The 115,343-nt window shown below is 58.9% G+C and carries 101 protein-coding genes, 1 tRNA gene and 2 pseudogenes (2 of these 104 only partly in view); 26 read left to right on the plus strand and 78 right to left on the minus strand.

The window, feature by feature from the left end; genetic code table 11:
* Positions 1-1,118, minus strand: the 5' end (the start) of a protein-coding gene (locus DWZ22_RS00355; RefSeq protein ID WP_233508859.1) for an FtsX-like permease family protein. It extends 1,648 nt beyond the left edge of the window; the window shows 1,118 of its 2,766 coding nt (coding positions 1-1,118); it begins with the start codon at positions 1,116-1,118; the stop codon falls past the left edge of the window.
* Positions 1,119-1,123: 5 nt separating this feature from the next.
* Complete coding sequence (locus DWZ22_RS00360) at positions 1,124-1,825, minus strand: ABC transporter ATP-binding protein (RefSeq protein WP_117774146.1); 702 nt, start codon at positions 1,823-1,825, stop codon at positions 1,124-1,126.
* 109 nt (positions 1,826-1,934) lie between these two features.
* Here DWZ22_RS00360 and DWZ22_RS10630 point away from each other — a divergent pair.
* Positions 1,935-2,075 (plus strand): annotated as a pseudogene (locus tag DWZ22_RS10630) (hypothetical protein); the annotation flags it as partial.
* 162 nt (positions 2,076-2,237) lie between these two features.
* Here the strand turns inward: DWZ22_RS10630 and DWZ22_RS00370 are convergent.
* From DWZ22_RS00370 to DWZ22_RS00390, 5 genes are all read right to left on the minus strand, one after another.
* A complete protein-coding gene (locus DWZ22_RS00370; RefSeq protein WP_117629922.1) occupies positions 2,238-2,912 on the minus strand; it encodes a TIGR00266 family protein in 675 nt (224 codons plus the stop codon).
* Positions 2,913-3,060: 148 nt separating this feature from the next.
* Complete coding sequence (locus tag DWZ22_RS00375) at positions 3,061-3,561, minus strand: cell wall metabolism sensor histidine kinase WalK (RefSeq protein ID WP_117637629.1); 501 nt, start codon at positions 3,559-3,561, stop codon at positions 3,061-3,063.
* A gap of 196 nt (positions 3,562-3,757) precedes the next feature.
* Positions 3,758-4,333, minus strand: coding sequence for a methylated-DNA--[protein]-cysteine S-methyltransferase (locus tag DWZ22_RS00380; protein ID WP_233505710.1), 576 nt, complete (start codon positions 4,331-4,333; stop codon positions 3,758-3,760).
* Between the two features lie 646 nt (positions 4,334-4,979).
* Positions 4,980-6,005: an aspartate-semialdehyde dehydrogenase gene (locus tag DWZ22_RS00385; RefSeq protein ID WP_089572346.1), complete on the minus strand. Its 1,026-nt coding sequence runs from the start codon at positions 6,003-6,005 to the stop codon at positions 4,980-4,982.
* A 173-nt stretch (positions 6,006-6,178) separates the two neighbouring features.
* Positions 6,179-7,567: an aspartate kinase gene (locus DWZ22_RS00390; RefSeq protein ID WP_118405160.1), complete on the minus strand. Its 1,389-nt coding sequence runs from the start codon at positions 7,565-7,567 to the stop codon at positions 6,179-6,181.
* A gap of 103 nt (positions 7,568-7,670) precedes the next feature.
* Between DWZ22_RS00390 and thrC the strand changes: the two genes are divergently transcribed.
* Positions 7,671-9,188, plus strand: a complete 1,518-nt coding sequence (gene thrC, locus DWZ22_RS00395) for a threonine synthase (RefSeq protein WP_118405161.1) — start codon at positions 7,671-7,673, stop codon at positions 9,186-9,188.
* Positions 9,189-9,389: 201 nt separating this feature from the next.
* Positions 9,390-10,271: a homoserine kinase gene (gene thrB, locus DWZ22_RS00400; protein WP_118405162.1), complete on the plus strand. Its 882-nt coding sequence runs from the start codon at positions 9,390-9,392 to the stop codon at positions 10,269-10,271.
* Between the two features lie 287 nt (positions 10,272-10,558).
* Here the strand turns inward: thrB and DWZ22_RS00405 are convergent, their stop codons facing one another.
* The 14 genes from DWZ22_RS00405 to DWZ22_RS00470 form a co-directional block, all read right to left on the minus strand.
* Positions 10,559-11,191 carry a helix-turn-helix transcriptional regulator gene (locus tag DWZ22_RS00405; RefSeq protein ID WP_118405221.1) on the minus strand — a complete coding sequence of 211 codons (633 nt, stop codon included), beginning with the start codon at positions 11,189-11,191 and terminating at the stop codon, positions 10,559-10,561.
* Between the two features lie 279 nt (positions 11,192-11,470).
* Positions 11,471-12,061, minus strand: a complete 591-nt coding sequence (gene yihA, locus DWZ22_RS00410; RefSeq protein WP_055252447.1) for a ribosome biogenesis GTP-binding protein YihA/YsxC — start codon at positions 12,059-12,061, stop codon at positions 11,471-11,473.
* Positions 12,062-12,099: 38 nt separating this feature from the next.
* Positions 12,100-12,840, minus strand: a complete 741-nt coding sequence (mtnN, locus tag DWZ22_RS00415; protein WP_118405163.1) for a 5'-methylthioadenosine/S-adenosylhomocysteine nucleosidase — start codon at positions 12,838-12,840, stop codon at positions 12,100-12,102.
* A gap of 78 nt (positions 12,841-12,918) precedes the next feature.
* Positions 12,919-14,037, minus strand: coding sequence for a serine hydrolase (locus tag DWZ22_RS00420; RefSeq protein WP_118405164.1), 1,119 nt, complete (start codon positions 14,035-14,037; stop codon positions 12,919-12,921).
* A gap of 316 nt (positions 14,038-14,353) precedes the next feature.
* Positions 14,354-15,172, minus strand: coding sequence for a pyruvate formate-lyase-activating protein (gene pflA, locus DWZ22_RS00425; RefSeq protein WP_118405165.1), 819 nt, complete (start codon positions 15,170-15,172; stop codon positions 14,354-14,356).
* Between the two features lie 188 nt (positions 15,173-15,360).
* A complete protein-coding gene (locus tag DWZ22_RS00430) occupies positions 15,361-16,215 on the minus strand; it encodes a DegV family protein (protein WP_117763453.1) in 855 nt (284 codons plus the stop codon).
* Positions 16,216-16,492: 277 nt separating this feature from the next.
* The gene (locus tag DWZ22_RS00435) at positions 16,493-17,935 is read right to left on the minus strand and encodes a glycoside hydrolase family 32 protein (RefSeq protein WP_158573273.1); all 1,443 of its coding nucleotides are present in this window, start codon (positions 17,933-17,935) and stop codon (positions 16,493-16,495) included.
* Positions 17,936-18,036: 101 nt separating this feature from the next.
* Positions 18,037-19,488, minus strand: coding sequence for a PTS transporter subunit EIIC (locus DWZ22_RS00440; RefSeq protein ID WP_040358954.1), 1,452 nt, complete (start codon positions 19,486-19,488; stop codon positions 18,037-18,039).
* 45 nt (positions 19,489-19,533) lie between these two features.
* Positions 19,534-20,916, minus strand: coding sequence for a family 43 glycosylhydrolase (locus DWZ22_RS00445; protein WP_117743236.1), 1,383 nt, complete (start codon positions 20,914-20,916; stop codon positions 19,534-19,536).
* Positions 20,917-21,100: 184 nt separating this feature from the next.
* Complete coding sequence (locus tag DWZ22_RS00450; RefSeq protein WP_233546412.1) at positions 21,101-22,111, minus strand: LacI family DNA-binding transcriptional regulator; 1,011 nt, start codon at positions 22,109-22,111, stop codon at positions 21,101-21,103.
* A 411-nt stretch (positions 22,112-22,522) separates the two neighbouring features.
* Positions 22,523-22,774, minus strand: coding sequence for an autonomous glycyl radical cofactor GrcA3 (gene grcA3, locus DWZ22_RS00455; RefSeq protein ID WP_055252439.1), 252 nt, complete (start codon positions 22,772-22,774; stop codon positions 22,523-22,525).
* Between the two features lie 85 nt (positions 22,775-22,859).
* Positions 22,860-24,911, minus strand: a complete 2,052-nt coding sequence (pflB, locus tag DWZ22_RS00460; RefSeq protein WP_118206619.1) for a formate C-acetyltransferase — start codon at positions 24,909-24,911, stop codon at positions 22,860-22,862.
* Between the two features lie 470 nt (positions 24,912-25,381).
* Positions 25,382-26,395: a 2-keto-3-deoxygluconate permease gene (locus DWZ22_RS00465; RefSeq protein WP_118206620.1), complete on the minus strand. Its 1,014-nt coding sequence runs from the start codon at positions 26,393-26,395 to the stop codon at positions 25,382-25,384.
* Positions 26,396-26,503: 108 nt separating this feature from the next.
* Positions 26,504-27,253, minus strand: coding sequence for an SDR family NAD(P)-dependent oxidoreductase (locus tag DWZ22_RS00470; RefSeq protein WP_006234857.1), 750 nt, complete (start codon positions 27,251-27,253; stop codon positions 26,504-26,506).
* A gap of 290 nt (positions 27,254-27,543) precedes the next feature.
* Here DWZ22_RS00470 and DWZ22_RS00475 point away from each other — a divergent pair, with 290 nt between their 5' ends.
* The 6 genes from DWZ22_RS00475 to DWZ22_RS00500 all read left to right on the plus strand — a co-directional run bounded on the left by DWZ22_RS00475 (position 27,544) and on the right by DWZ22_RS00500 (position 35,898).
* Complete coding sequence (locus DWZ22_RS00475; protein WP_118405168.1) at positions 27,544-27,993, plus strand: MarR family winged helix-turn-helix transcriptional regulator; 450 nt, start codon at positions 27,544-27,546, stop codon at positions 27,991-27,993.
* Positions 27,990-30,356, plus strand: coding sequence for an ABC transporter ATP-binding protein (locus tag DWZ22_RS00480; RefSeq protein ID WP_118405169.1), 2,367 nt, complete (start codon positions 27,990-27,992; stop codon positions 30,354-30,356). The genes DWZ22_RS00475 and DWZ22_RS00480 overlap by 4 nt, the downstream gene beginning before the upstream one ends.
* Positions 30,356-32,212: an ABC transporter ATP-binding protein gene (locus tag DWZ22_RS00485; RefSeq protein WP_118405170.1), complete on the plus strand. Its 1,857-nt coding sequence runs from the start codon at positions 30,356-30,358 to the stop codon at positions 32,210-32,212. Before DWZ22_RS00480 ends, DWZ22_RS00485 begins: the two co-directional genes overlap by 1 nt.
* Before the next feature lie 568 nt (positions 32,213-32,780).
* The gene (locus DWZ22_RS00490) at positions 32,781-33,812 is read left to right on the plus strand and encodes a 3-deoxy-7-phosphoheptulonate synthase (protein ID WP_117763448.1); all 1,032 of its coding nucleotides are present in this window, start codon (positions 32,781-32,783) and stop codon (positions 33,810-33,812) included.
* 484 nt (positions 33,813-34,296) lie between these two features.
* Entirely contained in the window at positions 34,297-34,947 is a 651-nt protein-coding gene (locus DWZ22_RS00495; protein WP_117735732.1) for a GNAT family N-acetyltransferase, read from the plus strand.
* 759 nt (positions 34,948-35,706) lie between these two features.
* Entirely contained in the window at positions 35,707-35,898 is a 192-nt protein-coding gene (locus DWZ22_RS00500) for a hypothetical protein (protein ID WP_055252464.1), read from the plus strand.
* 36 nt (positions 35,899-35,934) lie between these two features.
* On the opposite strand, the gene DWZ22_RS00505 is transcribed toward DWZ22_RS00500, so the two are convergent.
* The 5 genes from DWZ22_RS00505 to ptcA all read right to left on the minus strand — a co-directional run bounded on the left by DWZ22_RS00505 (position 35,935) and on the right by ptcA (position 42,104).
* Positions 35,935-37,344 (minus strand): APC family permease, encoded by a 1,410-nt coding sequence (locus DWZ22_RS00505; protein WP_118405171.1) that lies wholly within the window; start codon positions 37,342-37,344, stop codon positions 35,935-35,937.
* Positions 37,334-37,516, minus strand: a complete 183-nt coding sequence (locus tag DWZ22_RS00510) for a hypothetical protein (protein ID WP_118405172.1) — start codon at positions 37,514-37,516, stop codon at positions 37,334-37,336. Before DWZ22_RS00510 ends, DWZ22_RS00505 begins: the two co-directional genes overlap by 11 nt.
* Positions 37,517-37,882: 366 nt before the next feature.
* On the minus strand, positions 37,883-39,088 hold the full coding sequence (locus tag DWZ22_RS00515) for an agmatine deiminase family protein (RefSeq protein WP_055252461.1): 1,206 nt from the start codon (positions 39,086-39,088) through the stop codon (positions 37,883-37,885).
* 370 nt (positions 39,089-39,458) lie between these two features.
* Positions 39,459-40,898, minus strand: coding sequence for an APC family permease (locus DWZ22_RS00520; protein WP_055252460.1), 1,440 nt, complete (start codon positions 40,896-40,898; stop codon positions 39,459-39,461).
* 132 nt (positions 40,899-41,030) lie between these two features.
* Positions 41,031-42,104 (minus strand): putrescine carbamoyltransferase, encoded by a 1,074-nt coding sequence (gene ptcA, locus DWZ22_RS00525; protein WP_055252459.1) that lies wholly within the window; start codon positions 42,102-42,104, stop codon positions 41,031-41,033.
* Positions 42,105-42,432: 328 nt separating this feature from the next.
* Here ptcA and DWZ22_RS00530 point away from each other — a divergent pair, with 328 nt between their 5' ends.
* Positions 42,433-43,398 (plus strand): response regulator transcription factor, encoded by a 966-nt coding sequence (locus DWZ22_RS00530; protein WP_118405173.1) that lies wholly within the window; start codon positions 42,433-42,435, stop codon positions 43,396-43,398.
* A gap of 65 nt (positions 43,399-43,463) precedes the next feature.
* Here the strand turns inward: DWZ22_RS00530 and DWZ22_RS00535 are convergent, their stop codons facing one another.
* A complete protein-coding gene (locus DWZ22_RS00535; protein WP_118405174.1) occupies positions 43,464-45,686 on the minus strand; it encodes an ABC transporter permease in 2,223 nt (740 codons plus the stop codon).
* On the minus strand, positions 45,676-46,461 hold the full coding sequence (locus DWZ22_RS00540) for an ABC transporter ATP-binding protein (RefSeq protein ID WP_117735470.1): 786 nt from the start codon (positions 46,459-46,461) through the stop codon (positions 45,676-45,678). Before DWZ22_RS00540 ends, DWZ22_RS00535 begins: the two co-directional genes overlap by 11 nt.
* A gap of 249 nt (positions 46,462-46,710) precedes the next feature.
* Here DWZ22_RS00540 and vsr point away from each other — a divergent pair, with 249 nt between their 5' ends.
* A complete protein-coding gene (gene vsr, locus DWZ22_RS00545; RefSeq protein WP_118405175.1) occupies positions 46,711-47,700 on the plus strand; it encodes a DNA mismatch endonuclease Vsr in 990 nt (329 codons plus the stop codon).
* Between the two features lie 702 nt (positions 47,701-48,402).
* Here vsr and DWZ22_RS00550 read toward each other — a convergent pair.
* Positions 48,403-49,260, minus strand: a complete 858-nt coding sequence (locus DWZ22_RS00550; protein ID WP_118405176.1) for a class II fructose-bisphosphate aldolase — start codon at positions 49,258-49,260, stop codon at positions 48,403-48,405.
* Positions 49,261-49,595: 335 nt separating this feature from the next.
* Between DWZ22_RS00550 and DWZ22_RS00555 the strand changes: the two genes are divergently transcribed.
* On the plus strand, positions 49,596-50,399 hold the full coding sequence (locus DWZ22_RS00555; protein ID WP_118405177.1) for a DeoR/GlpR family DNA-binding transcription regulator: 804 nt from the start codon (positions 49,596-49,598) through the stop codon (positions 50,397-50,399).
* Between the two features lie 74 nt (positions 50,400-50,473).
* Here the strand turns inward: DWZ22_RS00555 and DWZ22_RS00560 are convergent, their stop codons facing one another.
* Positions 50,474-51,634: an FprA family A-type flavoprotein gene (locus tag DWZ22_RS00560; RefSeq protein WP_118405178.1), complete on the minus strand. Its 1,161-nt coding sequence runs from the start codon at positions 51,632-51,634 to the stop codon at positions 50,474-50,476.
* Between the two features lie 129 nt (positions 51,635-51,763).
* On the minus strand, positions 51,764-52,750 hold the full coding sequence (locus DWZ22_RS00565) for a LacI family DNA-binding transcriptional regulator (RefSeq protein ID WP_118405222.1): 987 nt from the start codon (positions 52,748-52,750) through the stop codon (positions 51,764-51,766).
* A gap of 383 nt (positions 52,751-53,133) precedes the next feature.
* Between DWZ22_RS00565 and DWZ22_RS00570 the strand changes: the two genes are divergently transcribed.
* Positions 53,134-54,339: a galactokinase family protein gene (locus tag DWZ22_RS00570; protein WP_118405179.1), complete on the plus strand. Its 1,206-nt coding sequence runs from the start codon at positions 53,134-53,136 to the stop codon at positions 54,337-54,339.
* Entirely contained in the window at positions 54,330-55,958 is a 1,629-nt protein-coding gene (locus DWZ22_RS00575; RefSeq protein ID WP_233546413.1) for a UDP-glucose--hexose-1-phosphate uridylyltransferase, read from the plus strand. Before DWZ22_RS00570 ends, DWZ22_RS00575 begins: the two co-directional genes overlap by 10 nt.
* Positions 55,959-56,199: 241 nt before the next feature.
* On the opposite strand, the gene DWZ22_RS00580 is transcribed toward DWZ22_RS00575, so the two are convergent.
* The 7 genes from DWZ22_RS00580 to DWZ22_RS00610 form a co-directional block, all read right to left on the minus strand.
* Positions 56,200-57,135 (minus strand): hexose kinase, encoded by a 936-nt coding sequence (locus tag DWZ22_RS00580; protein ID WP_117798797.1) that lies wholly within the window; start codon positions 57,133-57,135, stop codon positions 56,200-56,202.
* Positions 57,136-57,188: 53 nt separating this feature from the next.
* On the minus strand, positions 57,189-58,070 hold the full coding sequence (locus tag DWZ22_RS00585) for an aldose 1-epimerase family protein (protein WP_118405180.1): 882 nt from the start codon (positions 58,068-58,070) through the stop codon (positions 57,189-57,191).
* Between the two features lie 118 nt (positions 58,071-58,188).
* Positions 58,189-58,713 (minus strand): galactose-6-phosphate isomerase subunit LacB, encoded by a 525-nt coding sequence (lacB, locus tag DWZ22_RS00590; RefSeq protein WP_117743257.1) that lies wholly within the window; start codon positions 58,711-58,713, stop codon positions 58,189-58,191.
* A gap of 63 nt (positions 58,714-58,776) precedes the next feature.
* Positions 58,777-59,205: a galactose-6-phosphate isomerase subunit LacA gene (gene lacA / locus DWZ22_RS00595; RefSeq protein WP_117735479.1), complete on the minus strand. Its 429-nt coding sequence runs from the start codon at positions 59,203-59,205 to the stop codon at positions 58,777-58,779.
* Between the two features lie 307 nt (positions 59,206-59,512).
* Positions 59,513-60,526: a hypothetical protein gene (locus DWZ22_RS00600; protein ID WP_117794108.1), complete on the minus strand. Its 1,014-nt coding sequence runs from the start codon at positions 60,524-60,526 to the stop codon at positions 59,513-59,515.
* A gap of 269 nt (positions 60,527-60,795) precedes the next feature.
* Positions 60,796-61,134 (minus strand): PTS lactose/cellobiose transporter subunit IIA, encoded by a 339-nt coding sequence (locus DWZ22_RS00605; protein ID WP_055252615.1) that lies wholly within the window; start codon positions 61,132-61,134, stop codon positions 60,796-60,798.
* A 214-nt stretch (positions 61,135-61,348) separates the two neighbouring features.
* Positions 61,349-62,353: a LacI family DNA-binding transcriptional regulator gene (locus tag DWZ22_RS00610; protein ID WP_117794109.1), complete on the minus strand. Its 1,005-nt coding sequence runs from the start codon at positions 62,351-62,353 to the stop codon at positions 61,349-61,351.
* 357 nt (positions 62,354-62,710) lie between these two features.
* Between DWZ22_RS00610 and DWZ22_RS00615 the strand changes: the two genes are divergently transcribed.
* Entirely contained in the window at positions 62,711-64,480 is a 1,770-nt protein-coding gene (locus DWZ22_RS00615; RefSeq protein WP_117735482.1) for a PTS transporter subunit EIIC, read from the plus strand.
* A 66-nt stretch (positions 64,481-64,546) separates the two neighbouring features.
* Positions 64,547-65,986, plus strand: coding sequence for a 6-phospho-beta-galactosidase (gene lacG / locus DWZ22_RS00620; protein ID WP_117735483.1), 1,440 nt, complete (start codon positions 64,547-64,549; stop codon positions 65,984-65,986).
* Positions 65,987-66,321: 335 nt separating this feature from the next.
* Here the strand turns inward: lacG (DWZ22_RS00620) and DWZ22_RS00625 are convergent, their stop codons facing one another.
* Positions 66,322-67,323: a LacI family DNA-binding transcriptional regulator gene (locus DWZ22_RS00625; protein WP_118405181.1), complete on the minus strand. Its 1,002-nt coding sequence runs from the start codon at positions 67,321-67,323 to the stop codon at positions 66,322-66,324.
* Between the two features lie 284 nt (positions 67,324-67,607).
* Between DWZ22_RS00625 and DWZ22_RS00630 the strand changes: the two genes are divergently transcribed.
* The 3 genes from DWZ22_RS00630 to DWZ22_RS00640 all read left to right on the plus strand — a co-directional run bounded on the left by DWZ22_RS00630 (position 67,608) and on the right by DWZ22_RS00640 (position 72,521).
* The gene (locus tag DWZ22_RS00630; RefSeq protein WP_118405182.1) at positions 67,608-69,425 is read left to right on the plus strand and encodes a PTS lactose transporter subunit IIBC; all 1,818 of its coding nucleotides are present in this window, start codon (positions 67,608-67,610) and stop codon (positions 69,423-69,425) included.
* Between the two features lie 75 nt (positions 69,426-69,500).
* On the plus strand, positions 69,501-70,922 hold the full coding sequence (gene lacG, locus DWZ22_RS00635; RefSeq protein WP_199406652.1) for a 6-phospho-beta-galactosidase: 1,422 nt from the start codon (positions 69,501-69,503) through the stop codon (positions 70,920-70,922).
* Positions 70,923-71,288: 366 nt separating this feature from the next.
* Complete coding sequence (locus DWZ22_RS00640; RefSeq protein WP_117743264.1) at positions 71,289-72,521, plus strand: Fic family protein; 1,233 nt, start codon at positions 71,289-71,291, stop codon at positions 72,519-72,521.
* Between the two features lie 107 nt (positions 72,522-72,628).
* Here DWZ22_RS00640 and DWZ22_RS00645 read toward each other — a convergent pair whose 3' ends face one another.
* Positions 72,629-73,393: a DeoR/GlpR family DNA-binding transcription regulator gene (locus DWZ22_RS00645; protein ID WP_233505086.1), complete on the minus strand. Its 765-nt coding sequence runs from the start codon at positions 73,391-73,393 to the stop codon at positions 72,629-72,631.
* A gap of 205 nt (positions 73,394-73,598) precedes the next feature.
* Here DWZ22_RS00645 and DWZ22_RS00650 point away from each other — a divergent pair, with 205 nt between their 5' ends.
* Positions 73,599-74,651 (plus strand): aldose epimerase family protein, encoded by a 1,053-nt coding sequence (locus DWZ22_RS00650; protein WP_117743265.1) that lies wholly within the window; start codon positions 73,599-73,601, stop codon positions 74,649-74,651.
* Between the two features lie 327 nt (positions 74,652-74,978).
* Here the strand turns inward: DWZ22_RS00650 and DWZ22_RS00655 are convergent, their stop codons facing one another.
* Positions 74,979-75,461 carry a PTS sugar transporter subunit IIB gene (locus tag DWZ22_RS00655; protein ID WP_006236279.1) on the minus strand — a complete coding sequence of 161 codons (483 nt, stop codon included), beginning with the start codon at positions 75,459-75,461 and terminating at the stop codon, positions 74,979-74,981.
* 157 nt (positions 75,462-75,618) lie between these two features.
* On the opposite strand from DWZ22_RS00655, the gene DWZ22_RS00660 reads away from it, so the two are divergent.
* Positions 75,619-75,694, plus strand: a tRNA-Thr gene (locus DWZ22_RS00660).
* Positions 75,695-75,898: 204 nt separating this feature from the next.
* Here DWZ22_RS00660 and DWZ22_RS00665 read toward each other — a convergent pair.
* From DWZ22_RS00665 to DWZ22_RS00685, 5 genes are all read right to left on the minus strand, one after another.
* Positions 75,899-76,195, minus strand: coding sequence for a DUF5067 domain-containing protein (locus tag DWZ22_RS00665; RefSeq protein WP_233546418.1), 297 nt, complete (start codon positions 76,193-76,195; stop codon positions 75,899-75,901).
* 210 nt (positions 76,196-76,405) lie between these two features.
* Positions 76,406-76,879 carry a YhcH/YjgK/YiaL family protein gene (locus tag DWZ22_RS00670; protein WP_117743267.1) on the minus strand — a complete coding sequence of 158 codons (474 nt, stop codon included), beginning with the start codon at positions 76,877-76,879 and terminating at the stop codon, positions 76,406-76,408.
* 32 nt (positions 76,880-76,911) lie between these two features.
* The gene (locus DWZ22_RS00675; protein WP_199583400.1) at positions 76,912-77,070 is read right to left on the minus strand and encodes a hypothetical protein; all 159 of its coding nucleotides are present in this window, start codon (positions 77,068-77,070) and stop codon (positions 76,912-76,914) included.
* Positions 77,071-77,076: 6 nt separating this feature from the next.
* Positions 77,077-78,012, minus strand: coding sequence for a hexose kinase (locus tag DWZ22_RS00680; protein ID WP_118345497.1), 936 nt, complete (start codon positions 78,010-78,012; stop codon positions 77,077-77,079).
* 59 nt (positions 78,013-78,071) lie between these two features.
* On the minus strand, positions 78,072-78,953 hold the full coding sequence (locus DWZ22_RS00685) for an aldose 1-epimerase family protein (RefSeq protein WP_118405184.1): 882 nt from the start codon (positions 78,951-78,953) through the stop codon (positions 78,072-78,074).
* 157 nt (positions 78,954-79,110) lie between these two features.
* On the opposite strand from DWZ22_RS00685, the gene DWZ22_RS00690 reads away from it, so the two are divergent.
* On the plus strand, positions 79,111-79,695 hold the full coding sequence (locus DWZ22_RS00690; protein ID WP_233502253.1) for a hypothetical protein: 585 nt from the start codon (positions 79,111-79,113) through the stop codon (positions 79,693-79,695).
* Positions 79,696-79,770: 75 nt separating this feature from the next.
* Here the strand turns inward: DWZ22_RS00690 and nagA are convergent, their stop codons facing one another.
* The 8 genes from nagA to DWZ22_RS00730 form a co-directional block, all read right to left on the minus strand.
* A complete protein-coding gene (nagA, locus tag DWZ22_RS00695) occupies positions 79,771-80,940 on the minus strand; it encodes an N-acetylglucosamine-6-phosphate deacetylase (RefSeq protein ID WP_118405185.1) in 1,170 nt (389 codons plus the stop codon).
* 119 nt (positions 80,941-81,059) lie between these two features.
* Positions 81,060-82,226: an SIS domain-containing protein gene (locus DWZ22_RS00700; protein ID WP_117743270.1), complete on the minus strand. Its 1,167-nt coding sequence runs from the start codon at positions 82,224-82,226 to the stop codon at positions 81,060-81,062.
* A 114-nt stretch (positions 82,227-82,340) separates the two neighbouring features.
* Entirely contained in the window at positions 82,341-83,072 is a 732-nt protein-coding gene (locus tag DWZ22_RS00705; protein WP_117735495.1) for a GntR family transcriptional regulator, read from the minus strand.
* Positions 83,073-83,257: 185 nt separating this feature from the next.
* Positions 83,258-84,340 carry a PTS system mannose/fructose/sorbose family transporter subunit IID gene (locus DWZ22_RS00710; protein ID WP_117794116.1) on the minus strand — a complete coding sequence of 361 codons (1,083 nt, stop codon included), beginning with the start codon at positions 84,338-84,340 and terminating at the stop codon, positions 83,258-83,260.
* Entirely contained in the window at positions 84,330-85,130 is an 801-nt protein-coding gene (locus tag DWZ22_RS00715) for a PTS sugar transporter subunit IIC (protein ID WP_089572403.1), read from the minus strand. The genes DWZ22_RS00710 and DWZ22_RS00715 overlap by 11 nt, the downstream gene beginning before the upstream one ends.
* 90 nt (positions 85,131-85,220) lie before the next feature.
* Positions 85,221-85,703 (minus strand): PTS N-acetylgalactosamine transporter subunit IIB, encoded by a 483-nt coding sequence (agaV, locus tag DWZ22_RS00720; RefSeq protein ID WP_089572404.1) that lies wholly within the window; start codon positions 85,701-85,703, stop codon positions 85,221-85,223.
* 36 nt (positions 85,704-85,739) lie between these two features.
* Positions 85,740-86,021 carry a preprotein translocase subunit YajC gene (gene yajC, locus DWZ22_RS00725; RefSeq protein ID WP_022094612.1) on the minus strand — a complete coding sequence of 94 codons (282 nt, stop codon included), beginning with the start codon at positions 86,019-86,021 and terminating at the stop codon, positions 85,740-85,742.
* Positions 86,021-86,464, minus strand: coding sequence for a PTS fructose transporter subunit IIA (locus DWZ22_RS00730; RefSeq protein WP_117743271.1), 444 nt, complete (start codon positions 86,462-86,464; stop codon positions 86,021-86,023). The genes yajC and DWZ22_RS00730 overlap by 1 nt, the downstream gene beginning before the upstream one ends.
* A 703-nt stretch (positions 86,465-87,167) precedes the next feature.
* Between DWZ22_RS00730 and DWZ22_RS00735 the strand changes: the two genes are divergently transcribed.
* Positions 87,168-87,806: a DUF2975 domain-containing protein gene (locus DWZ22_RS00735; protein WP_118099150.1), complete on the plus strand. Its 639-nt coding sequence runs from the start codon at positions 87,168-87,170 to the stop codon at positions 87,804-87,806.
* A 9-nt stretch (positions 87,807-87,815) separates the two neighbouring features.
* Positions 87,816-88,055, plus strand: coding sequence for a helix-turn-helix transcriptional regulator (locus tag DWZ22_RS00740; protein ID WP_118099149.1), 240 nt, complete (start codon positions 87,816-87,818; stop codon positions 88,053-88,055).
* Positions 88,056-88,163: 108 nt separating this feature from the next.
* Here the strand turns inward: DWZ22_RS00740 and DWZ22_RS00745 are convergent, their stop codons facing one another.
* From DWZ22_RS00745 to DWZ22_RS00810, 14 genes are all read right to left on the minus strand, one after another.
* Positions 88,164-89,246: a hypothetical protein gene (locus DWZ22_RS00745; RefSeq protein ID WP_117798428.1), complete on the minus strand. Its 1,083-nt coding sequence runs from the start codon at positions 89,244-89,246 to the stop codon at positions 88,164-88,166.
* A 126-nt stretch (positions 89,247-89,372) separates the two neighbouring features.
* Positions 89,373-90,458, minus strand: coding sequence for an isocitrate/isopropylmalate dehydrogenase family protein (locus DWZ22_RS00750; protein WP_118099148.1), 1,086 nt, complete (start codon positions 90,456-90,458; stop codon positions 89,373-89,375).
* A gap of 6 nt (positions 90,459-90,464) precedes the next feature.
* On the minus strand, positions 90,465-91,163 hold the full coding sequence (locus tag DWZ22_RS00755) for a hypothetical protein (RefSeq protein WP_117743274.1): 699 nt from the start codon (positions 91,161-91,163) through the stop codon (positions 90,465-90,467).
* A 15-nt stretch (positions 91,164-91,178) separates the two neighbouring features.
* Positions 91,179-91,607, minus strand: coding sequence for a hypothetical protein (locus tag DWZ22_RS00760; protein ID WP_055310425.1), 429 nt, complete (start codon positions 91,605-91,607; stop codon positions 91,179-91,181).
* Positions 91,608-91,612: 5 nt separating this feature from the next.
* On the minus strand, positions 91,613-92,656 hold the full coding sequence (locus DWZ22_RS00765; protein WP_118405186.1) for an NAD(P)-dependent oxidoreductase: 1,044 nt from the start codon (positions 92,654-92,656) through the stop codon (positions 91,613-91,615).
* A gap of 98 nt (positions 92,657-92,754) precedes the next feature.
* On the minus strand, positions 92,755-93,708 hold the full coding sequence (locus DWZ22_RS00770) for a DegV family protein (protein WP_117763426.1): 954 nt from the start codon (positions 93,706-93,708) through the stop codon (positions 92,755-92,757).
* Between the two features lie 80 nt (positions 93,709-93,788).
* A complete protein-coding gene (hpf, locus tag DWZ22_RS00775) occupies positions 93,789-94,373 on the minus strand; it encodes a ribosome hibernation-promoting factor, HPF/YfiA family (RefSeq protein WP_035137685.1) in 585 nt (194 codons plus the stop codon).
* A 317-nt stretch (positions 94,374-94,690) separates the two neighbouring features.
* Entirely contained in the window at positions 94,691-95,716 is a 1,026-nt protein-coding gene (locus tag DWZ22_RS00780) for an ABC transporter substrate-binding protein (RefSeq protein WP_233505196.1), read from the minus strand.
* 731 nt (positions 95,717-96,447) lie between these two features.
* On the minus strand, positions 96,448-97,557 hold the full coding sequence (locus tag DWZ22_RS00785) for a hypothetical protein (protein WP_118405187.1): 1,110 nt from the start codon (positions 97,555-97,557) through the stop codon (positions 96,448-96,450).
* Between the two features lie 10 nt (positions 97,558-97,567).
* Positions 97,568-98,374, minus strand: a complete 807-nt coding sequence (locus tag DWZ22_RS00790) for a ComF family protein (protein ID WP_233546414.1) — start codon at positions 98,372-98,374, stop codon at positions 97,568-97,570.
* Between the two features lie 102 nt (positions 98,375-98,476).
* Positions 98,477-100,177, minus strand: a complete 1,701-nt coding sequence (gene ricT, locus DWZ22_RS00795; RefSeq protein WP_118405188.1) for a regulatory iron-sulfur-containing complex subunit RicT — start codon at positions 100,175-100,177, stop codon at positions 98,477-98,479.
* Complete coding sequence (locus DWZ22_RS00800) at positions 100,168-101,295, minus strand: ATP-binding protein (protein WP_118405189.1); 1,128 nt, start codon at positions 101,293-101,295, stop codon at positions 100,168-100,170. Before DWZ22_RS00800 ends, ricT begins: the two co-directional genes overlap by 10 nt.
* Position 101,296: 1 nt before the next feature.
* On the minus strand, positions 101,297-101,980 hold the full coding sequence (gene tmk / locus DWZ22_RS00805; RefSeq protein WP_118405190.1) for a dTMP kinase: 684 nt from the start codon (positions 101,978-101,980) through the stop codon (positions 101,297-101,299).
* Between the two features lie 282 nt (positions 101,981-102,262).
* Positions 102,263-103,318 (minus strand): serine hydrolase, encoded by a 1,056-nt coding sequence (locus DWZ22_RS00810; RefSeq protein ID WP_158573275.1) that lies wholly within the window; start codon positions 103,316-103,318, stop codon positions 102,263-102,265.
* Between the two features lie 201 nt (positions 103,319-103,519).
* On the opposite strand from DWZ22_RS00810, the gene DWZ22_RS00815 reads away from it, so the two are divergent.
* Positions 103,520-104,560: a zinc ribbon domain-containing protein gene (locus tag DWZ22_RS00815; RefSeq protein WP_158573276.1), complete on the plus strand. Its 1,041-nt coding sequence runs from the start codon at positions 103,520-103,522 to the stop codon at positions 104,558-104,560.
* 221 nt (positions 104,561-104,781) lie between these two features.
* Here DWZ22_RS00815 and DWZ22_RS10585 read toward each other — a convergent pair whose 3' ends face one another.
* The gene (locus DWZ22_RS10585) at positions 104,782-104,907 is read right to left on the minus strand and encodes a hypothetical protein (RefSeq protein ID WP_255413117.1); all 126 of its coding nucleotides are present in this window, start codon (positions 104,905-104,907) and stop codon (positions 104,782-104,784) included.
* Positions 104,908-106,010: 1,103 nt separating this feature from the next.
* Between DWZ22_RS10585 and DWZ22_RS00825 the strand changes: the two genes are divergently transcribed.
* The gene (locus DWZ22_RS00825) at positions 106,011-106,466 is read left to right on the plus strand and encodes a hypothetical protein (protein ID WP_118405194.1); all 456 of its coding nucleotides are present in this window, start codon (positions 106,011-106,013) and stop codon (positions 106,464-106,466) included.
* 152 nt (positions 106,467-106,618) lie between these two features.
* Here DWZ22_RS00825 and DWZ22_RS00830 read toward each other — a convergent pair.
* From DWZ22_RS00830 to DWZ22_RS00875, 9 genes and pseudogenes are all read right to left on the minus strand, one after another.
* Positions 106,619-107,614 (minus strand): annotated as a pseudogene (locus tag DWZ22_RS00830) (IS1249 family transposase); the annotation flags it as partial.
* A gap of 681 nt (positions 107,615-108,295) precedes the next feature.
* On the minus strand, positions 108,296-108,661 hold the full coding sequence (locus tag DWZ22_RS00845) for a hypothetical protein (RefSeq protein WP_117736085.1): 366 nt from the start codon (positions 108,659-108,661) through the stop codon (positions 108,296-108,298).
* A gap of 14 nt (positions 108,662-108,675) precedes the next feature.
* Positions 108,676-109,185, minus strand: coding sequence for a hypothetical protein (locus DWZ22_RS00850; RefSeq protein WP_118405196.1), 510 nt, complete (start codon positions 109,183-109,185; stop codon positions 108,676-108,678).
* A 465-nt stretch (positions 109,186-109,650) separates the two neighbouring features.
* The gene (locus DWZ22_RS10635) at positions 109,651-110,088 is read right to left on the minus strand and encodes a DUF5626 family protein (protein WP_158573277.1); all 438 of its coding nucleotides are present in this window, start codon (positions 110,086-110,088) and stop codon (positions 109,651-109,653) included.
* A gap of 381 nt (positions 110,089-110,469) precedes the next feature.
* A complete protein-coding gene (locus tag DWZ22_RS00855; protein WP_118405197.1) occupies positions 110,470-113,064 on the minus strand; it encodes a DNA topoisomerase I in 2,595 nt (864 codons plus the stop codon).
* 54 nt (positions 113,065-113,118) lie between these two features.
* On the minus strand, positions 113,119-113,802 hold the full coding sequence (gene hypB / locus DWZ22_RS00860; protein ID WP_118405198.1) for a hydrogenase nickel incorporation protein HypB: 684 nt from the start codon (positions 113,800-113,802) through the stop codon (positions 113,119-113,121).
* Positions 113,803-113,837: 35 nt separating this feature from the next.
* Positions 113,838-114,194, minus strand: a complete 357-nt coding sequence (gene hypA / locus DWZ22_RS00865) for a hydrogenase maturation nickel metallochaperone HypA (protein WP_117735512.1) — start codon at positions 114,192-114,194, stop codon at positions 113,838-113,840.
* 6 nt (positions 114,195-114,200) lie between these two features.
* Complete coding sequence (tatC, locus tag DWZ22_RS00870; protein ID WP_022093860.1) at positions 114,201-114,992, minus strand: twin-arginine translocase subunit TatC; 792 nt, start codon at positions 114,990-114,992, stop codon at positions 114,201-114,203.
* On the minus strand, positions 114,992-115,343 hold the 3' portion of the coding sequence (locus tag DWZ22_RS00875) for a twin-arginine translocase TatA/TatE family subunit (protein WP_158557542.1). Its footprint extends 248 nt past the window's final position; only the last 352 of its 600 coding nucleotides appear in the window; the start codon falls outside the window, past its right edge; its stop codon occupies positions 114,992-114,994. The genes tatC and DWZ22_RS00875 overlap by 1 nt, the downstream gene beginning before the upstream one ends.

The raw sequence follows: 115,343 nt of genomic DNA on the forward strand, positions 1-115,343 counted from the left end.
GCGATATTGTCGCGGTCCTGGATGTACCACGTGCATTCACCCAAATCGGAAAGCTCGGCGCGGGCATCGGCAAACTGCTGGTCGGCGGCGGCGCGGCGCTGATCCAGGTCGGCCTGAGCCTGGACGCGTTCCTCGCTGCCCTGGGCCATGCGATTGATGTTGTCCTGCTCAATCCCAAAGAGCATATTCGCCTGGCGCTCGGCCGCATCCAAGCTTGCCGGCGTGTCGACTGTCAGCTCCTGAGCGCGCGCCTTCTCACGCTCCTCGCGGATCTTCTCTATATTGCCCTTGACCTTGTTGATCTTTGCCGCGTAGGCATCCGAATAGGAGTTGAGGCTCTTGGCTCCTTCGACGACTACGTGGACTGCGGAATAGGACGACGACGTCGCGGCGTCCTCGCTCACATAGAACTTATAGTCCGCCGCCGAAGCAGCGCGAAAGGCGTTGACTGTCGAGTCGGAGCTCACATCAGTGGGATCGAGGACCTCGGCCGTAATGGTGTAATCGCCCGCGGCAAACTGATCCTTGGCGCTTTGGTTCGACGAGCTCGCGTCATTGGCGGCAAAACTCACCGTATCGCCGAGCTTTTTGCCCGAAGCCTTCAGGAACTTCGAAGTCACCGCGACTTCATCGGCGCTCTCGGGCAAATCGCCGTTCACGAGCACCGGCTGATCGATGTTCTCCTTGGAGAGACTTTGCACGACCACGCGCTCGCGCGTTGTGCCCACGGCGGTGTAGGCGGTCTCGGCGTAGATGCCCTCGGCCGTTTCGACGCCATCGACCTCTTGGATGGCGTCGAGATCATCGTCAGTCAGGCCATAGGTCGACTGCACGTTAATGTCATAGACATTTTGCTGGTCGAAGTAGGCGTCGACCGAATCGCACAGATCCTCGCAACCCGCCTTGAGGCCGCACATCACGCTCACGCCGAGCGCGGTGATGACCACGATAGATAGGAAGCGCTTAAGACTGCCGCGGATTGTGCGGTAGATGCCACGGCGAAATACCGTCGGCACCATATCGTTTGAGCTTTGGGCGGTACGGTAGGTCGCGAACTCCCGGTCGCGGCCCGCGTGCTCCGTATCGTGGTTTTGGCTGTTTTGGCGGTCCTGGTCCATGGGCGCTACCACTCGATTGTCTCGATAGACACGGGATTTTGCTGGACCGTCTCGCTCTCCACGCGGCCGCTCTTAAAGCGGATCAGGCGATCGGCCATGGGCGCCAGCGCGGAGTTATGGGTGATGATAATGACCGTGATGCCCTGCTTGCGGCAGGTGTCCTGCAGCAACTGCAAAATCTGCTTGCCGGTTTTGTAGTCGAGTGCACCCGTGGGCTCGTCGCACAAAAGCAGCTTGGGGTTCTTGGCCAGCGCGCGGGCAATGGACACGCGCTGCTGCTCGCCGCCCGATAGCTGCGCGGGGAAGTTGGCGAGGCGCTCGCCCAGGCCAACCTGGCAAAGCGTTTGCTCGGCATCGAGTGAATCGGGGCAGATTTGCGCCGCGAGCTCGACGTTTTCGAGCGCCGTCAGGTTGGGGACCAGATTGTAGAACTGGAAGACAAAGCCGACGTCGGCGCGGCGGTATTCCACGAGCTGCGCCTCGTTAGCGGAGCTCACATCGCGCCCGTCCACCGTCACGGTGCCGGAAGTCGCCGTATCCATGCCACCCAGAATGTTGAGCGCCGTGGTTTTACCGGCGCCCGAAGCGCCCAGGATAATGGCAAGCTCGCCACGCTCAACGGTAAAGCTCGCGCCGTCGAGCGCGTGAATGCGGGCATCGCCCTCGCCGTATGCTTTGATGACGTCTTTAAATTCGATATAGGCCATCGATCGGTTCCCATCTGGTCGGATAACTCTTTAGTATTACCCATTTCGCACCTATCAAAAAGAGACAGGTTTATTTTGGCAGGTTTTATATGGGGAAACGTACCTCTTTGGGGGCAGCGCGGGACGCGCAGGGGCGGCCGTGCAGATCGGCACAGCCGTCTCACGTGGAATCGACCGACGCCTGCCTTTCCGTGACACCGGCAACTCGTTTTTGCTTGTTGGCATGGCCGCCATTATGCCTTGGGACTGAGCACTCAAATTCTCACTCCTCATTGCCACGCTTGCCGCAAGCTATCAGGGTGACGAGATGACGACGCTCGCTGTAGCAGCGCAGCCACACTCTATAAGCGAGGCGTTTGCCAGCAAAAAAGCGCGCGACAGGGTAAGCCCGCCGCGCGCTATCCTATGCGGACTAGTTATTGTTGTTGGTCATCGAGGCCACTGCTGCCGCAAGATTGGAAATGGGCATCGTCTGCAACCAGATGCGACCGGGACCGGTGAGCACGGTGTTGAACACGCCCTCGCCACCAAACATGATGTTTTTGACGCCCTTGACCATTTGAGCGTCAATGCTCACGGTCTCCTCAAAGCCGGCCACGTTGCCGGTATCCACAATCATCTGCTGGCCAGCAGCGAGCTCGTACTCAACCAGGTCGCCGTCGATCTCGGCAAAAGCAACACCCGAGCCCGTGAGCTTCTGCATGATAAAGCCCTCGCCGCCAAAGACGCCGGCCTTTGCCTTCTTGTTAAAGTGAATGCTCAACTCGACGCCACTTTCCGCGGCAAGGAACGAACGCTTCTGCAAAATCCAGCTCTTGCCCGGACCGATCTCGATTGGCACGATGCGGCCGGGGAAGCAGGAGCCAAACGCGATCATGCCATCGCCACGCGCGGTCCAAATGTTTTGGAACAATGCCTCACCCGAAAAAGCCTTGGAGAACATCTTGCCGATGCCACCGCCCGAGGTAGACATTTCCATGTTGGGGGTCATCCAAGCCATGGCGCCGCTTTCGGTGATCATGGATTCGCCATCGCTAAGGTTGCACGTAACAACCGGGAAAGCCCCTCCGCCGATCTCGTACTGCATGACCGTCTCCTTTCCACTCAGGAGCCGAATAACGATGCCTATATTTTAGCAGGTAGAGATGCATATGTTCACACCGCCCATGCCCTCTCCTGCGGACGTTTCCCCAGATAAAACCTGCCAAAATAAACCTGTTCCTTTTTGGCAGGTTTTAAAGGCAAACGGTGAAGGTGATCTGGTTGCCGTGACCGGATACGGTGGCGGCGCCTCCATGGGCCTCGGCGATGGCACGCACCACGGACAGGCCCACGCCCGAGCCACCCGTCTTGGAGCTGCGCGACGCATCCGCACGATAGAAGCGATCGAACAATCGGTCCAGGTCGCCCTCGGGCAGCTCGTCCACGGCGTTCGATACGACAAGCTCGGCGGCGCCCTTGCCTTTGCCGTGCGAAACGGCGCACAGGCTCAGCTCAATCACGCTGCCCTCGCTCGCATAGCGCGTGGCGTTGTCCAGTAGCAACTCAACCACCTGCGCCACCGCCGCGGCATCGGCATGGGTCCGCACGCCGGTCGCAATCGACGTCGACAGGCGTTTACCGCCTGAGACCGCCACCGACTTAAACGGCGCCGCCGCCTTGTTCACCGCCTCCGAAAGATCGATCGACGCCATGGTAAAGCCCGCCGAGCCCTCGTCCATGCGTGCCAAGAACACCAAGCGCTCCGTGAGCGCCGATAATAGCGCACCCGCACTCGCCTTAGTGCTGCCTTAGCAGGTCGATGAGCATATTTAAAAAAGCAAGGTTATAGCTTAGTCGGACTTAAGGAACGGGCGGCTTCACATCTCGCCCTGCAAACAACGCCCGTACAGCGAGCGCGCTTGCCGCATGGGCGTTGCGGCCGCCTGCAGCTTATAGATAGGCACCCTCGAGGCGCAGCAGCCACTCCTTGCGATCCAGTCCACCGGCGTATCCGTTGAGCGATCCGTCGGCCGCGACCACGCGATGGCACGGCACGATAATCGAAATAGGGTTGCGAGCGACCGCAGCCCCCACCGCGCGAGGAGATACAACGGGCGCTTCATTTCCCGGTACACGATGTCGAGCGGCAACACGCTGGGCGATCTCGCCATACGTAGCGACCTCGCCACGCGGGATCGAAAGCAGCTCAAACCAAACCTCACGCTGAAACGCCGTGCCGATCATATGCAACGGCGGCGTAAACCGAGGTTCCTGCCCTGCAAAATAAGCATTCAGCCAAGCCCAGGAACGCTCAAGCACCGAAGAGGCCGCACCATTTGCCGGACTCACCGACGACATGCCACCAGTACCGGAAACCGCATCGACGCCTTCAACATGTTCGGAGTCTTCACGGAGAAGCGTGGAGCCAAAGTGCTCCTGCCCCTCAAACCAAAGCCCCGTCAGACCGCGGCCATCAGCGGCAAGCAGGATTTCGCCCAAAGGCGAAGCAAACGTCGTCGTGACCACCAGCGGCTCCTTTCAAAACTCCGCAACATAATACCGCGAACTGTGCAGACAACCCCCGCAGATACGTCCGGGCGGGCTCGCAATTACTTCAGCGAGGCTGTTTTTCCCAATCAAGCGAAGAAGACGCGGGGCTTCGACGCCAGGGCGGTACCCCCGCCAGCTGAGCTCTAATACTTTTCCCGAGAAGTGAACGAGTAAAAACGAAGTCCCGGAGCATCCACACCTTTAGACCGCAAAACCGCAGGATTCGCGCTGCAAAACCGCAGGACATAGCAATCAAAAAATGCCAATGCTTCGGGGGTCCAAATAAGGTCGTTCACTTCACGGGAAAAGTATTAGACCTCAATTCGCACCAAGCCCAAAGTCACCCCAGGCAGCAGGCGCGAAGCGCCGAGGCCGCCGCCGGGACCAGGGCCCGCAACAACCACGTGCCCCCACATCAGCCCAGCGGCCCCAACCAACAACGACCCCATCGCAGGCCACTCGCAGCAGCGTCACCGCAGGCGGGGGCCGGGCTTAGTTTTCAGAACACTCCGCAGACCAGTGTGGCGCCTTGTCCGCGGCTCCGAAGGAGCAGGACAAGGCGCCACACATGGTCGAGGACGTTCTGAAAACTAAGCCCGGCCCCCGCCGGACAGGTCCACCGCTACTCGCAGAGCAGCTTAGCGATCTGGACGGCGTTGGTTGCCGCGCCCTTACGGATTTGGTCGCCGCAGCACCAGAAGGTGATGCCACGCGCGGCCTCGGGGTTCGAGATGTCGCGACGCACACGACCGACCCAGATCAGGTCCTGGTCGGACGTATCCATCGGCATGGGGAAGCGATCATGCGCATCCTCGGCGCTCATGTCGTCAACCAGCTTCACGCCCGGAGCGGCAGCCAGCGCAGCACGGGCCTCCTCAACCGTAATGTCGCGCTCAAACTCGAGCGTAATGCTCTCGGAGTGCGAACGCAGCACGGGCACGCGCACGCAGGTGCAGTTCACGCGCAGCTCGGGCAGATGCATGATCTTGCGGCCCTCGTTTTGCAGCTTCATCTCCTCGGAGGTAAAGCCTTCCTCCTTGACACCGCCGATCTGCGGAATCAGGTTGCTCGCCAGCTGGGCGGCAAACGCGCGCGGCTCGGGAATCTCCTCGCCACGGCCCAGGGCGGCAAGCTGAGCCTCGAGCTCGGCCATACCGGGAGCGCCAGCGCCCGAAGCTGCCTGATACGTGGACACGATCATACGCTTCACGCCAGCAAGCTGGTGCAGCGGCCACGTGGGAACCAGGCCGATGATGGTCGCGCAGTTGGGATTGGCGATAAGGCCGTGATGCCACTTGATGTCGTCAGCATTGATCTCGGGCACGACCAGCGGCACCTCGGGATCCATGCGGAAGGCGTGGCTGTTGTCGACCACGACGGCGCCGCGCTTGACGGCCTCGGGCAGTAGCTCCTTCGCAATATCGTCGCCGGCGGCGCCGAGCACGATGTCGCAGCCCTCAAAGGCCTCGGGGCAAGCCTCCTCAATCACAACCTGCTCGCCGCGGAACTCGACGGTCTTGCCCGCAGAGCGCGCGCTCGCTAGCAGCTTGAGCTTGCCGACCGGAAACTCCTGCTCGTTGAGGCACTCGAGCATCTGGGTGCCCACGGCTCCCGTCGCGCCCAAAATAGCAACCGTGTACTGTTTCATGCTTCCCCCTTTAAAGGCTGTGGCTTTTGCCCGCACGCCGAGCAGGCCGATTATTGTTGCCAGTGTATACAAGAACAGGGCGGGCACGAAACCCGCCCCGTCGAAACGAAACCGAAACGAAACGCCCCGCCGTAGTTTTTGAGGCAAGTCCCAAAAATCTACTGGGATAGCAGCTACTTGTGGAGCGCGGCCGGGGCGGGATCGGCCGGCGCGGGAGCCTCCAGGTCGGAGACCTTCACAATGCCGTTTTCATCGGAGAAGGCACGGTAAATGGTCTGGATCGCCAGATCGAAGTCCTTCTCCTCCACGCCGATGATGATGTTGATCTCGTCGCAGCTCTGCGAAATCATACGCACGCTCACGCCCGCCTGGCCAAGCATGCCAAACAGGTGGCCAGAGATGCCGGCGCGACCGCGCAGGTTGCGGCCAACGGTAGCGATAAGCGCCAGGCCCTCGACAACCTCGATCTCGAGCGGCTCGACCTCCTGCTGAATGTCGCCCACGAGCGAGTACAGCGAATCGTGCACGTCCTGCTCCTGCACCACGGCGCCAAAGCGGTCGACACCGGTGGGCATGTGCTCGACGGAGACGTCATAGCGCTCGAAGACCGAAAGCGCGCGGCGCATAAAGCCGACACGGGGCTTGGTGCGGTCGCGGGCCACGTTGATGGCGACAAAGCCGCGCTTGCCGGTCACGCCGGTAATGATGGGCTCCGCCTCGCCCTCGTCGGCCGTCTCGCTAATGATGGTGCCGGGGTCCTGCGGCGCGTTGGTGTTCTTGATGACTAGCGGAATACCGGCCTCGCGCACGGGGAACACGGCCTCCTCGTGCAGGACGCTTGCACCCATGTACGAAAGCTCGCGCAGCTCCTCGTAGGTAACGCGCGCAATGGGCTGAGCCTCGGGTACGATGCGCGGGTCGGCAGAGTAGAAGCCCGAGACGTCGGTCCAGTTCTCGTAAAGGTCGGCGCCCAGGCACTTGGCCAGAATCGAGCCGGAAATATCGCCGCCACCACGGTCGAGCAGCTTGATCTGGCCCTCACGCGTCGCGCCGTAGAAACCGGGCATGACAAAGCCACCCTGCTGACCGTACTCCTGCACCAGCTCGGAGGTGCGGTTCATGCTGAGCGTACCGTCGTGATGGAACGCAACGACCGTCGCGGCGTCCAGGAACGGCAGGCCCAGGTACTCGGCCATCAGGCGAGCGGTGAAGTACTCGCCACGGCTCACGAGCTCCTCGGTGGAGTAGCCACCCGAGCGGGCACGCTCGGCAAAGGCCGCGAACTCCTCGCGGATGGGATAGGTGAGCTCCAGCTCGTCAGCGATATCAAAATAGCGCTGCCCAATGTCCTCGAGCAGCTCCTCGCACGACACGTGGTACTTAACGTGCGCGTTAACCAGGTAGAGCAGGTCGGTCACCTTGGTGTCGCCCTTAAAGCGGCGACCGCAGGCAGAAACCACCACAAAACGGCGGGCCGGGTCGGCATCGACGATGGCCTTGATCTTCTTAAAGTGTTCGGCGTCGGCGACCGACGAGCCGCCAAACTTGGCAATTTTTATCATGGCGTGGAGGTTACCTTTCTAAAAGCCTCTGCAAACCTGTTTTGCGCGCTCTGATACCATGGGTTCACCGATTGGGACCAAGGCATCCGAGGAGCAGTGTTATATGGGAACTTATCATAGTACACGAGGACGCACTTTATCGTGCTCAAGTAAGGTGGCAATCCGTACCGGCATCGCTCCCGACGGGGGTTTGTTTGTCTCGGACGAGCTCGGCACCCAGCAGGTCGATATCAGCTCGCTTGCAGATAAATCGTACTTTGAAATCGCTCAAGATGTGTTGGGAATGTTACTGAATGATTACACGGCCGAAGAAATTTCGGCGTGTGTCGACGAGGCTTACCGCAGCACGTTTGCGAGCGAAGAGGTCACGCCGCTCGTCAAACTCGACGCCGCACCGGGCGCCGATGCCCCTCAGACCTATGTGATGGAACTCTTTGGCGGCCCCACAAGCGCCTTTAAGGACGTCGCCCTGCAGATGCTCCCCCGCCTCATGGCCCGCACCTCCGCCAAGGACGGCGGCGCCGAGCGCATCATGATCGTCACCGCCACGTCGGGCGACACCGGCAAGGCCGCACTCGCCGGCTTTGCCGACGCTCCGGGCACGGGTATTACCGTCTTTTATCCCGAAGGCAAAGTCAGCCGCGTGCAGAATCTGCAGATGTCCACGCAGGAGGGCGATAACGTCGCCGTCTGCGGCATCCGCGGCAACTTCGACGATGCCCAGAGTGCCGTCAAGCGCATCTTTGCCGATAAGGAGCTTGCCGAGCGCCTGGAAGCCGCCGGCACGGTGCTTTCGAGTGCCAACTCCATCAACGTCGGCCGCCTGGTGCCGCAGGTTGTCTACTACTTTGCCGCCTATGCGCAGCTGCTGCGCGCCGGCGCCATCGAGGCAGGCGACGCCGTTGAGTTCTGCGTACCGACCGGCAACTTTGGCGATATCCTGGCCGGCTACTATGCCAAGCGCATGGGTCTGCCCGTCGCCAAGCTCATCGTCGCAAGCGACAAGAACAACGTGCTTGCCGACTTCCTGACCACCGGCGTCTACGACCGCAACCGTCCGTTCTTCACGACCATCTCGCCGTCGATGGACATCCTCATCAGCTCCAACCTGGAGCGCATGCTGTACTTCCTGTCCGACGGCGACTGCGAGCTCGTTGCCGGCCTTATGGAGCAGCTTGCCCAGACTGGTCGCTACGAAGTTCCCGCCGAGCTGCTGGCCAAGATCCAGAGTGTGTTTGGCTGCGGCTGGGCCAGCGAGGACGAGGTCCGCGCCGCCATCAAGAGCTGCTGGGATGCGAACGGCTACGTGATCGACCCGCACACCGCTTGCGGCTATCACGTCTTTGAAAAGGTCGCTCCCGCCGAGGGCGCCAAGGCCCGCGTGCTGCTTTCGACCGCCAGCCCCTACAAGTTCCCGCGCGCCTGCTGCGATGCCCTGGGCCTCGACGTGCCCGAGGACGATTTTGAGGCTATGCGTGTGCTCGAGCAGGCCACCAACACGGTCGCCCCGACTCAGCTCGCCGAACTCGAATCCAAACCCGTCCGCTTCGAAGACGTCTGCGACGTCGACGAGATGACCAGCTACGTCGAGTCTGCAGCAAAACGAATGAGCACCAACTAGATCCCTTATTAAGCGCCGGCGAAAGCCGGCGCACCTTCTTTTTATTTAGCTTTCGGGATGATGACGAGCATGCGAGCGGGTCTGGCCGTTTAGTTCGTCGCGAGTTCCGCACGAGCCGGAAAGCACTTAACGTGCTTTCCGAGCGAGCCAGGACTGCCCGAGCAGCGAACTAAACGACCAGACCCGCCCAGGAGGACCTACATGATCAAAATCACCGTCCCAGCAACCAGCGCCAACCTAGGCATTGGCTACGACACCCTCGGCATGGCCGTCAGCCTCTACTCGCACTTCACCTTCGAGCGCGCTGACAAACTCACCATCACTGGATGCCCCGAAGAGTTCCAAAACGAGAACAACCTGGTTTACGTGAGCTTTGTCGATGCTCTGGCCGCCTGGGGCGAGCAGGCCTTCCCCGTTGCCATCGACATCCAGACCGATGTACCCGTCGCTCGCGGCCTGGGTTCCAGCTCCACCTGCGTCGTCGCTGGCATCATGGCGGCCGCCGCGCTGACGGGCCACACCGTCGACCGTGCCGAGCTCGTCCGCATTGCCACCGAGGTCGAGGGCCATCCCGATAACGTCGCCCCTGCCATCCTGGGCGGTGCCGTTTGCTCCTTTACGCCGACTGATTCGCTCCCCCAGTGCCTGCGCTACGAGGTGAGCGATCGCTTGCGTTTTATTACCGTGATTCCGCCCTACGAGGTGCATACGAGCGAGGCGCGCAAGGTCGTGCCGCAGGAGATTCCGCTCCCCACCGTCGTATGGCAAATGGGCCGCATCGCCGGCATGACGCGCGGCCTGGAGACCGGCGACCTGGATCTGATTGCCGCCGCCAATGACGACCGCATCCAAGAGCCGTATCGCCGTCGCCTGATTCCCGACTACAACGCCGTGCGCGACACCTGTCTTAACGGCGGCGCCAAGACCATCTGGATCAGCGGTTCGGGCTCGACCCTTATGGCTGTGACCGACGACACCATCGTGGCAAAGTTCCTGCAGGTCAAGCTGCGCGAGCAGTTCCCCAAGTGTGAGACGCATATTCTGACGTGCGACACGGAAGGCGCCCAGATCGAATACCTGTAGTCGCCGTCCCGTATACTCGCCGGGGAGGCCAGGGGGCTTTGCCCCCCAAATCGTCCTCGGACATGGCAGGACCCCCGCTGCGCACTTCGTGCGGCGGGGGTCCTGCCGTCCTGCGGAAAGATTTGGGGGCAAAGCCCCCTGGCCTCCCCTATGTTAACTTCGCCGGCGGCGGCTACAGGGACCTACGCTCTGGAAAGTCGCCGGGCTGATAGTTTGGCTTTTTATTGGTAGGGGCTCTTGCTAGGCTGGAGCACTTCCTAGAGGCGGGCATCGGCTGTGTGCTTGGTTTACGCTGCGCTGGTTTCTTTGTATTCGAAGACTGGTTCTAGGAGGTCTTCGATGTTGCAGTGGAGGGCTTTTGCTATGGCTCTTACGCTTGTTACCGAAGCTTCATTGATGTTTCTCTGGCGCTGCTCGTACATTTGGATTGAGCGGAGTGATACGCCCGATTCGTATGCTAGGTCTTGTTGGGTTTTCTTAAGTCTCTTTCTTGCTAACGCAAGTTTGGTTTGCCTGGACGCTTTTTTCGCCATATCGCAGACGAGGCGAGCCACGCGTTCCTCCGAGGCTTCGTGCCAGGGGTAGTACAGACTGCGCAGCGCATCAAATGGAACGACATGCAGCAGATCTTCGAAAGACTCTCCTAGGCGCCACTGAAGGTATGCCAATATCCAGCCTGTCCAGTATTCCGGCGTCTTCTCAAATCGATAGGTGCGGTCCGGCATTGACCTGGCTTCATAGCCCGACCTTTCGGCGATAAGTGCGAACAGCTCAACGCCCGATTTTCCCGATACGACCCATGCGTTGCCACGCTCAAACTCGCGGGCAACCCCGCTCAGGCAAAAGAGTTCAGCAACTTCCGATCCTTCTGCCCCATAATCGTTAACGGCATAGTCAAAGCAGTCGCCTAGGTTGTTCATTGCATCCTCAAGGTAGTAGACGGGGTATGTCCTACTCGGCCCACAATCCGTTAACTCTTGGATCATTTAAATCAACCTTCTCCGCCATTAAATCCTTAATGTAGACACCCTCAAGGTCGAACCCATTTACGGTGTCCAAGTACTTACGCCGTGCGTTCTGCTCTCGCTCGAAACGCTTGGGGTAATACTCGGAACCAATTGACATCATCCCAGTGATAGTTTACCAATAACTATCACTGGGGTGATATAGATGAGAGCTTTTGAGGGGCTGCAGCCCGATTAGAGGCAGGCCTCGGCGATGCGACGTTTGAGTTCGTCGATGCCGGTGCCGGTTTGGGAGCTTGTAATGATTACGTTTTCGGCCGGGACGTTGAGCTGCTTTTTGATGGCTGCTGCCTGGCGGGCCTGCTGGGTGCGGCTGAGCTTGTCAGCCTTGGTGAGGCAGACGATAAAGTTGAACTCGTTGCCCTGCAGGTAGTCGATCATGTCGTGATCGAGCTTGCTGGGGTCGTGCCGGATATCCACCAGAGAGACGACCAAGTTAAAGCTGCGCTCGGAGTCAAAGAAATCGCCGATAAGCTCGGCCCAACGGTCGCGCTCGGCCTTGGAACGACGGGCGAAACCGTAGCCCGGGAGGTCTACAAAGTGCACGTCGTCGGCCTCGAAGAAGTTGATGTTGCTCGTCTTGCCCGGCGTACTGGAAACCTTGACCAGGTTCTTGCGGCCAAAGAGCTTGTTCATAATCGACGACTTGCCCACGTTGGAGCGGCCGACGAAGCTTACCTCGGGGCAGGTGGACTCGGGAATCTGCGAAACCTTGCCGTAGCTGGCGACGAACTTGGCAAGCTGGTAGTTAATGGAATCGGCCATGGACACTCCTTGGTCGTAGGTTCTTACAAATAGACGCGCTATTGCGCAGCGGCAATGCGGCGGACGATATCGAGCGTGATGTCACTTGCGACACGCGCGTACTCGAACAGATCGAACTCGCGCTCGCAAATTGCATCGTACGCCTCGTCACAATTATCGCTGATAGCGCGCAACACCAGGCAATCGACACCATTTTTGGTTGCGACATGGGCAATTGCCGCGCCCTCCATGCCGACACAATCGGCATGCGTCGCCTCGATAGCGTCGTTGCGCATGGCGGCGCCCGTCACAAAGCGGTTACCCGTGGCAATCGTGCCAACCAGGAACTGCTTGGTACCCTCGTTCGAAGCGACTGCATTTGTCGAAGCATCAACAAACCCACGCTCAGCAAGCACGTCGACGGCAATATCGACCAGCGCTGGCGTCGAGCCAAACTCCTCGAGCCCCGGTGCGGACTCGGCGATAAGCGCGGTATCGGTATCCAGATAGCGCAGGCGTTTGCCAATGACCACGTCGTCGATATGGAGCTTGGGGTTCAAACCACCCGCAATGCCCGAAAACACAACAGCCTGCGGAGCATACTTGCTAATGAGGTGCTGTGTTGCAGCGGCGGCGTTCACCGTGCCCATGCCCGCCGTTGTGGCGACAACTGTCAGGCCGTCGAGCTCGCCGCTCACAACGGTCAAGCCTGCCTCCCGTGCCTCGCAAACGTCGCTCAGCTCTTCCTTTATCTGCATGATCTCTTTTTCGAGCGCACCGATAATCGCGATGGTAGCCATACCATTCCCCAAACCTATACGAAATTCTCAACCACGGTATAGTACCAGCATTTTGTTTGACCTCGCCAAACGAACACGCTAAGCCAGTGCAGCTCGCGTATCAAACAGAGCCTTTGCAATCGCGGCCGTAACCTCACTCGAGCGGTCGCTCCACGGCATCGATGCCATGACGCTCATGACATAGGTACGGCCATCGATGCCGATAAGGCCCGCATCGCATGTCGAATAGTAACCATCCTCGCTAATCCAGCCTGCCTTGTTGCGCACCAAAACCTGCTCGTCCGCAATGCCATCGCGAATAAACGAGCGCGATGTTGATGCCAGAAGGCCCGACAACCACTGTGAAGTCTCGGTATCCATGCTCAGATACTCGCTCATCTCGCGCCATAACCTCGCAGAAGTGCGCGGGCAGTAGGTCGGAAAATCACTCATCGGATCCAGTGCCGTATCGTAATCGATGCCAAGACCGACAATCCAATCCTCGTAACCGACACGGTCAAACGCCGCACGTAACGCAATAAACGAATCGTTGTCTGAATAAACGACCGCAGCCTCGATCAAGTCGCGTACCGTCTGCCAACCCATGTTGTAGCCACCATAGGTGCCAAGGGAGTCATCGAGTGAAACCTGGCCCGTCTCGACCAGAGATTCGCAAATGTACAACGCATAGAGTGCCTTGTAGCTACTCGCACCGTACACCTCGACATCAGCGTTATACGTCACGCCCTTACCGCTCGACAGGTCGTAAAACACCACGCCCACATCGCCCAGCTCCTGCGCCTGGTCAAGCGCATTCTGGAGTGCGGCGAGGTTCTCATCCTCCAGGGCGAGGATCTGGTCATCAACCAGTGAGAAGGTCTGCACGGTATCGCCTGAGGGAATATCGTTAAAGTCCGCCTTCGAAAGCCCCGTCTTGAGGTTCGCTGTCGACAGGGTTTGACTTGCGGTGACTTTAGATTCAGAGACCTTTTTGTTTTGCGTCTGTACCGTTGACGCATCTGAGTGTGCCATCCGCTCCGACGCGTAGGTTTTGGCGGTAATTCCGAGGATAATAACCGCCGACGTTAGCATCCCAATGGCGGCAATCTTCCTCACGCGGATGCGAGTGTCGGCAAGGCCACGCGAAGACGTGTCCTTCGTCTTATATCTGCTGCCATGCTGCGGCACATACTCGTCCCGCGATGCGATGTTTCGCACGTGGTCTCCTGACTGCTACCGTTTATATACGAGCAGCATGATACCGAGCAGGCATTTCTTTCCAAAGATATTCAGTGGCGTTTAAGGTGTCTTTAAAGAAACCACAAGCGTTTCTATGCATTTTTGCCAATTCTGTTGCACATCTCTACCCAAAACGCAGTTGCGGTGAAATAGTTCCTGTTTGGACGGCATAAGCCGAAAAACAAGAACTATTCCACCGCAACTTGACGGGGCTCTTTGGCAATCAACTTGGTGCCCAGGGGTACTCATTTAAGTCTGTCCCCAATGAGTGCCTTTGGGGAGCGAAAATGGCTCGCTAGCCGATGGCGTTTTTGAGTTCGGCGCGGCGCTTTTTCATGCCCGTCATGACGGCGTTGCGCAGCTCGGGCATGCGCGCGGTATCCATCTGGGGCACGCCCTCAAGCTTATAGGGAATGCCCAGTTGCTCGTACTTGGCGACACCCATGGTGTGATACGGCAGCATTTCCAGGCCCACCACGTTGTGCCATGGAGCGATCAGACGACCGAGCGCCTCGCACTCCTCCACCGTGTCGGTAATGCCGGGCACCACCACGTGGCGGATAACGACCTTGATCTTGCGACGTGCAAGCTCATCGCCAAACGCCAAGATGCGTGCGGGATCGCAACCGGTCAGCTTTTTATGCTCAGCCGGATCGGCATGCTTGATGTCGAGCAGCACCATGTCGGTCTCGTTGAGAACGGCATCGAACTTCTCGGGGTGGTTGGGATCGAACGCATAGCCGCAGCTGTCCAAGCAGGTATGCACGCGGCCATCGGGGTTGTTGTGCATTGCACGGAACAGGTCGGCCAAAAACTCAGGCTGTAGGAGCGGCTCGCCGCCGGACACCGTAATTCCGCCGCTGCGATAGAACTCGTGGTTACTCTGGAACTCATCCATGAGGCGCTCGACGGTCACCATCGTGCCGCCGTTGACCGACCAGGTATCGGGATTGTGGCAATACGCGCAGCGCATGGGACAGCCTTGGACAAACACCACAAAGCGGATGCCGGGTCCGTCGACCGTTCCCATCGTCTCGATTGAATGCACGCGGCCAAGGGCAAACGCAGAGTCCTCGGGACGAGCGTCCACACCCTCAAGCGTCATTTCTGCCATTCGCGCTACCTTGCCTCTCCTTGGGTGCAACCAATTAAAATGCCAGAGCCATTCTAGCCCATACGCATGATGGTGAAATGGTTTAGCGGTCAATTGGATTGTTCTATTTGACCCCACGCAAGAGCGGCGGGAGGGTTATCGCAACCCGCCCGCCGCCGTGGCAATAGAAATCGATAGACGCCAGGCCTTTACGCCTTGAGTGTGAGCACCGCGCCGAAGGCGGTCGGGCCGCAATGGCTCGAGATGACGCCGCCGACCTGAGTCCAGGTAACGTCCTTAAAGCCCAGGCCGTGCGCATAGACTTCCATGTCGTCGCGCAATTCCTCGGAAAGGCCTACCGAATACGCCAGGCCAATATGCGAGTAGTCGATCTCGCCCTTCTCTACCATGTGATCAATAAAGGCACGGGCGCACTTGAGCATAGAGCCGCGGAACTTCTTGGTCGCCACGAACTTACCACCCGTCACCTCAATGCAGGGCTTAATCTTGAGCAGATGGGCGCCCAGGAACGCGACGTTGGACAAGCGACCGCCCGCCTTAAGGAAGGCAAGGTCCGTAGGAACAAAGCCCAGCAGCACGCGGTCCATGACGGAGTTCGTAAATGCAAAGATTTCGTCGACGGTGACATCGGGGTGAGCCTCGATGTATTTGGCGGTCTCGACGACAACGAGCGACTGGCCCACCGAGACAAAGCGCGTGTCCATGGAGAACACGTAGTCGCGCCCCTGAGCCGCAATCTTAGAGGACTGATGCGAACAGGTCGTGGCCTCGGAATATGCAAGATGCAAAATAGTCGCGTCGGGTTGCTCGGCATGGATGCGGTCGTACGCATACGCAAAATCCGCTGGCGAACAGCCACTGGTCTTGGGCATCACACCAAACTCGTTGCAGCGCGAATAAATCTCGAGCGGATCGATCGAGCCGTCCTCGACGGTCTCGTCACCAATCGTGACATGCATGGGCACGCGCACGATGCCGTAGCGCTCGCAGAGCTCTGGCGTCACATCCGACCCAGACTCAACCACGATTACATACTTGCCCATTCTTATCACGACCCATCTCGACGTTGGTTTTTTAATATATGACGCACGTCCACCGTCCTGCTGTAGAACGGCCTCCAAGCGCCAAAGAGACGCCGTCCCTTGCACACAACAAAGGACAGCGTCTCCCTGGAAAACTCCGTGCTTATCTGAGATTCTACACGGTTTATTAAGGAGTGTTACTTATTCCGCAAACGGTCGCTATACGCGATAAGCGGTAGCTGGCCGCGGCAACTGCGACACATTCCGCCCAACAAGTCCAATCGTGCTCCATGCACGGTTAATGAGCGAGGCGGTAGAAATCCATCGACGCCGCACCCTCGGCGTTCAGCGCCATCGCCGGAACCGCCGGCGAATAGGTACGGCTCGTAAGTGCCGCCTCGCCACCGTTGGCAAAAATCTCGACCATCGTAGTGTCCGAAAGCACGCGCAGGTCGCGAAGTTCGCCGAGCTCGATCGACCTCTGGTCGCGTCCATAGCCTTCGTCGCCCATATCGAGGGTAAGCATCCCGTCCGTATAACGCACAAAGACACCCTTGCGGATTTCGAGCTCGATCATCTTGGCTCCCTCGCAGGAAACCACGACATCAAACAGGCGTCCCGGCTCCTCAACGGTCTCACCGCCTACAGCACGAACGCAATCGCCGCGCATCCTCTCAATCTCGTGCGCCGGCCACTGGCAGAGCTTGCCGCCGCGCATGCTCAGCTCTCTCGGCATCGTCAGCGCGCACTGCCACCCGCGCGCCGCCGTCGGGCTTTCTGTCGTCGCATCGGGGCAACCCGACCATCCGATCATCAAACGCCGACCCGCAGCGTCCTCAAAGGACTGCGGGGCATAGAAATCAAAACCGGCATCGACCATCGGGGGCATGCCCTTCCCGACGATTTTAAAGCTCGGCGCCTCCCAATCGGCCTCGACGGGGAACCACACGCACTGATGCGGATTGCGGTAACGCCAACCATCGGCAGGCACACCCTGCGGACAGCAAACGAGAATAAGCTCGCCATCGAGCTCAAACAGATCGGGGCACTCCCACATAAAGCCAAACTTCTCGCCCAACTCAATGCGCGTCGCATAGCTCCAGTCCTCAAGATTGCGCGAGGTATAGACAAGTACGCAGCCACGGTCGTCTTTCGTACGAGCGCCCAGAACCATGTAGTAGATACCGTCGTGTTCAAGGATCTTGGGGTCGCGCACGTGCGTACCGATATCGTCGGGGTAATCGACCGGCCCAACAGCTATGCGCTTCTCGCCCAATTCGTCGGGATTCTCGGCAACCATATGAATCTGGTTTTGCTCACGGCCCGTCAACACGTAGTCGTAATCATCACGGTCAAAATGCTTAACGTTGCCGGTATAGAAGTAGTGAATCTTGCCATCACGTACAAAGGCAGAACCAGAATACGCTCCACTCGAATCCAAATCGGAATCGGGGAACAGCACGGGACCGTGATTCTCGTACGTCACAAAATCCTTTGTCGCCAGATGGTTCCAAAGCACTGGACCGCCATGCGCAGCATCGAACGGATCGTATTGATGATAGATGTGATACGTATCACCAATCTGAACCAAACCATTGGGGTCGTTGAGCCAGCCAAGCTCAGGCTCCACATGGAACAAAAGCCTATCGGGGTCGGACGCGATGCGAGCCGCCGTCTCATCCTGTCCGGCACGCCACTGCTCATAGTCCGCACGCATCACCTTGTTTTTTTGATTAAACATCGCCATTGACCTTCTCGTCTATAGGAAAGGACGCTCGACTCACACGAGCCGAACGCCCTTCCCCAAATGGACTTATCCGCACATTACGCTGAACGGCTCAACTAGAAGCTAACGTCGAAGCCAGCGCCAGCGCCCTCTTCATCGGTGGTCGGCACGCCCTTTGCCTTGTTGTAGGCAAAGATCAAGACGATCGGCACGATGAAGGCGATGAGATTGCCAGCCACATACCACACGAGCGTCTCGGGCGTAACGATGAGCAGGCCAAGCACGCCGGTCAGACCCTGACCGATGGCGCGCACCTCAAAGAGCTTCACGAAGGCACCGCCGCAGCCTGCACCGATGCAAGCGCAGATGAACGGGATGATCGAGTAGCGCATGTTTGCAGCAAAGATTGCGGGCTCGGAGATACCGACCAGCGTCGGGATAAAGGACGACATGCAGATGTTGCGCTCTTTGGAATGCTTCTTGTGAATGAGGTACATGCCGATGGCGCCGCCGCCTTGGGCGATGATGGAAACCGACCAGATTGCCTGGATGTAGTTGAAGCCAGTCGTGGCAACGAGGTTTGCCTCGATACCCTGGATGAACTGATGCGTACCGGTAACGACGAGCGGCTGCAGGAATGCGGCAAAGACAAAGGCACCGAAGACGCCCATCCTGTTGTACAGGATATCGATTACGCCGGCGAGGACGTCGCCGATCAGGTTGCCGAGCGGGCCGAACACGGTGAACAGGGCGACGTTAGCAAGAATCAGGGTAACGGTCGGGACAAAGACGAACGAAACGACCTCGGGGATGTACTTCTGGGCAATCTTCTCGACCTTGGCCATAAACCAGGCAGTCAGGATTGCAGGGAACACGCCGCCCTGGAAAGCAACCATGGGAATGGAGAGCGGACCGAAGTTCCAGTACTCAGCACCCGTCGGGTCCATAACGAACGTGTTACGGTTCATAAGGCTCGGGTGAACCATGACGATACCGACGAGGATGCCCAGGATCGGGTTACCGCCAAAACGCTTGACCGCGCTGTACATAACCAGGACAGGTAGGTAGTCGAAGGTGGTGGCGATAATGGCAAAGAAGCTTGCGAGGTTCTTGAGGAACTCGCTGTGATCGGCGAGGCTGCCCTCCATGCCAAAGAGGCCGTTGGCAACGATCAGCGACTTAAGGCCGATGATGATAGCAGCGCCGACGAAAGCGGGAATGATGGGGATAAAGATGTCCGAGAATACCTTGAGGACCGAGAAGAACTTGCCCTTCTTGTCCGCCTCGGCGCCCTTGACCTCGGAAGCGCTGATCTCCTTAACGCCCGTCAGAGCCATAAACTCATCGTAAACCTTGTTGACGGTACCGGTACCGAAGATGATCATGAGCTGGCCGCTGTTGTACAGCACGCCCTTGACGCCATCGATGTTCTCGAGCTCGGCCTTGTTGTACTTGCTCGTATCCTTGAGCACCAGACGCAGACGCGTAACGCAATGCGTGGCGCCCTCGATGTTCTCCAGACCGCCGACGTTATCGACGACTTGCTGAGACACTACTTTGTAGTCCATGTTCCTCTCCATTCCTTTACGAAATCATAAGACGTTTTGATGCCATTACAGAGACGCGATCGTTGCATTTGCGCACTTAAGCGTACCGTCGGTGACCGTCAGCGCCACACCCTGGCCCTGCTTATTGCAGAATCGAGCGTTAAGCGCAACATCATCGACAAAGATGGTCGCGATATCGTCGTCAACGACCAGGCGCACATGATGAGTGCCCTCGCCCTTAAAGAACAACGGACGCTCGAGGCCCATGTTGTTGACCTGGAACCACGGATACTGGGGGGCCGCCGTAAACTCGAGCTTGCCCTCACGCAGGTTGGCGCGGAACTCATAGGCAAGACCGGACTCGGCGTCCTCGGCAAGCTTCACCGAGAAGCCGGCAGCGTCACCGGCGAGCTCGATGTCGGCATCGAGCATATAGGTGGAACCGGCATCCGCGGCGAGCACCTGCTCGACCTTGCCCGACTCGCAGGAGAGCTCAAAGGCCTCGACTGCCTTAGCCTCGCCAAAGGCGCCAAGCATGCTGTCAGGAAGCTTGGTGCCGAGCGTTCCGTCGGCACGCTGAACGATCTCGAGGGGCATAAAGGTGCCACCCCACAGGTAAGAGCTGGGGTCGCCGCCCTCGTCACGCGTAGGAACCCAACCAAAGAGAACGCGGCGCTCGCCGTCAAATGCGGTACGCGCGGCATAGTACGCGCGGCCATCGAAGGAATCGTCCGCAGGAGTGATCCAAGGACCGTTGATAGAGCGAGACATGCGGTAACGGGTCTTGTTGCCATCACTGTACTCGGAGAACACCAGATACCACCAGTCGCCCATCTTAAAGAGATCAGGCATCTCGAACATGGTGTACAGGCCCGGATTCCACCAGTCGCCCTGGAACTCCCAGGTATCCAGGTCCTTGGAGGTGAACTTGACCAGACGACCGGTCATCAGACGCTTGTCCTCGCCCACACGCGTGCCGAGGATGAGCATGTACTCTTCGTTCTCCTCATCCCAAAGCACAAAGGGATCGCGCCAGTTGCGGTCATCGTAACCCTCCTGGGGCGGAAGCAGCGTCTCGGCGATGTTCTTCTCCCACTTGACGGCGTCGTCACTCGTTGCGTGAAGAAGAACCTGCTTCATCAAGCGTGCCTTGACCTTATCGCGATTGCAACCAGTGTAGAGCGCATGGTACTTGTCGCCCACCTTAAACACCGTGCCGGCATAAACATACTGGTCGACTTCCTCGTCGCCGCCACGCTCAAGGCTCTCGCCAAAGTCTTTGTAATTGACGAAGTCCTTGGTTGTCGCGAGTGCCCAGCCAAACGGCTCTCCGAAAGGTCCGGGGTTTCGCGTGTCACGCTGATGATAGAGATAGAACGTGCCGTCCTCGCCGTACGGCATGATGTCGCCTACCCAAATTCCCTCAGGCTGGTAATACACCTTGTGCATCCGAGACTTCCTTTCTCACGAGATACTAACTCGGTACAACTGCAAGATATGTCAATCGTTTTCATATGTCAAACGTTTTCACACCAATACGTCTTTTCGCAGTTCCAGTCGTCGGCAAACGGTTGACATATGCCGGCGAACGGTCATCAGAGGTGTTTGAGGAATTCTTTTGGCACGGGATGAACTACGCGGTTTTACCCTCAATGAGTTCAACGGGGAGCTTGATATTCGATTCGGGCTTTTCGCCGTTAATAAGAGCAATGATGGATTGCGCCGCGAGCTCTCCGATGCGATCGATATCTTGGCGAACGGTTGTTAAGTCAGGCATAAACGTCATAGTGCGGCGGGCACCATCCGCGCCCACGACCTTAATATCGCCCGGAGCGCTCAAGCCGCGCTGCTTCATCACGTTAAGACAGATAGCCGCCATCGTGTCGTCTCCCGCAAAGATGCCGTCAATATCGGGGTTCTCATCGAGGATCTTCGCAACGACCGCGCTCTTTTCGTCGTCGGGCTTAACGAACTCGACCTCACGGACAAGCGCGGGCAAACCGGCCTGCTCAACAACATCGAGGTAGGCATCGGTACGCTTATTGGCAGGCATGCGCATGCGGCTATTGCTGCGCAGGCACAGGATGCGCGAACACCCGTCATCGATCAGGCGACGCGTGGCAAGTTCGCCGATACTATAGCTGTCGCTCGCAATCTGAACAGAGGCCTCGCCAAGGTCGCAGTCGATACCAACCAGACTCAAACCCATCTCGGCATACGCCTCGGCACCGATATTAAGCGAGTTGACAATGACGCCATCAACCATATTGCGCCGAAGCATATCGATATAAGAGCGCTCAAGCTCGGGTCGATTGGCACTATTGCACAGCAGCATCTTAAAACCGTTTTCGGCCAGGGTACGCTCAACGGCTTGAACCGCTTGTGCATGAAACGGGCTGCTGACATAGGGGACGATCATACCGATAAGATTCAGGCGACCGTTGAGCATGGCACGAGCGATATCGTTGGGCGTATAGTTGATGCGCTTCATCGCGGCATGGACCTTATCGCGGGTCTCTTGGCTAATATAGCCACGATTATTAAGCACACGAGATACCGTAGTAGGCGAAACCCCCGCCACCGCCGCAACTTCCTTGATGCCAGGCTTAGCCGTATCCTTAGAACGAGCACTCTCGCGAGCCATAGCACCCTCCCCCATCAACATGTCATACGTTTACATACGAACAAAGCATACCCCAACAAGAGCGGGAAGACGGTAACAGTACAAGTAAGTAAACGACTCATCCAAATAATTAGGAGAGTTCCGCCTAAAGGGTGACTACACAGGACCCAGCCAAGGCTGTTTGGGCTACCTCCCAAAATATTCCGCAGGACGCAAAGAGGCTCGCCGCACGAAGTGCGCAGCGAGCCTCTTTGCATGTCCGAGGACACCAATTTTGATTTAGCGTGGTTCCCTAAAGGGCGACAACGCAGGAGACCCGGCAAGGCCGGGAGCACTTTGTCTCGCAAACATTCCGCAGCCGCGAAGCGGCGAGGACGTTTGAGAGGCAAAGTGCGTAGGCCTTGCCGGGTCTCCGGTGGGAGTTGAGTCCCTTTAGAACTTGTTGTGGAAGGTACGCGAAATGACTTCGTCCTGCTGCTCCTTGGTGAGCGTGTGGAAGTTCACGGCATAGCCGGAAACGCGGATGGTCAGCTGCGGGTACTTCTCGGGGTGAGCCTGAGCGTCGAGCAGCGTCTCACGGTTGAAGACGTTGATGTTCAGGTGGTGGCCACCCTTCTCGGCGTAAGCGTCGAGCATGTGGACCAGGTTATCGGCCTGAGTCTCGGAAACTTCAGAAACCTTCATAATGTGTCTCCTTCGATTGATAGGCGCCGGCCGAAACCGGCGCACTAATCAGTAATCGTTATTGTTAGTATAGCACTAACAATAGTTACTCGCCCAGCTGATCAAGGTCGATATCGCCAAAGAACACCTGGTCCTCCTTGCCGAGCGCACTCGGGATGATGGAGAAGGTGTTAGAGATGCCGTCCTGAGCATCGCGGAACGGGAGCTTGGAAACCGAAGACAGCGAAGCGATGGCGCCGTGGCTATCGCGCTTGTGCATGGGGTTAGCACCCGGGGCGAACGGCTGGCCAGCCTTGCGGCCGTCGGGCGTGGAGCCGGTCTTCTTGCCGTACACGACGTTGGAGGTGATGGTCAGAACCGAGGTCGTGGGCACGGAGTTGCGGTAGGTGTCGTTCATGCGGATGTACTCCATGAACTGGTGCACAACGTCGTGAGCGATCTGGTCGACGCGGTCGTCATCGTTACCGTACTTGGGGAACTCGCCCTCGGTCTCGAAGTCGACGATGATGCCGTTCTCGTCACGGACGGGGTGGACCTTGGCGTACTTGATGGCGGACAGGGAGTCGGCCACGACGGAAAGGCCAGCGATGCCCGTAGCGAACCAGCGATGCACGTGCTTGTCGTGCAGAGCCATCTGGATGCGCTCGTAGCAATACTTGTCGTGCATGTAGTGAATGATGTTCAGCGAGTTGACGTACACGCCAGCGAGCCACTTCATCATGTCGTTGTACTTGGCCACAACGTCGTCGTAATCGAGCGTGTCGCCCTCGACGGCGCGGTACTTGGGGCCGACCTGCTTCTTGGAGACCTCGTCAACACCGCCGTTGAGTGCATACAGCAGGCACTTGGCCAGGTTGGCACGGGCGCCGAAGAACTGCATCTCCTTGCCGATGCGCATGGAGGACACGCAGCAGGCGATGCCGTAGTCGTCGCCGTGGTAAACGCGCATGAGGTCGTCGTTCTCGTACTGGATCGAGGAGCTGGCGACAGAAGTCTTGGCGCAGAACTTCTTGAAGTTCTCGGGCAGACGGGTCGACCACAGAACGGTCATGTTGGGCTCGGGGCTGGTGCCCATGTTCTCAAGCGTGTGCAGGTAGCGGTAGCTCATCTTGGTAACGAGCGTACGGCCGTCGACGCCCATGCCGCCGATGGACTCGGTGACCCACTGCGGATCGCCGGTGAACAGGGCCTGGTACTCGGGGGTACGGGCAAACTTGACCATGCGGAGCTTCATGATGAAGTGATCCACGAACTCCTGGATTTGCTCCTCGGTGAAGGTGCCGTTGGCAAGGTCGCGCTCAGCGTAGATGTCGATGAACGTAGAGGTACGGCCGATGGACATAGCGGCGCCGTTCTGCTCCTTGACGGCAGCGAGGTAGGCGAAGTACATCCACTGGATGGCCTCCTGCGTGTTGGTAGCAGGGTTGGAAATATCGAAACCATAGGTCTCGGCCATCATCTTGAGCTCGCCGAGGGCGCGGATCTGCTCCTGCAGCTCCTCGCGATCGCGGATGTTGTCGGCGGTCATGACCGTCGGGGTGGAAGCCTTCTGGGCCTCCTTGTCCTTGATCAGGTAGTCGACACCGTACAGGGCGACACGACGGTAGTCGCCGATGATGCGGCCGCGGCCATAGCCATCGGGCAGACCAGTGATGATGTGGGCCGAACGGCAGGCGCGCATCTCGGGGGTGTAGACATCGAAGACGCCGGCGTTGTGGGTCTTGCGCTCGAAGGTGTAGCGCTCGACAACGTTCTCGTCGATCTTGTAGCCGTGCTGGCTGGCAGCCTGGCAGGCGATGCGGATACCACCGTTGACGTGCAGCGCGCGCTTGAGCGGCTTGTCGGTCTGGAGGCCGACGATGGTCTCCTTGTCGCGATGGGCGTTATCGATGTAGCCAGCGGGGTGGCTCACGATACCCGTGACGGTCTTGGTGTCCATATCGAGGACGCCGCCCTGCTCGCGCTCCTTGAGCAGCAGGTCGAGAACCTCGCCCCACAGCTCCTTGGTACGCTCGGTCGGGCCGGCGAGGAACGACTCGTCGCCCTCGTAGGGGGTGTAGTTCTTCTGGATGAAGTCTCGGACGTCAACCTCTCCCGTCCAGATGCCTTCCTTGAAGCCTTCCCATGCCTCCTGCATTGTGTAACCACGCTCCTAGTTACGTGTAATGCGGCGCTCTCTCACACCGCTGCTTATTGAATTCTTGAATTATCGGCTTGCACTACCGGCTTCTTCCGTTCTTCACCACACGTTGGTATAGGGAAAAACGTTTGTCCACCTTGGAACTGCAACCCAAAACCCAAGATTTCACCCGTTTGAGAAGGATAACATAGCCACCCCCTTCATCAGGGCTGTTATATGTTTCTTTTTTTATACCATTAGTGCGTTTTTAACAAATCCGCAGGAAATGCGAGCGCGAACAACTACCGTTCACCGATTTGTTTGGTATTTTTCCTTGCCTTTGTACGACGTTCACTCTAGCTGTTATGCCAGTTTTAGCAGGGTAAAGTGCCCCAGAGACCCCGCAGAAACTGCAGGGCGGCCACGGGATTTCCCCCGGGACCGCCCTGTGGCATGGTTAGTTATTTAGCTTTGATTGCCGCTTGGCATTAGGCGGCTGCGGCGGCCTTGTCGGTCGTTGCCTTGCTGTGGCCCTGACCCTCAAAATGCTTGTAGCACCAGCTGGTGACCAGCGGGGTCAAAATGGCCGTCACGATAGCACATGCTGCGACCTGCGCCGTAGCCGTCGCGAGCACCGCGCCGCCGTACATGGCCTCGTTGACGCTTGCCATGGCAGCAGGCGTGGCCACATTGGCTCCGGCGCAGCTCGAAATGGCCGCACCTGCGACACCCGTACCGCCCGTGAGCTTATCGACCGCGATGACGGGAATTGCAAAGACCACCGAGCAGATCACGCCGAGCAGGATGCCGGGAAGACCACCGTTGATAAGCTGGCCAAAGGTCATGGTCGAGCCCATGGCAAAGAAGACGAGCACGATGATGGCGGAAAGTGCCGGTGCCATCATCTTCTTAAAGCTCGGGAAGAGGTTACCCAGAATAATGCCGACGACGATCGGCAGGATGGCGCCCACGAGCGACCAGCCGATCGGAGCCTGACCGGCAGCGCCGAGCACGATCATCGTGACCGGAGGGCCGACAACCAGCGTGGTGATGGCGACGGCGCCACGCTCGGCCTCGTTGCCCATGGTGCCCATCAGTCCAGCGTACATAGCGTTGTTGGCACCCGTGCAAGCGGCCAGCATCACCATGGCAGAGATGCCAAACAGGTTGTCGTTGAACACATAAAGGATGAGCAGCGACACGGCAACGACCACGATCTGCTTGACGGCGATGATGATGGCGCCGCGGGCAGCGGCGGCAGGAGCGCTCTTAAACGAAATCGTCGTACCGACGATGAGCAAAAAAGCGCCAACAAGCGGGCCTGCGCCCTGCTGGGTCATGCCGAGCGTAAAGCTGCCGAGCGTTTTGAACAGGTCGGGGAACAGCGTGTTGAGCAGGCAGCCCAACAGAAGCGGCACCAAGATATTGGCGCCCGGGATGGTGGACATCTTAAAGAACGGCTCTTTTGTTGCCGGCGCCTCCACCGCAGTCGATTCACTCATTTATATCTCCTTTTGATGCGTGCGACACGCGGTCACACGCTCCTGTGCCAGAAAGAAGGCGACGGTCCCGAGTCGCAGGAGCCGTCGCCGAATTAACGTCGCGGGGTATTACCCGTCCAGAACGATGCCACCGTCGCAGTCACCAATCTCGCCGTTCACGAAGCTGGCGAGGTCGGAAGCGAAGAAGAGCACCATCTGCGCAGGCTCGCTGGCCTGGGCGGCGCGGCCCAGAGGAATACCGTTGATGATGCGCTGAGAGTTCTCGTCAGAGAGAATCGAGGTCATATCGGTAAGGGTGAGCGACGGGCACACGGCGTTGCAGCGGACGCCAAACTTGCCGCCTTCCTTGGCGACTGCCTTGGTTAGACCGTTAACACCGGCCTTGGAGCTCGCGTAAGCCGCGGTGCCGAGCAGGCCACCACCGATCTTGCCAGCAACAGAGCTCACGTTGACGATAGTGCCGGCATGGGCCGCCTTAAAGTGCGGGTACACGGCGTTCATCATAGTGAAGGTACCGTTGAGGTTGATGTCGATGGTACGACGCCACTCGGTGTCATCGATCTCGTCGAACTTCTTGGTGCTGATGACGCCAGCGCAGTTGATCAGGATGTTGGTTTGCGGCAGGTCCGTAAAAATCTGCTCGACGGTCTCACGCGCCTTGGGCGCATCGGCAACATCGAGCTGATAGAACTTGTTGCCCTCGCCAAGCTCGGCCACAGCGGCCTCGCCCTTAGCAGCGTTCCTTGCGATGAGCGCGACGTGTCCGCCGCCCGCGACGATGCCCTTGGCGATCTCGAGGCCAATGCCCTGAGTGCCGCCCGTGACAATCGCGGTCTTGCCCGTGAAGTCAAATGCCATGACTCCATCCCCCTTTATATAAGGTGTCTCCTTGCGGGAAGTTGGAGCATCGCACGTGGCGATTATATGAGTCCCAGTCGTCATGGTGGTGACAACCCCTCGCCTAACCGCGTGCATGATAATTCTTTGAAACGCTACAATTATTGAATGATTTTAAGTCTTTATACGCTCTTTATATTGACTGGCAGCCACGTAGATTTTTGGGACATGCCTCAAAATCTGCCGGTTAGGGTGCGCGTACATGGGTATCATCTTTCACTGAAAATAGTTTCTAGTGTTAGGGGTTTTCGGTGGAAGATACCGATTTCTATGAGCTTGGGCGTCAGCTCTTAACTGAGTTTGGCAGCATGCATCAGCGCATTTCGCGCTTTGCGGACAAAGCTCTCGGCGGCGAGATGGCTGTCATGCGCGCCCTCATACTCGCTGGTGGTTCGCTCACGCCGAGCGAACTCGCTGATCGCGCTTGGGTCTCGAGCGCCCGCATCGCCAACATCCTGCGCGCCCTAGAGGCCAAGGGCTGGGTCGAGCGCGAACACTCAAAGACCGACCGTCGTCGCGTACACGTCACGGTGACCGACAAGGGATTCCATGATCTCGAAATCAAGCGTCGGGAATTCGAGGACCGCACCGCGGCCTTCCTCGAGCAGCTCGGCGAAACAGATACCCAAGAGATGGTGCGCCTTCTAAGGCGTTTCAACGAAATTATCGACCGCAATCAAGAAAGGAGAGATGCCGAGTGAGGATTCTCAAGCTCTTTAAAAAGCATGTCCCAGCACTGTTCGCAGCTATCGTACTTATCGTAATCAGCTGTAACGCCGATCTGGCACTGCCTACCTATATGAGCGACATCGTCGACGTGGGCGTGCAGCAAGGCGGCATCGCCTCGCCCGTGCCCGACACCATTCGTGCCGAATCGCTCGACGACCTCGAACTCTTTATGAGCGCCAAGGACGCCAAAGCTGTGGAGGCCGTGTTTAGCAAGGCGGACAATAACGGCATTCGAGCGTACAAGGGCACCGAGGAGGAGCGCGCCGACGGCGGCAAGATTGCCGATATCATGAGCCTGCCCGAGACCGTCGTCCTTTCGCTCAACCAAGGCATCGACGCCAGCTCCATGGGCGACATGATGGGCGCGTCCAGCGAGAAAGACAACAGCGGCGCCCAAGCCATGCCCACGCCCGAGCAAATGGCAGCGATGACGCCCGAGCAGCTCGCCGAGATGCAGCAGAAGGCCGCAGCGGCGCAGAATATGCAAAAGCAGATTGATGCCGACGGCGGTAAGATCACCATGAAGAGCCTGCGCCTGGGTGTCGAGGGCGGTCTGGTAGACCAAAGCAAGCTCGTCGAGGGCGCCAACCAAATGGCGGACAAAATGGGCTCCATGTCGGGCTCCATCGTCACTCAGCGCGCCGTGAGCTATGTACAGGACGAGTACAAGGCGCAGGGCATCGACCCCGCTGACGTGCAGAACGCCTACCTGAGCCGCATGGCGACCACGATGTTTGGTCTGTGCCTCGTGTCGCTCGTCGCCACAATCCTGACCGGTGCCGTGGCCTCGCGCACCGCCTGTTCCATCGCCCGCGACCTGCGCCGCGAGACCTTCAACAAGGTTATGCACTTCTCGCCGGCCGAGGTGGGCAAGTTTAGCCAGGCCTCGCTCATCACCCGCTGCACCAACGACATTCAGCAGATCCAGATGGCCGCAACCCTGTTCATCCGCATGTGCCTGATGGCCCCCGTCATGGGCATCGTCGCTGTCATGCGCGTCCTGGCCAACCACACCGGCCTGGAGTGGACCATCGCCGTGGCCATCATCGCGGTCTCGGCCGTCGTCGGCGTGCTTATGGGCCTCACCATGCCCAAGTTCAAAAAGATGCAGAGCTTTGTGGACCGTGTGAACCTTACCGCCCGCGAGCTGCTCGACGGCCTTATGCCTATCCGTTCGTTCAACCGCGAGGAGCATGAGCTCGAGCGTTTTGACAAGGCGTCGCTCGACCTGATGACCACGCAGCTCTACACCAACCGCGCCATGAGCTTTATGATGCCGCTCATGATGCTCGTCATGAACTGCATCACCGTGCTTATCGTCTGGTTTGGCGCGCAGGGCGTGTCCGACGGCGTGATGCAGGTCGGCAACATGATGGCGTTTATCTCCTATACCATGCAGATCGTCATGGCGTTTATGATCCTCACCATGGTGTCGGTCATCCTACCCCGTGCCGAGGTCGCAGCCGAGCGCGTGGAAGAGGTCATCACTTGCCCCACGAGCATCAACGACCCCGTCTCGCCTAAACTGCCCGCGGCCAGCGCTCCGCGCGGTGAGCTCACCTTCCGCGACGTGAGCTTCCAGTATCCCGATGCCCGCGCCGATGTCATCAGCGGCGTGAACTTCACCACGCATGCCGGTCAGATGCTCGGCATCATTGGCTCCACAGGCTCGGGCAAGTCCACGCTTGTGCAGCTGATTCCGCGCCTGTACGACGTCACGGGCGGCAGCATTTCGCTCGACGGCATCGACGTGCGCGACATGACCCTTTCCGAGCTTCGCCGCCGCATTGGTTATATTCCGCAGCAGGGTCGTCTGTTCTCGGGTACCGTCGAGAGCAACCTCAAGTTTGCCGGCGACATGGTGAGCGATGACGACATGCGCCAGGCGGCACACATCGCCCAGGCCGAGGACTTTATCGCCGAGCGCGAGGGCGGCTACGACTCCCCCATCAGCCAGGGCGGCTCCAATGTCTCGGGCGGTCAGCGCCAGCGTCTGGCCATCGCACGCGCGTTGGCCAAAAAGCCCGAGGTCGTGGTGTTCGACGATTCGTTTAGCGCGCTCGACTACAAGACCGACGCGCGCCTGCGCGAGGAGCTCGCCAAAAACGTCACCGACGCCGCACTCGTGGTCGTGGCCCAGCGCATCGCGACCATCATGCACGCCGACCAGATCATCGTGCTCGACGACGGCCACGTGGTGGGCACCGGCGCGCACGAGGAGCTGCTACGCAGCTGCCCGGCGTACTTGGAGATCGCACAGTCGCAGCTTTCCGCCGAGGAGTTGGGGCTTACCCAAGAAGAAATTGCAGCCGTCATGGAAGGAGGCGAGCGCTAATGGCAGACGAGACCAAGACTCAGATTCCCAAGCCCACCCGCCAGCGTGGTCCCATGGGCCGCATGGGTGGCATGCGCCGTGGCGAAAAGGCCAAGGACTTTAAGGGCACCATGAGGCAGCTGCTCGGCTATATCGGCCAGCACAAGATTGCCGTGTTTGCCGCCGTCGCCTTTGCCGTGTGCTCGGTCATCTTTAACATTGTGGGGCCCAAGGTGCTCGGCCAGGTTACGACTAAGCTGTTCGAGGGCTTGGTTGCCAAGGTCAACGGCACCGGCGATGTCGACTTTGCCTGGATCGCCAAGACGCTCGGCTTTTTGCTCTGTCTGTATCTGGCGAGCTCTGCCTGCAGCTTGATCCAAGGCTGGCTCATGACCGGCGTCACGCAAAAGATTTGTTATCGCATGCGCAAGGAGATCGCCGCCAAGATCGCCGTCGTTCCGATGAGTTACTTCAACGGCCACAGCAAGGGCGACGTACTCAGTCGCATCACCAACGACGTCGATACGCTCGGCCAGTCGCTCAACCAGAGCGTGACGCAGCTCATCACGTCTGTCACGCAGATTATCGGCGTGCTCGTCATGATGCTGTCGATCAGTCTGCCGCTCACCGGCGTCACCGTGCTCACGCTGCCGGCTGCCGCGATTATCCTTGCCGTGATGATTCACTTCTCGCAGCCGTACTTCCGAGAGCAGCAGCAGGTTCTGGGCACCGTCAACGGCATTATCGAGGAGGACTTTGCCGGCCAGAACGTCATTCAGGTGTTCGACCGCGCCGAGGCCTCGATCGAGGAGTTCGACCGTCAAAACGACCGTCTCTTTATTAGTGGCTGGCGCTCGCAGTTCCTATCGGGCCTGATGATGCCGCTTATGAGCTTGGTGGGCAACATGGGCTACGTGGGCGTCGTCGTGGTGGGTGCGCAGCTCGCGCTGACCGGCAACGCCACGCCCGGCGACATCCAGAGCTTTATCCAGTACGTGCGCAACTTTACGCAGCCGGTGCAGCAGCTGGGCAACGTGAGCAACACGATGCAGTCGATGGCCGCCGCCACCGAGCGCGTCTTTGAGTTCCTCGCCGCGCCCGAGGAGGAGCAGAAGGCCGACGCCCAGATTCCCGAGAAGCGCCCCGGCCACGTTGAGTTCGACCACGTCAAGTTTGGCTACACGCCCGACAAGACCATCATCCACGACTTTAGCTGCGAGGCACAGCCCGGTCAGACCATCGCCATCGTCGGCCCCACCGGCGCCGGCAAGACCACGCTCATTAAGCTGCTGCAGCGTTTCTACGACGTGGACGGCGGTTCGCTGCGCGTCGAGGGCGTCGACGTGCGCGACTGGGACCGCGCGGCACTGCGCGGCGAGTTTGCCATGGTGCTGCAGGATACCTGGCTGTTTAACGGCACCATCCGCGAGAACATCCGCTACGGACGTCCCGATGCGACTGACGCCGAGGTCGAGGCCGCCGCGCGCGCCGCACGCTGCGACCACTTTATCCATACGCTCGCCGGCGGCTACGACTTTATGATCAATGAGGAAGGCACGAACCTGTCGCAGGGCCAGCGCCAGCTCGTGACCATCGCTCGCGCCATTTTGGCCGACCGCCCGGCGCTGATTCTGGACGAGGCGACCTCCAACGTGGATACCCGCACCGAGGAGCTCATTCAGCGCGCCATGGATGCGCTGATGCAGGGCCGCACCAGCTTTGTCATCGCGCACCGCCTGTCCACGATCCGCAACGCCGACGTGATCTTGGTAATTCGCGACGGCGACATCGTCGAGAAGGGCACGCACGATGAGCTGCTCGCCCAAGGCGGCTTCTACGCCGACCTGTACAACTCGCAGTTCGACGAAGCGGCGTAAATTCTGCCGCAGGGAACGAATAACGCCCGAGAACGGGGGCGCAGGACAACCTGCGCCCCCGTTTTGTGTCCTTTGGGCCTCGAAACGCCTCCCCTGGAACCTGATTGACGCTCTCCCTCAAGACCCCGTGGGCAAAAAATGGCAAATATGAGTACTGTCACCTTTTTAGTAACAGCCAAAACTGCCCCAAACGACGTCTTTGCGGCCTAGATATGCCTTCAAATTGATCAAAACGCCCGGTAGCATGCTTCTGCGTGCCAACGTTAATGAACATATCTACTGTTGTGTCTAATATCTTATAAGGTCGATATGATACTAAGCTAGCAACAGTACTCATATTTGCCATTTTTTGTCCACGGGGTATGCCACAGAAGATCCAACTTGCTCCAGCATGTCGTACGCCGGCCCCCCTTCCGGCGAGTGCCGACATTTCCCCAGATAAAACCGACCGAAATAAACCTGTCCCTTTTCGGTAGGTTTCGCTTGCACTTTAGCGTGCGACAGCGGATAATGCCGAGCATTCGAGAATTCGCCAATTGTTGCCGTTAATTGATAAAGGAGGCCCCGTATGGCCATGGAATTCAAACGCAGGCTGCCGATCCCCATGGAGATCCGCGAGGAAATGCCGCTTTCCGCCGAGCTTACTGCCAAGAAGCAGGCATTCGATGCCGAGGTCGCCAAGGTCTTTACCGGCGAGGACGCACGCAAGGTGCTCATCATTGGCCCGTGCTCTGCCGATCGCGAGGACTCGGTGCTCGAGTACATGAACCGCCTGGCCAAAACCGCCGAGGAGGTCAAGGACAAGCTCATCATCATCCCGCGTGTTTACACCAACAAGCCGCGCACCAAGGGCACCGGCTACAAGGGCCTGCTGCACAACCCCGACCCCGAGGCGCCCGATGACCTGCTCGAAGGCGTTAAGGCCATCCGCCACATGCACCTGCGTGTCATCGAGGAGACCGGCTTCTTTACCGCCGATGAGATGCTCTACCCGTCGAACTACCAGTACCTCATCGACCTGCTGAGCTATGTCGCCGTGGGTGCGCGCTCGGTTGAGAACCAGGAGCATCGCCTGGTATCGAGCGGCATTTCGGTGCCTGTGGGCATGAAGAACCCCACCGCCGGCTCTACCACCGTAATGCTCAACTCCATTTACGCCGCGCAGGCGCACCAGAGCTTCATCTTCCGTAACTGGGAAGTCGAGTGCGATGGCAACCCGCTCGCACACGCCGTCATGCGTGGCTACATCGGTCTCGACGGTCGCACCTACCCCAACTACCACTACGAGCACCTCGAGCGCCTGGCTGAGCGCTACACCGAGCATGCCGGTTACGCCAACCCGGCGGCGGTCATCGACTGCAACCACGACAACTCAGGTAAGCGCCCGCTGGAGCAGTACCGCATCTGCAAGGAGGTGCTCGACAGCTGCCGCCGCAACGAGTCCATCTCCAAGCTGGTCAAGGGCTTTATGATCGAGTCCTACCTTGAGGACGGCAACCAGCCGGTTGACGGCGGCGTCTTTGGCAAGTCGATTACCGACCCGTGCCTGGGCTGGGAAAAGACCGACTACCTCATCCACGAGATCGCGGAGCGTGTTTAGTTACGCGGGCCGCATTTGAGACAATCTGACGTTCAACTTCAAGGGCGCGACCAGAAGGTCAGCGCCCTTTCGTTTCACGTCACCTTGTCTCAAATGCGACCCGCTCGCTCATATGACCCAATCCACTGTCAAGGGCCACAATGGCCCCGCCGACCGCTTGCAATCGGTCGGCGGGGCCTGCCGTTAAACCCGTCCCGGTCCGCCCCCGGCATGTCATCGACGCCTTCGGCTCAGTCTCATATCCGCGGAGATGCGGCAGTTGGGGACGTTCCTTTCCTGCCGGCAGTCTGGGACATTCCTTGGGGTAGTCGTTGGGGACGTTCTTGTTTGACTAGTCGTTTAAGAACGTCCCCAATGACTATCCTCGTGATCCCTTTTCCTCCGCCCCCGAAGGATCGGGGCTCGTCTGCCGAATGGTTGCTGCAGCGGCGGTGCGCCCATGTCACACTCAGAGGTGGCCTGACCCTACCTGGAAGGAGCCTCCGTGAGCCTTGACAACGTAACCCTGCGCGCCGCCACGCTTGATGACCTGACCGGCATCGCCGCCATCTACAACCAGCTGTGGTGCAACACGCTACGCAACCGCGGCGACGTCGAAGCTGCCGATTTCTGCGCGCGCTTCAACATCGCTATGCAGCTGCAGCGCTCCCCTATCGCACTCGTCGCCGAGGCCGAGGGCCGCATTATCGCCGCCTGCTGCATCGGCATCTTCGAGAACGGCAAGCCGCGTACCAACCCCACGTGGGTACCCTGCTACGACGAGATGTTCGCCCAGGCAACCGAGATGGCAAAGACTGCCGACGCCAAGCTCGAGGGCTCGCTCTTTGGCGACAGCCGTGAGAAGGCAACGGCCGACCGCTTTGCCGCCACGGGCAATGAGTATGCCCAGGGCCAGCTCAACCTGATCATCATTGTGCCCGAGTGGCAGGGCAAGGGACTCGGCCGTGCGCTCATCGACCTTGCGCGCGCCGAGCTCGGCAAGACAGGCTGCACCAAATTCTTCCTGATGAGCGACTGCAACTCTGACTGGCAGTTCTACGAGCACCTCAACATGAAGCGCATCCTGGAGGATCACAGCCAAGACACCGGCGACGGCTTTATCGTCTACATGTACGGAGGCGACACGCAGGATTAGCCTGAGTGCCGCCTCATGGCTTTCTCCAAAACAGCCCAAACCAATCAGCCACGCCAAAAGGGACATGCCAAAAAGGGACAGGTTTATTTTGGCAGGTTTTATCTGGGCAAACGCCAACCGCCGCGAGGAAGTTGCCTTCCCTCGCGGCGGTCTTCTAGCAGCCAAAACCAAGTGAGTAGACTTTTTGCAGGAGGCCGAGCACACCCCAAATCGCCACAGCGCTGACCTGCGGTTTTATTGAGCACTTGTCGTGATGTGCTCGGCAGATCCAAAAAAGCCTACTCACTTGGTTTTGAGGCGCTCCAGATAGGCAAAAAAAACGCCGCGAAAGGGGTCCGATCCTCTTCGCGGCGGTTGTTCGCGCTGGTTTTGAGGCGGTTTTGCCCGCTTGCTACTCGCTGTAGCGGGCAGCGATGGCAGTTCGCACCATGCCGGCGCTCATAAGGCAGGCCCCCGACGACTACAGCAGCACACGCCATAATCTGACAGTATCATTTGCCATAATCTTGCAGTAGTGTTTTCCATAATCTAATAGTAGCCCAGTTCAGAGGCGTTATTGGATAGTAACCTATAACCGTTTTAGAACGTCCCCGACGACTGCCTGGGAGCGATAACAGGTATTATCTGGTCAAACCCTAAATCCACCACAAAGGTGCCTGTCCCCTTTGTGGTGGTTTGGAGCTCTCCGCGGCGGGATGTTAGACTTGCGGCGTACACATTCGCGCTAAAACACGGGTCGCATGCAGGAAAGGAGATGCCATGGCGCCTATCGCACTGCTCAAAATACTCGTTGCCCCTGCCGCTAAGGCCATCGTCCACCTGAGCGACTCACTTACCTACAATGACGTCCCCTGTGTCGTCGAGGAGCGTTCGGACAGCTGCCCCTACCTGGGCCACGTCCCCTACTTTGCGCCTAAGCTCGTTTCCGATCCCGAGCACCGCGAACAGTAATCCAAGATGCACCAAGCGCTGCGCAACTCGCGGCGCTTACTGTTTTGGTGCAAAGTAACCTGACCCCCGTGCACCAACGCCGGGATTGTCGACGCTTCGGCCGCGGCGCGATATGAGGCGCGAAACCTCGCCCAATAACAGGCCAATCACTACGCCCACGAGGATCGGCAACTTTGCCATCTCAGCAGGTGAGCTGTTGAGCGGCACAATCGTAGCGACAATCGAAAGCACAAGCTCCACCACGGGAATCGCAAGTGCCACCGCAAGCACCTTGCCCTCGAAGGGCGCGCGGAACACGCGCGGACGATCGTCGTATTTGCGCAGGCGCCAAAACGCTGGGAACATCGGGATATAGCTCATGAGCAGAAAGACGACGTTCATCGAGAAGAAGACCCAAAAGACGTCGGAACCCTCACCCAGCGGAATCTGGAGCAGCAGCACCAGGCTGGCAAAACAGCCGTTAATGAGCGCCGAGCCGTTGGGCATGCCGGTCTTTTTGGACACCAACGCAAAGGGACGCGGCATGTTGCCATGGCGCGCGGCATAGCTCGCTACGTTGTTGACGCCAAAGCTCCAGCAGATCATATTGGCGAACAGCGTCACCAAAAAGGCCACGCCCACGACCATCGTCAGCGGGTGGGTGCGCCCCACCATAGCGGCGACTGCGTCCACAATGCCCGAATCGAGTGAAAGCTGCTCGGTGGGAACCGCGGCTCCAATGCCAATGCCGCAAATGATGTAAATTGCCGCAATGGCCACGCCACCGGCAATAACCGCCTTGGGGATATCGCGCGACGGGTTCTTCATCGTGCTGGCAAAGGTCGCGACCACTTCGAAGCCCATAAAGTTGAACAGGATAATCGATAGGTACGTCAACGAATTGGTGTCGCCCAGATCTGGAATGAAGGTCTTAAACGACATGTCGTTGGCAAAGCCGTTATTGCAGGCAAACCAAATGCCAACGATTCCCACCACAGCGGTAATGAGCACCTTGATGACGGCGCCGCCGTCCATAGCCCAATCGGCCTCGGCCACCGGCTGCATTGCCATGACCGTGACGCCCCACACAAAGGCAATCTCGATGGCAATTCGGATCCCGAGTGAAAACTCGATACCCCACACCGCATTAATGACACTGGGGAACATGCAGGCGATACTTGCCACCCACAGCGGAAAGTTAACCCAGTAGCACCAAGAGCAACGGGCGCCCCAACGGTCGCCCAGGCCCAAGCGAACCCAATCGTACAGGCCGCCCTCGGAATCAAACGCCGTACCCAGCTCGGCCACCACCAGACCATAGGGAAGCAAAAACGTAATGATAAGGAAGATCCACCAGAAGAACTGCACGTTGCCCATGGCAGATGCCGGAGCCGCCGCCTCGATGGTAAACACGACGCAGATAACCGAAAGGATGACCTCGATCAGGGAGAACTTTTTACCTGCCATGGCGCGCGCCCCCTACAGCAAAAAGGATGGCATCTGTACCGAAGACGCAGCCCAAGGTAGGGTTGCAGGCCGCGTCACCGGTACAGGTGCCATCCCAAAGAGAGGAGAGGATGCAGTTGTTGGACCAACGCTCGCGGAACAGACGCGTGTAGATGACGATACGCTGGTACATAGATACTCCGATCAAAACGGCCGCGTTCGCGACCGGGAACTTTCGGCAATTGAAAACGCGTCTGACCTGGGAAATTCAAGCGAACAATTGGCCTAACCCGCAAAAAATCCCAGGCCAGACGCGTACTCAATCAAAGAAAAGGGCACTCCGATGTGGAGGCAACGGAGTGCCCAAAGAAAACCCAACCGACCAAGACATCAAGCAGCAGCCCATCAATGCCCCGAGATGGGACGACACGCCACCTGTCCGATTGATCGACTGGGTTTTCGAGGTGCGACAGATTGCCCTGAAAGAGGAGGGCATTGACCTTAAGGGTCATGCCCGACGATTGGAGGGCAAGGTGCCGTGCCTCGGGAAGACAGACAGTTACGCCGAGGGCTCCTGCTGGGTAATGCAGTGGATATTGCCGCCGCCGAAGACGACCTGCTCGGACTGGACGCCGACGCACTTGTAGACGCCCTCGCCCCAGACCTCGTCGTAGATCTTCTGGAGCGTGTCGACGGCCAGCTGGTCGTTCTCGTCGCCGTACTGCGGGACGATGACGCCGTGGTTGGTGACCAGGTAGTTCATGTAAGAGGCGATCAGCGGCTCGTCGGGGACGCGCGGCTCGGCGTTCTCGTCGGCGTCGATGGTGTCGCAGGAAGCCTGGTCCATGAACAGCGGGTTCACGGGCATGCAGAGCTTGTAGACCTTCATCTTGCGGCCCTTGGCGTCAACGGCGTTGGAGAGGGTCTCGTAGGCAGCGTGGCACTGCTCGTAGAACGGATACTCGGGATCGTCGGTCCAGATGCAGGCCATGACGCCCGGGGCGATGAACGTGGCGACGTCATCGATGTGGCCGTTGGTCTCCTCGGGGTCGATGCCCTCCTTGACCCAGATGACCTTCTCGACACCCAGGTAATCCTTGAGGTGCTCGTCCATGTAGGCGCGAAGCTCCTCGCTCCAGGGCTCGAACTTCTTGTGGTACTTGGGCCAGATGGACTCGGGGTCCTCTTCCTCCTCGAGCACCGCAGAGCAGGTGCGGCCCGGGGAAAGCAGGCACTGGTCGGTCACGACGAGGGTGCCCTCGCCGTCGACGGTGATGGAGCCGCCCTCGAGGATCATGTCGTCGGGACGGTAGCGGCGGCAGCCGGAGAGCTCGGCCATCTTGAGGGCGATCTGCTCGTCCTTGTCCCACGGGAAATAGAGGCCGTCGACGAGACCGCCGTAGGCGTTGAAGTGCCAGTGGTTGGCGCGCTTCTCACCCTTGCCGTTGATGACGTAGGTGGCGGCGGTGTCGCGGAACCAAGCGTCGTCGGTGGTCATCTCGATAACGGTGACGTTCTCGTCGTTCTCGAAGACGGCCTTGCAGTTGGCGTAGTCGGCCTGGTTGGCGCACATGGTGACCGGGGTGAACTCGGCGATGGCGCGAGCGATGGCGGCATACTGCTTCTGAGCCGGCTTGGCGCCGTGGGCCCAGGTGTCGGTGCGGTGGGGCCAGCCCATCCACACGCGATCCTGCGGGGCAAACTCAGCAGGCATGAAGAAGCCGTCGGCCTTGGGAGTGGACTCGGACTCGGTGATCGTACGCATAAGATTTCCTCCAAATCGAACGATCGCTTGCCGCGGGCGGGTTACCCGCGGCCTAAAAACCAAGAGATAGTGGGTGCCCGTCCCCCGGCAAAGGTCGGGGCGCCCGGTACCGGTTTTCACGGAGTCGCACCGGCGAGCGACGACGTAGCCAAGTGCGCGGAGACATACGCACGAAGGATACGAAAGAGAGAGGTTGGGGCGGGCGGTGGTTACCGGAGCTATCGCTCGCACCCGCCCCAGGAAATAGTGAGCAAATTTGTCGCTTTGGGCACGCCCCCGAAGAGGCTAGCGTGCCCGGAGTCGGGAGCGACAAGCCCGACGAAGCGTACTTTGGTACGCGAGGAGGGTTGGAGCCCCGAATCCGGGTGCTCTAGTCCTCTTCGGCCTCGGCGGCCTCCTCAGCGAGTCGCTGAGCAGCCAGCTCAGGGGTGAGACCCTTGTACTCGGTCTCGCGGCCCTTGGCGCTGACGACGCGGACGACCTCGCCGATGAGCACGAGCACGATGAAGATAACGATCATCGGGACCTTGTCGCCAATTTCATCGACGGAGAACGGAGCCAGCGTTGCAACGATGGCCAGGATCAGCTCGATGCAGGGGATGGCCAGCATAACCTTCATCATGGCGCCCTTAAACGGGAACGTGAAGATGCGCTCACGGTTCGGGTCGTTCTTACGAAGGTTGAGGAACGCCGGGAACATCGGGATGTAGGTGAGCAGCAGGAAGACGACGGAGGTGCCAAAGAGCATCCAGAAGACACCGTTGGAGATGGCGTCGATGGGAACCAGCTGCAGGCACAACACCAAGGAGGCAACGATAGCGTTGACCAGGTTGGCGCCGTTGGGCATATCGTCGTCAGAGATCATCGAGGCGAAGACCTTGGGCATGTTGCCGTGCTCGGCAGCGTAGCGAGCAACGGAGTTAACGCCGAAGGACCAAGCGGCCATGTTGGCGAACAGGGTGATCAGGAAGGCGATGCAGATGACCTTAAAGATCATGGAGTCGCCCACCATGGTCTGGACTGCGACAATCATGCCATAGTCGGGGTCGATGGAATCGGCCGGCACAGCAGCGCCGATGCCAAAGCCAGCGAACAGGTAGATCACAGCGATGGACAGGCCACCGACGATGATAGCCTTGGGGATATCGCGAGCGGGATCGGCCATGTCGTCGGTCATGGTGCAGATGACCTCGAAGCCCATGAAGTTAAAGATGATGATCGACAGGTAACCGAGAGCGTTGGTGTTGGTGAGCTCGGGCAGGAAGGTGGCAGCGGACATGTCGTTCGCAAAACCGTTCTCCATGGCATACCAAATGCCCAGAGCGCCAACGATAACCGCGACGGCGACCTTGATGATGGCGCCACCGTTAAGGACCCACTCGGAGTCGGACGCCTTGGAGCGGCCCATGAGGTAGACGATCCACACAAAGGCAAGATCGATACCCATCTTGGCGATCAAATTGAACTCGACGCCAAAGACCATGCCCAAAATGTCGGGGAACATAGTGGCCAGCGAGGCAATCCACAGCGGGTAGTTAACCCAGTAGTAGTACGAAATGCGGGCGCCCCATTTGTCGCCCAGGCCATCGCGTACCCAGTCGTAAATCCCGCCCTCGCCGTCATAGGTGGTACCGAGCTCGGCAACAACCATGCCATAAGGGAGCAGGAAGGTCAGGATCAGGAAGATCCACCAGAAGAACTGCTGGTTGCCAATGGCAGCAGCAGGAGCGGCGGCCTCGCAAACGAAGACGACGCAGATGATGGTCGAAATGACCGTCAGGAAGGAAAGCTTTTTCTTTCCGTCGCTCATGATGAGCTCCTTCGCTCAGTCTTGGACAGATCCGAGGCCCAAGGTACTAAGGCAATTGCTTGAGCCTCGGTGAGCGGGCGACAGGAGGCGAGTATCCGCCGCCCGCAAACGTGCTTTTAGCGGCCTTAAGGCTTAGAGCTGCTCGAGAGCCTTGAGAGCGGCGTGGAGCTCAGCCTTGGCGGAGTACTCGACACCCTCGTCGTTGAGCGGGGTGCGCTTGCCCAGGGCAGCGAGGAGAGCACGGATGGAGTGCTTGCGGTTCTCGGCCTCGACCCAGCACAGGGAGCGCTCGGGATCGTCCATAACCTCGTCGACGACTTCCTCGTTGCGGGTGGCCGGCAGGCAGTGCATGAACTTGGAGTTGGGGCCGGCAAAGTTCATCATGTCCATGGTGACCTGATACTTGGGATAGAACACGTCCATGTAATTCTCGCCCGAGACCTCCTCGTCGTACAGGCCATACCACACGTCGGTGTAGATGAAGTCGGCGCCCTTGATGCACTCGATGTCGTCGGAGATGACGATGGAGCCACCGGAGACCTTGCAGTTCTCCTCGGCGATGGCCATCATCTGCTTGCCGAACTCGGCGCGCTCCTCAACGGTGCCAACGTGCAGGCCGCCGTCGGGGACCTGGTGGCCCTTAGGTCCAAACTGGACAAACTTCATGCCGACCTTGGAGGCGATGAACATGAGGGAGACGCAGACCTGGGTGGCGTCACCGATGAAGGCCAGGGTGCAGTCCTCGATCTTCTTACCCTCGGGGAGGTTCTCGAGCATGGTCATGAGGTCGCCCATCTCCTGCGTGGGATGGTTGAACTCGGACATGCCATTGATGACGGGCACAGCGGAGCCCTCGGCGAGGCCGACGACGTCCTTGTGACGGTCAACGCGAGCCATCATGATGTCGAGCAGCGAGCCCATAACGCGAGCGGTGTCGCCCAGGGACTCGTGACCGCCGAGCTGGATGGTGCCAGGGCCATAGAACTGAGCATGGCCGCCGAGGTCGGTCATAGCGGTCTCGAAGGAAAGACGGGTGCGGGTGGAGACCTGCTGGAAGATCATGCCAAGGCTCTTGTTGCGGAGCAGGTGCGGATAATAACCGTCAACCTTGATGGCCTTCTTCATTGCCAGGCCAAGATCCTCGATAGCCAGGATCTGCTCTTTGGTGAAGTCATTGGTGTCGATGAAATCCTTAGGCAGTGCCATGTCAATTTCCTTTCCGCCGGTCGTGCCGACTATTACTATGAGACGCTCGAACATCACGCCTCGTGTTGACAAGACCATCATTCACCCGTATGCAATTTTTACCTAGTTTATTCGGGATTAAAGACCGTTCACGGAGTTACACCCCCTCTAAACCAATATAAACCAGCAGGTAAACAGCTTGCAGGGGTTTACTATCTAGAACCGCAAACGGTATACGGCTATGCTGTATCTCGGCGCCCAATCCGCAATGTAACGAAGGGTTGAGACGTCTATATCCCACAAGATATACAGGACTCGGCCATAGATAAATGAGATGGGACGGTGACAGATGAACACCCTGATGTTCTTCTATACCCTAGCGATTCTCCTGATTTGTATTGTGACGGCAGTGCTTTCGCTTGCCGCCTATGCCTCGTCTCGTCGACGCTTCTTTATCTATGGCAGCGGCGTTTTTATTTGCTATGCCATCGAGATGACCGAGATTTTCTTTTTTGAATACACGCTGCAAAACCAGAGTTTTCCGGCCAGCGACTATTACTCAATTACCATGCCTGTGTTGCGGACGCTTGTGGCAACCGCTTCACAAGCTTTTATTTGGCTCATCGCCATGGACTTGCTCGACAAACATTCAAAAAAGCAGTTTGTAATTCCCGTCGCAACGTTCTTCCTGAGCGAGCTGCTGATCATTGTCGCTGTCCCCTACGGCCCCATGCATCAATGGCTCTACTACACGATGCGTCAGGTATTCCTTGTATTTGTGGGGCTCTATATCTTTTGGACAGCGCATAAAAGCACGCAGGTCGAGCTTAAGGCGCGCGTCAACAATCAACGAAAGCACCTCATTATCGGCGCCATTCTGGTCGGGTGCATCGTTGCCGAGGACTTCTACAACATCTTGGTCGTCCCCATGAGTCTGGCACCCTCCTGGCTGCAGCTGTACCTATCCGAGCGCAACTTTAGCGAGAACGTCTTTGCGTGCTACTTTGCGATCCTGCTGATTATCTATGCCTATCACGTGCTTTCGATTCGCATGCAGGAGGCACCCGAGGAAAAGAACGTCAGCGATCTTGATCGACACATCGAAGAGCAAATGCCCTTCTACCGCAACGCCTACAGGCTCTCCAACCGCGAGGCCGAGGTTTTGCGTCTGGTTGTGCTGGGCAAGTCGAACCAAGAGATTGCTGACGAGCTATACCTTGCCGTGGGCACCGTCAAGACCCACATCCACAACATCCTGGTCAAAACCGAGCAGCAAAACCGCACGACGTTGATCCTCCACTTTTGGAAACGATAAAGTTATGCAGAAAAAACCACCACGAAGGTGCCTGTCCCCTTTGTGGTGGTTCTGGGTTGGACGAGCTACTCGCTGTAGCGGGTGGCGATGGCAGCCTGTACCATGCCGGCGCTCATGAGGTACGTCACCAGGAAGTAGCCGCCGTAGGCTGCCAGGAAAATCGCACAGGTAAGGCCCACCGTGCCACCGATGCTCATGTTGCCAAAGATGCTCACCAGCTCGATGATCACCTTGAGCGCCACAAAGGAGTGCGCCAAGCCCACTGCCAGCGGGAACAGGAAGAATACCGCTTGCTGCGCCATCACCGAATGGCGAATCTGGCGGTCGTCGCAGCCGATCTGTGCCAGCACACGATAGCTGCGGCTGCCGTCGGCCACGTTGGAGAGTTGCTGGATCGACAGAATCGCCGCGCATGCAACGACCAATACAAAGCCGATGTAGATGGCTAGGTAGCTAATAAGACCGTTCATTTGCGCTGCTTGCGCGTACATCTCGGAGCGTGTGATGAAGATTCCCCACGATCCCGGCTCCTTGCCGTCAACGAGCAGATTGTCGAGCACAGTGTATTTAATACTCTCGTCTGCCTCGGTCGTATCCATCCCCTGTTTGTAGTTAACGAGCAGGCTACTGGAATACGGCTGCAGATTGAGTTGGGACAACAGCTCGTCGGCAACGACGACGGTACCCCCGTTACTGCCCATCGCCGAGTTGGCGATGGCCGCCGTGTCCTCGTCCGACTTATCGGTTGCGGGCTTGAGCGTATGCCCGCCCAAGGTAAGGGCATGGCCGCCAGCCATATACTTGGTGTACAGGTCGACCAGCTCACCGCCCATATCACACGTAAGCAAGTACTGGTCGCGGCCAATGCTCACCGGCTCCTCGCCCATCATCTGCCGCAATTTGTTGTACTGACTTGCCGGCGTCACAGACAGGCCTGTCATGTCGGCGTTGCTGCCCTCGAACGCCTTGGGGAGCTTTTCGCCCATGGTCTTGCACATCTCACTTGGGATCACCGAAGGATTCGAGCCGCCAAGCGGGTAACTCAGATACGAATCGATCTGCACATGCTCACCGGCAACATCGGCGATATTGACCTTCTTGCCGGTCTCGTCGTTGTTGTCCGCCGACTTGTCCTTACGATCGCCGTGCCATGGATCGCCGTGCCATGCGGAGTACAAATCGACCGTACTATCGGCCAGCACCATGCGATCGGCCTCAGACGGATTGACGTACTCTTTGTAGTAGTCGAGCGTATCGGGCGTGTAATAGACATACGTCTGCGACATGTCGGCCGGATTATAGCGCTCCAGGTTCTCGTTCATCACGCTGGCAATCGACATACCGCAAGTCACAGAAGTAATGGCAAGGAACAGAATCATCGCGATGACGCCCATCGAAAAGCACACCGTGTTGACCTTGGCCGCAAGCTGGCGCACGGTAAACATGTTGAGACCGCGCCAATACACGCCGCGCAGGCTCTGCAGCAGCTTGATGAGCATGCCCGAGAGTCCCCAGAACAGGGCAAAGGTGCCCACGGTAACCATAGCGGTCGTAATACCAAACTGGTTCATGGCCTCTTGCAGCTTGCTGTCCGTCGCGGTTAGCGGGAACCCATCACGTAGCAGACGGTAATAGGCCACGCCCACCAGCACCACGCCCACGGCAAAGATGGCAATCGCGATCCAGGGGTTGCGTGTCTTGATGGTCTCGTTGCGACGCTCGGCACCCATAAGCTCGATGAGTTTGGTACGACGCACGGCGCGGAGGTTCAGCAGTAGCGTGAGCACAAACATTACGAGCATGCAGGCAAGGGTCAGATTGAACGCATGCATCGAGAAAAAGAAGTGGAAATTGGCGATCTGCGTCTTAAAGAGCGAGGCCGTAAAGAACGTCATGAGCTGGGAGAGTCCCACACCCAGCACAATGCCGGCAACAAAGGCCACCACCGAGACAATCACCGTCTCGAGCGCCATGATCGTGGCGACGCGCCCGCGCCCCATGCCGAGCACCTGGTACAGGCCAAACTCCTTTTTGCGGCGTTTCATGATGAAGTTATTGGCGTACACCATCAAAAAGGCCATGACACCGGCCAAAAAGTACGTCAGGTCGCCGAGCATACTGCCCATAACCTGCGCCAAGCCCTCTTCATCAATTCCGGCGATGTCGACCTGCATCGAGATGGTGTTAAAGGCATAGAAGACCGTGACGCCCAGGGTGAGCGTCAACAAGTAGACGAGGTAGTCGCGGCCGGCACGGCGGACGTTGCCCCATGCGAGTTTACAGAGCATCGGAGCCCTCACCGCCCATCATGGCAACGACCTCCATAATGCGGTCGAAGAACTCGCGGCGGTCGGTGTCGCCGCGGCGCAGCTCGGTGAAGATCTTGCCGTCGCGGATAAACAGCACACGGCTCGTGTAGCTGGCGGCAAAGCTATCGTGCGTAACCATGAGCACCGTGGCGCGCAGGCGGCGGTTGAGCGCCTCCAGGCTCTCGAGCAGCAGGCGGGCGCTCTTGGAGTCGAGGGCGCCGGTGGGCTCGTCGGCCATGATCATCGTGGGGTCGGTGACGAGCGCGCGGCAGGCGGCAACGCGCTGCTGCTGGCCGCCGGACATCTGGTAGGGGTACTTGTCGAGCACTTGGCTGATGGACAGGCGCGCAGCCACATCCTGCACGCGGGTCGAGATCTCCGCCGAGTTCATACGGGCGATGGTGAGCGGCAAGGCGATGTTCTCGCGCGCCGTGAGCGTATCGAGCAGGTTGGAGTCCTGGAAGATAAAGCCAAGCTCCTCGCGGCGGAACTGCGAAAGCTTGGCCTGCTTCATGCGCGTCACGTCCTGGCCGTTGATGCGGATGGTGCCACTCGTGGCGCTATCGATGGTCGACACGCAGTTGAGCAGCGTCGACTTGCCCGAGCCCGAGGCGCCCATGATGCCGACGAATTCGCCACGGTTGACGGTAAAGCTGACGTCGTTGAGCGCGCGGGTCACGTTGCCCAGCGCTCCATATACCTTTTCGAGATGCGCGACCTCCAGTACCGGGGTTGCCGTTTGCGTGGTTTGCATACCGAGTCCTTTCTTGCGATTAGTCTACGGCATCTATAGTCGCAAGAAGCCGAGTCGGCTACCATCGATATGGCTTACGCTTGCCTTACCGTTGCGTAAGGTAAGGGTAGTCTTTTTGGGACGGGGCTTTTTTAGCTGCCCCATCCGAAGCTTTTGAGGCATGAGGGCGCATTTGACATAGGGCAGCTAAAAAAGCCCCGTCCCAAAAAGACTACCCCGTCATGTAATGATGTTGAGAGAGGACTCCTGTTGAAGACTGTTCATGTTGCCGCTGGGATCATTCGCAAGGATGGATCTGACGAGCTACTTGCTGTGCAGCGCGGCTACGGCGACATGCAGGGACTTTGGGAGTTCCCGGGTGGTAAGCTCATGCGCGGCGAGACGCCCGAAGACGCCGTGCGCCGCGAGCTTATGGAAGAGCTGCAGGTCAAAGTCACCAACCTACGTGATTTCTACACCGTTGAGTATGACTACCCCGATTTTCATCTCTCGATGGAGTGTTACTACTGCTCGCTGGCCAAAGCGTCCGGCGAGCCCCAAAAACACGATCGTCAGCTCGATATCCGCTGGATTCCGCGCACCTCGCTTGCCACGGTGGAATGGATGCCCGCCGACAAGGGGCTCATTGATGCCCTGATTGAGCTGAAGGAAGATCGGCTTAAGGCCAACAGCACTGCCAACGACACCGAGGCCACCACGACCGACGAGCCCGCTTCCAAGCCCAAGCGCGCACCTAGGCGCCGCAGCAAAAAGCGTCCCAAGCCCGGTCTGCTCGACGGCATCGATACCTCGGACCTTTCCGCCGACGAGCGCGAACTGGTGCGCCGTCGCGCTGCCATCAAAAAGTCCATGAAGGGCAACAAGCGTGCAAACACCAAACCCGAGCTGCTCGTTCGCCAGCGCCTGCGCGCAGCGGGCCTTACGGGTTATCGCTTGGAATGGAAGGTTCCCGGCAAGCCCGACATCGCCTTCCCCGGCCGCAAGATCGCCATCTTTGTCAACGGTTGCTTTTGGCATCGCTGCCCTAAGTGCAATCCGAGCCAGCCAAAACGCAATGTTGAGTTTTGGGAGGCAAAGTTCCGTCGCAACGTCGAGCGCGACCGCGCTGCCGTGGCAGCACTCACTCAAATGGGCTGGACGTCCATAACCATCTGGGAATGCGATCTCAAAAAAGACCGCATCGACGCCACGATGGAAAAGGTCATCGAGCGGGTGCGCGCCGCAGAGCCGCAGCGCTAGGAACGAGCCGTCCACACACCCCACACAGGCGAGCCACATCCACGTCACAAACCTTAGAAAGCCCTTAAGCCCAAAACCTTTCAAGAGTGTTACTCGATACCTCTGACCTGCGGTTTCATCGTAACGCCAAACCTCATTAAGCCTTTCTTTAGCGCTTCTTTGCGACGGCCGCGGCATAATACTGCCAACGCACGGGACCTAGCAGCACACCCCGCGCGCAATCTTTTGGTGGACATCGAGGAGGCCGCATAAGCATGCATTCTTCCAATGACGCAGCACAGCAGCCATCCCTAACACATGCAGACCTTTTCTCCTTCCCCCCGACACAGAGAGACGGTCTCCTCGACTCCCCCACCACAAAAGCCAAACGCTCAACCAATCAGAATCTCAACTTGCAAGCATCGTTCGAAAAGCTCCAAGCATCCCTAGACAAAACCTTCCCCAACCAAGCCCGGGCATACTAGCCCCCCATCAACAAAGTAGCCCTAACGCTCCAATTTTCCGCCCAACGCCACAAGGGCGACGACCTCGAGTAGGTCAACCTGGGAGGGACGAGGGCTTAGTTCCCCAATCTTTCCGCAGGGGGCAAAAAGCCTCGCCGCACGAAGTGCGCAGCGAGGCTTTTTGCATGCCCGAGGACGATTGGGGAACTAAGCCCTCGTCCCTCCCCGGGATATGTAGCGAGTCGGAGTACCCTTGCTGTTACTCTGCTTTGCCCACAGAGTTGAGGTTGGTCATGCGGATCTTAACCAGCTCGGTGATCTCACGCATGCCCTCCTTGGCCGGCTTCTTAGGATCGAAGCAGGCAGGGTTCTCGGCCATGTAGGCCATGAAGCCCTTGGTGTAGGCCTGACGCAGCTCGGTGGCGTAGTTGACCTTGCAGATGCCGTTCTTCACGGCCTCGGCAACCTGCTCATCGGGCACACCGGAGGTACCGTGCAGAACCAGCGGCACGTCGACGGCGTCGCGAATGGCCTTGACCACGGACTGCTCGATGTGAGGATCGCTCGTGTACACACCGTGGCTGGTGCCAACGCCAATTGCGAGGGAGGTGCAGCCGGTGCGCTCGACGAACTCCTTGGCCTCGGCAGGATCGGTGTAGGGGCTCTCGCCCTCAACCGCGGGACCGTCGTCCTCCTTGCCGCCAACCTTGCCAAGCTCAGCCTCGACGGGCACGCCCATGGCGCGGCCAGCGTCGGCGACCGACTTGGTCAGGGCGATGTTGTCCTCGAAGGACTCGTGCGAGCCGTCAATCATGACAGAGGTGTAGCCGGTGCGGAAAGCCTGCATGCAGCGGTCATAGCCATCGCCGTGATCGAGGTGCAGAGCGACGGGCACGGAAGCGCGCTCGGCGGCAGCCTTGACCATGCCGTAGAAGTAGTCCAGACCAGCGGTCTTGATGGTGCCCGGGGTGGTCTGCATGATGACGGGGGACTTGGTCTCCTCGGCAGCGGCCAGAACGGCCATAACAAACTCGAGGTTCTCGACGTTGAACGCGCCGACGGCGTAGTGGCCGGCCCGAGCGTCCTTGAGCATCTTTTCGGTGGTAACAAGTGCCATGAGCGTTTGCTCCTCTCCCTCGCCCGCATCTGGACATCGGGCGTACGTGTCCGCAAGGCCTTTTACCTTGCGTTTTGCTGCGCCCATTGTATGGAAATCGTTCGTGTTACATGTATGAGATATCACCGGCACGCAGGTCAGGACACCCGTTTTTGAAAAGCAAACGGAAGGGATTCGGACCAAATTTCTCTATCCGACACTGAAGTTTTCACGCGAATCGTCTTTCTTTTATAGAAAAGATAAGTAATCGAAAGGTGTTTTCTTACTTAAAAAGAAAATGAACGAAAATGGACTCAACACAATTCCTGCAAATTTCAGACGCGGATGGAGCAGCTATGGCCCACGTAACAACTCGAGCATTCGCCGACGAGCGGCGCGCCGCCATTATGGAAATGCTCGAGCATAACGCCTCCGTTCAGGTGGCAGACATCGCCCAAACCTTTGGCGTGTCCTCTGTCACCGCCCGCGCCGACCTGGACGCGCTCGCCGAATCCGGTAAGCTGCGCCGCACGCATGGCGGCGCCGTGTCGCTTCATAAACGCCTAACTGTCTCCACGCAAGATCGCCGCATAAACATCAATGTCGCCGCCAAGCAGGCTATCGCACAAAGTGCCATTGAACTCGTCGGCAACGGTGACACCCTGCTCGTCGACTCGGGCACCACGGCACTCGAGTTTGTCCGGCTCCTCGATCAGCGCGACGGCATCACCGTCATCACGGCCGACATCACCATTGCCGATTACATCGACGAAAGCATGCCCTCGGTCGATGTCGTCATGCTGGGTGGGGCGCTGCGCAAAGGCCATCGCTATCCATATGGCCCGCTCACCATGCAGGCGCTTCAAACGGTCCACGCAGACCTTGCCGTCATGTGCCCCGGCGCCTTTGTCCCCCACTGCGGCTTTACGACCGACTTTCCCCAGATGGCCGAGACCAAAGCGGCTATGATCGCCGCAGCCCGTCAAAGCGCCGCTCTCATGGACGCCAGCAAGGTCAACGGACGCGGCATGTATCGCTTTGCCGAACTGACCAATGTCGACACCGTCGTGATGGATTGCGACCCCGACCATGCCGTTGCCACCTCAATCGCCGAGATTGCCGATGACGAACGCCCGAACCTCATCATCGCCAGCGTGTAAACAAAAACCACCACAAAGGTGCCTGTCCCCTTTGTGGTGGTTGTGCTGGCTGAGCGTTAAAAGCGAACGTATCGCTATTTGGAAAGCTCGTCGGCGAGGGCTTCGATCTGTGCACGCGAGGTGTCGTTGAGCGAGCCTAGGACGGTCACCTTGTTCTGCGTCAGGGTGATGTCCTTCATGCCCTCGAGCTCCTTGGTCATAACCTTGGCAGCAGCGGGCGCCCAAGAGCCGGCCTCGACAAGCGCCACCGTGCGGTTCTGGTAGGCATGCTCGGCGAGCGTGTGGATGAAGGTGCTCATAAACGGGAAGATCTCGCCCTGATAGGTGATGGAAGCGAGTACCAGACGGTCATAGCGGAACGCATCCTCAACGGCCTCGGCCATGTCGTCGCGAGCCAGATCAAAGACGGAAACCTTCTGGCCGCGAGCCTCAAGCGCGGATGCGAGTTCCTCAACGGCGGCCTTCAGATGGCCGTACACGCTCGCGTAGGCAATCGTGATGCCGTCGTCCTCGGGCTTATAGCTCGACCAGGTGTTGTAGGTGTCGAGGTAATAACCCAGGTTCTCGGTCAGCACGGGGCCGTGAAGCGGGCAGATAATCTGAATGTCCAGATCGGCGGCCTTCTTGAGCACGGCCTGCACAAACTTGCCGAACTTTCCCACGATGCCAAAGTAGTAACGGCGCGCCTCGCAGGCCCAGCCCTCAGGATCCTCGATGTCGTTGGCGCCAAACTTGCCAAAGCCGTCGGCACTAAAGAGCACCTTGTCGGTGGCCTCGTAGGAGAAGAGCACCTCGGGCCAGTGAACGTTGGGGGCGCCAACAAACGTTAGGCTGTGGCCGCCCAGGTCGAGCACATCGCCCTCTTTGACGACCATCTTGCGCTCGGGGAAATCGGTGCCAAAGAAGTTGACCATCATGCGGAAGGCGCCCATGCTTGCCACGATCTGTGCCTGGGGATAGCGCTCCATAAAGGCGGCAATGCCGGCGGAGTGATCGGGCTCCATATGATGGACGACCAGGTAGTCGGGCGTACGGCCATCGAGCTCGGCCTCGAGGTTGCCGAGCCACTCGTCGACAAAGCCAGCGTCGACCGAATCGGCGACAGCGATCTTTTCGCCCAAGATAACGTAGCTGTTGTATGCCATACCGTTCTCGGAAACGTCGTACTGGCCCTCGAACAGGTCGATGTCATGATCGTCAACGCCAATGTAGCGGATATCCTTGGTGATCTCCATCAGGCAAAGCCTCCTAGATAGACAAATGAACCCGTCTATCATAGCACTCGCCTTCATAGTCACGGCTATCTGCCGGCATCCTTACCGATTGTTATTGATATGCAACGCCGAGCCGTTGACCTGCGAAAACTATGCGCGCGGCGCTGCCGTGGTGTGTCGAACGATGAGCTGACCGGGAATACGAATGGCGACGGTTTTGCCCGACGTCCCCGCTTTGGGAACCGCATGCTCGAACACCTCGCGTCCGCGCTGATGTAGATCGAAGCGCACGGTTGTGAGCTCGTTGTGTGCCACAAAATCATCGAGCGAATCGTCGACGCCCACCACGCTCACGTCCTCAGGCACGCGCAGGCCGCTATCGCGCAGCGCGGCGATTGCCCCGTTTGCCATCTGGTCGTTTGCCGCATAAATCGCTGTCATGGTGCGATCGTGCTCGGCCAGATATCTGCCGGCCTCGTAGCCGCTGTTGGCAGACCAGTCGCCCTCGAGCGGCTCTGCCAGCTCGATGTGTTTACGCTCGAGCGCATCCTGCCAACCGGCGCGACGAAATTGCTCGTCGACCGAGAACGACGGGCCGCCAATATAGCGAATCTGCTCGTGCCCCAGCTCAAACAGGTGATCCATAAGCAATAGCGAGCAGCCGTAATGATCGGAGTCGACCGTGGTCACCCGCGGGTGCGCATACATGGTAACGATGACTGTGCCAATGCCCGGCAGTGGATCAAACGTCTCAAAATCGGGCGCCATGCGGCTCATGCCGATGATGATGCCGTCCACCGGCAATGCGGCCATACGACGCGTTGCCTCGGCAAGCGAGAATTCCTCGGTCTTGGACATCTCGACCAGCGTGATGGCGCAATTACGCTCGCGAGCAGCGCTGGCAATGCCATCAATCATCGTAAGGTTGCCAAACTTGGTGACATCGTTGATGCACAGGCCGACCGAATGGTAACGGCCGTCGCGCAGCGAGCGACCGGCATAACTCGGACGAAAGCCAAGCTCTTGCATAGCGGCCTGCACGCGCTGGCGCGTCTGTTCGTTAACGTTGGGCAAGCCGTTGGCGACGCGCGAAACCGTCTGCTGCGAAACGCCAGCAGCGCGGGCGACGTCGGCCATGGAGACCGGACGCGAACTGGTATCGTTGGACGGGCGCCTTGCCACAGGATCACCTTCACCCTTGCGAGATCTGAATAGCGTGAATGCCGGCCCGGGCAGAAACACACCCCGCGCCGAAGCCCGCTATCGTCGGACGCATGCTAACGTACTCTACTTTTTCAATCCGCAACTCTTCTGCTCTATAAGTCCATACGGCAATACCGTTCACGGCTGAATTTCTACCGATTACCAGATTCTCAAAAAGTGATAAGCGTTGTGTTATGAGTACGTTAACATAGCCCGTAACGTGCGGCATCGTTGATGCTGAATTTACGCCGCTTCAGATTGTTAACGTACTCACTACGACGCAAAGCTCGTCAGTATGCACCAAGGAAAGGACCCTTATGACCGCTCCCGACGAAAAGACACTCGCCACGCTCACCAAGCTGTTCGAGGATGAATTTGGCCCCATCGACGATCGCCAGGTGCTCTATGTGCACGCGCCCGGCCGCTCCGAGATCAGCGGCAACCACACCGACCACGAGGGCGGCCACGTTATCGCCGGCTCGCTCGATGTCGCCGTCGACGGCATCGCCGTGGCAACTGATTCCAACAAGGTCCGCGTTGCCGACGAGGGCTATCCCACGTTTGAGATCGCGCTCGACACGCTAGACGTTCAGGAGTCCGAGAAGGGCACGTCCGCGAGCCTCGTCCGCGGCATGGCCCACGAAATCGCTGCTCTGGGCGTTGAGCCCCAGGGCTTCGACCTCGCCTTCATCTGCTCCGTCCCCTCGGGCGGCGGTCTTTCGAGCTCCGCTGCTGTCGAGGCGGCATACGGTCGTGCCATGGAGACGCTCTGGGGAGCGCCCGCCATCGAGCCCGTCGCGCTCGCCCAGATGAGCCAGCGCACCGAGAACAATTACTACGGTAAGCCCTGCGGCCTTATGGACCAGGCCGCCGTGTGCTTGGGCGGCCTTGCCTACATGGATTTTGAGGATCAGGCTCAGCCTAAGACCCAGAAGCTCGAGCTCAACTTTGAGGATCACGGCTATGCGCTCGTGCTCGTTAAGGTCGGTGCCGACCACGTGGCCGCCACCGACGACTACGCCGCCGTTCCGCGCGAAATGCAAGACGTCGCCGCCGAGTTTGGCAAGGCACGCCTGTGCGAGGTAAACGTTGCCGATTTTGACGCCAAGCTCCCCGAGCTGCGCGCCAAGCTGGGCGACCGTGCCTGCCTGCGCGCCGTTCACTACTGGTACGAGAACGGCCTGGTCGATAAGCGTTGGTCGGCCCTTAACGCCGGCGATATCGATCAGTTCCTGGTCCTGACGCGCGAGTCCGGCGCCAGCTCCGCCATGTACCTGCAGAATGTTGTTGCCAAGCTGGGATCTGAGCAGCCTTCCATGTATGCCCTGGCGCTGGCCGAGCACGTGCTCGACGGCCGCGGCGCCGTTCGCATTCACGGTGGCGGCTTTGGTGGCACTATCCAGGCCTTCGTGCCGCTCGACCTGGTCGACACCTTCATTGCCAAGATGAACGGCTGGCTGGGCGAGGGCTCTGCCCGCCACTACGCCATTTCTGACAAGGGGGCTTACGCGGCATGGCTGTAATGACCGACGTGCGCGAGGCCGCGCAGGGCCTGATTGAGTATGCCATCCATCGATCGATGATCGGACAGGACGATCGCATCTGGGCCTACAACACCATTTTGGAGTGCATCGGCGCCACGGGCCCCGCACTCAACATGGCTTGGGCGCTCAAGACCGAGAAGATTTCGCTCTTGCACCCCGATACCCTGCCCGACTTTGACCTGGAGGGCACGCTTGTCTCACTTTCCGAGGCTGCCGTTGCCAACGGCGCCGCCGAGGACACAGCATCGGGGCGCGACCGCATCGCCATGCGCATCATGGGCACGCTGATGCCGAGGCCTTCGGTTGTAAACGAGGAGTTCAACGGCCGCATGGGCGTCAACGAACCCCGCGCTGCGACCGACTGGTTCTACGGCCTGTGCTGCGACGCCGGCTACGTGCGCCGCGCCGCCATCGCGCGCAACATCAAATGGAGCACCCCCACCAACTGGGGCGATCTCGAGATAACCATCAACCTGTCCAAGCCCGAGAAGGACCCGCGCGACATCGCCGCGGCAGGTGCAGCCAAGAACGCGGGCGAAAAGTATCCCGCCTGCCAGCTCTGCATCGAAAACGAGGGTTATCCCGGACGCTCCGCCGCAGCCGACGGCGGCACTCACCCCGCCCGCCAGAATCTGCGCGTTATCCCCATCCAGCTCGACGGCGAGCGCTGGGGCTTCCAGTACAGCCCGTACGCGTACTTTAACGAGCACTGCATTGCCATGAGCTCCGAGCATCGCCCGATGCACGTTGACCGCAAGGGCCTGACGTGCCTGCTCGACTTTGTGGACCTGTTCCCGCACTACTTTATTGGCTCCAACGCCGACCTGCCCATCGTGGGCGGCTCGATTCTGTCGCACGACCACTTCCAGGGCGGTGCGCACGAGTTCCCCATGATGCATGCCACCGAGGTCTCACAGTTTAGCGTACCCGGCTTTGACAGCGTTACGGGTGCTGTGCTGCAGTGGCCGCTTTCGGCGCTGCGCCTGCGCTCGCATGATCGCGCTCAGCTGCTCGACGCTGCCGAGAAGATTATCCTCGCCTGGCGCGAGTGGACCGATGAGTCTGTGGGCGTCATCGCGCGCACAGCCGATGGCATGGCGCACAACACCGTGACACCCGTCATCCGCCGCGTCGACTCCCGCGGCAATGCCGGCGGCAAAATCTACGAGGCCTACCTGGCGCTTCGCTGCAACATCACGACCGACGAGCATCCGTTGGGCGTGTTCCACCCGCATGCCGAGTACCACCACATTAAAAAGGAGAACATCGGCCTGATCGAGGTCATGGGCCTGGCCATTTTGCCGCCGCGCTTGGTTCCCGAGCTCGGCGCTGTCCGCGAGCACTTGCTGGCAGCCAAGGCCGATGCCAGCTACGACCTTGCTAGCGCGCTCGAGGGCGATGATCTATGCCGCAGCCACGCCGCATGGGCCGAAGACGTTTTTGCCCGCCGCGCCGACGAGCTTACGGCAGACAACGCCATCGATATCCTGCACGAGGAGGTCGGCGTGGTGTTTGGCCACGTGCTCGACAACGCCGGCGTCTTTAAGTGGGACGAAGCAGGACGCGCCGCCCAACAGCGCTTTATCGACTCACTGTAATGATCCCTTTCGGACGAAGGAAAACGGATCATTTCGTCTTCAAGACAACGGCGCCCGCCGGCAACATCGCCGGCGGGCGCCATTTTTGCGTGTAGTCATTGGGGACGCTCTTAAACGACTAGTCAAACAAGAACGTCCCCAACGACTAATGACTCGAGCGTGGAAAATCTCCCACTTTGAGCTCGTATGGGCACCAAAAGCAGGAGATTATCCACGCTCATTCTATTAGGAGTCGCAACCGCTACAACTCTACGACCTCAACGCTGTTGTAGACCTCGTCCCAGCGGTCCATGACCAGGTGGCCGGTCTTGGGGTCCATGGCGTTGAGCTTGCCGCAGGTATTGGCAGTCTTGAGCACGGTGACGTCGTCGGCACCAGCAGCAATGGCATGCGCAAAGCCGGCAATGGTCGAGTCGCCGGAACCCGTCGCGTTCACAGCCGCAATCGCGGGCGTCTTGGCGCGAAATGCGCGACCCTCATGGAAGCCCACCGAACCGGCAGCGCCCATCGAAACGACAACCCAGGGAATACCGGCAAAACGGCCATCGGCGGCAAGCGCCTCGCGCAGGGCATCGACATCATCGGTCGTGAAGGACGTGCTCAGCAGACCGTTGATCTCGGTCAGATTGGGCTTCACAAGCTCGGGCTTGGCGTCGGACTCCAGCGCAGCCTCCAGCGATGCACCCGAGGTGTCGAGCAGCACCTTGGCGCCCGCCTCCTCGGCGATCTTGACGAGCTTGGCATAGTAGCCGGCATCGACGCCACGCGGCAGCGAGCCCGAAAGCGTCACGACGTCAGCCTTCGCAGCGAGCTCGGCGAACTTGGCCGTAAAGGCCTCGAGCTCGGCCGGAGCGATCTGCGGGCCGCTCTCCAGCAGCTCGGTCTGATTACCCTCGTGCAGAATATTCAGGCAAATGCGTGTCTCACCGGCGATGGGCACAAAGTCATTCTTGACGCCGTCGGCATCCATAAGCTCGGCCATATAGGCACCCATGTGGCCGCCAAGCAGACCGGTCGCGAGCACATCGTCGCCCAACTGCAGCAGCACACGGCTCACGTTGAGGCCCTTGCCGCCAGCGGTCTTTTCGGGCGTCACGCGGTTAACATCGTCGATGATCAGCTTGTCGAGCTGATAGCGCGTATCAATCGACGGGTTCATGGTAACGGTCAGAATCATATTGAACTCCTGTTCCGGGGCGGCATGACCCACCCCAAACATACGATAGCTCGTTAAAGGATCTCAATCTCAAAGCCGCGGGTGACGGTCTCCCCCGGCTTGGCCACCAGGCAGCCACGCTTGTGCTCTAGAATATCGTCCTCGTCGGAGCAGGTGGACAGGCCACCCCACGGTTCAATTGCCACAAAGTCGCCCTCGGGCTTGCTCCACACAATCAGGTACGGCATATCGGGGAACGTCAGGCGCACGCCCTTGTCCTCGGTTTTCTTGGTCAGCGTAACCACGCGGCTCTCGAGCACGTCGAAGATGGTCTCCGCGAAGTCGAAGAGTTCGTGGGTAAGCGGCAGGTTCTGGCCGATCATGGGGTTCTTGCTGCGATGCTCAACATCAATCAGGCCCGTCGAGGGAACGGCAGTACAGAGCTCGGCGGCCTCACGCTGCTCAAAACGGAGCTCGTAATCGTCGTAGGACTCGCCCTCGTCGAGCGGGCACTTAAAGCCGGGGTGACCGCCCACAAAGAACGGCATGTCCTCGGTGCCCTCATTGGTCACCTCGTACGACACGGCCACCTTTTCCGAATCGATCGTGTAACGAGCAACGATCTTGAACGGATACGGGTACTGCTCGAGCAACTCGGCATGGTCGGCAGAGCTTAGGCTCAGCGCAGCCATGTTGTCGCCCTGCTCCTCGAGCTTCCACTCCTGCTTGCGGGCAAAGCCGTGACGGGCAAGCTTAACTTCGCGGCCGCCCATGGTCATCGCGCGGCCGTCACGAAGGCCGCCGCAAATCGGAAAGCAAATGGGTGCCTGGCCCGACCAGACCGAAGGATCGCCCTGCCACAGGTACTCGCGACCGTTGGCTTTAATCGAAGTGAACGATCCGCCAGCCGTGCTCAGTGCCACGCGAACAGAACCGTCATCAAGAACAAACTCCATAGGAGCCTTCCCTTTCTTACGACAGCCCGCCAAGTCAATAGGGCTGATAGAAAACCGGCCCGCGCCCCTCACAGAAACGCGAGCCGTCAACGGACTAGTAAATTACGCCGGATACCCGCTAGTCATGGTATTCGCCGCGGTCCCACTTCTCGAGGAACTCGTCAAAGAAGTGCGGATCAGCCTGAGCCTCGGCGTCGGCCTTGTTGCAGGCGTCGATCTTGGCAATCAGGGCATCGTGCTCGGGAGTCTTGTCGTAGGGCTCCTCCAGGAAAGCAAGCATGATATCGGCCATCAGGAACTCGCCGGTGATCTTGCCGCCAAAGCCCACGATGTTGGCGTTGAGCTCACGACGGGCATACAGGGCAGAGGTCATGTCGCGGACCAGGGCGCAGCGGGCGCCGGGAACCTTGTTGACAGCGTTGGTGATACCGATGCCGGTGCCGCACAGGGCCACGCCAAAGTCGGCCTTGCCGCTGGCAACCGCCTCGCCCACGGCCTTACCGTAGATGGGATAGTGCGTACGGGAGTGGCTGTAGGTGCCGCAGTCGAGCACCTTGTAGCCAGCCTGCTCCAGGCGGTCGGCCAGATAGATCTTCTCGTCCGTAACGATATGGTCGCAACCGATTGCGATGGTCTTCTTCATCAGAACGTCCTTTCGTCTGAATTCACAAGTTGAGGTAGAAGTTCGAGTTCTCGGTGGCTCTCGTTAGGCCATCTTGTTGAGCATGTCGACACGGATCTGGTGACGGCCGCCGGCGTACTGGGCGCGCAGGAACTCGCGGGCGATCTTCTTGGCGACCTCGGTGCCCACGACGCCCGGGCCCATGGTGACCATGCGCGAGCCGTTGTGCTCGCGGGTCATGTAAGCGGAACGCTCGTCGGAAATGTTGGCGACGACCATGCCCTTGATCTTGACGGCAGCCATATAGGAGCCGACGCCGTACTTATCGAATGCGAAGCCCTGGGAATCCTTGTGCTCCAGCAGGTCCTTGGCAACGGCGGTCGCGGAATCGACAAGGTCCGCGGCAGGGGTCTCGGAATAGTCGACGACTTCGTGACCGTCGGCGATGAGCATCTCCTTGATGGACTCCTTCATCGACATACCGTCGGCATCGGAAGCGATTACAACCCTCATGACATCCTCCTTGAGAGATACGCAGGTGCGTAGTTTCTGTTTGGAAGTGTTGAATCGCGTTCAGGTCCGGGCATCTGAATGTGCGGTTCTTCACTGTTCATGTTTATTTGAACACATTCGAACATTAACTGCAACAACTATTTGTTTATCTTTGTTCTTTTTTGAACAAATACCGTTCACAGATGATTGCTGACCGTTTGGACCGGTCGCGGACGTAGCGACCATGTGTTCAACAAACAAAAGGGCGGCCGAGAACGCGTCTCGCCCGCCCTTCGGCAGTATGCCCCGGTATATACAGCTGTTTTAGCTACACGGACTGCCCGCCCTTCTTGGCATGCTTGGACGGAGCGCTCAGAAAGCGCCCCGTTAAGTAGTTCGCCGGACCGGAAATATCGATCCCCAGCAGCGTGTGCCCCAACCACAGAAACGCCGCGAGCACCAGCAACGGAATAACACACGAGGTCACGATCATCACGATAACGCCTTCGATCAGATCAGTCACCTGCTGCACAATCTCATCGGTCATCTGCTTGGCGCCGCTGGTCACCGATGTGACAAGACCCGAGGCACCGTCGGCAAGCTGCTCAAGCACGTTCTTGGGCTCTGTAGACTCGGTCTTTTTCTTGCTTGCTTTGGAACTGTCGCTATCCGCCACGTCTGCAGCGTCGGCCGCCTTTTGCTCGGCCGCCTCGATGCTCACTCGATACGTTTCGTCGACCTTTTGCGATACCCACACGCTTGCAGGCACCAACGCCATGCCGATCATGGCGACTACCAGCACGCGGGTCGCCACGCGGCGCAGGACGGCACTCGTGCTCCAGCGTCCGTGAATACCAAGCGAGACCGCAAAGAGCACCAGAGCAAACGGGATCAGGATGCCCAGGCCCACCGACCACAAGATGGTCAGCAGATATTTCTCGAGGTAGAGCACGGCAAGCACAATGCCCAAGTTGCCCGAAAGCTGGGCGAGCTGCTCGGCGACCGGCGTTCCCGTATCGCCCGGCAGCGCCGTAATGCCCGCAGACAGCGCCACGCACGAGGTCGTGAGCGCCAAAACGTTGCCCTTCTTTTGATCGATAACCTCGATGGTGGAGTCCCAAGTTTTGGTATCGGCGAAATGCGGACGAGCTACAAAGCCCGACAGCAGCGCCAGTACCACGAGCGCAACGATAAAGCCAATCTGCAGCTTTTTGTTTGCGCACACGACATCGGACAGGCTGGGCTGCAGCTCGGTTACTGTCGTGTGCTCGGTTATCTGGACAGAACGCCCATGAGCTACCTCGTGCGCGTCTCTTTTTTGTATTGACCCGTTATCCGGCATTTGGATACCTCCTCAGTCCGGCCTGTATTGCGGATGGAAGTATACCCACCCAGCGAAAAACCGAACGGAAGGGCGGCAGAGCACCCCAAGACTGTCCCCAACGACTAGTCGTTTAAGAACGTCCCCAATGACTAAAGGAGTGGCCCAAACTGCCGGCAGATAAGGAACGTCCCCAACTGCCGGATGCCGCAACTTGGAGGAGGACGGAAAAAGCCCTGTCACGGGTTTGCGGCAGAGCTTTTGGAAGGGGACTTGATTGTGAGGACTCGTTAGGCGAGCTTGGCCTCGAGCTCGGCGATGCGCTTGTAGGCATCGATGGTAAAGCGGGCCTGCTTCTCCAGAATCATGGTGGTCATGAGGGTGTCCTGGGCGTGAGCCATGATGAAGGTCATCTCCATCTCGCCGCCGCCGGCCTCCTGCGACAGCAGCTTGGTCTGCGTGTCGTGAGCGCCGATGAGTGCATCGCTGGCATCCTTGTGCAGCTGCTCGGCCTTCTCAAAATCACCCTCGCGAGCAGCATCGAGCGCTGCAAGCAGATCGGTCTGGGCGTCGCCCGCGTATGCGACAATCTCGAATCCAACCATCGAGATTTCTTCTTTGGTTGCCATATTGCGTTCCTTTCACATATGAACCAATGGAGAGCATCGCGTCCGGGCATACGCGCTGCGTTGTGTATGACAGAAACATTAGCATTCAAACAAAAAAGAACAATGCAAAACGTAATTTCGAGCTATGAACGGTCGATTTTCGCCCGTGAACGGTTTTTAAACCAATTCGAACAATATCAAACACTATTAGCGGCAACCCAAACAGGTCCGTACCCTAGCGCAACTCTCGTACCGTATCGCCCGCTACGAGCACGCCGGGGATCAGCATGTGTTCCACGCCAGGCGTAACCCCCTCGGCGCCGGCGATCTTGTCGACCGCCCACATGCCGACACGCTTGTTATCAAAGCGCACCGTGGTCAGGCGACGATCGGGCACGATGTCGCCCAGGCTGTCATCGACACCCACCACGCTCACGTCCTCGGGCACGCGCTTTCCGCGCGACTCGAGCCCGCGAATGCAGCCGTAGGCCATGGCGTCGTTGGAGGCATAGATGGCCGTGCAGGTCGGATCGTCTGCCAGAGCCTGACCGGCAGCATAGCCGCTCTGCGCCGTCCAATCGCCACGAATGAATCGCGGCGGCTCAATACCATGCGCGCGCAGCGTCTCGCGCCAGCCCTCCTCGCGCTGCATGCCCGAAAGCGAGCGCTCGGGGCACGAGATAAAGTGCACGGTCTTGTGCCCCTGCCCCAGCAAGTACTCGACGACCTGACGCGAGCAATCGAACTGGTCGTTATCGATCGTCGAGCACAGCGGGTGCTCCAACATGGTAACGAGCACCGTCTGCATGCCGGGCAGCGGCTCAAAGGTGCCAAAGTCCGCCGGCATGCGGTTCATGATCACGACCACGCCGTCCACTGGCAGCGCGCTCATACGCGACGATGCACTCTCGAGGGTATAGGGGTGTCCATCTACTTTAGTAAGGGTGATGGCATAGCCGTGTTTGTCGGCAGCGGCGGCAAAGCCCTCCATACGGTCGAGGTTGCCGGTACCGGTAATGTTGAACATGGCGACGCCGACCGTCTTGAACTTGCCGCGGCGCAGCGACCGGCCGGCAAAATTGGGGCGATACCCCAGCTCGCGCATGGCGGCACGCACGCGCTCCTTGGTCTCGGGGCGCACGCTGGGCGAATCGTGCACGGTGCGCGAGACCGTCTGCTCCGAGACGCCCGCGAGGCGCGCCACATCTTTGACGGATACCGATTTTTTAACAGCGGCCATAGGTCGATCTTTCTATGTCAACGATGCCATTGACGGCATCCTGCGCAGTCATTTTGAACACATTTAAGTATATCCAACGTCTCTCCAACGATACGCTTACCACCCAAAACCTACCGTTCACCGACAATTCTGCTTCGCCGAACGGCTTTTGTCGCCCAAATGTTAACGTTGCCATTGTGCAAACACAGAGCCACCGGGCAGCTCAATCGTTTACACGCAAGGAATCGACGGTCTACAGGCACAGGGGCCACCGATTCACATCTTTTTTTGTGTCGCAAAATGGCAACGTCAACATTTTGGCAACCAGATGTCAAAAGCTACCATCGTTGCTAACCCACCGACTCTTAGGAGCTTTGCATGGAGCAACTCATCGCCACCATCGAAAAAGGCCAGCCCTTTTTCAACGCGATCGCCCGCAACAAGTACCTCAAGGCGATTCGCGACGGCTTTATCTCCGTCATCCCCATCATCATCTTCTCGTCCATCTTCTGCCTAGTAGCCTCGGTCCCCAACATCTGGGGTTTCTACTGGCCCGATGACATCAATAACGCCCTGTGGAAGTGCTACAACTACTCCATGGGCATCCTGGCCATCGCCTGCGCCGCCACCACGGCCAAGCACTTCGCCGACGCTCAGAACCGCGACCTGCCCAAGAACAATCAGATCAACTTCATCTCGTGCATGTGCGCGGCCATCATCGGCTTCTTGCTCCTTTCGAGCGACACGATTGCCACGGACGCCGCCAGCGGCTTCAACACGACCTACCTTGGTTCCAAGGGCCTGCTGACCGCCTTTATCGCTGCGTTTGTGACCGGCATCATCTACAAGTTCTTCATTAAGCGCAACATCACCGTCAAGATGCCCGAGCAGGTTCCGCCCAACATCTCGCAGACCTTTAAGGACATCATCCCCTTCTCCGTCTGCATCACCGTCTTTTGGGTCTTTGACATCGTCTTCCGCGCTGCTTTTGGCTTCTGCTTTGCCCAGGGCGTCATCCAGGTGTTCCAGCCCCTGTTCACCGCCGCCGACGGCTACATCGGTCTCGCTGTGATCTACGGTGCCATGAGCCTCTTCTGGTTCGTCGGCGTCCACGGCCCCTCAATCGTCGAGCCCGCCATCGCCGCCGCCCTCGTTGCCAACATGACCGACAACCTGGCTGCATTCCAGGCCGGCCAGCACGCTTCCGCTGTCCTGACCCAGGGTGCCCAGTACTTCGTCGTCTGCATGGGCGGTACCGGCGCCACGCTCGTCCTGGTCTTTATGTTCTGCTTCCTGGCCAAGTCCCAGGAGATGCGCGCCGTCGGTAAGGCCGCCATCGTCCCCGTGTGCTTTGCCGTCAACGAGCCGCTGCTGTTCGCCGCGCCCATCGTGCTCAACCCCGTCTTCTTTGTCCCGTTTGTCTTTGCCCCGATCGCCAACATCTGGATCCTCAAGGTCTTTATCGACTTCTTGGGCATGAACGGCTTTATGTACACCCTGCCTTGGACCGTCCCCGGCCCCATTGGCACCATCATGGGCCTGGGCTTCCAGCCGCTCGCCTTTGTGATGCTCGCCCTTATCCTGGTCGTCGACTTTGCCCTGTACTACCCTTTCTTCCGTGCCTATGACGCCCAGAAGTGCGCCGAGGAGGCCGAAATCTCCCGGGAGGAGCTCGCCGCCAAGAACGCCGAGAAGGCCGCCAAGCTCAACGACGCCTTCCAGGGTAAGGCCGACGCCAAGAGCGTTGCCGCCGGCGCCGCTGCCGAGGTCGTAAAGACCGACGCCGCCCCCGCTGCTGCCACCACCGAGGCTACGGCCGCCAGCGACCTCAACGGCAAGCGCGTGCTCGTGCTCTGCCAGGGCGGCGGCACCTCGGGCCTGCTCGCCAACGCGCTGGCCAAGGCCGCCAAGGAGCGCGGCATCGATCTTGAGACCGCTGCCGATGCCTATGGCAACCACGTGGACATGCTTCCCGACTTTGACCTGGTCGTCCTGGCTCCGCAGGCTGCCAGCTACCTGGCCGACCTGCAGAAGGACTGCGAGCGCGTGGGCAACAAGTGCGTCGCCTGCCGTGGTAAGCAGTACATCGAGCTCTCCCAGAACGGCGACAAGTCTCTCGCCTTTGTGAGCGAGCAGCTGTCGAAGTAAGCAACGCTTAGGGCCAGCCAGCTATCCAAGACAGGCTGGCCCTTCGATTTAAACGATTGGATCATCATGTCCGTTAACCCCGCCAGCGTCACCAACCCGCCCGCGCAGTTCCCCGAGGACTTTGTCTTTGGCGGCGCCACTGCTGCCTACCAGGTAGAGGGCGAGACCCGCACCCACGGTAAGGGCAAGGTCGCCTGGGACGACTTCTTGGAGGCCCAGGGCCGCTTCTCTCCCGATCCCGCCTCCGACTTCTACAACCAGTATCCGGTGGACCTGGAGCTGTGCGAGGAGTTTGGCATCAACGGTATTCGCCTCTCCATCGCCTGGAGCCGCATCTTCCCCGAGGGCACCGGCAAGGTGAACCCCGAGGGCGTGCAGTTCTACCACGACCTATTTGCCGAGTGCCACAAGCACCACGTTGAGCCGTTTGTCACGCTGCATCACTTCGACACGCCGCTGCCCCTCTTTGAAAAGGGCGACTTCCTCAACCGCGAGACCATCGACGCCTTTGTGGACTTTGCCACCTTCTGCTTTAAGGAGTACGCCGACCAGGTAACCTACTGGTTCACCTTTAACGAGATCTGGGCCGACGCCTCCAACACCTACATCGAGGGCACCTTCCCCGGCGGCGTCAAAGCTCATCTGGCCGAAGCCTTCCAGTGCGAGCACAACATGATGCTCGCCCACGCCAAGGCTGTACTGGCCTTCCACAACGGAGGCTTTAAGGGCAAGATCGGCGTCATTCAGTCGCTGGAGTTTAAGTACCCGCTCAACGAGAACGACCCCGCCGACATCAAGGCCGCCAACAACGAGCACGTGCTGCAAAACCAGTTCCTGCTCGACGCCACCTTCCGCGGCGACTATGCCCCCGACACCCTCGAGTGCGCCAACCGCCTGGCTGCCGTCTCGGGCGGCACCATCGAGATCCTGGACGAGGACCTCGAGATTATGCGCGAGGCAGCGCTCTACAACGACTACCTGGGCGTTAACAACTACCAGTGCCGCTTCCTCAAGGCTTACGATGGCGAGAACGACCTGCACCACAACGGTACGGGCGAGAAGGGCACCGGTCGCTGGCGCGTCAAGGGCATTGGCGAGCATGTGAACAAGCCCGGCATCCCCACCACCGACTGGGACTGGATCATCTATCCCGAGGGTCTGTTCGATCTGCTCGTCTACATTAAGCAGCGCTACCCCAACTACAAGCAGATCTTCATCACCGAGAACGGTATGGGCTACAAGGACCCCTACAAGGACGGCTTTGTGGACGACCAGCCGCGCATCGACTACATCGAGCAGCACCTGCGCTGGCTGCTTAAGGCCATGGAGGTGGGCGTCAACGTGGGCGGCTACTTCCTGTGGAGCCTGCAGGACCAGTTCTCCTGGACCAACGGCTACAACAAGCGCTACGGCTTCTTCTACGTAGACTTTGAGACCCAAAAGCGCACGCCCAAGGCGAGCGCCTACTGGTACAAGCACGTGGCGCAGACCCGTCGTCTGGACTAGTTAACGCCATCGGCTGCCGTGACCATCACGCAGCCGCGCACCTTACCATTCCCGATTGCATGGACACTGCGTCCATGCGCCTCTTTCCGTGTGGCGGATGCGACCTTCCCGGTGGATGCTTCAGCATCCTTGGTCGTATCCGCCGTTTTTGTTTTTGGGCGGGCTGGGCCGCGTTCGTTTGTCTCGATCTGTAACATCTAACTCGCTTTTGGCCGTCTAACTGTTACAGATCAAGACAAAGATGATGACTGGGTAGACAAAATCTCAATCTGTAACACCTGGTCGAGTTTTTGGGTCCTAACTGTTACAGATTAAGATGAACGAGCCGAGCACGTCTACGCCCGCAGATCCCGCACGCTCGCGCGCTCGACCAACACGCCCGAGACGAGCGTACGGCTTCTGGAGCTCGGGGCTTCCAGACCTGCGACGACCTCGTTGAGCGCACGGATGCCCAGCTCGCGGTGGCGAAACTTCACCGACGTCAGAATCGAGTTGGGAATCGTCTTGTAGAGCTCATCGTCGAAGCCGATCACGGACACGTCGTCGGGCACGCTGAGCCCTTTGTCACGTAGGGCCATCATCACGCCGTTTGCCATGCAGTCGTTAGCGGCGAGGACCGCCGTGCAATCGGGTTTATCGGCAAGCACAAGGCCCGCGGCATAGCCACTATCCGCATTCCAATCGCCTTGCAGGGGCTCGGGCGGCTCAATGCCACGTGCCTCGAGTGCCGCACGCCAACCTTTCATACGACACTGGCTCGACAGCGACTCTTTCTTACCAGAGACGAAGTACACGTTCTTGTGCCCGTGATTCAAGAAGTACTCGCACGCCATGCGCGCGCCGCCTTCTTGATCGTCACTGACGGTGGAGCAGGTAGGATGCTCCATCGGTGTGATAATCACCGTCTTGAGGTCTTTCGGTGCCTCAAAGGTATCAAAGTCATCGACCATCTGGCGCAGGTTGAAAATCATGCCGTCGACGGGAAGCTGCGACATCCTATGCGCCGCTTCGGCAAGGGTCATCTTCTCCCCCGCCCGCTTTTTGATCATCGTGAGAGCAAAGCCTCGCTCTTCGGCGGCATCGGCGATACCGTCGATCATGTCCACGGCGCCGCCCGACAAGTGGAACATCACCACGCCGATGCACCCGTAACGGCCCAACTTGAGTGAACGCGCGGCAAAGTTGGTTCGAAACCCGAGCGCCTCCATTGCGGAATGGACCCTATCGCGCGTCGACTCGCGCACGCTACCGGGCTCGTTAATCACACGCGAAACCGTCTTGAGAGAAACACCCGCGGCAATCGCCACATCGTTCATTGAGACATTTTTCTTGTCCATCGTTGCCACTACTTCTCCACTCGGTTCTCTATCGCTTGTTTTTTGCGTTCTAGCATACACCACCTGCCTGACTGATAAATCAACCGTTTACCGGACAATATCGACCGCTCACCCGTATATCCTTGTTGCTCTTCCAAAAATGTCTTACGTTGTCATTAACGAAATGACAACGTTGTCATTTCGCAATGCCTTCCTTGAGCAGGAAGGTTTCCGGGCAGTCCTGACCATCCATCGACGACCAGTTCCATCCACATGCATCGCGCATCAAGTAGCAAAGGAGCTCTATGGACGCCATCGTAAAGATGCTCGAAAAGCATCAGCCGTTCTTTGAGAAGATCTCGAGGAACATCTACCTCCAGGCTATTAAGGACGGATTCCTTGGGTGCATGCCAATCGTCCTCACCTCTTCGATCTTTCTGCTCATTGCCACCCTTCCCGGCGTAGTCGGCATCACGCTGCCCCAGCCGCTCATCGACTGGTGCAACAAGCTGTACAACTTCACCATGGGCGTCATGGGCATCATGGTTGCCGGCACCACTGCCAAGAACTTTACGGCTTCCATGAACCGTCGCATGCCCGCCGGCAAGGTGCTCAACGACGGCTCCACCATGGTGGCCGCCCAGTGCAGTATGCTTTTGCTCGCCGTTACGCAGTTCACCACCAAGTTCAACGGCTCCGAGCTTTCGGTCTTCGACTGCACCAGCATGGGTACGCGCGGTCTGTTCTCGGCCTATATCGCCGCGTTCATCACCGTGTGGGTCTACAAATTCTGCGTCTCGCGCGATCTGACCATTAAGCTGCCCAAGGAGGTCCCGGGCGCCATCGCTCAGAACTTCCGCGACATTATCCCCTTTGGCGGCGCTGTCATTATCTGCGGCATCATCGATGTGGTTGTGCGCAACCTCATGGGCGTTCCGTTCTCCGAGCTGCTCATCAAGCTGCTCTCCCCGCTCTTCACTGCGGCAGAAACCTATCCTGGCCTCATCCTTATCCAGGCAGCCACCGCGTTCTTCTGGTTCATCGGCGTCCACGGCCCTTCGATTGTCCAGCCGGGCATCGACCCCATCCGTCTTGCCAACCAGGCCGAGAACCTGCAGGTTCTGCTGGCCGGTGGCCACCCCGCCCACTCCCTCACCTTTAACATGTCGCTCGTGGGTGAGTTCGGCGGCACTGGCGCTACGTTCATCGTGCCGCTTCTGCTGATTCTCTTTATGAAGTCCAAGCAGCTCAAAGCCGTCGGTAAGGCCTCGATTGTTCCTGTTGCCTTTGCTGTCAACGAGCCGCTGCTCTTTGGCGCGCCGATGATCCTTAACCCCTACATGCTCATCCCCTTTGTTGCCGCCGGCTGCGTCAACGTGAGTGTTGCCAAGTTCTTTATCGACAATGTGGGCATGAACGGCTTCTCCTTCGTGGTGCCTTGGGCTACCCCTGCCCCCATCGGCATCTTCATCACCACAAACTTCCAGCTTATCGCCCTGGTGTTTGTTGCAATCATCATCTTGCTGGACGCTATCATCTACCTGCCGTTCTTGAAGGCATACGATAAGCTGCTCTGCGACCAGGAGGCCGAGCGCGCCGCCGAGCTGGGTCTCGAATCCGATGGTGCTGCCACCATCGCTGCCAACGCCCCTGCGCCCGCTGTCGAGCAGACCGCCGCTGTCACCGCTTCCGTCGAGCCGACCGCCGCTGTCACCGCTGCCGTCGAGCCGACCGCCGCTGCCGCCGACAGCAAGCCTGTCGCCGATCAGCCCGAGCCCGCCTCCGACGCATCCGCTAAGAAGGATGTCGACGGTCTGAAGGTCCTCGTCCTGTGCGCCGGCGCCGGCACCTCTGCCATGCTTGCCAACGCCATCAAGGAAGGTGCTGCGCAGACCGGAGAGAACATCGCTTCCTCCGCAGGCGCCTATGGTCAGCACACTGCCATCATGGATCAGTACGACGTCATCGTGCTCGCCCCGCAGGTTCGTAGCTACTACAACGACATGAAGGCCGACACCGATCGCCTGGGCATTAAGCTGCTCGCTCCCCGCGGTAAGGAATATATCGACCTTACTCGCGACCCCGCTGGCGCCATCAAGTGGCTCCGCGAGAACCTCGACTAGTTCCTCCCTCTGTTGGTGCCCGGATTCCCGGTTCGGGCACCTCTCCCTATTCGTATCCCACAGAAAGGATGACTCATGACCAACCCCATGCAGTTCCCCGACGGCTTTGTGTTTGGCGGCGCCACCGCTGCTTACCAGGTTGAGGGCGAGACCCGTACACACGGCAAGGGCAAAGTGCCCTGGGACGATTTCCTGGCTGCTCAGGGCCGTTTCTCCCCCGACCCCGCAAGCGATTTCTACAACAAGTACCCGGTCGATATCGACCTGTGCCAGCGCTTCGGCATCAACGGCATTCGTGTCTCCATCGCTTGGAGCCGTATCTTCCCCAGCGGCACTGGTGAGATTAACCCCGAGGGTGTTGCCTTCTATCACGAGCTCTTTGCCACCTGCAATAAAGCCGGCGTTATCCCCTATGTCACGCTCGATCACTTTGATACGCCCGAGGCCTTCTACCAGGACGGCGGCGAGGGCTTCCTGACGCGCACGACCATCGATGCCTTTGTCGAGTACGCCAAGTTCTGCTTTGCCGAGTTCACCGAGGTCAAGCACTGGTTTACCTTTAACGAGATTCCCGCGACCGCCGAGGGCAGCTTTATCGTCGGCAACTGGCCGCACGGCGAGAAGTATCGCCTGGACAAGGCCTTCCAGCTCATGCACAACATGATGGTGGCCCACGCCAAGGCCGTCGTCGCCTTCCATGAGGGTGGCTTTGAGGGCGAGATCGGCATTGTCCAGAACCTGGAGCCCAAGTATCCCCTCGACCCCAACAACGCCGCCGACTGCGAGGCAGCTCGCATGGCCGACGTCATCAACAACCGCTGGGTACTCGACGCCACCTTCCGCGGCCACTATGCCGCCGACACGATGGAGGCTGCGACCAAGCTGTCCCATATCGCCGGCGGCGAGCTCGACGTCCGCGACGAGGACATCGCCGCGCTGACCGCCGCGCTCCCCTACAACGATTGCCTGGGCGTCAACACCTACAAGTGCCAGTTCCTGCGTGCCGCCGAGGGCGAAAATGACATCAACCACAATGGCACCGGTGACAAGGGCTCCTCGCGCTGGTTCCTCAAGGGCGTGGGCGAGTCATGCGTGCGCGAAGGCGTACCCACCACCGATTGGGACTGGATCATCTATCCCGAGGGCCTCTACGACCTGCTGCTGCGTATTAAGAACGATTACCCCAACTACAAGAAAATCTACATCACCGAGAACGGCATGGGCTATAAGGACGACTTCGAGGACGGCTTTATCGACGACGCCCCTCGCATCGACTACATGCGTCAGCATCTCGCATGGATCCTCAAGGCGATTGACGGCGGCGTGAACGTCGACGGCTACTTTGTGTGGTCGCTGCAGGACCAGTTCTCCTGGACCAACGGCTATAACAAGCGCTATGGCCTGTTCTACGTCGACTTTGAGACCCAGAAGCGCTATCCCAAGGCGAGCGCGTACTGGTACAAGAACGTCGCGGAGACCGGCCTGCTCATGGCCTAACTTTTGCCGCATACCCCCTGTCGGCCGCATACGAATCCCTCCATGGGTTCGCATGCGGCTTTTTTGTTTTGGTGGGCCCGAGCGGATCATTCGTCTCGATCTGTAACATCTAGTCGAGTATTTCGGCCCTAGCTGTTACAGATTTAGACGAACGGGTGGCCCGGGCCGAACAATCTCGATCTGTAACATGTAGACCACTTTTGACCGTCTAGATGTTACAGATCAAGACAATAAGATAGTCAAATCCAAACTTTCCAAGCAGTTATGAAGCATGGTTTCTAGTTTTCGGTATCACGAACATACTTTCGGTATCATTTAATGATATTATGATATCGAAAGTGTGTTCGTGATACCGAAAGGAGCCGCATGCGCCAGTTCGATTACACCACAGTCCCAGCGGAACTCGAAGCAACTCCAATCACCAACCTCCTCCTCTCGATACGCGAGCATAAAGGCCGACAGCTTGCTCTGAGTCAAGTCAAACCCGAACTTCTATCGTCCCTTATGGAGGAAGCTAAGATCCAAAGCACCCAATCCTCCAACGGACTTGAAGGAATTGTTACCACCCAAAAAAGACTCAAAGCGATCATGGCGTATTCCGCCAAGCCAAGCTCCCGCGCAGAGGAAGAAATCGCTGGATACCGAGATGTGCTGTCGCTTATTCACGAGCAACACGATTCCATTCCCGTAACGCCATCGGTCATTCTGCAGTTGCATCGTGACCTCATGGTACACACAGCAATCTCGTATGGGGGCCATTGGAAAGATAGCGATAACGAAATCATCTCCATCGACGATCAAGGCAATCGATTTGTGCGCTTTAGGCCGCCTTCGGCCCTAGCAACCCCCGGACTTATCGAAGAAGCCTGTCGGTCCCTCAACGACGCCTTATCTCGTCAAGTTTGCGACCCCCTCCTTATATCATTCCGCTTCATCTTCGATTTTGTCAGCATTCATCCCTTCAACGATGGCAATGGCAGGATGAGCCGGCTCCTTACAACGCTGCTACTCGAAAAGACTGGATACGACGTTGCGCGTTACATCAGCATCGAACGACTTATTGAAGACAACAAGGCGCTCTACTACAACGCCCTCGCTGCAAGCTCCGCTGGATGGAATGAAAATCAAAACACCGAAGCACCCTTTATCCGTTTCATGCTCGGAACAACCCTGGCCGCCTACCGACAGCTCGAGCAGCGTACCTTAATTGAATCAAGCACTCGTCCCATGTCGAAGCAAGCGCGCATCGCCGTTCTATTTCAACAGAGACCCGGTGTCATTAAGAAATCCGACATCCGATCCAACTGCCCCGATATCAGCGAGGTTACCGTTAAACGAACCCTCGGTCAGCTTGTTAGTTGCAGCGCAATCGAAAAAACAGGAGCGGGTCGTTCGACGGGCTACATACTCAAAGACGTCCATGCTCTAGAACTATTCTTGCAATCCACATTACCCGATAGCGAGGCCGCAATAACAAAAGAGGCTCCAAAGGATAAGCTCCTTGAACGTGTAAACCACGCCGAGGATGAAAGCAGAGAGGGGCTCTATGAAGACTACGATTCATTCTCAAGGGACATAAAGACGAAATACGGAGTCTAGTCATATCCCAGAATAGCCTCATCCTTGTTGCCCAAAGTTATTTACGCGTCATTGTAAAGCGGTACCCCCGCGCCGGCAGGGGGCAGATGTATCGCTTGCAGCGCTAGCTAGCAAATGACCTGCGTGAGTTCCTCGATGGCGGCGCGATCCTCGGCGGCGATGCCCGGCTCGCACACCACGGCGTCCAGGCTGTCCAGACGGCAGAAGGTGTAGAAGTCGCGCTTGCCGATCTTACTGGAGTCGGCGATCAGATAGCGCGAGTCGGCCTTGCTAAAGGCGAGCTGCTGGATACGACCCTCATCCATATTAGACGTAGACACGTCGCCATCCAGAATGCCGTTGGCGCCGATAAACGCCGCGTCGATACCCAGCGCACGCAGGGTATCCTCGGCCGTTGGTCCCACAAAAGCGGCGGTACGGCGACGGTACATGCCGCCCACTAGGCACAGGTCGCAGTCCTCGCGCGCCTCGAGCAGGTTAAACACCGAAAGCGAATTGGTCACGATGCGCAGACGAAATGCCGGCAGCATCGAGGCCATCTGCTCAACCGTGGTGCCCGTACCCAAAAAGATGGTCGAGCCCTCCTCGATGAGCTCCACGGCGCGGCGCGCGATCTGCAACTTTTCCTCGGCATGCTTGGTGCGCTTTTCGCTGTGCGAATACTCATGGCGCAACATAGCATGTGGACGGCCCTGCGCACTGCGGGCTCCACCGTGCACGCGCTCGATCTCGCCCAGGCTCGCAAGCTCCTCGAGATCGCGGCGGATCGTCATATCCGAGACACCCAGTGCATCCGAAATCTCCTTGACCGAGACCGTGCCCTGCTCCTCGAGCAGCTGACGAACCCTATCCTGTCGCTCTGCCTTAATCACGATGAATCCTCGCCGTTCTATGCGTGCATATCATTCAAACAGTAACGAACAAATTGTATCAGACCCGTGCGTGTCAAAAATGAACGCCCGTACAGCTCAATCATCACTTTTTTGAGAAAAATACCCCCTGCTTTAGTGGGGTGTAGTGATAATCTCGCCTGTTCGCGCTACAGTTTGTCGGAAATACCTCGATGTTAGGAACCAAATGATCACTTCCGAGCTTTTCGGCACCGCGCCGTGCGGTACCCCCGTTCATCGTTACACCCTCAACGGGCCCGAGATCTGCGTTCGCATTATGGACTTTGGCGCCACCGTGCTGGGCATCGACGTGCCCGACATCCCCGGCAACGTGCGCGATGTGGTGCTGGGCTTCGATAAGCTCGAGGATTACTTTGACAACCCCGCCTGCTTTGGCGCGACCATCGGCCCCGTGGCCAACCGCACTGCGGGTGCCACGATCACCATCGCCGGCACGGACTGGCATATGCCGGCCAACGAGGGCGTCAACAACCTGCACAGCGACCTTGAGCATGGCCTGCACAAGCGCGTGTGGGACGTTGAGCTCGACGAGGTCCACAATGCCGTGCGCATGACCACCTCGCTTGAGGACGGTGAGCTGGGTCTTCCCGGCAACCGCACCTTTACGGCCGTGTTTACCGTGACGCGCACCGGCTGCTTCCGTATCGAATACGGCTGCGAGAGCGACCGCGCCACCTACGTGGCCATGACCAACCACACGTACTTTAACCTTGCCGGCCATAACGCCGGAATGGACTGTGAGCACTTCTTTGTTGCTAACGCTGCCCACTACCTGCCCATCAACGAGCAGAACATCCCCACCGGCGAGATTGCTCCGGTCGAGGGCACGCCGTTTGACTTCCGTGAGCTGCGCCCCATCGCGCCTGGCATGGAGGCCGACGATCCGCAGATTAAGCAGGCACGCGGCTACGACCACTGCCTGTGCATCGATGACTATCAATACGGTCGCAACCTGCGCCGCGCCCTGCATGTCGAGGAGATGTGGACCGGCCGCGAGCTGGACTACTACACCACCGCCCCGGGCGTGCAGCTCTACACTGGCAATTGGCTGGGCGACGAGCACGCCAAGGACGATGCCAACTATAGCTGGGGCGCCGGCTTTGCCCTCGAGGCAGAGATGTACCCCGACACGCCGCACCAGCCGCTGTTCCCGCAGGGCATTGTGGGCCCGGGTCACCCATACAGCAATGTGATCGAATACCACTTTATGAGGCACTAGGCCCACAACGCGACATATTGCACAGCAACGCCCGCCGGCACCACCGCCGACGGGCGTTTTTTTCATCTTTTGGGCTCAATTTCGCTGTGACTGTATGAGCGACATATCAAAACTATGCCCATTTACTACGTTTAGCCCGGGATGCTCGACCATGCACCGGTTTTTGCTAAATTCGCGAGCCGCCTACCTGCGGTTTTGTTTTTCTCAAATTCGACATGCTCGGCGATAGCCGATCAAACGTAGTAAATGGGCATTGTTTTTGACAGGCAGCATCGCACGCGTCCCTCGCAAGGGCAAAATGATTCGTTTTTCTCCGTCCCCAAGGGATCAGTTGAACAGATTGCCGATGGGGTCGGGATTGGAGCTGGGGAGATAGCGGATTTCTAGTTCTATGCCGAGCTTTTGCAGCTCTTTGAAGGCGGCGACATCTTCGCCGTCTACGGCGACTGCGGGCGTTATGGGGTGCTTGCCCTCCCCTGCCTGCATATGGCCAATGCTGATCTTGGTGATCGGCACGCCACCCTTAACCAGCGCGAGTGCATCGGCGGGTGAGGCCACCATGATCAGAATCAATTGGCGCGGCGTTGCGGTATGAATGATGTCGATGGCCCTTTGCACCGAGAAAAACCGTGTCCACACGCCCTCGGGCACCGCGACCCTCATAGGCGCCCACTTGCGCGAATCCGCCGCAATCTCGTCGTTAACGATCAGGACGAGGTTGGAACCAACCGCCTCATTCCACAGCTCAACGTCTTGCCCGTAAATAAACCGATCATCGATGCGCGTGAGAAGAATCTTGGGTTGAATCATCACTGCCCCATTCTGCTTGAGACCCGTAAGAGCAAGACATCACGTCTCCAATATTAGTGCATTTAAAGTGAGAAAAGCCGTCAGAACACTTGCGCGGATGTGCGATGTCCCGTATCATAGACAGCCGTTGACGCCTCAGTTGCGTCACCACATGGCCGCCAGCGTAGCTCAGTTGGTAGAGCACCGCTCTCGTAAAGCGGGGGTCACCGGTTCGAGCCCGGTCGCTGGCTCCATTGCACAAGATAGCCGCCTTCGGGCGGCTTTTTTGTTGCCGATTGAGTGCATTGCACCAAGAAACTGCAGCAACCCCGACGGCAAACAGCTCCCTCCAACAACAAAAGCCCCGCCAACTGCGGTCCCCAAGTAGACCACAATCAACGGGACTCAAATATGTTCCCCAGAAGAATTACAGCGGCTTTTATACGCATGAATAGGGATTAAAGAGTACTCGGATCGATTGTCTGTGGATTAGCCAGGCCATAGAAAGCAGTCTCATGGTCAGCGGATGTGGCTTGGTGTCCGACTTCACATTCAACCGGAGTAGTTTCGTCAATCAGCTCATAACCGAGCCAGCCCTCTAACTCAGCACCAGGTTTTATTTGGCGCGATTCAGGAAGGTCAAGGCCTTCCGCCAACATACCCGACTTAAGCCCCTTTCCATCTTGGAAAGCCGCTATTTCATTTCCAGAAAACAAGACAAACTGAGGGTCATCCGAAACGTTTTTTGCAGTCACATTCAAAATTAATTATTCTTCAATCCATTTAGCATCAATCGTGTCTCAATAACTACGTCGTTCAGCCTAATTTAGCCGCCCCAAAGAGTCCAGCTCAAACAACAAAAGCCCCGCCAACCGCAATCCCCAAGGGAACCGCGATTAACGGGGCTCAAGCGCGCCCCTCAATGGAATCACGCCAGCATACGAACAACTCAGCCGAGTAGCTCGCTACTCCTCCCAGTAAGCATCTGCAAGCAGCTTAAAGCAAATCTTCTTGACCGGCTGTGCGCCATCGCCCGGGAACTCAAGCGTGGGCATGTGAGGCTCGCCGGCAACGAACAGCGCAAACTTGTCGTCGGCAAGATCGCCGGCGATCGAAGCGTCGGAATCGACCAGATCGTAGTCGTCCTTCTCGTCAAACTCCTGAACCAGCGTCAGGCTGCCCGTGGCGACCTTAAAGGCCTCGCGACCCTCGACGTCGATCTGCAGGTCGTGATAGCGCTGATGCGTCTCATAGTGAGCCTCGGCCTCGGGACGCGTCGTGGGAGCCATGACGTTCGCATAGACCTTGTCGCCCAGAATCGGATGGCTGCCGACCTCGAGCTGCGCCGGGTCGTTCTCCTCGAGCCAGTCGATCAGCACGTCGAGGCCCTTGAGCATTCCGCGATACTCCTCGATATCGCCCAATGCACCGTAAATCATCTAAATCCCCTCTCGGATCGTTTCCTTGGCGGCTACTCGGCAAACGCATTACCAAAGCTGTTGCCGCCCACATACGTCTCGACCAGGGTAAGGTCGGGACTGAACACGACAAAGTCGGAGTCGTGCCCCGGCATAATGCTACTGCACTTGTCGTCGACATGAGCTAGCAAGCGATGCCGGGGCCGCAGCACAAGCTCCTACAGCTCGGTCACGACAACGCCGTTGTAGACCTCGTCCCAACGATCCATGACCAAGTGGCCAGTCATAGGATCCATGGCATTGAGCTTGCCGCAGGTGTTGGCGGTACGCAGCACCGTCTCGTCGTCCGCGCCAGCAGCAATGGCATGCGCGAAGCCAGCGATAGTGGAGTCACCAGAGCCCGTGGCGTTAACGGCAGGGATATCGGGCGTCTTTGCGCGGAACGCACGGCCATTGTGGAAGCCAACGGAGCCGGCAGCGCCCATGGACACGACGACCCAGGGGATATCGGAGAAGCGGGCATCAGAGGCGAGCGCGGCGCGAAGCTCGTCCACATCGTCGGTGGTAAAGCTCGTGCCCAGAAGGCCGTTAATTTCGGTCAGGTTAGGCTTAACCAGCTCAGGCTTGACCTCGGACTTGAGCGCAGCCTCAAGCGAAGCACCCGAGGTATCGAGCAGCACCTTGGCGCCGGCGTTCTCGGCAATGCCCGTGATCTTGGCGTAGTAGTCCGCCTCGACACCACGGGGCAGCGAACCCGAGATGGTAACGACAGCGGCCTTGCTCGCAAGCTCGGCGAACTTGGCGGTAAAGGCATCAAGCTCCTCGGGGGCAATCGTCGGGCCGCTCTCGAGTAGCTCGGTCTGGTTGCCGGCGTGGAGGATGTTGAGGCAAATGCGAGTCTCGCCCTTGATGGGTACAAAATCATTCTTAATGCCGTTGGCATCCATGAGCTCGGCCATGTAGGCGCCCATGTGGCCGCCGAGCAAACCGGTTGCCACAACGTCGTCGCCCAGCTGACCCAGTACACGGGCCACGTTGAGACCCTTGCCGCCGGCGGTCTTTTCGGGCGTCACACGGTTGACGTCGTCGATAACGAGCTCATCGAGCTGATAGCGCGTATCGACAGACGGGTTCATCGTAACGGTGAGGATCATTTTTAGCTCCTTATCTCGCAGGCTCCTTGTGCCTCGCGATACGAGTCGACAAAACGGAATTACAGAATCTCGATCGTGAACGAGCGCACGATGGTTTCTTTGGGCTTGGCGATCAGGCAGCCGCGCTTATGCTCAAGCACGTCATCCTCATCGGAACAGGTCGAAAGGCCACCCCAGGGCTCAACTGCCACAAAATCACCCTCGGGCTTACTCCACACAATAAGATACGGGAAGCCCTCAAAGCTCAGGCGAACACCCTTGTCCTCGCCCTTCTTGGAAAGCGTGACCTGACGGCTCTCGAGCACGTCAAAGATGGTCTCCGCAAAATCGAAGAGCTCATGCGACAGAGGCAGCGTTTTTCCCACCATGGGATTCTTGGAACGCCTGTCCACATCGATCAATCCAGTCGAGGGAACGGCGGCGCAGAGTTCCGCAGCCTCGTCCTTCTCAAAGCGCAGCTCGTAGTCCGTATAGGCCTCACCCTCGTCGAGTGGGCACCTAAAGCCAGGATGTCCACCGATAAAGAACGGCATGTCCTCGGTGCCCTCATTGGTGACCTCATAGGAAACACGCACGGCAGCGTCCTCAAGCGTATAGCGGGCGACGAGCTTGAACGGATACGGATAATCTCTCAGCAATGCAGCGTTATCCTCGGATGCCAGACACACAGCCAGCTCGTTCGTGCTTTGGCTCAGCAGTTTCCACTCCTGCTTGCGCGCAAACCCGTGACGGGCGAGCTTCACATGATGCCCGGCGAACGTCATGGCGCTGCCGTCGCGCAGACCTCCGCAAATCGGGAAGCAAATCGGCGCCTGGCCGGACCACACGGCAGGATCGCCCTGCCACAAATACTCGCGACCGTCGGCCTCAATCGAGGTAAACGAGCCGCCGGCTGTGGAAACCTTGATAGAGATCGAATCGTTGGAGAGAGCGTATTCCATTGCCCATCCTTTCGAACAACTGCTTTTTTGCTCGCAAGTACCCGTCTCGGCCCTAACCAAAGGACAAACCCGCATGTTCATCGATGCGTCCGGTATCCCAGCCATGCAACGGGGTACCATACAGACATTGACGTCATTACAGCTGAAAGGCCTTCTTATGCGAACCATCATCCTCTACGCCTCGCGTCACCACGGCAATACGAAAAAGCTCGTGGACGCCATCGTTGAGGCGCACCCCGAGATCGATACCCTCGATGTAAAAACGCTCGGAAAAAACGAGTATCCCGACCTGCACGAATATCATCTAATCGGTGCCGCCACGGGCATTTATTACTCCGAGATCGACAAGGACATGGCACGCGTGCTCACCAACGTGCTGCAGCCGCAGGACAAGGTGTTTGGCCTTATGACCTACGGTGGCAAAAACAAGTGGTACGGCAAGGATATCGATGGCATCTGCCGCATGAGACAGGCCATATTTATGGGCGTCTACGGCTGTCCCGGTTTTGACACGTGGGGACCGTTCAAACTTACCGGCGGCGTCCAAAAGGGACACCCAACCGCCGAGGAAATTAAGGGCGCCGTCGATTTCTTCGACAAGATCGAAGACGAGTACGGCGATATCATCGTCGAAGAGTACGCCAAGCGCGAGAAGCGCCTAGCATACGAGAAGGAGCATCCTGCAGGAGGCCTGGTGGCCGGCGTCAAGCGCACAGCAAAGAAGATCGCTAACAAGCTGTAACTGTGAAGGTGCTTTTGAGCGTTTAACCCATACGGCGGGTCCGAGCAGATTCGGGCCCGCCGTCTTTTTCTATCGTTACTCGGTAAAGGCGTTGCTGACGCTCTGGCCGCCAACATACGTCTCGACGAGGGTGAGCTCGTGGTCGAATACGACAAAGTCGGCATCGCGACCCGGCATAATGCTGCCGCACTTATCCTCGATGTGCGCGGAGCGAGCCGGCACCTCGGTTGCCATGCGAATGGCGATATCGGCGCTGGCAATGCCCCAGTCGACAATGTTCTTGACGCCCTGGGCAAGCGTGAGCACCGAGCCGGCAATGCTCTTGCCGTCGGCGAGCCAGCACAGGTTGTCCTTCATGATAACGTCCATACCGCCACTGGTGTAGCTGCCCTCGGGCATGCCGCCGCAGCCCAAGCAGTCGGTGATGAGCACCGTATGCTGCCAGCCCTTAGCCTGCAGCAGCGCCTTGATAGCGGCGGGGTTCACATGCTTGCCGTCGCAGATAATCTCGGCGTAGGTCTCGGGGGTGGTCATAGCAGCGCCCACAACACCGGGCTCGCGGTGATGCAGACCGCGCTGGCCGTTATAGGTGTGCGTAAAGCAGCTAGCACCGGCATTGATGGCGGCGACGCACTCGTCATACGTGGCATCAGAGTGACCGATGCTGGTCACGACACCCTTAGCGTTCAGGGCGGCAGCATAGGCAGCAGCACCATCGCGCTCGGCGGCCATGGCGCTCTTAACGATACGTCCGCCGGCAGCCTCCTGCCACTGGTCGAAGACCTCCTCGGAGGGGTCGATCAGGTAAGCGGGGTTCTGTGCGCCCACGTGCTTCATGGTAAAGAAGGGGCCCTCCAGGTAGATGCCCTGAATGCGAGCACCGCAGAAGTCGGGGCCGCGGCCCTCGTCAGCCTGGGCAATAGCGGCACAGGCGTCCTTGATCTGCTCGACGCCATCGGTGAACGTCGTGGGCAGCCAGCTGGTGGTACCGCGACGGGCGAGCTCGGTCGAGCTGATATCGATACCCTCGGGATCGTTGTCAGTAGTTGAGTGGTTGTAGAAGCCATGGATGTGGGTATCGACCATACCCGGTGCGATCCACGATCCCGTGTAGTCCTTAATCTCGCAAGAGGGCTTGTCGGCCTGCCAGGCGCCAAAGACGCCATCCTCGACCATAAGATAGCCGCCCAGCTGCGGACCTGCCGGCAAGAAGAACTTGTCAGCCTTAATTGCGTACGTGCTCATATGCACTCCTTGCTTCTAAAGCAGTTGACTGTGGTGATGCTTATACCCGGTCCTAGTAAAAACGGAAAGCGCCCGCCCGCCGTTATGAGCGGACGGGCGCCCTTACAGGGGGGACGCGATTAAGCGGTGAAGGGGTGAATCGTCACGCCCTTAACCACGCGGTTGACCGTGCCAGTGGGGCTCGGCGTATCGGGCGTGTTGCCCACGCGCACGGAGTTGAGCAGGCTGATGGCCTGGGCAAACATCACGAACGGCAGGGCAAGGTAGCCCTCGGGGAGTGCCTCATAGCCCTTAAAGGTGAAGGACTCGCCCTCGTAGACGGTAGCACCATCCTGCTGAACGGCAACGGTGTGCTGAGCGATCTCGTCGCCACCGATCTCGTTGAGGATGTCGATATCGTACTGACGGGTGTAGGCATCGTTGTTGACGAACACGAACACGAGGGTCTTGTCGTCGACGAAGGACTTGGGTCCGTGACGATAACCCATGGAGGTGTCGTAGGAAGTAGCGACCAGACCGTGAGCGAGCTCGAGGATCTTGAGCTGGCTCTCCTGGGCAAGGCCACCGAAGGAGCCGGAACCCAAGTAGGTCACGCGGTTGAAGTCGCCAGCCAGGTAATCGGCGACCTCGGGCTCACGATCGATGACCTCCTCGCCCATCTTGGCGATGGTCTCGACCCACTCGGCCTTCTGCTCGTCGGAAGCCTCGTCAAAGATGAGGGTAGAGAGCAGGGTCATGCAGGTGTAAGAACCGGTCATGGCGAAGCCCTTGTCGTTGGCGCGCGGGATGAGCAGCGTCAGCGCATTGGGATCATCAGCGGACTCGACGGCGAGCTTGCCCTCGGGAGCGCAGGTGATGTTGAGGAACTTGACGTTGTGGACGAGCTCCTTGGCAACGGCAACGGCGGCAAGGCTCTCGGGGCTGTTGCCAGAACGGGCAAAGGAAACCACGAGCGTGGGATCCTCGGCGCGCAGGAAGTCGCGCGGGGCGCTCACGATGTCGGTCGTGGCGATGGGCTTAAAGTCGTAGAGATCAGTGTTGCCAGCGTGACGCAGGTACGGGGCGCAGGTATCGCCAACATAGTCGGACGTACCGGCACCGGTAAAGACAACGGACAGACGGCCCTCGCCCATAGCGCGAGCCTCGGCCAGAAAGGCCTCGATGGCCTCCTTGTTCTCGCGATAGATGTTGAGCGTATCACGCCAGAGCTCGGGCTGCTGAGCAATCTCGGCCGTGGTGATCTGGGCGCCGAGCTCGGTGAGCTCCTCGACACTCTTCTCGAACATTTCTAATACCTCTCTCTAGAAGTAATCCTCTGACGTGCAATTATACACTTCAGTTGGTTATCTGGTAGTAACCAGTTAAATGCAAAGAATCATCACATGGAAACGATGTGAACACTAGTCGCCACGCTGGTGGTAAACCTTGTATTTAAACTGATCGGCACGAGCAACCGAGAGCGTATACTCCACAACCTCGTTTGACTCGTTATACGTAGTCCTGACCAAATCGAGCACAGGCGAACCCTCGACAATTCCCAAAAGATGGGCATCGGTGGGACGGGCTATGCTCGCATAAAACTCCTCTTCGGCCACGCGTATCTTTTGCTGAAAGTCCTGCTCAATCACATCGTAAAGCGGCTTACGCTCCAGCAGCGGTCGCTTTAGGGACAGAAATTGACGAACCGGTAGATAGCTACGTTCGACCATCATGGGCATGTTGTCGGCAGAACGAAGGCGCTTGAGCTTAAAAATGCGATCACCGATACGTAATCCCATATGCTCGGCCAGATTCTTATCGGCCTCCATCTCGCAAAACTCGAGAATCGTGGTCTCGGGGTCGCGACCCATCGCGCGCATCTGCTCGGTAAAACTGTAGGACTGCATAAGATTGGTTGCCTTTGCCGAACGGTCGGTCACAAAGGTACCGCGACCGTGCTGCCGAACCACCAGTCCCAAACGCTCCAGTTCCTGCAGAGCCAGGCGTACCGTAGTGCGCGAGAGGCCATAGCGTTCCGAAAGTTCGCGCTCGGAAGGAATCATGTCACCGGCGCGATATTCATGGTCAATCTTTTCGGTCAGAATATCGACCAGCTGATCGTACAGCGGTTGCTTACGCGCTCCGATCGCCATCCTATCCTCCCATTTTCTCAAACTCGGCTAACTACCTAGGGTGTTTAGCATTATCTGTCTGCCACACCCGAATCATCAAGAAAACAAAAGCCGCGCGCTCTTTCGAGCACGCGGCTTTTAACATACACATGGCTTAAGGGGTCGGGGTGTGAGCCGCGTAGGGACACACCCCTCAAGCTAGAGCCTTACCAGATGCTCGGCCAGAGACCAAGCGGGCCAGCGCCCAGGATGCCCAGGACGAAGAGCAGCAGAATGCCCTTGGTCGGGGTCCAGCTGTGCTTAGCGAACATGTAGTAAAGCAGCAGCGTAAGCATAAGCGGGACGAGCTTCGGGACGATGGTGTTGAGGGTGTCGGCAACGGAGAAGTTGACCGGATCCTCGGTGACGGTGCCGTAGGTAACGGACTGCATGCCGTTGCCCAGATCGGTGACGCCGCACTCGACAGCGTTGCCGTCGGCATCGGAAGCGGTGAGGGCGTTGCCGTCCTCATCGGTCATGGCGATGGTACCGGCCTCAGCGGTCTCGGTATCGATGCCCTCCATACCGGTGAAGTTCTCGGCCTCCTTCTCGGAGACGATCACGGTAGTAGCGGAGAGGCCACGGGTGGTGCCGTTGGGGATCTGGAGGTTGATCTGGGTGCCACCCATGGTGACGACCAGGCAACCGACGACGAAGACGCCCATGATGGAAGCGGCACGCGTGAAGGCCTGCATGTTGGCAGTCAGAGCGTCAATAGCGCTGGTGCCAAGCTTGTAGGACCAGTTCATGAGCCAGAAGCGCAGAGCGAACTGGACGACGTTGAAGATCACCAGGAAGATGATCGGCGCAGCGGCGTTGCCGTTGATGGCCATGTTGGAGGTGATGCCGGCCGTGATAGGCACGAGCGTCAGCCAGAACAGGGCGTCACCGATACCACCGAGCGGGCCCATTGCGGCGACGCGGACGGCGCGGATCGTGGGGATGTCAACCTTGTTCTGCTCGAGCGAAAGCACGATACCCATAACAAAGGTGACGAGGAACGGGTGGGTGTTGAAGAACTCCAGGTTGTGGCTCATGGAAGCCGCGAGGTCGTTCTTGTTGGTGTGGATCTTCTCCAGACCGGGGATGATGGAGTAAAGCCAGCCAGCGGCCTGCATGCGCTCGTAGTTGAACGATGCCTGCAGGAAGCAGGAGCGCCAAGCCATCTTGTTGAGGGTCTTCTGGTCGAGCTGCGGAGCAGGAGTGAGATCCTCGTAGTGCTCCGGGATCACATACTCATTAGATGCCATCTTCGAAGTCACCTCCGTCAGAAACAGCTGCACCCTTCAGCTCGGTCTGCTGCTGGAAGTCCCAGAAAGCGATGCCGAAGCCGATGAGAGCGAGGATGAGCAGGGCAGGGGTTGCCAGAGAATCGTTGGCAACGGTGATGAGCGCGAGGCCAAAGCCCATGAGGAAGAAGCCCCACATATCGCGGTTCATCATAACCTTGAGCAGGACGGCGAAGCCGACGAAGCGCATCATGCCGCCTGCAGCGGACAGACCGGTCTGCAGCCAAGTCGGGATGGCGGAAGCGATGGTCTGACCGATGGTAGCGCCAGCGATGAAGAACAGGGTGACGACGACAGCGAAGATCAGGCCGAGCAGAGCCATGGCGAAGTAGTTCAGACGCTCGATGCCCTTGGTGTCAGCGTTATGAGCCATGTTGTCCGCGGAGGACATGAGCGGCGACATAAGCGTGAAGACCAGGGTAACGCCGAGCTGACCAAGCAGAGCGAACGGAATGGCAAGGCCGACTGCCGCGTTGGGCTCGAGGCCCGTAGCGATAGCGAGAATGGCTGCCATGATGCCGCCGATGACGGCGTTAGGCGGCTGAGCGCCTCCGATCGGCATGTTGCCGATCGTCATGAGCTGATAGGTACCACCCACGAGAAGACCGGTGTTGAGGTCGCCAAGGATAAGACCGATGACGGCGCCGGTGACGATGGGCTGATAGAGAGACTCGAGGAAGTTGAACTGGTCGATTGCCGCGACGAACGTGACGATGAAGACCAGAGCGACCTGGATGATCGAGTATTCCATCTTGCTCCTCCTTTCAAAATGTATGTACGCACTTTGGATATCACGTACAGAACGTCAGGGTTTCAATCCTGACAACGTGGATCACGAGGATTACGAGAAGAGCTTGCTCGTGTCCTCAACAGGCGTGCTCGGAACGCGCCTGATCTCCAACTCCACCCCCAATTCCTGCAGCTCTTTAAACGCAGCGACATCCTCGTCGTTAACTGCGACGGAGGTGGCGACTTGGCGCTTTCCTTCCGACATGTGCATGTTGCCGATGTTTACCTTCTTTATAGGCACACCGCCCTTGACGAGCGTAAGCACGTCTTCCGGTGTTTCGGCCACGATGAAGATCTTCTGGCGCGGGCTCGCCTTGCCAATGACGTCGATGGTCTTCTGCAGAGAGAAGAAACGCGTAGCGACGCCGGCGGGAGCGGCCATCTTCATGAGGTTCTGGCGCATGGTGTTGGTCGACACATCGTCGTTGGCGACGAGGATGAGGTTGGAGCCCAGGGTGGAGTTCCACTGGGTAGCGACCTGACCATGGACCAGTCGGTTATCGATGCGGGTAAGAAGAATGTTGGGTTCTGCCATGTTGATCAGCTTCCTTTCGTTATTTGCTGACGACAGTTACTTGATCTCCTGAATCGCGTAACGCGAAACATCTACGACGGCACCGGATCGGACTTTGATCTGGACCTTTTCGCCTTCGATGCCCTTGACGGTTCCGTAGATACCGCCGGCGAAAAGAACCTCCTGACCCGGCTTGAGCTCGGTGTGCAGCTCCTTGAAGTACTTCTGCTTCTTCTTCATGTTGATTTGCGACCAGATGGTGTAAATCAAGCCCATGATGACAAGCAGGCCTAAAAGAGCGACCGAGGAGCTCAGGACGTTGGCTCCGAAATCGGCCATTAGATGCCGTCCTCGTCGCCGAAGATATCCTCTTCGTCGGAGCCGGCAACGGATGCGACCGTCTGGGCGGTGATGCCCGTCTGGCCAACGGTCACGGCCTGCTCGCCAAGCTCGGCGAGCGTGGCATTGCCGCGGAGGAACAGAAGCTCAATAACCATGGGAAGGTTGGTGCCAGTCAGAACCTCAACGTTGTCGACATCCTGGGCAATCATCATCGACTGGTTGAACGGGGTGCCGCCAAGCAGGTCGGTAAAGACGAGCACGCCATCGCACTCCTCGCGCATGGCGGTAATAGCGGCGCGGAGATCCTCACCGTAGGAAGCAGCCTGGTCGCCCTCAAAAGGAACGACGGTAAAAGCAGGCTGGTCGCCGGCAACCATAGCGATAGCGCTTGCAAGGCCGGGTGCGAACTGTCCATGACCGGTAAGAATAAAGCCAACCATTCAAATTTCCCTTCCGAAGGTGTGTACGATCTGTGTCCGATGATTTTCGGAAGCCAGCGGGCGCTCGCCCTTAAAGCTTCTTAGAAAGCGTTCTTTGAAGACCAGTGGTTTCTAAACTGGTAGTAACCACGTGACGTGTTGTTGTCACTATATCACCCCAGAAGAGGTCGCTTTCGTTGATTCATACGGTAAAACGTTTTTGCACCGCTCACGGTGATATTTCGACCGTTTACCGGTCGTTAACACTTCTACCTGCGGTTTTGAAACCGTTTCGAAATGTTTTGGCAAAAGATCGGATCTTTTCCTGTGTCTAAACAACGTAGGGCGGCTAAATATAGCGTGTAGGAAAAATGCAGCTCATTGTGAAGATTTGTGAATTGGTCTTTTTGACTTAATACCAGTTAGAACCAGTTTAGAAATTATCGGTGAACGGTAGTTTTTGACCGTTCACCGGTTATTTGCAATCGTTTGCAGCCGTTTTCCCATATGAATTAGGGAGACCCGATGAAGCATTTGCGCGATTGCAGGAAATATCGATCTTTGTCCACCCCACCCGCGTTCCAAACTCCCATTCCCTGAATATGCTATAGCTCTCACTATTCGTCTCACAAACATTACTTACTCTAATCTGTAATTGTTTATCGTTTATCATTAATTATAATATAAGATACAAGTATCATCCAAGACATTGGTTGGAGGAGCTATGATCCGCTGGAACGTATCCAAATCGAATGAAGCCATCAACCGTGAACAGGCAATAGCCAAACTGAGGAAGCTCACTCGCTACTGCAAATGGGGCACAATCTGCACCATCGTGGCGCTCGCTCTGGCACTCCTCGCAGTCATTGCAATCGAACTTCTATTCATATTGCCTAGCCTCTCCCAAGGGTTCTGTCTCCAATCCGTAGAGCTTACGGCTGGCGAAGGGCCAATTCTCGCTCTCGTCGGCGCCAACGAACAGACCCCTCTTATGCTTGTCGCGCACGACGGTCATACTGCCATAGGGAGTGGCATGATGGCATGCCTCGCGCTTGCCATCGCGCTAAGCGCATACAGGTTTTTCTCCGCCATTGAAAAGGCGGGCAGGCCCTTTGACCTCGAATGCATCCGCATACTACGTCAAATAGGACATTTGTTCCTTATCGGCGGCGCCGCCGTGAAACTTTTTGGTGCCATAGTCACAGGGCTGATACTCTCAGGATTTGGCGGTAGCTTTACGGATGCGCTTGGCGGCCAGCATCTCGACCTCTCCATGCTCTTTGCGGGCCTGATTTTTAGCCTGATTGCCAGCATCTTCCGCTACGGGTATATCCTGCAAAAACAAGATGACGAGTTGCTCTAGGGGGAATCCATGATTATTCTGCGGCTCGACCGCATGCTTGCCGAACGCAAGATCTCATCCAAAGAGCTTGCGGAACGCGTGGGCATCTCCCAGGTCAATATGTCGCGCATCAAGACGGGCAAGGTTTCTGCCGTGCGCTTTTCAACTCTTGACGCGATATGCCGGGCACTCGACTGCCAACCGGGCGATGTGCTGGAATATATGCCTGACGATGAAGCCGATAATCTTTTTGGACTTAAAGATTCATAGGCATAATTTAGCCACCAGCGCCTAAACGCAAATAGCCCGCTAGAACAACATCCGTTCTAGCGGGCTATTCAGATATTTCAGCTACACGCTCGGCGGCTCAGGCAAACCTTACGCAAACAGGCCGTAGATGCTGATGTTGGCCTTGGCGTACAGGCCGTTAGCATACTCGGTCCACTTGGAGCTGGCGCTCGAAGCCTGCGAGGAGTACTGCTGGTAGGCGGTGTAATAGGCGGTCATGGCCTGTTTATAGGTAGCGCTATCGGCAGTAAAGGCATCGTCGGCGAATGCCTTAGCGTAGGTGCCATCGGCGTCCTTCCAAGTGCCCTTTGAGCTATCCCACTCGTCGCCGGCAAGGTTGATGATGTAGTCGGCGTAGTCCTTGCTCGCGGTCTCCTCGTTGCCGTCAGCAGGCTCGGTCGGGGCGGTCGGCATGCTTGCGGAGCTGTCGCCGACCTTCTTCTTGTAGAGCTTCTGCAGCGTCGCGGACTGGCGGACGATCTGCTTGGCCTGGTCCTTGGAGACGCCATACTGCTTGGCCATGGTGTCGTAGTCAGAAGTGCCGATAGAATCCTCGGCGTACTTCTTCATCTCCTTAGAAGAGACGGTAATACCCTCGTCCTCGGCAGCATCGAGCAGAATCTTGTTGCGCACGTAGGACAGGATGACGTCGGCAGAAGGAGCCGTGTAGTTGCCGTCGCCGTCCTTGACGGTGTCGAGGCTGTACTGGCTCTCGATGGCCTCGCGCGCGGTGATGTCACTCTTCTTGCCGTTGTAGCTATAACTTGCCACGGTCGAATCGAGCTGGTCCTCGGTCAGGGTCGCCGAACCGACACCCTTGCCGCCAAAGCCGCCATTGCCAATAAAGAAGCCGACCACGGCAGCGATCACGACTGTAACCACGAAGGCGGCGATCATCGTCTTCTTGTGCTTGGATGCATGATCGTCCGCGTCGGAATCGTCCTCGTCCTGCTCCTCGGGCATGAGGTTCTCGTCAGCGGCATCTGCGGCGATCTGAGCCTCCAGACGGGCGTCCTCCTCCTCGGCCGTCGTACCGGCGGCAATGTGCTCGGCAGACGTACCGGCGACCAGATCGATCTTCTCATCCTCGTCACCATTGGGGCCTTCGCCGCGCTCGATGATCTGGATGCCGTCGATCTCGTCCTTCTCATCCTTCTTTTGAATCAAACCCATATCGGTTACTCCTTGTTAGGAAACATAGTCCCCAATAGAATACGCCCGACGGAGCGCCGGGCGTATTGATTCTTAGGTTATACGCAAACACTTAAGTACTATTTAGGCGTTTGCAGCCTGCATGCCTTAGACCAGGTGCGCGATAACGGCATCGGCGAAGGCCTGCGTACCCACGGCACCCGCAACGGAGCCAGTCTGGGCACGACGCACGTCACCGGTAACTTGCTCGCCCTCGTCGAGCGTGGCAGATACGGCGGCACGAATGCGATTGGCCGCATCGTTCTCGCCCAGATGATCGAGCATCATGGCAGCAGAGAGAATTTCTGCCGTGGGGTTAGCGATATCCTGGCCGGCGATATCGGGCGCGGAGCCGTGCGTTGCCTCAAAGATGGCGCAGTCGGCACCGATGTTGGAGCCGGGGGCCATACCCAGGCCGCCCACCAGGCCGGCGCACAGGTCGCTCACGATGTCGCCGTACAGGTTGGGCAGCACCAGGACATCAAAGTCGTTGGGGTTCTGGACCAGGCCCATGCAGGTGGCGTCGACGATCTTGTCGTTGAACTCGATGTCGGGATAGTTGGCGGCCACCTCGCGCGCAACGCGCAGGAACAGGCCGTCGGTCGCCTTCATGATGTTGGCCTTGTGCACGGCCGTCACCTTTTTGCGGCCGCAGCGGCGGGCGTACTCAAAGGCGTATTCCACAATGCGGCGGCTCTTGGCGATGGAGATGGGCTTGATCGAGATGGCGGAATCAGCGGCGAAGGTCTTCTGACCCGAGCGCTCGACGAGCTGCGAGAGCTCCTCGACCTCGGCAGCGCCCTCATCGAACTCGATACCGGCGTAAAGGTCCTCGGTGTTCTCGCGCACGATGACCAGATCGACGTCGCGGAAGCGCGAGCCGTCGCCCGGCTGCGACAGGCAGGGGCGCACGCAGGCGTACAGGTCGAAGTGCTTGCGCAGGGCGACGTTAACGCTGCGGAAGCCCGTGCCGACCGGTGTGGTGATGGGGCCCTTGATGGCAACTTTGGTCTCGGCGACCGCATCGAGGACGTGCTGGGGCAGCGGCGTACCGAACTCGTCCATGACGCCGGCGCCGGCCTCCTGGACGTTCCAGTTGATCTGGACACCGGTGGCCTCGACCACGCGGCGCATGGCCTGCGTAATCTCGGGACCGATACCGTCACCGGGAATCAGGACTACATCGTGCGCCATAATCTGTTACTCCTCGTCTTCGGCGTCGTCAGATTTCTTAACGCTAGCACGCTTCTTCTTTTTGGAGAGTTCCAGGCCAAAACGTTTAACAAGCATTTCGCAAATCTCGCTCGAACGGGCCTTGAGATAACTGCCCTTGCCGTTCTCGGCATCGAACTTAAGGCGCAGTGCGAGCTTGTCGGCGACCTCGGCGTCGATCTCGCCCTGGCTAAACTCGTACAGGCAACCGAGCATGTCGCGATACTCGAGGTCGCCGTGGTAGCACTGGATGGCCTCGTCCAGGATGGGCCAAGCCTCGCGCGAACGCTCGACGCTCGTGGCGCCCCATACGCACAGCAGGCGGAAGGCGGCATAGCGCAGCGTGGAGGAAATCTCGTCGAACAGCGCGGTCTCGGCACCCTCAAAGGCATCGCCCAGCTGCTCGGGGCAGGTGGTGGCGAGCGCCGCCAGGGCATCGAGAGCCTCCCAGCGGGTCTGAGCCTCGGGGCGGTCGAGCGCCTCGATCAACGCGGGCACGCAGGGCACGACGCGCTGCGGATCGCGCTCGGCAAGCAGGTGCAGCACGCGGGCGGCAAACTGGCGCATGCGGCGCGTGGGGCAGCCGAGCTCCTGGACCAGTCGGTCGACGGCGTTCTCGTTCTCCTCTGCCAGCTGAAGCTGTGCCAGCTCCTCGTCGGTGAGCTGTTCGTCTTTGTTTTCTGCCATAGTTACCTCTTCTTACTATTTCTTAGCGTGCTTGCCAGCACCCTTGCTGTCATCGGTGACCGAGATGAGCTGTCGGTCTGCCGCGCCATTGCGACGCGCACGGCGGCGCTCCTCGGCGTCACCCGCGTCGGCGGCGGCGCGATGGGCCTTGTTGACGTTAAAGACCTCGTCGTGCTTGCGCCACGGACCGACGGACTCGCCAAAGCTCATCTTAAGACCGGCGATAAAACCGCCGAGCCAGCCGATCGGCGCAAACTGCACCAGCGGGAACAGCGAGAACACCCAGGTCAGCAGGACGACTGCCGCCGCTCCTGCAAAGTTGGCAATCCAGTAGTCGCGCTTGGTGATGACGCGCTTTTCGCAGGCCCACTGGCCGCACAAAAAGCCAATGTAGATCGCAAAGAGAAAGAGCACCAGCGCGAGCACCACGAACGTCCAGCTCATGGGCGCTACTCCTCGTGATGGTGGCCGCAGCAGCACTCGTGGTCCTCGCCGTGGTGGTGGCCACAACCGCACTCGTGGTCGTCGCCGTGCTCGCCGCAACCGCAGCCCTCCTCGTGAGCACCATGCTCCTCGGGACGATACTGCGACCAGTCCAGTCCGGCGGCGATGGCGTCGGCCTCCTCCTTGTAGAGTACCGTGATGGCCTGGGTGCCCAGCTTGGCGCCGCCGATGGCGTCGAGCATATCGTAGAGCGTAAAGGCCACGTCGGCGCCGGGCAGCGCAAGCTCGCGATCGTCGGCATAGGCGAGCGCCAAACGCAGGTCCTTAATGAAGTGCTCGACCATAAAGCCGGGCTTGTAGTCGCCGTCGAGCGCCTTGGGCGCCAGGCTCTCCATGGCGCCGGACTTGCCGGTGCCGCCCAGGATCATCTGACGGGTCTTCTCAAGATCAAGGCCGCTCAGCTCGGCAAACGCCAGCGCATCGGCCATGCCGACCATGCAGGCGCCCAGCGACACCTGGTTGGCGAGCTTGGCAGCCTGGCCCTTGCCGGCGCCATCGAAGCAGCAGATATTTGCCGCAAAGGTGGAAAGGATGTCGCGGACCGGGGCGATGTCGTTCTCGGTGGCGCCCACGATGGCCGTGAGCGTGCCGGCGATAGCACCGGACTCGCCGCCGGTGACGGGGCAGTCAAACGCCATGCGGCCGGAAACCTGGGCGGCCTCGGCAATATCGCGCGCGAGCTCGGGCGAGCTCGTGGTGAGGTCGATCAGGACCGCGCCGGGCTTGGTGCACGCGAGCAGGCCGTCGCCCGCCAGGTAGAGCTCCTCGACCTCGGAGGGATAACCCACCATGGTAAAGACGACGTCGGCGTTCGCCACGGCATCGGCCGGCGTATCGGCCCAGACAGCGCCGCGCTCGATAAGCGCCGCGGCCTTGGACTTGGTACGGTTGTTGACCGTGACGGGATAGCCGGCGTCCAGAATGTGGCCGGCGATGGGGGCACCCATAATTCCGGTGCCAATAAATGCGACAGAGAGCTTGTTTGCCATGAAACCTTTCCTTTTGGGTTGGGTGTTATTACCAGGTTGAATACTCGGTGCCATCGTTTGGGCTGTGAGTTGAGGGCGATTACGGCCGCAGCGCCTGTCTACTGGCCGCGCACACGGCGGGCGATGCGGTCGGAAAGCGACGCCTTGTCGGCGCGGTTCTTGCCCCAAAACGCGCAGGCCACCATGCCAGGACCCACGTGCGAGCCGATGGTGGGGCCCACGGAGCTGCGGATAATCGTGACGTCGGCGCAGCCCTCCTCCTTGCGGATGGCGGCCTCGAGCCAGTCACCGTCCTTCTCGGCATCGGCCGTCATAATGGCGATGGGCATGGTGCGGTCGGGCACGTAGTTCTCGCGAAACGACTTGAGGATGGACTTGAGCGCCTTCTTGCGACCGCGGTTGACGCCGATCAGCGACAGCGAGCCGGCCAGGTCGTAAGACAGCTCGGGTTTGACATCGAGCTTTGCCGTGAGCTGTGCCGCTGCGGGCGGAATGCGGCCGCCGGCAGCCAGCGCATCGAAGCTCTCGAGCGTAAAGTAGCCGTGGACATAGGTCTTGGCCTCGTTTGCCCAGTCGACCAGCTGCTTGGCGGTAAGTCCCGCCGAGCGTTGACGGACGGCCTCGAGCGCCAAGAGCTCGCCGGTCGCGCAGGGCAGAGCGTTGTCGACCACGTAGAGCTCAAAATCGGGATACTCGGCGCGCACGGCATCTGCCGCCTGGCACGCGGAGTTGTAGCTCGACGACAGCGCCGAGGTAAAGCACAGGTAGACCGTGGGCGTACCCTCTTTGGCGCACTCGGTAAAGAACTCGATATAGCGACCGAGTGACACGGCGGAGGTAGACACGCGAGCGCCGGCGCGCATGCGGTCGTAGAACTCCTTGGGGCTCATGCTCGACCAGATATCGTCCGTGCGCTCCTCGCCATCGATGATAAAGGGGAAGCCCAAGATATCGACATCGAGGTTCGCAGCGACCTCGGGGCTAAAGTCGCAGCAGGTATCGACGACGATGCGGCAGCGGTCAGAATGGCCGGTAGATGCAGCCTTGTCCATCAAAGCGACTCCTTACGTAAAAAAGGCGGCCATCCGCATGGGATGACCGCCGGCCGTTAACTCATGCAAGTTAACGTATTTTACTCGTCAAGTGTTTCGATGCGGGGCTTGATGATGCCATATCCACCATTCTTACGGTGATACACCACATTGATGAGGCCAGTCGTCGCGTTCTCGAACACGTAGAAGTCGTGGCCCAGCAGATCGGTCTGTACCAGCGCCTGCTCCTCAGTCATCGGGGTGACATCGATGACCTTCTCGCGGACGAGCAGATCGTCCTCCTCCTCGGGCAGCAGCAGGTCGGCCAAATCCTCGACGCGCTCGACCGGTGCGACATCCGCTGCGCTGGCACCGCCCTGGCGGTTGTCCACGACCTTGGTCTTAAACTTGCGCAGCTGGCGGGTGACCTTATCGGCGGAGAGGTCGATGGCGGCGTACATATCTGCGCCATGCTCGGCAACGCGAATCACCGAACCGCGGGCACGAACCGTAACCTCGACGATTGCCGGGTTGGGGTTCGAGGGGTTCTTCTCATAGCGAAGCACAACGTCGACCGTCATGGGCTCGATATCGAAAACCTTGAGCGCCTCGCCGATCTTCTCATCCACATGCGCACGCAGAGCATCGGTTACCGTCGTCTTGCGTCCAGAAACCTTGATATCCATACGTGGCTCCAATCTGCCTCGGGGACTTACTGTACTGGCTATGTACCCACTGCCGTGCATTTAATCACCCGAATTCCCAAAGACCCGAATAACGATTGCTTGATACCGCATACCGAAGTCTCGCACTTTTCCGTGGCAAAGTGCGCTATAGGAAAGCGTCGGCTGAGTTGGTTTTTCTCCTGGAAATTGCCCTTGACCTGCTGGTTTTACGGAAACAAAAAAGCCGGGCTCCCCTATTGGGGAAGCCCGGCGGTGCGTGTTGAAACCGTGAAGAGGTGTCCTTTCCAACGTATAGGAGACGCCACCCCTAGCAATAACTAGCTATTGAGTTTGTTAATGTCGTCGTCGGTGATGGCGCCTTCCTGACTGGACGATTTGTCCTCGGAGGATGCGGTCTCATTGTTGGAATCGGAGGACTCGCTTCCGGAGGACATGGTCTCACTGGACTCAGAATCGCCCAGCTGCACGTTAGCGCCCGAAACCGTCTTAGTGGTGAGGTCGTAGGGCATCGTGCCGTACCAGACGCAGTGGACCGCCTCGAGCGTGCCGTCGGCCGTAATACCGTCGAGGGCATCGCTCACGGCACGGCACAGTTCGTCATTGGACGAGAGGCCCGCAACACTAAGCGTCGAGGGCGCCTCGAGCGAACCGACATAGGAGACCTCGCTCATCAGGCGTGCAAGGTAGCCGCCGGCCGTAGAGTCGCAGATCACATAGTCGACCTCGCCGGACTCGAGCGCCTCAAAGCACTCGTTGATGTTGGAATAGGTCTTTTGGTTGGCGGTGATGCTCTGCTTAGCAAGCGCCTCCTGCGAGGCCGAGGACATCTGAACGCCCAGGGTGGACGTGTTAAGGGTATCGGTGGAAACGCTGAGCGACCCACCATCGCTAGTTTTACCGAACACAGAAGCGGCATCGTACAGGCAGGCGCCGAGCGAGCTAATGTCCCCGTCCGTGGAGTTGATCTCGCCGATAAAGATATCGGCCTTTTTGTCGCCGAGTGCGGAACCTGCCGAGGACGCATCGACAAAGGCGACCTTAAGGCCCATGCGGCTTGCGAGGGCGCGGGCAGCGTCGACTGCATACCCCGTAAGCTCGCCGTCGGCGCCCTGCATTGCCTGTGGCGCATCGGAAGTATCGAGGGCGACCGTCAGGGTTCCGGGAGTGACCAGGGCATCATCCGACACCGCCGGCGTGACGGTCTCGTACTCGATCTGGTCGATCGTGGGAGTCGTGAACGTAGACAGCGGGTTGAACGCGCATCCGCTCAGGCCCAAAACGGCGATGACCGCTGCAGTCCCAGCACCTAACCGAGCCGCGTGCATCAAGCTGCCCCTCACCATGTCCACTACCCTGCCTTCTGTGTCGTATACGATCCGTGCGTTGCGCGGAATATCAGGTTGTTCCCACCAGCTGACCTGGTATTTGACCCCACACTTGCGCACCGGGGTGTTTGCTCGGGAGGCCGCAGCCACCTTCACGACTGACCCGCTCGCCCGCGAGGCGGTATTGCCCCAAAGAAAGTAGAACGGACGGTGCGGCTTACATCTAGGACGCGCCATGATCGCGCCGCGCGCACGCGGTCGCTTACGTGGATCCCTTTGACCGCGTCTGTCTTGGACTAGGACGGGCATTTCGCCCGTCCGCAACCACAGCCTGGTAGGAACGAAGCGCATTATAGCTAAGTTCAAGCTAAAGTTTAAGGTTAGGGGCGTCATTCGCATCGCGAGTACAGATTTGCAGGTCGGAGTGGGCTATTCGTGCCCCTATGAAGCCCGAAGCTCCCCTGTGGGGAGCTCCGGGGCACCCTTCTTAGGGTGCCGTGACCAAAAAATGGCAAATATGAGTACTGTCACCGATTTAGTAACAGGCAGTTTTGGCCTCTCGGACAGATTTCGCGCTCAGTGTCGCCAACCTGATGCTTAGTTATTCTACATTTGTTTATTATCTTCTTACTTTACGCCGCCTCCGAGTCCTAAATTCTTTGATTTTGCTGTTACTGATTTAGTGACAGTACTCATATTTGCCATATTTTGGCCAGGGCATATGATTAACCCCCTGTTTTCGACGCGAATTAGACCGGCTTAAGCCCAAAACACACCCGCAGCGTGTTAAGCAACGCCTCTTGCTTCTTTCTGCGGGCATCGACACGATTCCGGTACCGCTTTCGCATACGCTGGTGGATGCGCCATGCGAGCGCTTCCATCGCTTCCATGTCGCAAAGCATTTCGTTGTTGACCGTTGCGACCTCGATTCCCATAGTAATCAAGCCCGTGTTGCGTTTTTCATCATGGGTACGTCCCCTCCGGGAGGAATGGCCCAGCTCACCGTTGTATTCCAGGTCAAACCGGGCTGTCTCCTGATATGCATCGCAAACTGCATGGGGCATCCCCGAGATTGCCTGCGCGCGATCATCGAACTCGATCTTGTAGTCGGTCTTAAAGGGACCGCAAGCAAATCCTCCATAGGAAAACGGAAGCGAAAACAGGGCGAGCATGATGCACTCCATGGGCGAGCGCAGGTTTTCTGACAAGTAGGGACACAGACGCTGCAATTGTTTGGCCGCGTTTCCCTTGCATACCGCGAGGTAATCTGCCAAGCGATCGGGCGTCAGCACTGGCTCGACTTCAAAGTAGCCCACGTCTGTCGGTTGGTCCTTGTCCTTTGCAAGTTTGTTCGCAACGGGCGAGGTGTAGGGAGGCAGATACTTCCCGCGGTCGCTCAGTGAAATCTTAGAGCACAGTTCCTGGGTCAGGGCAAACGCCTGGATGCAGCCAACCTCGCGTGCAACGGCAACACAAAGGGCCTCGGGAGATAGGCTGTACACCCCCGGTTCCACCTCTAGAATCGAGCCGGCAGGCAACCCGGAAGACACGGACCAGCCCACGCCAGGCATGCGGCGGCGCTGCGCTGCAGACCCTACCAGCAAGCACAAATCCTCTTGCACCTCGCCGCTTGCGGCCCCAATCCGCACCAAGTCAGGAAGATAGACGTCCTCAGCCGAAGGCGACGAAGCGTTTAGTACGCGGCGCTCCTCATCGGGATCAAGGTCCTTCCAGCTGATATAGCCCATCTGCCGGCGCTCGGCGCGCATCATGCGCAGCGCCGAGGCGCCTGTTAGGATTACGGAAGCCGCTAGCTGTTCGCCTGTCGGCTCGTTGCGCCGCTCAATCTTTACTGCCACAAAACCACCCCTACCAAACACGTGCGATAGCAAGGCCATCGACTGCCGCAGCGCCGGCGCGCTTGAGTTCCGCCGAAGCCGCGGCCATCGTCGCGCCCGTAGTGATAACGTCATCGATAAGCAGCAGGCGGCGGCCGTGCACGTCCTCAACCGTCTCGTACATGCCTTGGGCACGCTCGCGGCGCTCCTCACGACCGAGTTCGCGCTGGTCGCCATGGCCGTACTTGACGAGGGCATCGAGCAGAGGAACACCCGACAGCTCGCAAAATGGGCGCGCAATGGCCTCCATATGATCGAAACCGCGCCGCCGAAACGCTGCCGCCGTCGCAGGCACAAACACCACCGCATCCGCACCGGACAGCACTCCTCCTAAGCGTTCGGGCGCTACGACCTGGGCATGCAGGGCGGTGTCGTAGAGCAACTCCGCCAGATACGGAGCCAGACGTCGCTCGCCCGCGTCCTTGTAAGCTTTAATGATGCGCGGCAGCGGATGCGCATAGACGGCGCACGCCAGGCAGCGGTCGAGCGCCTCCGACATTGCCGAGGACGTGCCCTCGACCGAACACTCAGTGCACAGCAAATCCCCAAACGGGGCACCGCATCGGATGCAGCTATGGCATGGGTCGATGAGCGTGAACGCAGCCAGGCAGTCTTGGCAAATAAGCGTACCGGCGCGCTCGCAGCCGGCACATCGTGTTGGCGACAATGCCTCAAGCACCTCGCGTGCCGCCCGCTCGGCAAACGGTCGCAATTCGTCCGCAAACGGTAGGGCGCCGGCACCCTGCAGACGGCTCAATATGTTCAGATGGCTCTTCAAGACACAACCCTCCCTACGTTCGGTCGCAGGGAGGGTTGTTGATTCAGCGCTATGATACCCCGATGCGCTCGGGGCAAGGCGGGCTAAATCCGCTCGCAGGCGTTATTCGCCGGCGGGCGGTTGTGGTGCAGACGAAGACGGGGTCGAGCCCTCGCCACCATCCTGGCGCGGCTTGCGGGAACGGCGACGGCGACGGCGCTTCTGGCCCTGATCGGCCGAACCCTCGCTACCGCGATCCTCGCGCAGCTCGTGCTCATCGCGAGCGGCGCCACGCGAAGCCTTGGCGGCAGTCCCTCCGCCATCTCCGGGACGACGGCGCGTGACCTTGACCTCGCCATCCGAGACCTGATCGGCCACGGAGGGCACTGAGGGCTTCTGCTGCGCGCCCGAGGAATGGCGACGGCGCGGACGCGGCGCGCGCTCGTCATCGTTGCGTTGCTTGCCACCCTTGTCGGCAGGCGTATCGGAACCCGAACCACCCTTGGGGGCGGCACCAGCCTCGCGAGCAGCTGCGGCGCGGAAGGCGTCCTCGCGCTCCTCACTCGACAAATGGCGGCGACGACGACGTGTGGGGTTCATGCCACCGCCGCGATTCTGCTGCTGGGGCTGCTGAGCCTCGCGCTCGCGAGAGGCGTTCTTGCCCGCGGCCGCGGCCTCGGTAACATCGCCCGAGCCCGCGCGCTTGCGACGACGACGGCCACCGGCGGCCTCCTCGACTTCGGGCACCTCGGCCTTGCCGCGGCCCTTTCCGCTGCCACGACCCTCGCCCTGGCCTTGACCGGCGCGAGCATCGGATTCAGCATCGCGACGACGGCGCTTGGGCATCGACGTACCGGCCAGACGGTCGGCACTCGACAGACCATCACCCACGTCGACGCCGTTCTCACGGTCGAGCTCCATGAGCGCCAGGCGCATCTCAGGCGACTCGATGCGCTCGAGCACGTCGCGCGTCACGCAGTCGGGGCGACAGTTGCAGCCCTGCTCGGCGGCCTTCTTTTTGCAGCCCTCCGAGCACGTCATGTCGGCCAGATTGACCTTGAAGACCTTGCCGTTCTCCAGACGCAGCACAAGCTGCTCGCGCGGCGTGTCATATTCCTGGATGCGCGCCTTGCCGAGCGGCGTGTCGATAAGCGTCTTCTTTTTGGGCGCGCGGCTCTTAAAGTCCTTGTACGCCTCGAACTCATAGCGCAGGCAGCACATCAGGCGGCCGCAAACACCGCTGATCTTGGACGAGTTGAGCGGCAGGTCCTGCTCTTTTGCCATGCGAATCGAGACGGGCTCAAACTGTCCGCCAAAACGCGTGCAGCAGAGTTCCTGTCCGCACTGGGCATAGCCGCCCACCAGGCGGGTCTCGTCGCGCACGCCGATTTGACGCATGTCGACGCGAATGTGCAGCGTCGAGGACAGGTCCTTGACGAGCTGGCGAAAATCGACGCGCTCCTCGGCCGCAAAGTAGAACACGGCCTTCTCGCCGCCAAACAGGTACTCGACGCCGACCGGCTTCATCTCGAGGTCGAGTTCCTTGACCAGACGGCGGAAATCAACCATGGCCTCGTCGCCCTGGATAGCCAGGTCGTCGGCAAGCTGCAGGTCGATGTCGCTCGCCACGCGCAGCACGGGTTTGAGTGGCTGACCGATCTCGTCTTGCGGCACCTCGAAGGGGTCGGCCGTGACCAGGCCGATCTCGGTTCCGCGCTCGGTAGAACAAATGGCATAATCGGCCTCGAGGATATCCAGATCCTGTGGGTCGAACCACAGGTCGCGCGAGGCATAGGTAAACTTAACGGGTACGACTAACGGCATTTCAGTGCCTTCCTGATATCGAACAGCATGACCTCGATGGCCAGCTGGGGAGTAACGTTTCTGGCGATGTTGCGCTCGGCGGTTGCGACCGCCTCGAGCGCCTGGGTGGCACCCGCAACATTGGTCGCGGCGGCAAGCCGACCGATCGTGTCGCGCACGTCTTCGTTCACCACGTCGGCCGCCTCATCCTGAAGCGTCAACAGCACATCGCGCATGAGCGTCCGCGCGCTCGCCAGCGCTTCCATGATACCCGAACGCTCGCGCGCGTTGAGTTCGCGCTTGTTGCGGTCCTCAAGCTGCTTCAATGCTCCACGCGACAGGTAGTCGGCGTTTTGCTCAAGCACCTTTTCCTGCGTGGACTTGACCTCGGCGAGCGGCGCCTTAACGGCGACGATGAGTGACTTGGCGAGGCTGAGCACATCAGCCTCGTCGGCGGCGATAAGCGAATCGATGGCGCGAACCATCTGGCGGCGAGCGTCCTGGCGCTCGGCGCTCTTAAGGAACTCGATGCCGCGCGTGGGGCTCCCCGCCACGGCGACCGCCATGCGACAACGCGCGAGGTCCTGGCCGGTGGCGCGGCTCACGGCCTGCGCGGCCACGGCGGGCGACACCAGCCGAAACGGCACGCACTGACAGCGGCTCACGATGGTGGGCAGCATCACGTCTGCGGAGGTGCCCAGCAGGATGAACATGACGCCCTCGGGCGGCTCCTCGAGCGTTTTGAGCAGTGCGTTGGCGGTATTGGCGCGCAGTTGCTCGGCACGGTCGATGATGTAGACCTTGGCCTTGGCACGGATAGGCGCCAGAGGCACGTCATCGAGCAGCTCGCGGGTCTGGGCAATGAGGTAGCCCGTGGCACTCTCGGGCGTGTAATAGTGCACGTCGGGATGCGTATGCCGAGCAACGCGCACGCAGCTGTCGCATGCGCCGCAGCCATCCTGCTCGCACAGGAAGGCCTGGGAGAGCGCCCATGCAGCGTCGAGCTTGCCGGCGCCGGGAGCACCCAAAAACAGGTAAGCGTGCGATGCGCGGCCGCTGGCGACGGCATTGGTCAAAAAGTCGCGCACGCGCTCTTGGGTGTCGAGCTTGGCCAACAGGCTTGTCTGAGCGGGGGCCATGTTACTCGGCCTCCTGGGCAAGCGCGGCGGCAACGGCGTCTTGGGAGATATCGAGACCGTGCGCGCGGACCTGCTCGACCGTCTTCGCAAAGACTTCCTCGATGGGCGCGGTGGCGTCGATGAGCTTTACGCGGCCTGGCTCCTCGGCGGCAATGCTGCAAAATCCCTGGTAAACGCGCTCTTGGAACGCCATGCCCTTTGCCTCCATGCGATCTGCCGCGCCACGGGCGGCCATACGCAGCGCCGCCTGCTCGGGTGTGATGTGGTAGACGAGCGTGAGCACCGGATGCGTTCCCGCGACGGCGAGGTTATTGGCATCGCGTACCATCTGGCGATCGAGGCCGTCGGCAAACGCTTGGTAGCAGGTCGTGGAATCGTAGAAGCGGTCGCACAGAACCACCTTGCCGGCCGCGAGGGCGGGAGCTATGACCTCGTGCACCAACTGGGCACGGGCCGCCTCGTACAGCAATAGCTCGCAGGTGTCACCCATCGCCGTGTTGGCGGGGTCGAGCAGCAGGGCGCGAATCTTTTCGCTGATGGCGGTACCGCCCGGCTCGCGCAGACTCACCACCTGGTAGCCGGCAAGATCGAGCGCACGGGCAAGCAGACGCGCTTGCGTAGACTTGCCGGCGCCGTCGACGCCCTCGAGCGTGATGAAGCTATGTTGAGCGGGCTCAAAAGCCATGGGCGCAGCCCCTTCCTACAAGGCGCGAAAATGCAAGTTATAGCAACCAAGCCATGATACCCCAGCGTCCGGCGCACCCCAAATCGGACCTAGTCATTGGGGACGTTCTTTAATGACTAGTCGTTTAAGAACGTCCCCAATGACTACTTAGGTGACAGTTAGAGACGTTCCTAAAGTGCCGGCAGAAAAGGAACGTCCCTAACTGCCGACCCTCTAAGTTGCGGTGAAATAGGGACTGAATACGCCTTCTAGCAGCAAATACAATCCCTATTTCACCGCAACTTAGGAGTGGGCGCGGGCGTTGATGGCGAAGGAAATGTCGCGCTCGAGGGCTAGGGCCTGCTCGCGTTCGAGGTCTTGGGTGAGGATTGCCAGCACGTAAGGGCGCTCGGCGTAGACGATTGCGGCATCGTGCTGAGCATTCGCCAGGCTGCCCGTTTTATGCGCGACCAAAACGCCGCCGGGAACGCCCTCGACAATACCGCGCGCGTCTTCCTGCGCCAGCAGATACCCGCGCGCTCGCTCGCACAGCTCGGGCGTCGCGATTGTCCCCGCCGCCAGCCGCTGCAACACGGCCGCAGCATCACGAGCGCTCGTGTAGTTCTCGCGACCTTGTGCCTGGGCCTCGGCGTCCATCATCAAACGAGCGAGCACGGTCTGGGTCAGCCCCAATGCGGCACACGTTTCGTTGACCGTATCCATGCCAAGCCTGCCGATAACAAAGTTCGCTGCCACGTTATCGCTCTGGGCGATCATGGCGTGCAGCAGCTCGTCAATACTGTACGATACACCCGCGCCGCGCGACTGAATGTTGCCGCTGCCACCCACGATATCCTGTTGCGTTACCGTTATCTGCTCGTCGAGGGACAGCTCGCCCGCCGTCACGGTCTCGAGCGCACAAGCGAGAATGGGAAGCTTGATGATGCTTGCCGCCACACGTCGCGCGTCCGGCGCCACGGCGACTTCGCCATCGAGCGACGCGAACGTTTGAGGATCAAGCGCCACAGCATAGACCGAGGTAGACCCACCATATGGCTCGACAAGGGCTTCGACATCTTGCTGGAGGCCGGCAATCCAAGAAGCCCGGGAGACAGCCTCCGTCTTTTGAGCGGACGGATGATTCGCCTTTTGTTTGGCAGGGACAGCGGAACCCTCAGCCTCGTTGCGGCGCGCGGCACAACCGCCGAGACTCATCACCGAGGCAAGCGCTCCGGTCAACATCCCGGCACAAAACACTCGACGCGAGCAATCGCGCGCAGCGAGGGGCGCATCCCCCGGCGGGAACCGGAACGCCTCCACGTTGTCGCCGCCATCCCGGCCTTGCTCGCCGCAGTACACAGACTCACTCCCCACCATCGCATTCTACCGAGCCGTCGATAAACGGCCGCGCCGGACACCCAGCACGCCGCACTCATTGTGACGCATGCGACAGGGCTTGCGCGGCACGGCTATCCTCACACAACCAGTTGGGTCGGCGCGGCCCAACCGCACCTGAACCACCTTATAATCTAGCCAACACATCGAATGGAAGGAACCATCATGCCCCGGTTTTGCACCCATTGCGGCAAGCTTCTGAAAGACGACGAGCGTTTTTGCACCAGCTGCGGAACGCCGGCAACCGATGATGGCCAGGCCTCTCAGTCGCAAGAGGATGCGCAGGCGGCCGAACATGCCGCCGCGTCCGATGCCGCCTTCGACACCGCCGCGACCACGGTTCAGTCTACGCAGCAGCCCACGGAAACTCAGCCCCAGCAGGAGGACGTGACCGTGCAGTCCGCCCATCAGCCCGCGCCCGCTCCCCAGCCGGAAGCTGGCACGACGCAGCAATGGGCGGCGGCCAACGCCGCGGCTCAGCAACCCATTCCAACCGCTGCTCCGCAGGCCGGTGCTCCCGTCGCGCCCAAAAACAACAACGCTCTGTTTATCGGCATCATCGCCATACTGGTCGTCGTGATTATCGCGCTGGTCGCATTCTTTATGATCGGACCGTTCAACAAGAACGCCGACGATTCCAAGGGCACAACCATCGAGAAGGTCAAGATCGACCACGACGACGATGACGTCTCCGTCAAGGGCGACCCCAACAAGCTTGACGATGATGACGATGACGCCCACGATGCCGCCACCATCAGCGAGCAAAACGTCTACGACCAGCTGAGCTCCTACTACAGCAGGCTCTCTGATCTTGACCAGCAGGTCCGCGACTGCGCCACCACATTCAACACGTATTACCTTAAGGATGACCGCAGCTCGCGTCAGTCGGCCAGCGACACCGCCGAGGCACTCGAGGATCAGATAGACGACCTCAAGGACGAGGTCGAGGACCTGGACGTTCCCATCGACTCGCAGAACTACAGCTCGTGGAAAGACATCATCACGCTCTACGACGACCTGGAGAATCGCATTGACGTCATTTGCGATGCCTGGGAGATCAGCCTTGAGTACTCCAGCCCCGCCAACCACAAGGACGAGATCGTGGCGCCGCTGGCGCGCGACAACGTAGCGGGCACCAACGACAACAAATACCGTCTGGACTTTGAGGACCGCTATCCCGGCGCCGCACCCGTCGAAGTGAACTAGTCGCATGCGACGTCCTTAAACGACTAGTCATTAAAGAACGTCCCCAATGACTACCCAATCTGCCGGATTTGCCCAACTAAAAGTTTACGCCCACGCGCGAACAGGATTTGATTTTTGAAATATGGACGAATTCCTCGTCAGGAGGGTAAAATGGTGCCGACGGCAGCCCAAGTTGTAGAGAGCTGGGCAGAGCCGTTGCATAATGAAGTTGGGTCATCGTCTTAGCGACGGTGGCCTTTCTTTTTGGGCTTCGAGCCCTGCTTGAGTGCCTTGGAAAGGCCGACAAGGGCCGTGAGGAGCGAGACCATAGCGGTCAGGAGCTTAACGAGCTCGGTGAAATCGGTCATGGGCATCACCTCCCATCAAATGGAGGGCTCTGCCCGGCACGAGAGCTGCCGACAGCAAGGACGATTCTATCAGAGTGGCTGACTCCCGCCCGATATTACCATCCCACCGCGCCTGTGCAAAAAAAGAGGGCCGCCAAACAGCGACCCTCCAGCGAAAGTGCACGTTATTTAGATGTGACGTTTATATCATATTATCTAACTTGATAGTTGCAACGCCACGTTTCCACGGATCCAACCCCAATAGCTTGAACCTGAGAAAAATATTCACCACTAGAACCAGTAGCGCGAGTATTAACCCAAGTTGGCGGTAGGGTACTATAGGAATTTCGAAAAGATAGCGACTTGTAATCCCTGTATACAATTCGATTATCCACTGATTGACCATTCAATAATCCCGAAAAAGTCCAATATACATTCAAGACCCTTTCACTGTTTGCACGACGAGCAGTGGAGCCGGAAGCAAATAGAAGATCATTAGATAGTGAAGCAACCGGTTGAACATCGTTTCTCATATTGCAGACGATCCCGTCCGCAAAGCCTGCAGCCGGAAAGCACAAGCAAACAAAAAGGAAAATAGGACCTAGAATTACTTTAATCTTTGTGCTACCCATTAAATCCACCTACAATCGATCAACGTGTTTGATAATTGCACTGAAATACTTTCATCGTTCCGTCAACCCTGCATGTGGGGCAAGGATATGTAAAACTCGTTCGACATGTATCCGGATAAATACGGCTGTAGCTATTCTTGAAGGTGAGTCGTTTGTATGTTGGATACATTAAGGGATTATTATGGGCAGTGTTATTAAAACAGTAAAATGAATAATACGTATCAAGGACATCTTCTTGCATAGCGCGCCTTGCTATAGAGGTCTTATCAAACAAAGACACCTCTGAATAAGTCCCGACGGCAGGTGCATCATGATTGACGGTCAATCCAAAAGACGGAGTCGCAGCAAAAGTTAGTGATCAAAAGATGATCGATGCTGAGAGTATCATTAACTTACGGATAACGGAATTAGCTGTCATGACTCCTCCAATCCTATTGGATAAAACTGCTATTATATTAATTTATTTTTATCAGCACTCGAAAGGAGTGGCCGATGAGCGGTAGAAGAATCGTCTTGAATGTACTTATGGCAGTAGCACTGGTAACGCTCTTGGTCTTCTCCTACTCATACATGAATCAGCCAAGATTTGGATATGCTTTATACGCTGTTTTTTCCGGCGAAACAACTTACAACACTTACAACACTATAGGCTTCATTGACGCACTCTTTTTCTATGTAGTCGGCCCCGTATCAAGCGAGCTGATCGCTTTTGTTGTCAGCTACAACCTGAATCAACAAAGCCAAACTCACTCAGCGACTTCGGCCAAACAAGGAATCAATCTCTTCGTAATAATGATAATTCTGCAAATTGCGACTGTGTTGATTATCGCCCTGACCGCAACAAACGTTTTGAAGTATGAGTACGGACTCGTCGCAAGCTGCCTCATGGCAATTGCCGCGGGTATAGCGGTTTCGTATACGACACCGGCAAAGAAGCAACTCAACTAACAGGGCCTATTTGGAATCCGAATCGTCCATGGAGCCGTCGATGCCGGTTTTGGTGTCGTCCGTATTGGAATCGTCATCCTTGGGGCTTATAGGACAAAATGTGGGCTTATAGGACAAAATGTGTGTCCCGATAGAACATCCGTTTCAATCCATTAATCCAGCCAGAACGGGTACGGGTCCCTGTGGTGGAGGTCCTCCCACACGGCCCTGTCGCCCCATTCCGGCCCTCCGTCGTCGCGCGACGGCGAGGCGGAGTAGACGCTGAACAGGAAGTCCATGTCCGCGTCGGTCGGCATCGTGGCGAGCTTCTCGCGCGCCGTCCTCGCGTCCCCCGAGTGCGCGTGGCACCACCAGAACACCGCCTTCACGCGCTTGACCGACGTCAGCCCCCGGTGGTTGCGCAGGACGGCCCTCAGCTGCGAGTTCACCCCTCCCTCGATCATGTTGTTGGTCGACGGCAGCGGGCCGACCTTGGCCAGGGCGGGGTCGAGGTAGGTGAACAGCGTCCCCGCCGACACCAGCGACGACAGCGACGAGCGCGCCCGCCTCAGCCTCTCGTGGGCGTAGACCCTCCTGCCGTCCACCACGGTCCTGTCCTCCAGGAAGTCGGCCCAGAACCCGCACCAGTCGAGGTAGCGCTCGACCCAGAGCTCGGCCTGGTGCAGCATCTCGATGCCCATGAGGTCGCGCGCGACGAGGTAGAACTCGCGCCCCGCCTGGAGCTTTGGCCGCATCGTCGTGTAGCGCTTGACCTGCGAGAAGGCGTGGAAGGCGCACCTCTGGACCCTGGTGCGCGGCCAGGTCTCTCGCACGGCCTTGGCGAACCCGCTCCCGCCGTCGGTGACGACCACGTCGGGCGCCGGGATCGGCGCCATGAGGGCCGACCACGCCCTCGAGTTCTCCGACCTCGCCATGTACCAGGAGACCACCCGCTCGCCGCTGCAGCATATGAGCACCACGAGCTCGCGCGCGACCCAGATCCCGTCGACGTAGAGCACGCGGTGGAGCTCGCCGTCGGGGACGGGCATGGGCCAGACCTCCCAGAACTCGGCCGTCCTGCGCCTGAAGGACCGCCCGCCGCCCGGCATCGCCGCCTGGGAGTCCTTGGAGAGGAGCCACCCGAGGAACTCGTCCAGCCTTGTCGCCGTGTCGTCGTACCTTGTTAGCGCCGGGCGATTTTAGCCGCTAATAGTCAACCGATTTTGACCAATCCCGGTCACCGAATAATGGCCACCGTGCCTCCCCGCCGCCACTACGCTGGTGGCGCCAACACGCCGCCCTCGACAGGCTGCTCGACAAGGCGTCGGTGTTCGTGATGCGGGGCCCGAGCTACCGCGGCAGGGGGCTCGACACGTACTCGGTGGAGGCCGTCCCCCAGGCGGTGAAGGTGAGGGGGATCCAGCCCGAGGGGATGTAGGAATGCGATAGGAAAGTCATAGATGCGGGCGTGTTGGCCAAAATGGGTCGGCCGGGATTGGTCAATCTCGGCCGACTATATTTGGCTAAATTTTTCCGACACTAACAACCTCACCGTCGTCGACGCGCCGCAGGCCGTGCACCTCCACCGCTGGGATCCCGATGAGGTCCCGTCGTTGCGCTTGGTCCGACCGCCGCAGTAGGGGCAATAAACGGCCTTCATGGGCACCTCTTCCGAAAGGGTGTTTAACGGTTCCGGAAAAGGTTATCCACCTGCGGGAACGATAGGCAACCGGACACACATTCTGTCCGAGCGGTTAAAAGCGGACACGGAATTTAAACGGCTGAAAAAGGGGCATCGACCTGCGCCGATACCCCTAAAGTAGACACACATTTTGTCCTATAAGCCTCATTTATTTGCGAAGAACATCGGCTAGCCGCAGGATTGAAATCATCGACCGATAAGTGAGTTCCACTTTTTCGCCCGCAAGCAGTCGTTTCGAGCCAATCTCATCTAGCCCCACAAGCCGAGAAAACAGCGGGCCGCTCATCGTGCCCTCGTCAATTGATTCCCTTATGGTCTTCAAAACGTCCGTATCATGAAGCGATGCCGAGCTGTAGGGGGCAACACGAGCGGAACTCTCAATTAACGACGAGACAAAAGGATGGAGATGCTTTGGACATAGCCCATCAAACACCACATCCCCATTGTCGTTCGAGCCGACCAGGCGCCAAGTATAATGATCGACCCAGTCATCCCCGTCATATATGGCGTCCATGAGCAACTTCCCGTCTAGAGAGAGAAACCTATTTGGACATCGGGACGCAAGACCGCAATCCATATCGGGCCTGCAGCAGCTCCAACCCAACGCACTACATAGGTTCCCTTTCGTACATGTGTATCAATCTGCCCCGAAATGCCGGTGAATGCAATTCCAGACCCGTTTGTCGGATAGCAATCGACGTAATTTTGTTTTCCGCTCATAACCTTGTATAGATATATCGTTCCAGCAAAAGAGAAGGGATCGTTCGCAATTTTGTCCGGAAGAACTTGCCACCTCAAAATCCCGCTACCAATATGGTCAAGCTTGACCGTTCCGCCGTCCCCCTCAAAAGTGGCAAGGGGATTTACCCCAGACTGAGAGTCGGCATCGCCCTCCTTAGCAGTTATCAGCAGGCTGCCCGTATAAGACTGCTGAGGCTCACCTTCAGGACAGGCAGCCTCGGCCCAAGAAGGGCCACTCAGGCAGAACAGTCCGAGCAGCATCATTACCAACAAAAGAAAACCCTTAGTTCTTTTCATCTATATCCCCAACGTCTCTCGACATTTGTATATCGTTACTATTTTAGATCCATATGGCCAATTCGAGCCCTCACCATGGCAATTGTTGCAGCTGGGTTTCTTTTCATTAAAATTTCAATTTGGTAAATCCCCGCCCCTAAGCATTAAACCCGAAGTCCACCGAGTGGGCGAATTTCGGGTCGAGGATAGGCGCGGATTTGGCACTGACGCGGTCTCAGTCATAGAAAAATCCTCTCCGCCCACAGAGAAGCAGACAGAGAGGATGACACCCGCTGAAATGGGTTCGAAATCGAGTGGACTGACCGCCTACTCTTGTTTGGTTCGTTCAATAACCTTTTTGAGAGCCTTTATCAACTTGTAAACGAGATAGATCACCGCAGCGGTGATTCCGACCTCAACCAGAACTATAGCCAGGAGGGAAACCTCTCCGCCAATGTTGATCTTACCCAACACGCCCATATTGAATCACGCTCGATATGTATGCAGTCGAGAGCCATTTATTTCAGCTCCAAGAGTATAAGTCGCAGACGCCATACCGCCTACACCGGTAAAAAGAAAGCTCCACTTTGTTCGTTTGGAAGAAAAACTCTTACTGAAATTCGATAAGGCGCCACCAACGGAAGATGCCTTATGGCCCCACCACGATGTAATGTTGTAGTTCTTGATTGATATCCAGTACTCAGCATCGAGCACTCCAGTATAGAAGTAAACCTTCCAATTCCCATCAGTAGCGTTGTAGTAGCCGTCCCAAATCGGGGCAACATCAGCTTGCTCTTTCTCTATCCCAAAAACACCTGTAGAGCCATCTGGAAGCTCGATAGTACGTTCTTGTTTCGGCCCATCATTCAAATCGAAGCATGCGTCGGCGGGCGTCAAATACTCAGAAGCATTTGCGGAGGGCAAAAAAAATTAATCCGGTGGCGAAAAATAGGACAACCATCGCTAACAACAACCTGGGCATTTTTTCATCATGTCCTCCTGTCACGTGTCATATGTAACGACAGCCGCGGCAATTTAATTATCGCCTGGTTCTGACAATTTATTATCCGGCACAGCGACTAATCCGCAAAAGGCGCCATTTTGTCCGTTAGCGGTTTCTTTTTTATCAACAGACGACCAGGTTCCGACAACTATGTATCGGGGGCGCTCTTAAACGGCTGGTCGTTGGGCGCACTCTTTCGCCGCCCGGCAGAAAAGGAACGTCCCTAACTGCCGGATAAATCACGAGCGAGGATCATGAGACCCTCGCTCGTTTTTGGTTTGGGTAATGTTTCGGCTGCACCGCTACTTGTCGGTAGCTGGCTTCTTGGTGGTCGTCTTTTTCGCGGCAGCCTTCTTGGCAGTCGACTTCTTGGCGGTCGAAGTCTTCTTTGCCGCCGTGGCCTTCTTTGCCGTGCTCGCCTTGGTTGTGGTTTTGCGGCCGCGGGCGGGCTTCTTCTCCTTGGTCGGGCAGTCCATGTTCACGCAGATGCGCCACGGACCGCGCGCCGTGTTGACCACCACGATGGGGGCGCCGCACTCGGGGCAGGTCTCACCCGTCGCCTCGAGCTTACCGCGCGCCGGCAGAGGATAGCTCACGCCGCAGTCATCGTAGTTGGTGCAGCGGATAAAGCGCTTGCCGCTCTTCTCGCTCTTGTGCGCGATCAGGTCGCCATGGCGTCCGGCCTCGGCGCACACCTTGCACTCGCCCACCTTAAGGTCGGGCTCGTAGTTGGTGGGGCACGTGGGGTTCACGCAAATCTCGAAGGCCTTCTGGCGGAACGGCTGGCACTTAATGCGCGGCGCGCCGCATTCGGGGCACACGGCGGCCTCGCCCTCGAGCGGGCTCACCTTGACACCGCTCGGCACCGGATAGGTCACGTCGCAGTCGGGCCAGCCCATGCAACCGATAAAGCTGCCGCGGGTCTTGGCGCTCGTCTTCATAACCAGGTCCTTGCCGCACTTGGGGCAGGCGCCCACGCGCGCATCGGCCGTGACGGCGTCGCTGATGGCGTCGCCCAGCTCCTGCGTATGTTTGAGCAGCTCGTCGAGCACGCCGGCCAGCAGCGCGCGCGAGTGCGTCACGACATGCTCTTCGGTGTCCTCGCCGCGCTCCACGCGGGTCATGTCGCCGTCGAGCTCGCTGGTCATATCGGGGCTCGTGATGCGCGGGGCAAACTGCGACAGTGCATCGATAATGGCGATACCCAGCTGACTCGGCTCCACGGGATCGTTTTTGAGGTAACGCACGGCGTACAGGCGCTCGATGATGCTCGCGCGCGTGGACTTGGTACCCAGGCCGCGCTTTTCCATCTCCTGCACGAGCTTGCCCTGGCTATAGCGCGCGGGCGGCTCAGTCTGCTTGGCCTCGAGCTTAATGTCGAACACGTCGACCGTGTCGCCCTGCTCCAGCGGCGGCATCTGCTCATCGCGCTTAAGGCCGTACGGATAGGCCTCGCGGAAGCCCGGGGTCACGAGCACGTCGCCCGAAGCCACGAACGGCTCACCGTTTACGTCGAGCTCGAGCTTAGTGTTCTCGATGGTTGCGGGGCCCATAAGCGTCGCTAGGAAGCGGCGGGCGATGAGGTCGTAGAGCTTGCGCTGGCCACCATCGAGTGTGGACGGATCGCCCTCGCCCGTGGGGTAGATAGGCGGGTGGTCGGTGGTCTCGACCTTGCCGCGCGTGGGCTTCATGGGGCCGGCGAGCACCTTTTTGCACACGGGCGCCAACGCCGGGTTGATCTTTGCCAGGTCGCTTACCACGGCGCCCAGATCGAGCGTCGCGGGGTACACGGTGTTGTCGACACGCGGATAGCTGATGAGACCCGCCATGTAGAGGGACTCGGCGATGCGCATGGTGCGTGCGGGCGATATGCCCTCGGCCGCAGCGGCTGCCTGCAGCGAGGTGGTCGCGAACGGCGTGGGCGGCTGCTGCTTACGCGAGCGCTTGGTCACCGCGGCAACGGTCGCCGTCGTAGCGCCGTCGACATGACTATACGCTGTCTCGGCAGCATCTTTATCGGTAAAACGCGCCGTCTTGTGCGCGATCTTAAAGCGGTCGTCCTCGGCGGCGCCCTGCGCGGCACCCATACCGCGAATCTGCCAATAGTCCTCGGGCACAAACGCCATGCGCTCGCGCTCGCGCTCGACCACCAGGGCAAGCGTCGGCGTCTGCACGCGGCCGGCGGAGCGCACGTTGCCAAAGCCGCCAAACTTGGCGAGCGTCAGGTAGCGCGTGAGCACCGCGCCCCAAATGAGGTCGATATGCTGACGGCTCTCGCCAGCGTCGGCCAAGTTCTGGTCGAGCGAGACAAGGTTATCGAAGGCCTGCGTAATCTCGGCCTTGGTAAACGAAGAGTATTGGGCGCGGGCAACCGGCAAGTCGGGCGCCACCTCACGCACCTTGTTGAGAGCGTCCGAACCGATCAGCTCACCCTCGCGATCGAAGTCCGTGGCGATGATGACGCTGTCGGACTTCTTGGCAAGGTTCTTGAGCGAGCGAATGAGCTCCTTCTCGGCCGGCAGCTTAATAACGGGCGCCCAGGTGAGATAAGGCAGGCTCTCGAGCTTCCAGCCCTTGATGGAGATACCGTCGGCAAGGAACGGCTTGCGCTTGGTGTCGTAGGGCGGACGTGCCAGGCCATCGGGCATGTCGGCCGGCAGCATCTCGCCGTCCTCGGTGACCGAATACCAGCCCAGCTTTTTATCGAACAGCACGCTGTCGCAAAAATCGGGCGCGAGGATGTGACCGGCAAGGCCGATCGTCACGCACTCCTCGCCCTTCCACTCAAAACGGTAGATGGCGGTGTTGTACACCTTGTCCTTTTTGGGCTTGCCCGTGGACAGACGCTCGGCGATCTGGCGCGCGGCGTCGTTTTTCTCGGCGATGATGAGCTTCAAAAGAGGCTCCTATCTCATGTCTCTGCGGCTGCGCCCGCGCTTATGGCGGCCGACTTACGCCCTTGCTTGCTCGATCTGCCCGATGAGCCAATCGCACCAGGCATCCATGCCCTCGCCCTTGCGCGCGCTCACGGCAAACCGCGGCGCCTGCGGATTGAGGTCATCGAGTGTCTTAGTATACCTATCCATGTCAAAATCGAAAGCCGGGGCCACGTCGACCTTATTGAGCAGCTGCGCGCCGGCGTGCTGGAAGATGCCCGGGTACTTGATGGGCTTGTCGTCGCCCTCGGGCACCGAGAGAATCATGATGGACAGGTTCTCGCCCAGGTCAAAGTCGACCGGGCAGACCAGGTTGCCCACGTTTTCGATAAAGATGACATCGATGTTTTGAAGGCCCACCGCTTGGTCGAACGCGTCAACGGCCTCCATGATCATGTTGCCCTCAAGATGGCACAGGCCACCGGTGTTGATCTGGATGGCGGGCATGCCGGCTTCCTTCATGATGATGGCGTCGACGTCCGAGGCGATATCGCCCTCGATGACGGCACAGCGCAGGCCGGCTTTGTCACGCAGGCGCTCGTTGGTGCCCAGGATCGTGGTGGTCTTGCCCGAACCGGGGCTCGACAGCACATTGATCACATAGGTGCCTGCCTCATTAAATCGCTGATGCAGCTGGTCTGCCAGACGCTCGTTGCGCGACAGGATCGGCGATGCGATATCAATCGTTTTCTCGGCCATACTCGGCACTCCTTACTTCTGCCATTTGGTGACGGCTAATCGTCGGGGGTTTCGATTTCGATACTTGCGATGTCGAGTTCGCGGCCGTGCAGTAGGCGCACGTTGGCACCACCACACTGGGGACAGCGACAGTGGAAGCGATCGTGGTCGAAGACGTCGCCGCAGTCCAGGCACTCGCTTTGTGGATGGACTTCCTCCACGGAAAGCTCGCAGCCTCGCGTGAGCGGGTCCTCGTCGCGAAACGTCTCCCACGCAAAGTCGAGCGCCTCGCGCACCACCTCGGTCATATCCCCGATACGCAGCGTTACCAAAACGGCGCGCGAGGCCCCCGCCCCACGCGCCGCGCGAATCACTGTATCGAGTATGCCGTTGACAATGCCAACCTCGTGCATACCGATTTACTCCTCGTCGTCCTCGTCGTCCGAGAACAGGTCCAGACGGCTCACGAACAGGCCCTCCTTGCCCTCGCGCGCAGTAATGACCACGCGAGCGATGGCGAGCGAAATCTCGTAGAGCGAAAGCAGGGCACCGTACATAAGGCCCAGCGTGACGGGCGAGCCGTCGGGCGTGATCACAGCCGAGCCCACGAGCAGGCCCACGTACACGTAGCGCCAGGCGCCGCGGAAAGCCGCGTAGGACACGATGTGGAAAACGGACAGGTAGAAAATGATGAGCGGCAGCTCAAACGCCACACCAAAGCCGATCATAAAGAGCAGCTCCATGTTGACGTAGTTCTCCAGATCGGGCAGCGCAGTTGCGACGGCAGAGGTCTCGCCGATGAGCCACTCAAAGCCCGCAGGAATGATGATGAAGTAGCAGAAGATGGCACCCAGGAAGAACAGCACCGTCGAAGCGAGCACCGTGGGCACGACCCACTTGCGCTCGTTGGGGCGAAGCGCCGGCAGGAAGAACGCCAAGATCTGCCAGATGATCATGGGCGTGCACATGACAACGGCCATCTTGATGGCCAGCGAGAAGCGCAGGCCAAAGCCGCCGAGCGTGGTGGTGATGTAGAACTTACCGTCCGGCACAAACGAGCGGATGGGGTCTTCCAGAATATCGAGCACCACGGGCGTGGCGAAATACAGCACGATGGCGGCGGCAAACACCGATACGACCACGATGGTCAGGCGGCGACGGAGCTCTCCCAGGTGATCGAAGAGCGGCATGCGCGCAGGTCCGATAGGCATTACTCATCGCCTCCCTTCGGGGCGTCGGCGGCAGCGGCTTCGTCCTCGACCTCAAGCTCACGAGCGAGCTGGTCGACGACGGCCTTGCGCTTGCGGGGACGACGGGCGTAGAGGTCGGCCGTCGTGGGCTCTGCCGGCTCGGGCTCGGGCTCTGCGGCAGGCTCGGGCTCGACGGCGGCAGTGGCAGCATCGGCAGCGGACACAGCAGCGGCGGGCCCAGCGCCCTCGGCCTCCGTCTCCTCGGCAGCAGCCTCGCCCTCAGCAGCACCCTCACTCGCGGCCTTCTCGGCGGCAAGGCGGGCACGGCGCTCGGCAAAGGTCTCCTTCTTTGCGGGCGCGGCCGTCTTGACG

The sequence above is a fragment of the Collinsella sp. AF31-11 genome (assembly GCF_003475605.1).
GTDB lineage: Bacteria > Actinomycetota > Coriobacteriia > Coriobacteriales > Coriobacteriaceae > Collinsella.

Excerpts from the sequence above, each read along its gene's own strand:
- DWZ22_RS00755 (WP_117743274.1), bottom strand. The coding sequence starts at position 91,163 with ATGGCAGAAAACAAAGACGAACAGCTCACCGACGAGGAGCTGGCACAG.
- DWZ22_RS00655 (WP_006236279.1), bottom strand. The coding sequence starts at position 75,461 with ATGATTCAACCCAAGATTCTTCTCACGCGCATCGATGATCGGTTTATT.
- DWZ22_RS00565 (WP_118405222.1), bottom strand. The coding sequence starts at position 52,750 with ATGGCCGACGTCGCCCGCGCTGCTGGCGTTTCGCAGCAGACGGTTTCG.
- DWZ22_RS00390 (WP_118405160.1), bottom strand. The coding sequence starts at position 7,567 with ATGATAAAAATTGCCAAGTTTGGCGGCTCGTCGGTCGCCGACGCCGAA.
- thrB (WP_118405162.1), top strand. The coding sequence starts at position 9,390 with ATGATCAAAATCACCGTCCCAGCAACCAGCGCCAACCTAGGCATTGGC.
- DWZ22_RS00570 (WP_118405179.1), top strand. The coding sequence starts at position 53,134 with ATGACCGCTCCCGACGAAAAGACACTCGCCACGCTCACCAAGCTGTTC.
- DWZ22_RS00670 (WP_117743267.1), bottom strand. The coding sequence starts at position 76,879 with ATGATTTACGGTGCATTGGGCGATATCGAGGAGTATCGCGGAATGCTC.
- DWZ22_RS00580 (WP_117798797.1), bottom strand. The coding sequence starts at position 57,135 with ATGATTCTGACCGTTACCATGAACCCGTCGATTGATACGCGCTATCAG.
- DWZ22_RS00685 (WP_118405184.1), bottom strand. The coding sequence starts at position 78,953 with ATGGAATACGCTCTCTCCAACGATTCGATCTCTATCAAGGTTTCCACA.
- DWZ22_RS00470 (WP_006234857.1), bottom strand. The coding sequence starts at position 27,253 with ATGGCATTTGACTTCACGGGCAAGACCGCGATTGTCACGGGCGGCACT.
- DWZ22_RS00500 (WP_055252464.1), top strand. The coding sequence starts at position 35,707 with ATGGCGCCTATCGCACTGCTCAAAATACTCGTTGCCCCTGCCGCTAAG.
- DWZ22_RS00560 (WP_118405178.1), bottom strand. The coding sequence starts at position 51,634 with ATGGAGATCACCAAGGATATCCGCTACATTGGCGTTGACGATCATGAC.
- DWZ22_RS00680 (WP_118345497.1), bottom strand. The coding sequence starts at position 78,012 with ATGATCCTCACCGTTACGATGAACCCGTCTGTCGATACGCGCTATCAG.
- DWZ22_RS00750 (WP_118099148.1), bottom strand. The coding sequence starts at position 90,458 with ATGGCGCACGATGTAGTCCTGATTCCCGGTGACGGTATCGGTCCCGAG.
- DWZ22_RS00745 (WP_117798428.1), bottom strand. The coding sequence starts at position 89,246 with ATGGGTTTGATTCAAAAGAAGGATGAGAAGGACGAGATCGACGGCATC.
- DWZ22_RS00770 (WP_117763426.1), bottom strand. The coding sequence starts at position 93,708 with ATGGACAAGGCTGCATCTACCGGCCATTCTGACCGCTGCCGCATCGTC.
- DWZ22_RS00610 (WP_117794109.1), bottom strand. The coding sequence starts at position 62,353 with ATGGCCGCTGTTAAAAAATCGGTATCCGTCAAAGATGTGGCGCGCCTC.
- mtnN (WP_118405163.1), bottom strand. The coding sequence starts at position 12,840 with ATGGCTACCATCGCGATTATCGGTGCGCTCGAAAAAGAGATCATGCAG.
- DWZ22_RS00800 (WP_118405189.1), bottom strand. The coding sequence starts at position 101,295 with ATGGCCCCCGCTCAGACAAGCCTGTTGGCCAAGCTCGACACCCAAGAG.
- DWZ22_RS00630 (WP_118405182.1), top strand. The coding sequence starts at position 67,608 with ATGGACGCCATCGTAAAGATGCTCGAAAAGCATCAGCCGTTCTTTGAG.
- DWZ22_RS00510 (WP_118405172.1), bottom strand. The coding sequence starts at position 37,516 with ATGTACCAGCGTATCGTCATCTACACGCGTCTGTTCCGCGAGCGTTGG.
- ptcA (WP_055252459.1), bottom strand. The coding sequence starts at position 42,104 with ATGGCACTGCCTAAGGATTTCATCGACACCAATGACTTCACCAAAGAG.
- lacG (WP_199406652.1), top strand. The coding sequence starts at position 69,501 with ATGACCAACCCCATGCAGTTCCCCGACGGCTTTGTGTTTGGCGGCGCC.
- hypB (WP_118405198.1), bottom strand. The coding sequence starts at position 113,802 with ATGGCCGAGAAAACGATTGATATCGCATCGCCGATCCTGTCGCGCAAC.
- tmk (WP_118405190.1), bottom strand. The coding sequence starts at position 101,980 with ATGGCTTTTGAGCCCGCTCAACATAGCTTCATCACGCTCGAGGGCGTC.
- DWZ22_RS00780 (WP_233505196.1), bottom strand. The coding sequence starts at position 95,716 with ATGGTGAGGGGCAGCTTGATGCACGCGGCTCGGTTAGGTGCTGGGACT.
- yihA (WP_055252447.1), bottom strand. The coding sequence starts at position 12,061 with ATGGCCGATTCCATTAACTACCAGCTTGCCAAGTTCGTCGCCAGCTAC.
- DWZ22_RS00735 (WP_118099150.1), top strand. The coding sequence starts at position 87,168 with ATGATCCGCTGGAACGTATCCAAATCGAATGAAGCCATCAACCGTGAA.
- DWZ22_RS00760 (WP_055310425.1), bottom strand. The coding sequence starts at position 91,607 with ATGAGCTGGACGTTCGTGGTGCTCGCGCTGGTGCTCTTTCTCTTTGCG.
- DWZ22_RS00700 (WP_117743270.1), bottom strand. The coding sequence starts at position 82,226 with ATGTTCGAGAAGAGTGTCGAGGAGCTCACCGAGCTCGGCGCCCAGATC.
- DWZ22_RS00465 (WP_118206620.1), bottom strand. The coding sequence starts at position 26,395 with ATGAGTGAATCGACTGCGGTGGAGGCGCCGGCAACAAAAGAGCCGTTC.
- DWZ22_RS00490 (WP_117763448.1), top strand. The coding sequence starts at position 32,781 with ATGGCCATGGAATTCAAACGCAGGCTGCCGATCCCCATGGAGATCCGC.
- DWZ22_RS00435 (WP_158573273.1), bottom strand. The coding sequence starts at position 17,935 with ATGTTTAATCAAAAAAACAAGGTGATGCGTGCGGACTATGAGCAGTGG.
- DWZ22_RS00445 (WP_117743236.1), bottom strand. The coding sequence starts at position 20,916 with ATGCACAAGGTGTATTACCAGCCTGAGGGAATTTGGGTAGGCGACATC.
- hypA (WP_117735512.1), bottom strand. The coding sequence starts at position 114,194 with ATGCACGAGGTTGGCATTGTCAACGGCATACTCGATACAGTGATTCGC.
- lacA (WP_117735479.1), bottom strand. The coding sequence starts at position 59,205 with ATGAGGGTTGTAATCGCTTCCGATGCCGACGGTATGTCGATGAAGGAG.
- DWZ22_RS00615 (WP_117735482.1), top strand. The coding sequence starts at position 62,711 with ATGGAGCAACTCATCGCCACCATCGAAAAAGGCCAGCCCTTTTTCAAC.
- DWZ22_RS00360 (WP_117774146.1), bottom strand. The coding sequence starts at position 1,825 with ATGGCCTATATCGAATTTAAAGACGTCATCAAAGCATACGGCGAGGGC.
- DWZ22_RS00575 (WP_233546413.1), top strand. The coding sequence starts at position 54,330 with ATGGCTGTAATGACCGACGTGCGCGAGGCCGCGCAGGGCCTGATTGAG.
- hpf (WP_035137685.1), bottom strand. The coding sequence starts at position 94,373 with ATGGATATCAAGGTTTCTGGACGCAAGACGACGGTAACCGATGCTCTG.
- DWZ22_RS00430 (WP_117763453.1), bottom strand. The coding sequence starts at position 16,215 with ATGGGCAAGTATGTAATCGTGGTTGAGTCTGGGTCGGATGTGACGCCA.
- DWZ22_RS00825 (WP_118405194.1), top strand. The coding sequence starts at position 106,011 with ATGAGCGGTAGAAGAATCGTCTTGAATGTACTTATGGCAGTAGCACTG.
- pflB (WP_118206619.1), bottom strand. The coding sequence starts at position 24,911 with ATGCAGGAGGCATGGGAAGGCTTCAAGGAAGGCATCTGGACGGGAGAG.
- nagA (WP_118405185.1), bottom strand. The coding sequence starts at position 80,940 with ATGAGCACGTACGCAATTAAGGCTGACAAGTTCTTCTTGCCGGCAGGT.
- DWZ22_RS00690 (WP_233502253.1), top strand. The coding sequence starts at position 79,111 with ATGCGAACCATCATCCTCTACGCCTCGCGTCACCACGGCAATACGAAA.
- DWZ22_RS00550 (WP_118405176.1), bottom strand. The coding sequence starts at position 49,260 with ATGGCACTTGTTACCACCGAAAAGATGCTCAAGGACGCTCGGGCCGGC.
- DWZ22_RS00705 (WP_117735495.1), bottom strand. The coding sequence starts at position 83,072 with ATGGCGATCGGAGCGCGTAAGCAACCGCTGTACGATCAGCTGGTCGAT.
- DWZ22_RS00740 (WP_118099149.1), top strand. The coding sequence starts at position 87,816 with ATGATTATTCTGCGGCTCGACCGCATGCTTGCCGAACGCAAGATCTCA.
- DWZ22_RS10585 (WP_255413117.1), bottom strand. The coding sequence starts at position 104,907 with ATGACCGATTTCACCGAGCTCGTTAAGCTCCTGACCGCTATGGTCTCG.
- DWZ22_RS00450 (WP_233546412.1), bottom strand. The coding sequence starts at position 22,111 with ATGGCTCGCGAGAGTGCTCGTTCTAAGGATACGGCTAAGCCTGGCATC.
- DWZ22_RS00535 (WP_118405174.1), bottom strand. The coding sequence starts at position 45,686 with ATGCTCTGTAAACTCGCATGGGGCAACGTCCGCCGTGCCGGCCGCGAC.
- grcA3 (WP_055252439.1), bottom strand. The coding sequence starts at position 22,774 with ATGAAGGTTTCTGAAGTTTCCGAGACTCAGGCCGATAACCTGGTCCAC.
- yajC (WP_022094612.1), bottom strand. The coding sequence starts at position 86,021 with ATGGCCGATTTCGGAGCCAACGTCCTGAGCTCCTCGGTCGCTCTTTTA.
- DWZ22_RS00640 (WP_117743264.1), top strand. The coding sequence starts at position 71,289 with ATGCGCCAGTTCGATTACACCACAGTCCCAGCGGAACTCGAAGCAACT.
- DWZ22_RS00440 (WP_040358954.1), bottom strand. The coding sequence starts at position 19,488 with ATGGACTACAAAGTAGTGTCTCAGCAAGTCGTCGATAACGTCGGCGGT.
- DWZ22_RS00555 (WP_118405177.1), top strand. The coding sequence starts at position 49,596 with ATGGCCCACGTAACAACTCGAGCATTCGCCGACGAGCGGCGCGCCGCC.
- DWZ22_RS00600 (WP_117794108.1), bottom strand. The coding sequence starts at position 60,526 with ATGCCGGATAACGGGTCAATACAAAAAAGAGACGCGCACGAGGTAGCT.
- DWZ22_RS00515 (WP_055252461.1), bottom strand. The coding sequence starts at position 39,088 with ATGCGTACGATCACCGAGTCCGAGTCCACTCCCAAGGCCGACGGCTTC.
- DWZ22_RS00765 (WP_118405186.1), bottom strand. The coding sequence starts at position 92,656 with ATGGCAAACAAGCTCTCTGTCGCATTTATTGGCACCGGAATTATGGGT.
- DWZ22_RS00485 (WP_118405170.1), top strand. The coding sequence starts at position 30,356 with ATGGCAGACGAGACCAAGACTCAGATTCCCAAGCCCACCCGCCAGCGT.
- DWZ22_RS00715 (WP_089572403.1), bottom strand. The coding sequence starts at position 85,130 with ATGGAATACTCGATCATCCAGGTCGCTCTGGTCTTCATCGTCACGTTC.
- thrC (WP_118405161.1), top strand. The coding sequence starts at position 7,671 with ATGGGAACTTATCATAGTACACGAGGACGCACTTTATCGTGCTCAAGT.
- tatC (WP_022093860.1), bottom strand. The coding sequence starts at position 114,992 with ATGCCTATCGGACCTGCGCGCATGCCGCTCTTCGATCACCTGGGAGAG.
- DWZ22_RS00370 (WP_117629922.1), bottom strand. The coding sequence starts at position 2,912 with ATGCAGTACGAGATCGGCGGAGGGGCTTTCCCGGTTGTTACGTGCAAC.
- lacG (WP_117735483.1), top strand. The coding sequence starts at position 64,547 with ATGTCCGTTAACCCCGCCAGCGTCACCAACCCGCCCGCGCAGTTCCCC.
- DWZ22_RS00650 (WP_117743265.1), top strand. The coding sequence starts at position 73,599 with ATGATCACTTCCGAGCTTTTCGGCACCGCGCCGTGCGGTACCCCCGTT.
- DWZ22_RS00625 (WP_118405181.1), bottom strand. The coding sequence starts at position 67,323 with ATGGACAAGAAAAATGTCTCAATGAACGATGTGGCGATTGCCGCGGGT.
- DWZ22_RS00815 (WP_158573276.1), top strand. The coding sequence starts at position 103,520 with ATGCCCCGGTTTTGCACCCATTGCGGCAAGCTTCTGAAAGACGACGAG.
- DWZ22_RS00540 (WP_117735470.1), bottom strand. The coding sequence starts at position 46,461 with ATGCAAACCACGCAAACGGCAACCCCGGTACTGGAGGTCGCGCATCTC.
- DWZ22_RS00730 (WP_117743271.1), bottom strand. The coding sequence starts at position 86,464 with ATGGTTGGCTTTATTCTTACCGGTCATGGACAGTTCGCACCCGGCCTT.
- DWZ22_RS00505 (WP_118405171.1), bottom strand. The coding sequence starts at position 37,344 with ATGGCAGGTAAAAAGTTCTCCCTGATCGAGGTCATCCTTTCGGTTATC.
- DWZ22_RS00385 (WP_089572346.1), bottom strand. The coding sequence starts at position 6,005 with ATGAAACAGTACACGGTTGCTATTTTGGGCGCGACGGGAGCCGTGGGC.
- DWZ22_RS00585 (WP_118405180.1), bottom strand. The coding sequence starts at position 58,070 with ATGGAGTTTGTTCTTGATGACGGTTCTGTTCGCGTGGCACTGAGCACG.
- agaV (WP_089572404.1), bottom strand. The coding sequence starts at position 85,703 with ATGGCAGAACCCAACATTCTTCTTACCCGCATCGATAACCGACTGGTC.
- pflA (WP_118405165.1), bottom strand. The coding sequence starts at position 15,172 with ATGGCAGAAATGACGCTTGAGGGTGTGGACGCTCGTCCCGAGGACTCT.
- DWZ22_RS00845 (WP_117736085.1), bottom strand. The coding sequence starts at position 108,661 with ATGGACGCCATATATGACGGGGATGACTGGGTCGATCATTATACTTGG.
- DWZ22_RS00605 (WP_055252615.1), bottom strand. The coding sequence starts at position 61,134 with ATGGCAACCAAAGAAGAAATCTCGATGGTTGGATTCGAGATTGTCGCA.
- lacB (WP_117743257.1), bottom strand. The coding sequence starts at position 58,713 with ATGAAGAAGACCATCGCAATCGGTTGCGACCATATCGTTACGGACGAG.
- DWZ22_RS00405 (WP_118405221.1), bottom strand. The coding sequence starts at position 11,191 with ATGAACAACCTAGGCGACTGCTTTGACTATGCCGTTAACGATTATGGG.
- DWZ22_RS00850 (WP_118405196.1), bottom strand. The coding sequence starts at position 109,185 with ATGAAAAGAACTAAGGGTTTTCTTTTGTTGGTAATGATGCTGCTCGGA.
- DWZ22_RS00520 (WP_055252460.1), bottom strand. The coding sequence starts at position 40,898 with ATGAGCGACGGAAAGAAAAAGCTTTCCTTCCTGACGGTCATTTCGACC.
- DWZ22_RS00530 (WP_118405173.1), top strand. The coding sequence starts at position 42,433 with ATGAACACCCTGATGTTCTTCTATACCCTAGCGATTCTCCTGATTTGT.
- DWZ22_RS00710 (WP_117794116.1), bottom strand. The coding sequence starts at position 84,340 with ATGGCATCTAATGAGTATGTGATCCCGGAGCACTACGAGGATCTCACT.
- ricT (WP_118405188.1), bottom strand. The coding sequence starts at position 100,177 with ATGCCGTTAGTCGTACCCGTTAAGTTTACCTATGCCTCGCGCGACCTG.